Below are 115,343 nucleotides of genomic sequence, written 5' to 3' on the forward strand. Positions count from 1 at the left end.
ATTCCGGTAGCCGATCGTCAGTCACGCAGAGCCGCCAGGGCGCCGAGGGCGTCACGGTACGAGTGGAAGTGCAGGTCGCTCCGGGAGGCCTGCTCGCCCAGAACGAGGGATATTCCAGCGGTTCCGGGCAGTTTCGTGACGATCTCACGGATGTTGACCGGCGTGAAGTCGAGGGTGACGAGGATCAAACGGTCACCGGCCAGCGCGTTGAGGTCGCCGATCTGGAACTCCTCCGGGTATTCGGGGGACTCGTCGCGGAGGAATTGCCAGGCGTCCCGGTATTCCGCGAGGACGTCGACCTGGAACAGGGCCGCGCCGAGATCCGGATACTCGTCGTGCCCGCTGAAGATCCAGCCCGGGTCGTCGTCGTGGGAGATCTCGATGCCGGCGTAGACGATGCCGAGCCGCGCGTCGCGCAGCGCCGATCGCACCGGGGGCGGCGGCACGGCATTGATCAACGGCTGAACGTGGGTGGCGCCGACGCGCTTGGCGGCCTCGACCAGGCGGCTCGGCTTGCCGCCGGTGAGGTCCATGGCGGCCACCACCGTGGCTGTCCTGAGCGCGCCGGTGATCCCGGCGGCCTGCTCGACGGTCAGTGTCCGGTGGTCGGCGAAGCGCTCGTTCTCGGCCAGGTCGACGGCGATCATGGTGGCGCCCAGGTCCTCGAGGGCGACGGCCTCGGAGGCGGACCGCACGCGATCCACCTTGATGATCTTATTCGTCATGACGCACCACCTGGCCGGCCAGCCTTTCAGCGCCGCGGAAGTCACCCGGGACGACCCAGATCCTGCCGTTCACGTTGAGGGAGATTCTCCAGTACGGCGACCCTTCCGGTGTGTGCCGCCCGCCGCCCGGATGCACCTCGATGTTCGTGATCAGCGGATGGCCGAAGACCCGCACCTGGACGGCCTTGCCGGACGTGCCCGCCTTGCGGGTCTGCTCGGGGTACGAGGTGTAGCCCGCGGCGGTGAACAGGTCCGCGAGCTCCCGCGCGGACTTGCCCTTCACGGTGCGCGGATTGCCGGCGAGCTGATCGACGAAGGCCCTGGCAGCCCGCCCCTCGGGAGTGGCCGGTTCAGCGGGGCGCCGGTCGGCCGGCGATGGGCGCGAGCGGCCGGGCGATGCCCGGGATCGCTGCGATCGCCCGCCCTGAACGCTGGTGGAGGCGGCATCCTGCCCGGCCTTGACGCTCGAGGCGCCGGGCGAGCCCCGGGGGCGACCGTACGAGGAGCCGTCGCCGGAGGGCTTCGAGCGAGGCATCGGCGGTTACCCGCCGACCAGGCGGGCGAGGTTGGTGAGGCTGGTGGTGAGGGCTGTGGTGTACGTGGTGATGCGAGCGGCCCACTTCACCACCGCGGCGACGATCTGGGTGGCGATCACCGGGACGGTGATGACGGCCATGGCTTCCAGGGTCCAGACGATCACGCGGGCGACCAGGTCGGCGATCAGGTCGCGGACCACGTCGCGGGTGAAGCGCACCAGGTTGCCGGCGGCCTGGGTGGCGGCGGACAGCGCCGCGGCGGTGCCGCTGAGGATTCCCAGGGCTGTCACGTTGTGCGACATCATCGTGGAGTACGCCGCGGCGGCGGTGCCGTGCCAGTCGGGCAGGTCGCCACCGGTCGCGCGGTGCAGGCCGGACGCCGTGTCGTCCAGGGACGTCGCGATGTTCTGCCAGGTGGCGGCGTCGGCGGCGACCTTCTCCGGCGCGCCGGTCAGCTCGTCGAGCAGATGACGCAGGGGCTCGAAGTATTCGACGGCCCAGCCGAGGCCGTTGGCCAGCAGGGTTCCGAACGGGTCGATCGCGGCCGCGGCCACGCCGGCCCCGGCGGTCGCGCCGGTCAGGAGACCGTCCACCCAGTCGCCGCCGCGGATGGTCGTGACCAGGCCGGCCAGGTCCCCGATCATGGTGGCGCCGAGAGCGGAGCCGGGCTCGGCCGGGGCGGCGACCAGTGACGTCATGCCGGACCGCCGGCGTCGCGGATGGTGGTGGCCGACCGGGAATCCGCCGACTCGTAGTCCGCGGCGGTGGCCTGCAGGTCCGCGGCGAGCAAGTCGAGATTCTCGGCGACATACGCGGTCAGCTCGTCCTGGCGGCGGTGCCGGGCGGCCAGGATCGCCGGGAGCCAGCCGCACAGCATGCCGAACGCGCCGGTGTCCTGTGTGACGGCGGCGCCCGCGACCCGCACGGCCGCGAGGCGATCCTGGAAGGCCCGCAGGGCACCGGCGTGGCGGCGGATCTGGGCAGGATCGGCCAGGACCCCGCCGTCAGGGCCGGTCATCGCGGAACCCCGGTCTCGCCGAGCCGCTCCGCCGTCCGGGACAGCATCTCCCGGGCGGCGGCCGAGTCCGGCCCGATGCTCTCCAGGATGATGCGCCTGGTCCGGTCCGCGGCCTGACGGCGGGCGTCACCCAGCGTCGCCAGCACGGCACGGGCCAGGGTGTCGGCCCCGTGCCGGGTCGCGCCCGGCCCGAACCGGATGTCGGTCAGCGCTCCCTGCGTGTCGATGGTCAGCTCGACCAGCCGCTGCGGATCACTCGCGGTGATCCGCAGCGCGCCGAGCCGATCGCTCATGGCCCGTGTCCGGGTGGCGAGCCTGCCGAGGTCCTCCTGCCAGGCAGCGATGCGTTCCAGCGCCATACCGGGCTCGAGAAGTGGTTCTGAGGCCATACAAACTCCTCGGGAATGGTTCGAGAGGGTCTGGCTGGCCGGCCGGACTTCACGGTAGGCGAACGCGCGCACGTCCGCGACGGGCAATGCGCCGCCTGTGGATAACTACCTAACAGCCGGTGATCTGGTCGTGGTTCCAGCGTTGGGGGCCGGCCTGGTTGACCACGACGATCTCGTCGGCGCCGTCCGGGCAGACGGACTTGGCGAGGCCCGCGAACTGGGCGTCGAAGTAGTCGCGGCCGGCGGCCTGGGGGTATCCGGCCGGCGCGTCCACGTACAGCTCGATCACCCGTCTGCTGCCGGACGGGGCGTTCTTCTCGAGGTCCTTCACCGCGCTGCGGACATTCGCGGCGACCGAATCGCTGGTGATCGACCTCGTCTGGATCGCGGTCGGTCGCGGGTCCTTGCCGCGGACCAGCAGATCGATGCCGTTGCTGTCGAACGTCACTGTCGCGTCCGGGTCGGCGTGCAGGACGTCGGCCGCGATCTGCAGTTGCCGGCGACTCCCGGTCTTCTCGGTGACCGGGGTGCCGGTGACTCCCGTGTCGTACTCGAAGATCGGATTCTGCAGTTTCGTGTAGAGGGCCGACGGGTTCTCCACGCGCCGGGAGCGGACCAGTTCGCCGACCTCGGGGAGAACGCCGGTGGTGACCGCGTTCACCGTTGCGTCGATCGCCTTGTCCGGGTCGAATCGTGCGGCGCCGGCCATCGCGTCGAGCGTGAACAGCATGGCCGGTATCTGACTGGGGTCGAGCTTGCTCAGGATCGGTGAGCGCCCCGGCATCAAGCCTTTCTCCTGCAGTTGCCGCATCAGATCCAGATTCGCGCCGTGCAGTTCGGGGGCGTAGACCTGCGCGCGGTAGTCAGCGGTCACGTCCTTGTTGGTGGGCGCCGGATTCGGGAATGTCATCGCCGGTGTCGTCACGGAGTCGCCGGGCTGCAGTTTTCCGACGGCCTTCACCTCGGTGGTCGTCATTCCGGGCGCGACCGAGGCGATCACCGTGGCGTCGCCGGGCGCGGCGCCGACATTCTTCACCGTCACTGTCCAGGAACAGTTCACGGTCCGGCACGTCGTCGCGTTGACGGTCACGTCGAAGGACGGCAGTTTCGCGGCCGCCGTCTGTTCCGTCACGGCGTCCGCGGGCAGTTCGACCTTCTCGGCGTCGTCCGGCGGTGGATTCATCAGAACACTGAGGTACGGCGGGGTCGGCGCGGCCGTCTCGGCCAGGGAACCGATCGGCGCACCGTCCTGCAGGCGCCCGCCGAACCACACCAGCCGGTACGGCTTCTCGCTGGTGAACAGCATCGTCCACTCGTCGCGCCGCATCCCGACCACCGGCTCGCCGGCCACCGAGGTCACGCCGGTCATCGCCGTTCCGCCGTCGCGCACCCAGTCGATCAGTCCGGCCACCGATTCCGGGGCGAGGTCGGCGCTGTTCATCGGGAATGCGTACCCGTCAGGCCGTACCCAATTGTCCTGAAGAACGCCGATGCGGGCCGGGTCGCGACGTGCCCACCAAGCCTGATCCCCGCGGACCACGGCATTCTTGCCGGAGGCGAGGTAATCGGCTTTTCCGCCGCTGCCGGCATCGGTGAGCGTGCCGGTGGTGTCGCCGCCCTTCGCGACCGTCAGCTCACCGGTCACGTCCCATCGGTTCTGGTCGAAGTAGGTCACCTTGACCGCTGTGGCATTCTGGCCGAGCAATGCCGTCGCGGCCTGCGCCGCGATCGACGACGGCTTCGGCCCGGAATCGTCGCGCGTGCGCAGATAGACCAGGCCGCCGGCGGCGACGAGAGCCAGGAACAACGCGAGGCCGATCAGCAGGAAATGCATGCGGCGCGAATCCGGCTCCGCTTCGGTGGCGCTTTCCTGCGTGGGTACGTCGGGTGCCGGGGCAACCTGCGGAGCAGCCGGCGGGGGAGCCGTCCGTTGCCGCGGGATCTCGGTGACGGAAGGCGAGGACGACGCTGACGGCCAGAAAGGCGCGGACGGCTCGAAAGGCGCGGACGGCTCGAAGGGCGCTGACCGCTCGAAAGGCGCTGACTTCTGGGAATGCGCTGAGGGCTCGAAAGGTGCTGACTTCTCGAAAGGCGCGGACGGCGCCCGGGGTGGCGGCGCGATCGGGTCCGGAGCCTGCGGCGGGGGCTGTGTCGGCGTCGGGATCCGTGGCGGCCCGCTCCACGGCGGCTCGACGTCCCGCCGCGTCCGCTGCTGTGGCACCCGCGTCGGCGCTTCCGGTGGTGGCGTCACCAGGAACGGCGCTTCCACTTTCGGAGGCGGTGGCGCCGAGGGCGGGGTCTGCGGTGGTGGCGTCACCAGGAACGGCGCTTCCATTTCCGGAGGCGGCGGCGCCGGGGGCCGGGTCTGCGGTGGTGGCGCTGCCGGTGGCCGTTTCGGCGGTGGTGGCGCGGTGGGAGGACGCCGCTGTGGAGGCGGCGCCGAAGTCTCCGCGGGTGAGGCCGGGACCTTCTTCGGCGGCGCCCCTCCGGCCCACGGATTGCTGAGCGTCGACGAGCCGGCCCTGGCAACCGGGGTGGCGCCCGGCTGAGCAACCGGGGTGGCGGCCGGCGAAGAACCAACGGGGATGGCGGCCGGCGTAGCGGTAACCGGAGTCGTGGACGGCGGAGATGCGGCCGGGGCGCCCGGCGGAGATGCGGCCGAGTGCCGCCCAGCAGGCGTCTCCGGCGTCTCCGAGGTCTCCGAGGGCTCCGCGGCCTGCGACCGCCGCTTCGGCGGGTCGACCCGTGGCGGCGGCGAATGCGTCCGCGCAGGCGGATCCGGATCAGCGGGCGCACCCCGCCGCGGCGGCGTGTCCCACGGCCCCGGGTACTGCTCCCGCTCGCCCTCGTCGCGCTCCGAACCCACCGGCAACTCCCATCCGTAACCGGACGGGACGATCCTAGTGACCGAAGTCCATAAACGCCGACACGGCGAGATTTCTGGCACAAAGCGCAACCCGTGCGGTTGATCGGCGTCCGGGTTAAGGTCCTCCGTATGGGCGTTCGCACCTGGATCGAGGGGTGGCCGGTCTACCGGCAGCTCACCGGCACCGACCCGCTGGGTCGTGGCGCCGCGGCCCAGAGTGCACGCTCGAAGAGCCTCTCCGCGCGGACCGAGGATGCCGACTCGATGGCCCGGTCCGTCTGCCCCTATTGCGCGGTCGGCTGCGGCCAGCGGATCTATGTGAAGGACGGCGAGGTCACCCAGATCGAGGGCGACCCGGACAGCCCGATCTCCAAGGGCCGGCTGTGTCCGAAGGGCTCGGCCTCCAAGAGCCTGGTCACCAGCGACCGCCGGCAGAAGAAGGTGCTCTACCGACGGCCCTATGGGACCGATTGGGAGGAGCTCGACCTCGACACCGCGATGGACATGATCGCGGATCGGGTGCTGAAGGCCCGCGAGGAGACCTGGGAGGACGTCGACGACGAGGGCCGTCCGCTGAATCGGACGCTGGGCATCTCCAGCCTGGGCGGCGCCACGCTCGACAACGAAGAGAACTATCTGATCAAGAAGTTGTTCACGGCGGCCGGCGCGATCCAGATCGAGAACCAGGCGCGTATTTGACACTCCGCCACCGTTCCCGGTCTGGGAACCAGCTTCGGCCGTGGCGGGGCCACCGGATTCCTCCAGGATCTGGCTAACGCCGACTGCATCATCATCCAGGGGTCCAACATGGCGGAGGCCCACCCCGTGGGCTTCCAGTACGTGGTGGACGCGAAGAACCGTGGCGCGAAGGTCATTCACATCGACCCGCGGTTCACCCGGACCAGCGCGCTGGCGCACACCTATGTGCCGATGCGGGCCGGGGCGGACATCGCGTTCCTGGGCGGGGTGATCAACTACATCCTCGGCAACGAGAAGGACTTCCGGGAGTACGTGGTCGCGTACACCAATGCGTCCATGATCGTCAGTGAGGACTTCCAGGACACCGAGGACCTCGACGGCCTGTTCTCCGGCTTCGACCCGGAGACGAAGGCGTACCACCAGGGCAGCTGGGCCTACGAGGGCCAGGAGCGGGACGACTCGGTCCAGGATCACGACGAGTCGCACATCGACCGGGAGACCGCCTCCGGCCTGGAACAGGAGTCGCACGGCCCGCCGATCCCCGCCGGTGTGCCGCGGGACCCGACGCTGCAGCATCCGCGCTGCGTCTACCAGATCCTCAAGCGGCACTACGCGCGGTACACGCCGGAGCTGGTCGAGAGCCTCTGCGGCGTGCCCCGGGACAAGTTCCTCGAGGTCTGCGAGGCGTGGACGAGCAACTCCGGCCGTGAGCGCACCACCGCGCTGGTCTACTCGGTCGGCTGGACCCAGCACAGCGTCGGGGTGCAGTACATCCGCACCGGCGCGATCATCCAGCTGCTGCTGGGCAACATGGGCCGGCCCGGCGGTGGCGTGATGGCGCTGCGCGGGCACGCCAGCATCCAGGGCTCGACCGACATCCCGACACTGTTCAACCTGCTGCCGGGCTATCTGCCGATGCCGCACCACACGCAGCACGAGACGTTCCGGCAATGGGTCGACGCGATCCGCCACCCCGAGCAGAAGGGTTTCTGGGCCGACGCCGAGTCCTACGCCGTCAGCCTGCTCAAGGCGTACTGGGGGGACGCGGCGACCGCCGAGAACAACTGGGGGTATGACTTCCTGCCGCGCCTGACCGGCGACCACGGCACGTACCAGCAGGTCCTGAGCATGATCGACGGGAAGATCAAGGGTTACTTCCTGCTGGGGCAGAACCCCGCCGTCGGTTCCGCGCACGGTCGCGCCCAGCGGCTGGGCATGGCGAACCTGGACTGGCTCGTCGTCCGCGACCTGTTCATGATCGAGTCGGCGACGTTCTGGAAGGACGGTCCCGAGGTCGCCACCGGTGAGATCGTCCCGGAGCAGTGCAAGACCGAGGTCTTCTTCATGCCGGCCGCCTCGCACGCCGAGAAGGAGGGCACGTTCACGCAGACGCAGCGGATGCTGCAGTGGCGCGAGAAGGCCCTCGACCCGCCGGGTGACTGCCGCTCCGAGCTGTGGTTCTTCACCCGGCTCGGCCAGTTGATGCGGGAGAGGCTGGCCGGCTCGACGCTGGAGCGCGACCAGGCCCTGCTGAAGCTGAAGTGGGATTACTCGGGGGACGACGGCGAGGAGGTGCTGCGCGAGATCAACGGCTACGACGTGGCCACCGGCGAGCCGCTGCCGAACTTCACCGCGCTCAAGGCCGACGGCTCCACCGCGTGCGGCTGCTGGATCTACTCGGGCGTGTTCAAGGACGGGGTGAACCAGGCCGCCCGCCGCAAGCCCGGCTCGGAGCAGGACTGGGTGGCGCGCGAGTGGGGCTGGGCGTGGCCGTCCGACCGTCGCACGCTCTACAACCGCGCCTCCGCCGACCCCGAGGGCCGCCCCTGGTCGGAGCGGAAGAAGTATGTGTGGTGGGACGCCGAGGCCGGTGAGTGGACCGGTTACGACGTGCCCGACTTCGAGAAGAACAAGGCGCCCGACTACCGTCCGCCGGAGGGCGCGAGCGGTGTCGAGGCGATCGCCGGCGACGACGCGTTCATCATGCAGGGCGACGGGAAGGGCTGGCTCTACGCGCCGAGCGGCCTGATCGACGGCCCGATGCCGACGCATTACGAACCGGTTGAGTCCGTCGTCGCCAATCCGCTCTACACCCAGCAGGCCAACCCGACGCGCAAGACCTACGAGCGTGCGGACAACCCGGCCAACACCAATGCCGAGATCTTCCCGTACGTCTTCAGCACCAGCCGCTTGACCGAACATCACACGGCGGGCGGCATGAGCCGGCAGTTGGCGTACCTGTCGGAGCTGCAACCGGAGATGTTCGTCGAGGTGTCGCCGGCGCTGGCCGCCGAGCGCGGCCTGGAGCACCTGGGCTGGGCGCACATCATCACGTCCCGGGCCGCGATCGAGGCGCGCGTGCTGGTCACCGACCGGCTCACGCCGCTGCGCGTGGAGGGGCGGGTCATCCACCAGATCTGGATGCCGTACCACTGGGGGAGCAACGGCCTGGTCACCGGCGACTCGGCGAACGACCTGCTCGGCATCACGCTGGACCCGAACGTGCTGATCCAGGAGAGCAAGGTCGGCACCTGCGACATCCAGCCCGGCCGCCGCCCGGTCGGCCCCGCGCTGCTCGATCTGGTCCGGACGTATCGTGAGCGGGCCGGCTCGGACACGGAGGAGCACTGAGGTGGACGAGAACAGCTTCTTTGGCCCGATCGACCCGGCCACCGACGCGGGCTATGTGGACGCGCCGCCCCGGATGGGGTTCTTCACCGACACCAGCGTCTGCATCGGCTGCAAGGCGTGCGAGGTGGCCTGCAAGGAGTGGAACGCGGTCCCGGATGACGGGTTCGACCTGCTCGGGCACTCGTACGACAACACGGGCGGGCTCAGCGCGAACTCGTGGCGGCACGTGGCGTTCATCGAGCAGCCGGAGAAACCCGTACCGGAAGTGATCGATGTCTTCGCGGCGGCCGCGACCGGAAGCGAGCCGCAGTTCCTCGGCATGCCCGGGAAGGACCTGCCGGGGCGGACCCCGGATGCTCCGCGCACCGATTTCCGCTGGCTGATGATGTCCAACGTGTGCAAGCACTGCACGCACGCCGGCTGCCTGGACGTGTGCCCGACCGGCGCGCTGTTCCGCACCGAGTTCGGCACCGTCGTGGTGCAGGAGGACATCTGCAACGGGTGCGGCTACTGCATTCCGGCCTGCCCCTACGGCGTCATCGACCAGCGCAAGGACGACGGCCGGGCGTGGAAGTGCACGATGTGTTACGACCGGATCGGCGACGGCCTGATGCCGGCGTGCGCGAAAGCCTGCCCGACCCAGTCCATTCAGTACGGTGAGCTGGACGAGCTGCGCGGGCGGGCGCAGCATCGGGTGGAGAAACTGCACGAGCAGGGAGTGACCGAGGCCCGGCTCTACGGGCACGACCCGGAGGATGGCGTCGGCGGCGACGGCGCGTTCTTCCTGCTGCTCGACGAGCCCGAGGTGTACGGTCTGCCGCCGGACCCGATCGTCACCACGCGCGACCTGCCGGCCATGTGGAGACGCGCCGGAATGGCCGGGCTCGCGATGGCCGCAGCCGTGGTCGTGTCCTTCCTGGGAGGCCGTTCGTGACCACCCCGTCCCCGAAAGAGCGTCGCGGAGACTCCGGTGGCGGCCGTGGAGGTGGCCGGCGCGGGAACCGGGACCGGTCGATGGTGCCGCCCGCCGACTTCCGCTCCTACTACGGGCACCCGATCGTGCGTCCGGCCGTCTGGAAGCACGACATCGCCGCGTACCTGTTCACCGGCGGGCTCGCCGCAGGCTCCGCGCTGCTCGCGGCGGGCGGCGACGCCACCGGGCGCCCCGCGCTGCGCCGCGCCGGCCGCACGACGGCCCTCGGCGCGCTCGTGGCCAGCACGTACTTCCTGATCAACGACCTGGGCCGCCCGGAGCGCTTCCACCACATGCTCCGGGTGGCGAAACCGACCTCGCCGATGTCGATGGGCACCTGGATCCTGAGCGCGTTCGGGGCGGCGGCCGGCGTCGCCGCGGTCGCCGAGGCCGCGCCGCTGCTGCCCGATCGCGGGGTCACCGGGCTCGCCCGGAAACTGCTGCCGCCGCTGGGCACCGCCGGGCAGTACGGCGCCGCCGCCGTGGCGCCGGCGCTGGCCACCTACACCGCGGTGCTGCTCGCCGACACCGCGACGCCGAGCTGGCACGCGGCGTACCCGGAGTTGCCGTTCGTCTTCGCCGGCAGCGCGCTGGCCAGCGGCGCCGGCGTCGGGCTGATCGCCGCGCCGCCGGAGCAGGCCGGCCCGGCCCGCAGGATGGCGGTGTTCGGCGCGGCCATGGAGCTCTACGGCGCCCACCGTGTCGAAACCGGCAAGGGCCTGTTGAGCGAGCCCTACGCGCAGGGGCGTCCCGGGAAACTGCTGCGTGCCGGGCGGGCGCTGACCGCCGCCGGGGTGGCCGGGGCGATCCTGGGCCGTCGCAGCCGGGTGGTGTCGGCGCTCTCCGGGTTGTCGCTGCTGACCGCGTCGCTGGCGACCCGGTTCGGGATCTTCGAGGGGGGCGTCGCCTCGGCGGAGGATCCCAGGTACACGGTCGTCCCGCAACGGGAGCGCCTGGCCGCGAGAAACGCCGAGCCGGAGGATTCTCCCGGTCGGTAGGAATCGTCGTTCCGTGGGGGTTTTCTGCCCGGTTGTTGCCTTTGGCCGAGTCGTATTCGGACGGTTTCGGACCGTGATGGCCGGTATGAAACTGGCTGGCGGGCGTCCGGTAGGCTGCAACCCTGGTCGATGGATCCTGATCGGCCACCGGGGAGGTAATGGACTTGACCGCGCGGGATTCGTCCGGCTGAAAGCCATCGATCATTGTGACGACGCTGATGTCGTACCGAATGTGAAATCCATTCCTACCGATCTCGTTGAACCGCTTTTCTGCTCGGGGGATCCACATGACTCAGCCGCCGCCTTGGCAACCACCGGAACAGCCGTCACCCGACCAGGCCTGGCAGCCGCCGCACCCGCAGGTCCCGCAGCAGCGCCGTCCGCAGGACGAGCCGACCACGCCGGTCTCCGACGCGCCGGCGCAGCAGCCGGAGCCCGCGGAGCCGGTCTCCGGGACGCCGGACCAGGCGCCGGATCCGGCACCTCGGCCGTCCTCCCAGGACCCTGACCCGACCACGCCGATCTCCGCGGCGCCGCAGCCGCCGCACCAGAGCGACCCGACCGCACCGATCTCCGGCCTGCCGCAGCCCGGCTCCGACCCGCTCGCCACCACGCCCGGCTGGCCGCAGCCCCTGGGGCAGCAGCAGGATCCGTGGCAGCAGCCGCAGCCGCCCCAGCAGCCGTGGCCCGGTCAGCAGCCCGGTCAGCCGCAGCCGTGGCCCGGTCAGCCCCAGCCGGGTCAGCCCCAGCAGCCGTGGCCCGGTCAGCCTCAGCCTCAGCAGCCGTGGCCCGGCCAGCAGCTTCCCGGCCAGCCGCAACAGCCGTGGCCCGGTCAGCCGCAGCCGGGTCAGCCCTGGCCGCAGCAGCCGCCCGCCGGCTGGGATCAGCAGGGCTGGCAGCAGGCGCCGCCGCCGATGGCCCCGCCCCCGCCGAAGGAGCCGGCGAAGACCGATCGGCTCGCTGCGGCGGCCGGCAACGCCTCGTTCCTGAGCCTGGGCTACTTCATGATGCGGCGGCCCGGCTTCGGCGTGCTCACCCTGCTGGTCTCGTTCATCCTGCTGTTCTTCGTCGTCCCCTCGGTGCACACGGTCCTGATCGAGGTCGTCGCGGTGCTCTGGTGGCTCGCGATGATCGCGCACGGCTGGTTCCTGGCCAAGGGCCCGGTCGAGCCGGCCGCCAAGCTGCGCCAGCGGATCGTCGGGGTGGCCGCCGCGGTGGCGGTCCTGCTGGTCCTGGGCCTGCTGCGGGTGCAGGCCGGCGGCATCGGCCAGGCGGTCACCGACGCCAAGGCCAACGGTGACTGCACGCACGCGCTGGAGAAACTCGACAAGGTGTGGCTCGGCCTGCGGATCGCGAACGCGCCGCTGGCCGCCAAGGACGATGACACGGTCACCGCCTGTCACGAGCTGAACCAGGCGCAGGAGAAGCTGAAGGCCGGCCTGAGCTCCGCCGACACCACCGAGCTGAACAACGGCTTCACCCAGCTCAACTCGGTGCTGGCCGGCAAGCCCGGCCACGAGCGGATGACCGACAAGGTGCTCGACCAGTTCCTGGCCGGCCTGCCCGTCTCCGACGCCTGTGACACCGTCAAGATCACGCGGTGGCTCGGCGACCGGGCGAAGTCCGGCAACTCGCTGGACCGCTCCGCCGACGTGGTGCCGCAGCACGAGCCGGCCGCGATGCTCGGCTGCGCCGACAGCTACATGACGGCCAAGAGCTGGGACTCCGCGAAGGGCGCCTACCAGCAGCTGATCAACACGTACCCGAACGACCCGAACAAGGGCCGCGCCGAGGAGGGCATCGCGAAGGCGGAGCTCGCCATCGAGCTGGACACGCTGCGCGAGCGGACGACCGGCTCCTCCCCGTCGTACTGCGAGAACCCGTCGAAGTACAGCGCCGCCAAGGCGTACGGCAAGGGCACCAACAAGGCGATGGTCTTCGGGAACGACACGCAGTCGGACCGGCTCCCCGGGGCCTGGAAGACCACCGACCCCGAGGCGGCGAACCTGATCCTGTGCGTCAGCTCGGACTCGCAGGGCGCCGCGGTCCGCACCTGTGACTATCGGGGCAGTCTTGGCACGGGTCGCTACCCGGTGACCTTCCACAAGGTGAAGGTGACGGTGAAGGGCTACGAGATCCGCAGCGGCCGGCTGATCATCAACCAGACGCTGCAGTTCGGCGGGTCGAGCTGCCCGTCGACGGTCCGCTACACGTCGACCCTCGGGACGGACTTCGGGCCGCCGCGCCACATGGAGGTCACGGTGAACGCCGCCGATGTCCGGGGGCAGTTCCAGAAGCTGATCGTCAAGTAACACCGGGCAAGGGCGGGGCTTCGCGGCCCCGCCCTTCTCTATGCCCCGTGATAGAAGAACCGGCCGAGCCCGACCGTGAAGATCGTGATGCCGTAGAGCGCGTGCTCGACCGACACCGTCAGCAGCGACCGCGACCGCTGATACCGGCGCGCGAAGAGCCACCCGCCGCCGACCGTCAGCACCACCGCCAGAACGTTGCCGAACAGCAGATGCGCGAACCCGAACGCGATCGCGCTCGCCCCGGCCGCCGCCCGCTCCGTGCGCAGGAGCCGCCGATAGCGGTGCAGCAGGAACGCCCGGTAGAGGACCTCCTGCGGATACACCGACGCCAGCGGGTAGAGGACCACGATCAGCAGCCACAACAGCGTCTGCTCCCGCGGCATGTCGAACAGATGCCCGCGGTCGAGAATGGCCACGCCGGCGGTGGCGAGAACCGAGAAGACCGCCCATCGGGCGACCATCGCGGGCAGGGCGGGCCGCAACGCTTGCGGCCGCCACAGGTCACGGTTGTCGAATTCGCGCGTACGGACGAGGTACGTCACCGCCACGGCCCCGCCCAGCACGAGCGCCGGGATCGGGCCGCCCGGGACGTGGGCCACGACGAACAGCCCGACCAGCCCGTAGAAGACGAGCAGATGCTCCACGATCACCGTCGGGGACGGTAGACGCGCCGGGCGACGGGCACGCGACGCCCGGATGGCGCGCAGGTGTCACCTGATCTGGACGGTGATCCCCTCGTACGCGGGAAGCAACTCCCCGATGATCGGGAACCCTGGCACCTCGCCGGCGACGAGCAGCCCGCCGGAGGTCTGCGCGTCGGCCAGCAGCAGCAACTCGTCCTCGGTCGCCGCGCCGCCGTCCAGCTGCGGGCGGACCCAGTCGAGGTTGCGCCGGGTGCCGCCGCTGACGAACCCGTCCGCGAGGGCCTGGCGTGCGCCGTCCAGATAGGGCACCGCCGCCGCGTCGACCCGGGCGGTCACGCCGCTGGCCCGGGCCAGTTTGTGCAGGTGCCCGAGCAGCCCGAAACCGGTCACGTCGGTCGCGCACACCACGCCGGCGGCCAGCGCGGCCTCGGACGCGGCCCGGTTCAGCTCGGTCATCGCGGCGATCGCCTGCGGGAACACCTCACCGGTCTGCTTGTGCCGGGAGTTGAGCACGCCCACGCCGAGCGGCTTCGTCAGGGTCAGCGGCACCCCGGGCTTGCCGGCGTCGTTGCGCATCAGCCGGGCCGGGTCGGCGACGCCGGTGACCGCCATGCCGTACTTCGGCTCGGGATCGTCGACACTGTGCCCGCCGGCCACGTGACAGCCCGCGGCGCGCGCGACGTCCAGCCCGCCGCGCAGCACCTCGCCGGCCAGCTCCATCGGCAGCACGTCCCGCGGCCAGCCCAGCAGGTTCACCGCGACGACCGGGGCGCCGCCCATCGCGTAGACGTCGGAGAGCGCGTTGGCGGCCGCGATCCGCCCCCAGTCGTACGGGTCGTCGACCACCGGTGTGAAGAAGTCCGCCGTCGCCACGATCGCCGTCCCCGCCGCGATCCGCACCACCGCCGCGTCGTCCCCGTCGTCCAGGCCGACCAGCAGCTCACCCGGGCCGCGCGGCGCCTCGCCACCGATCAGGCCGGCGACCACCGACTCCAGCTCACCGGGCGGGATCTTGCAGGCACAGCCACCGCCGTGCGCGTACTGCGTCAACCGGATCGTCACCATCGCACTCTCGCACACGTCGCGGCGAGCGCCATCCGGGCGATCCGATACGGTGATCGTGGAGGCGTTCAGGCGGCTGGTGCTCCTCGCGGTCTTCAACACCGACGTGACCCGGGATCCGGGTCAGGCGGGTTCGATTCCCGTCCGCCTCCGCCAGCACTTCTGGAGAGGTCAGTGGATCGACGGCGCGAGATTCCCCGGACGGACGCGGTCCTGTCCGACACGCGTCTGCGGGCCGCCGCCGAGCGGCTCGGGCGCGGGCCGGTCAAGGACGCGATCCGCGCGGCCCAGGCGCGGGCACGCGCCGGTGAGCTGGACCCGGAGGGTGTCGCCGACGCGGCCGTGGCCGCCCTGCCGGCGACCGCGGGCGGGTTGCGGCCGGTGCTCAACGCGACCGGCGTCGTCCTGCACACCAACCTCGGCCGGGCCGCGCTCTCGCCCGCCGCGGTCGACGCCATCATCGCGGCCAGCGGAAACACCGACGTCGAGCTGGACCTGGAGACCGGCAGGCGGGCCCGTCGCGGCCGGACGGCGCTCGCCACCCTCGCGGGCGCGGTCCCCGCGGCCGGCGGCGTGCACGTGGTCAACAACGGCGCGGCGGCGCTGGTCCTCGCGGCCACCGCGCTCGCGGCCGGGCGCGAGATCATCGTCAGCCGCGGCGAGATGGTGGAGATCGGCGACGGATTCCGCCTGCCGGACCTGCTGGAATCCACCGGGGCGCGGCTGCGCGAGGTCGGCACGACCAACCGTACGTCGGCAAAGGACTATGCCGCGGCGGTCGGCCCGCAGACCGGGTTCATCCTCAAGGTGCACCCGTCGAACTTCGTGGTCCGCGGTTTCACCAGCGCCGCCGGAATCCCCGCGCTGACCGGTCTCGGCGTGCCGGTCGTCGCGGACATCGGCTCCGGCCTGCTCGCGCCCGACCCGCTGCTGCCCGACGAGCCGGACGCGGCGAGCACCCTGCGGGCCGGCGCCGGCCTGGTCATCGCCAGCGGCGACAAGCTGCTCGGCGGCCCGCAGGCCGGTCTGCTGCTCGGCGACGCCGGCCTGGTCGAGCGCCTGCGCCGGCACCCCCTGGCACGGGCGTTGCGGGTGGACAAACTGACCCTCGCGGCGCTGCAGGCCACCCTCGCCGGGCCGGTCACGCCGACCTGGCGGGCACTCCGCTACGACCCGGCCGAGCTGCGGGAACGCACAGTGCGACTGGCCTCGCGGCTGCCGATGGCCGAGGTCGTCGCGTCGGTCGCGGTCGTCGGCGGGGGCGGGGCGCCGGAACTCGAGCTGCCCTCCTGGTCACTGTCGATTCCTCCGGCGTACGCCGTGGTGCTGCGCCTCGCCGATCCGCCGATCGTCGGCCGGGTCGAACGGGGGCGGCTGCTGCTCGACCTGCGCTGCGTCCCGCCGTCCGCGGACGACCTGATCCTCGGGGCGATCGTCGCGGCGGGGGACCGGCCGTGCACGTGACAGCTGTGGTCCGGCGCGGTCGGCGGGCGGAGGCTTACGTGCGCGTGACTGCTGGAGTGCACGGTCCGATCGCCGGTCCGGGGGGATGACGTGCACGTGATCGCGACCGCCGGGCATGTTGACCACGGGAAGTCGACGCTGGTCAGGGCGTTGACCGGGATGGAACCGGACCGGTGGGCGGAGGAACGCCGCCGCGGCATGACCATCGACCTCGGGTTCGCCTGGACCGGGCTGGAGTCCGGGGCGACGGTGGCGTTCGTGGACGTGCCGGGCCACGAACGGTTCGTGCCGAACATGCTGGCCGGGGTCGGCCCGGTGCCGGCCGCCATGATCGTGGTCGCCGCCGACGAGGGGTGGAAGCCGCAGTCCGCCGAGCATCTGGCCGCGCTCGACGCGCTCGGGGTGCGGCACGGGCTGCTCGTCGTGACCCGTTCCGATCTGGCCGGCCCCGGGCCCGCCACCACGGCCGCGCTCGCCGAGATCGCGGCCACCTCCCTCGGCGAGGTCGAGGCCGTGGCCGTCAGCGGAGTGACCGGGGACGGGCTGCCGAAGCTGCGGTCGGCCCTGGATCGGCTGGTCGAGCGGCTGCCGGATGCGGACGGGGACGCGGCGGTGCGGCTCTGGATCGACCGGGCGTTCACGATCAAGGGCGCCGGGACGGTGGTGACCGGGACGCTCGGGGCCGGCACCCTGCGGGTCGGGGACGAGCTGGAGCTGACCGGATCCGATCGGCCGGTCCGGGTACGCGGGCTGCAGAGTCTCGGGCAGCCGGCTTCCGTGGTGCCCGGCGTCGCCCGCGTGGCGGTCAACCTGCGCGGCGTGGACAAGGACACCGTGGGGCGTGGCGAGGCGCTGCTGACGCCGGGGCGGTTCCGGCCGACCGAGCTGATCGACGTGCGGGTGCACGGGGACGCGACGGTCGGGCTGCCGTCGACGCTGACCCTGCACGTGGGGTCGGCCGCGGTGCCGGTGCGGGTGCGGCCGCTGGGCCCGGACACGGCTCGGCTGCGGCTGGGGCGGGCGCTTCCCCTGCGGATCGGGGACCGGGCGTTGCTGCGCGATCCCGGCCGTCACCACGTCGTCGGTGGAGTCACCGTCCTCGACGTGGCGCCGCCCGGGCTGCGGCGCCGGGGAGCCGCTGCCGCGCGAGCCGCCGAACTGGACGGGATGTCCGGGGTGGCGGACCTCGCCGGGGAGTTGCGGCGCCGGCGGCTGGCGCACCGGGACGAGCTGGAACGGATGGGAGTGCCGCTCGGTGAGCCGGTGGCGGGGGAGTGGCTCGCCGATCCCGCGTACTGGGCTTCTCTGGGTTCGCAGTTGATCGGTGTCGTCGAGGACCATGCCGCGAAGAATCCGCTGGAGACGGGCATCCCCGTGGAGGAGTTGCGGCATCGGCTCGGGCTGCCGGATCGGGAGCTCGTGACGGCGCTGGTCCGGTCACCACTGACCGTGCAGGGCGGGCGGGTCGCGCCGGGTGGGCGGTCGCTGCCCGCCGAGCTGGTCCAGGCTGTCGAGAAGGCGTTCGAGGACTCCCCGCCGTTCGTGGCCCCCGAGACGTATCGGCTCGCCGAGCTCGGGCTGGGCGCCCGGCAGCTCGCCGCCGCCGTCCGGCTCGGACTCCTCGTCCAGCTCGCCCCGAACGTGGTGCTGCGGGCGGGCGCTCCGGCCGCGGCGGCGGAGGTCCTCGCCGCGATTCCGCAACCGTTCACGCTCAGCGAGGCGCGGCAGGCGCTCGGCACCAGCCGTCGCGTGGCCGTCCCGCTCCTGGAACTGCTCGACCGCACGGGCGTGACGCGGCGGCTGGCGGACGATCGCCGTACCGTCTAATCGGTGATCTTGGTGGCGTTGCCGCGGGCGGCCTCGACCGTGTAGCGGCGTCCGGCCTCGTCCAGCTTGTCGAGCGCCGCGTCCACCAGATCCAGGCCCAGCACATCCGCGAGCCGCACCAGGTAGACGGTGACGTCGCCGATCTCCGCCCGCACCCGCGGCCCGAGCTCCGGATCCGCCATCACGGTCGCCGACTGCTCCGGCGTCAGCCACTGCAACTCCGCCAGCAACTCGCCGACCTCACCGGCCAGGGCCATCGCCAGGTTCTTCGGCGTGTGGAACTGCTCCCAGTCCCGCTCGCGCGCGAATGCCCGTAACCGTTCCGTCAGCTCATCCATGCTCGACACGCCATCAGTCCAGCACAGCGCCACCCGGCGATCCGCCGGACCCGCAGACGACGCGGCCTCCCCGACGCCCCTCGGCCATGTCGTAACCTGGGGCGCGAGGGTGTTCCCGCGTTCCGCTGCCGATCCGGCGTCCTCGTGGGGGCAATCGAGAAACAGGAATCGAGCGTTGTAAGGCGTCCCTCATCATATCGATGAAGACTCATCCGCCCGTTGAAAGAGGAAAACAAATCTCGGTGGACCACGTCCGTCGGGCACCTTCCTGCCACGGTGACAAAAAGCAATTGTGGTTGCCCTGAGCCCAGCCATCGCTCGGTGACCACGGCGGACCCGGCGGCATCCCACCTTATCGAGTGCCACCTTGACCACCACCACACACCAGCCCACTAGAACAATGAACAACCCAGCTCGCCCACGGTCGGACTCAAGTGGCGGAATCGCAGGTGACGGCGCCCCGGCCACCCGCACCGGTGATGCTTCATCGAGAGCTCGCTCTGCCGCTGGGACAGCAACCGGAACCGGCGCGCTCGGGACAGGATCCGCTGGCCGCGGCTGCGCGGGGACCACTGGCGTCGCCTGTCGCCGCTGATCATCATCCCCGGCGGTGACGGCCGCCCATGCCGCCGGAGCACCCCATCCCGCCCGCACCAGCTTCCGGGCATGGCGCTGCCGTAAACCCCAGGCGCGGTGCCGTTCATGGTCGCGCCGAAACTCCTCAGCCTCGGCCGAGTAATTGCGCGCCAAGGTTCGATCCCGCATTCCCGCGAGTTCGGCTCGGCTGAACAACGACATCTGCGCCACCATTACATTGTCCCAGCCCCGGAAACGCTGGTGTAAGCGCCGAAACGTGCCAAAAACCAGCTCCTGCGGACGGCATCGAAACGGAAATGAGCACCGAACCGCGACGATGGCTGAGCTGCCGTCATCTGCCACCGAATGGAGGAAGGCGCGGCGTGCCGACCGGAACCGCTGTTGCCTCCGGCAGGCCGGTGCGGGCTTTCTTCTGATCTTGTGGGGTGACCGTGCCCCGCCACGGACGTCGCCCTGGAGGGGTTCGCGTTCTGGGCGCGCCAGCGCCCTGCGAGCCCCGGAAGGGTCCCCGCGGGAGCAGCCCAGAGTGACCACAGCGGAGAGGGGACATGAAGATCTTGATCTACGTTTGTCCGTTCCCGATCCCCGGCCGCCCTCGTTGAGCCGGGCATGTCTCGCAAGCTTGTCATCGCCGTCGCCGCGTTCGCCGTCTGCCTCACCGGGTGTTCCAGCGGTTCCCCGTCGACGATCGCCCCGGCCGCGCAGAACTCCGCCGCGGTGCAGTCGCAGCCTGACCTGCGGGCCAGCGTGGAGGCGCAGCTCGGGTTCCCGCCGAAGCCGGACACGACGACCACCAAGGCCTACCTCGCCGATCTGAAGAGCATCGATCCGGCGCTGGTCTCCTCGCAGGACCCGGAGGTGCTGGTCAACCGCGGCCGGGACCAGTGCCGCGACCTCAAGGCGCGCCCGGAGAAGGAGTGGGTGACCGTCGCCAGCCAGCGGTTCAGCACCCAACAGGCCGCGGCTACGAAGATCATCAAGGTGGTACGGGCGCGGCTCTGCCCGCAGTTCTGACCATCGAGGTGGCCGCGATTCCCGGTTGACGCGTCGCCCTGGCATGGACGAACCTCAATCATGACTTCGTCAAGGGTGACGATGGAGCACATCGCGCGCATCGCCGGTGTCTCCGTGCCGACCGTGTCCCGGGTGCTCAACGGGCGTGACGGCGTCTCGTCGCTGACCCGGGAGCGGGTCGAGGACCTGCTGCGCGAGCACGGATATCGCGCGCGGCACCCGGCCCGGTCCGGTGAGATCGCGCTGATCGACGTGATCTTCCCGGAGATCGACTGCGCGTGGGAGTCCGAGCACATCCGGGGCATCGAGGCGGTGGCGAGCGCGGCCGGCGTCGCGATGGTGGTCTCCTCGCTCACCGGCGGCCCGGTCGCGACCGGCCAACTGCTCCGGCGGCTGCGGCTGGGCCGCACCGACGGGGTGATCCTGGCAGGCGGCAGCTCGGCCGGCACCATGCGTGCCGCGCTGAGCAGCCTCAACGTCCCGGTGGTCGCGCTCGACCCGGCGTCCCGGCTCGTCGGCGAGGTGCCGACGGTCGGCGCGGCGAACTTCGCCGGGGCGTACAACGCCACTCGCCACCTGATGGATCTCGGTCACCGGCGGATCGCGATGATCGCCGGGCACCCGGAGATCAGGTGCAGCCAGGCGCGTCTCGACGGCTATCGGGCCGCGCTCGGCCGGGAGGGTGTCGTCGAGCCCGGAGAGTTCTCCTTCGAGTCCGGGCTCACCGCCGCACGCCGGCTGCTGGCTGCCGCCGAGCCGCCGACCGCGATCTTCGCGGCCAACGACTTCATGGCGCTCGGTGTCTACGAGGCGGCCCGCCGGCTCGGAATCTCCATCCCGGCGCGGCTCAGCGTCGTCGGGTTCGACGATCTGCCCGGGGCGCGGTGGGCGTCGCCGCCGCTGACCACGATCCGGCAGCCGCTGCGCGACATGGGCCGCACGGCCGCCGGGACACTGCTCTCGCTGGCCCGCGGCGAGTCGATCGACCCCCACGTGCGGATGACGACGAGCCTGATCGTGCGGGAGAGCACGTCACAGCAGGGCGGCGTCCAGCTCGGCGGCGAGCGCTTCGGGTAACCCGGCGTAGTCACGCCCGAGCCTCCACGCCGCTGCCAGCGCGGCGGTCACCGACTCCGGGTCGGCGGTCGCCGTGGCCCGGTGCAGGGCGGCGACGACGTGCTGCGGCAGGTCTGTCTCGGCAGCCCGGGACGGGGTGAGCCAGTGCTCGGTGTGACCCTCGGCGAGCCGGGCCAGCCACAGCAAGTGCCGCTGGACGTGCGCCAGGGCGTCGATCGCGCGCAGCAACTCGCCACGCTGGGTGACACGGTGCGTGAGGACGAGCCAGTTCGCGAAGCGGCCGCCTAGGTCGGGCCGGTCCTCCACCGGCACCGGCCTTCCGACGGCGGCACGCAGCGCACCCGTGCGATCGACGATGATCTCCACGTCCCGCATCGGCCACGTCGACACGACAGAGACGTCCTGATGGAAGTGGAACTCGCCCCGGATCAGGCCCGGGAAGAACGCCACGTGCGCACCGAACTCGTTGACGGCCACGTGCCGGATCGGGCCGATCCGGCGCAACCATTCACCCGCGTCGACCTCGACGTCACTGAACAGCCAGAACTCGATGTCACTGTGCTCGTCCGCCTCGCCGGTGACGAACGAGCCGTACATCAGCGCCGCCGTGAGCCGGTCGTCGGCCCGGCACAGGTCCCGGACCCGGTCGATCAACCGGTGCTGGATCACTCCGGCATCAGGATGTCGTCGACCTTGACCTTGCAGGTGTTGACGTGCACGCCGTACTTCTCGACCGCCTCGATCACCCGCGACCGCACCTCGCCGGTGACCTCGGACACCACCTCGCCCGCCCGCAGGCACAGGACCACGGTGAGGTCCACATAGGTGCCGTCGACCTTGGCCGACACGCCGCGCGTCGCGTCACCGACCTTGTCCAGGCCGACCTTGTCCAGCACCGTGTTGAAGAACCGTGCCACGTCCCCGCCCAGCTCGGCCACCCCGGGCACCGACCGGGCCGCGGCGGCGGCAAGTTTCTCCACCACCTCGCGCTCGAAAACGGTGTCCCCGCGATAGGCGGCCGCCTCGATCACCTCGGCCCCGCCGTGCTGCGGCGGCACCGGCTGCGCGTGGGCCACCAGGGGAAGGCGTAGCTCCTGCGTACGGTCCGCGTGAAACTCGGACTCGTCGTTCATCTTGGCCGATCCCTCCGTGGATTTTCGCGCCGAGCCTACAAGAGATCGTTCGCGGACAAGATCTTGTGGCACCCCAGGACGATCACATTCAAGATCTTCATGTCCCATGTCCGCTGTGGTCCGGATCGTCGCTCCCGCGGGGACCCTTGCGGGCTTCGCAGGGCGCTGACGCGCCCAGAACGCGAAACCCTCCAGGGCGATCTCCGTGGCTGGTCCCGCTCAAAGCAGCAAACCCGCCCACGACTCCCGCCCGCGGCAGACCCCCGCCCATCGAAGTCCGGGCAGAGCCCGCCCGTGAAAGTCCGAGGCAGAGCCCGCCCGTGGAGGTCCGAGGCAGAGCCCGCCGTGAAGTCCGGGACAGAGCCCCGCCTGTGGAGGTCCGCGGCAGAGCTCCGCCCGTGGAAGTCCGGGGGCAGAGCCCCGCCCGTGGAAGCCCGCGACCGATGCGGTGGTCCCGGCCGCAGCGCGCTCACCCTCCCGGCTGGTTCTCATGGGCGTTATTCGGGACGAATAACGCCCATGAGAACCAGCCGGCAACCGCGACCCGCGCCGCGGCCTTGACCCGATGCCGTGCTCGCGGACGCCCGCCGCCAGGTGCTCCCGAGCCCGGGCAGCGCCGTGGTCCCAGGCCCGGGGTGACGCCGTGGTGCCCGGCCCGGGACAGCGCCGTGCTCGCGGACGTCCGGCCGTCAGGTTGTCCCAGGCCCGGGGTAACGCCGTGGTCCCGGGTCCGGGGCAGCGCCGTGCTCGCGACGTCCGGCCGTCAGGTGGTCCCGGGCGCCTGGGCAGTGCCGTGGTCCTGGGCTCGGGTAGCGCCGTGGTCCTGGGGCCGGGGCAGTGCGGGGTCCGGCTGGTTCTCATGGGCGTAATGAGGCACGAATTGCGCCCATGAGAACCAGCCGGGAGGGCGAGACGCGCTGCGGGCTTGGGCCGGCGCGGAGCTTGCGGGCGGGACGACACGGGGCCGGGCCCACGGCGTACGGGAAGAGAAGTCAGCGGACCGTGAGGGCGGGGCCGGAGTTGTGCAACAGCGGAGGCATCGCGGCGGCCGGCAGCGGCCGGGAGAAGAGGTATCCCTGACCGGTGTCGCAGCCCAGGTGACGCAGCCGATCGGCCTGCGGTCGCGTCTCGACGGCCTCGGCGGTGACCGTCACGCCCAGCACATGCGCGAGCTGGATGATCGTCTCGACGATCTGCTCGTCGACGGTGGCCACCGACGCCGGGTCGCGCAGGCCGTCGACGAACGGGCCGGCCAGTTTGAGGATGTGGATCGGGAGCCGGCGCAGGTAGGCGAGGTTGGAGTAGCCGGTGCCGAAGTCGTCGATGGCGATCCGGATGCCGCTGGCGGCGAGCACGTCGAGGGCGGCGAGCGGCGCCCCGTCGGCGTCCATGATCGCGCTCTCGGTCAGCTCGAGGACGAGCAGGCGCGGGTCGAGCCCGGTGTCCGCGAGGATCTTGGCGACCTCGGCGGGGAAGGCGGGCTCGCGGGCCTGCGCGACGGTCACGTTCACGCTGACGAAGACTGGATTGTCGGGGAACCGGCGGGCCCACTCCGCGCCCTGCGCACACGCGCGCTGCAGCACGTGCCGGCCGAGCGCGACGATCACCCCGGTCTCCTCGGCGAGCGGGATGAACGAGTCCGGCGAGAGCAGGCCCCGCGCGGGATGCCGCCACCGGACCAGCGCCTCGACGCCGCGTAACCGTTCGTCGGCGAGGGACACCAGCGGCTGGTAGACGACGGTGAACTCGTCGCGGTCCAGGGCGTCGGGCATGTCGGCGGCGAGGGCGTAACGGGCGGCCTGCCGGGCGTTGCGGTCCGCGTCGTACATCACGTAGCGGGCGCGGCCCTCGGACTTGGCGGTGTAGAGGGTGAGGTCCGCCGCTTTCATCAGCTCGGCGGGCGTGGTCCCGGCGACGTCGCTGTCGACCACGCCGATGCTGGCCGAGACGCGCAGGCGGTGGCGGCCGATCTCGTACGGCCGGGTCAGTGCCGTGAAAGCACGTTCGGCGAGCGCCCGCATCTCCTCGGGCCCGGACGGGTCGCGGACGGCGAGCACGAACTCGTCGCCGCTCATCCGTCCCGCGATCCGGCACGGCTCGTCCGCACAGTCGGTGAGCCGTTCCGCGACGGCGACGAGCAGCGCGTCGCCGACCTGGTGGCCGAGCGTGTCGTTGACCCGTTTGAAGCCGTCCAGGTCCAGGTAGCAGAGCCCGACCCGCCCGGCCCGCTCGAAGATCGTGTCGAGGTGCGCGGCGATCATCGTCCGGTTCGGCAGGCCGGTCAGCGGGTCGTGGGTCGCCTGATGCTGCAGGCTGTCCTTGAGCCGGCGCCGGTCGGTGATGTCCTGCAGCATCACCATGGTCAGCTCGGGGATGCCGTGCTCGTCGCGGATCAGCGACGACGTCATGTCGGTCCAGACGGCGCTGCCGTCGGCGCGGAAGTACGCCTTCTCCAGCCGCACGTGGTCGCGTTCCCCGCGGACCATCTCCTCGTAGAGCCGCCACATGCCGGGCGGGTCGCTCGGGTGGCTCAGCTGCGGGACGGTCATCGCGCACAACTCGTCGTGCGAGAAGCCGAGCAGGTCGGCGAAGGCCTGGTTCACCCGCACGATCCGGCCGTCCATGCGGCTGACGCCGATGGCGACCGCGGCGTTGTCGAAGATCGCCCGCAGGCGGGACTCGCTGTCGCGCAGTGCTCGCTCGACACCCGCGTGCGCGTCGAGCACGGCCCGGGAGAGCTGCTCCTGCTCGGCCATCGTGGTCTCGCGCAGGGCTTGGGCGAAGCCGGCGGCGACCGCGGCCTGGATCGGCAGGGGGTCGTCGAGGTGGCTGCCGATCAGGGTGATCGTCTCGGCCAGCACGGACGGGTCGGTGAGGTGCGCGGCGACGAGGGCCGCGCCGACCTCCCGGCCCGCGTACGGAAGTCGTCCGGCCAGCTGCTCCAGCAGCGCCTCGAGGTCGGCGCCGTCGAGCGGGACGAACCCCCCGTACGCGATCCGCTGCGACCAGAGGCGGGCGAAATCGGTCACGGTTTACGGCCGATGCCGGCGTACGCCCCCACTCGCTCGGGGTGCTCGTCGACGGGGTCGCTCGGGTCCGGCCGCCACTGCGGGATGAAGACCAGACCCGGCTCGACCAGGTCGAAGCCGCGGAAGTACGCGGTGATCTCCGCCGCCGAGCGCAGCACGATCTCGGTGCCGGTGCGCCCGGACAGGCGCTGCGCCTCGATCACCTCCGGCGGCTGACCGTCAGCGGTGGCGTGCGAGATCAGCAGGTGGCTGCCCGGCGCCACGGCCGCGCCGAGCGCCGCGACCAGGGACTGCGGGCCGTCGCTGTCCGGCACGAAGTGCAGCACCCCGGCGAGCAGCACGGCGACCGGCTGGGTCAGGTCCAGGCCCAGCTTCTCGGCCTCGGCCAGCACCCGGTCCACGTCGCGCATGTCGGCCAGGATCACCCCGGTCCCGTCGACGCCGGCCAGGATCGCGCGGCTGTGCTCGACGGCGACCGGGTCGATGTCGACGTAGACGACCCGGGCGCCGGGCGCGGCCTCGAGCGCGATCTCGTGCACGTTCCCGGCGGTGGGGATGCCGGAGCCGATGTCGAGGAACTGGCGGACGCCCTGCGCGGCCAGGTACCGCACGGCGCGGCGCAGGAAGACCCGGTTGGAGCGCATCGTCTCGCCGATGTTCGGGGTCATCGCCGCGATCTGCTCGGCGAGCGCCCGGTCGACAGCGAAGTTGTGCGCCCCGCCGAGGAAGTAGTCATACACCCGGGCGGAGCTCGGGACGGTCACGTCGATCCCCGCCGGCACCCAGTCGTTCGACTCCGTCACCGTGATCCCCCAACGATCCTCTTCGGACAGCCTGCCAAGAACCACAAATGTCTATCGTTCATGGCTCCGGAAGGCAACCATCTCTTCGGCCCCCCGGGACGGTGCCCGGCGCTGACGGGCCAACAGACCGGAGACGGCGTCGGCGGTCATCGGCTCGCCCAGGTAGTAGCCCTGGCCGCGGGTGTAGCCGAGCTCCAGCAACGCCGCCACCTGCTCCGGACTCTCGATCCCCTCGGCCACCGTGTCCAGGCGCAGCGCGTTCGCGAGCTGGATCACCGCCCGGGCCACCGCCTGCCGGGCGTCGGTGGCGGCGGGCCGGCCGTCGTCGACCTCGATGCCGTCGACGAACGACTTGTCCAGCTTGACGATCGACGCGGGAAAGGCGCGCAGCAGGCTCAGCGACGACTCCCCGGTGCCGAAGTCGTCCAGGGCGAGCCGGATGCCCATCCGGTCCAGCTCGTGCAGGGCCAGCGCGACCTGCCGGCCGCGCAGCACCGCGGACTCGGTCACCTCGAGGACCAGCCGCTCGCAGGGCAGGCCGCTGTCGGCGAGGGCCTGGGCGACGTCGGACACGAAGTCGGGGTCGTGCAGTTGCCGGGCGGAGACGTTCAGCCCGGTCTCGGCCAGCCCGTCCGGCCCGAACTCGGCCAGCCACGCCGCCGCCTGCCGGCACGTCTCGCGCAGCACGAACCGGCCCAGCGGCACGATCAGGCCGGTGCGCTCGGCGACCGGGATGAACTCGGCCGGGCTGACCACGCCGCGCTCCGGATGATGCCACCGGACGAGGGCTTCCACACCGATCACCAGATTGCAGTCCAGCCGGACGATCGGCTGGTAGACGACCCGGAACTCGTCATGGTCCAGGGCCCGCCGCAGCTCGGCGCCGAGCTGCATGTGCGCCAGGACGGGCTCGCCCATGCCGTCGGCGTACCGCACGGACCGCGCCTTGCCGCCCTGCTTGGCCAGGTCCAGTGCGACGTCGGCGTCGCGCAGCACGGAGTCGGGGGTGGCGCCCGGCGCGGCGTCGGCGATCCCGATGCTGGCCTGCACCAGGAGCCGATGCGCACTGATCGGGTACGACCAGGCGGCCAGCAGCCGCCCGGCGAGCTCCTCCGGGTCGGGGCCGGTCAGCAGCACCGCGAACTCGTCGCCGCCCACCCGCACGGCCAGGCCCGCGTCGCCGGTCTCGGCCCCCAGCAGCCGGGCGACCGCGACCAGCAGGTCGTCGCCGACCCCGTGGCCGAGCAGGTCGTTGACGGTCTTGAAGTCGTCCAGGTCGATCAGCAGCACGGACACCGGCCCGTCGCCGGTCAGTGCGGCCGCGAGCCGGTCCCGGAACAGCGCCCGGTTGGCCAGCCCGGTCAGGCCGTCGTGGCTGACCTCGTGCTGCAGTTGCCGCTCCTGGATCTGCGCGGTCCGCAGCAGCCGGGCGTTCTCCCGGTACGCCAGGTACTGCCGGACCATGACCAGCGCCGTGACCACCACCGCGGCGATCAGGACCACCCGCACCGGCCAGCGCAGCGGCGCACCGGACGCGACCCCGAGCAGCGGCACGTCGACCAGGATCATCGCCAGGTACGGCAGGACGGCGCCGGCCCGGGCCGGGTCGCGGCGCGACCCGTGATCGGCGCGGAGCTGCGCGGCGACGCCGAGAGTGATCAGCAGCGGCGCCAGCGGCAGCACCGACGTCTGCGCCGGAATGCTGCCGGCCAGGCCGAACTGCACCGCGAGGACGGCGGAGACCGCGGCCGGCAGACCCCCGGCCGCCGCGACGAACCGCATCGCCACCCGATCGACCGGGCCACCGGCGATGTACGACACCTTGGTGGCCGCACCGACCGCGACGAGCAGGCCGAGCCCGACCAGCATCATGGCCTGCCGGCTCCACGGCTCGCGGGCGGACAGCATCGGGGCGAGCCCGGCGTACCAGAGGACGGCCGCGCAGCCGAGGAACACGATCGTCCGGTCCAGCGCCAGGCGCCACCGCTCGACCCCGCCGGAGGCGACGACCGGCACCCGGGCCAGCGCCCAGATCGCGATCAGGAAACCGGTGGCGGCGAGCGCCGCGGCGCCCGGTGGCATGCTGCGGGTCGCGGCCTGGCCGGCGTGGGCGAGCATGTCGGCGGCCATCCAGGCGTAGCCGAGCGCGATGACGGTGACCGCGATCAGGATGCCGCGCCAGAACCGGGCCGCGACCGGGTCGAGGCCGGGGCTGCGGCGCACCAGGTGAGCGACGGCGGCGGTGGAGAAGATGCCGCCGAGCGGGGCGAAGACATACGCAACCGCTTCGACGCCGAGGCCGGACCCGAGGTGCAGGACGCACCAGACGCTGCCCAGGACGACGACCGCGGCGGCGGCCCGGACGTAACGCCGGGCGGAGTCGATGGTGGGGCGAGCCGTCACGCGCCGACCCTAGCCTGTCCGATGTGGAGGTCATCTCCTCCGAACGTTCGACGTTCCCCGATGTCCGACCGGGGTCCCGGCCGGTCGGCTGAGCACTCCGGCGGCAATCGGCATGTCGGCCGTCAGGCCACGCAGGGCGACGCGAACGCGGAAGAACTGACCTGCAAGATACGGAATCCAGAGCCCGGAGATGCGGAAGAGGAAGCCGGCGGCGGGGGTGTCCGAGCAGGCTGCGGAGACGGGTGCGGTCAGTGGTCGTACTCGAAGATCTTGGCGGCCAGGTCGGTCATGACCTCGGTGGCGCCGGCGCCGATCGGCAGGATCCGGACGTCGCGGTAGTGGCGTTCCACCTCGGTGTCACGCAGGTAACCCGCGCCGCCGTGCAACTGGACCGCCTCGTCGACGACGTGCCGGGCGGCGTCGACAGCGGCGTTCTTGGCCAGGCACACCTCGCCGGCCACCCACTCGCCCGCGGCGTGCCGGGCCGCGACCCGCCGGGTGTACGTGCGGGCCAGCTCGATCCGCTGCCGCATCCCGACCAGCTTGTGCCGCACCACCTGGCGGCTGATCAGCGGGCGGCCGAAGGTCTGCCGCTCCCGTGCGTACGACAGCGACAGATCGAGACAGCGCTGCGCGACCGAGTACGCGTGCACCGCCGCGATGATCCGCTCCGGCACGAAGACCTGGGCGATCAGCGGGAACCCGCCGTTCTCCGCGCCGATCAGGTTCGCGGCGGGGACGCGGCAGCCGGCGAAGGACAGTTCCGCAGTGTCCGAGCAGAGCCAGCCCATCTTGTCGAGCTTGCGGGAGACGGTGAACCCGGGAGTCCCGCGCTCGATCACGATCAGGCTGATCCCGGCCGCGCCGGGCCCGCCGGTCCGCACGGCGGTGGTCACGAAGTCGGCGCGGGTGCCCGAGGTGATGAACATCTTCGCGCCGTCGACCACGTACTCGTCGCCGTCGCGGACCGCTGTGGTGCGCAGCGCCCCGACGTCGGAGCCGGCGTCCGGCTCGGTCACGCCGAGCGAGCAGATCTTCGCGCCGGTGAGCGCCGGGCGGACGAACCGATCGATCAGGCCCGGGTCGCCGGTGGCGATCATGTGGGGGAGTGCGATGCCGTGCGTGAACAGCGCCGCGTGCGCGCCGGACGAGCCACCGGCCTCGATGAACGCCTCGGTCGCCACGACCAGGTCCACGGTGTCGCCGCCGTCGCCGCCGGCCTCCTCGGGGAACCCGATGCCGTAGAGCCCGGCCTTCGCGGCGCTGACGTGCAGCTCCCGCGGGATCTCCCCGGCCCGCTCCCAGTCGGCGAGACGCTCAACGACCTCCCGGCGTACGAAGGAGGCCACCGCCTCCCGCAGCGTCACCCGCTCCGGGGTCTCGAACGGATCGTCATACATCTCGTGGTCCCTTCGCCCGCTCGACGAGGGTGTGCGCAGGGATGGTCCCGCCGCGCGCCCTTACCGTACGGTCCGGCGGTTGCTGAAGTCCACGGTGGATTCCTCCTGACCGTTTTCGGCCTTGTCGTGATGCAGGTCACTGGCTTACCGTCACGCCAGACTGTGGGGAGGTGCCGATGCGCTTCGGCCGCCGAGCGAGACCCGGGAGCCCGCCCGCCCCGGTGGAGCCGCCGCGCCGGCTGAAGCGCCAGTGGACGTTGTCCGCGCCGATCCCGGCACCCGCCGCGCGGGTCTTCGGCTTCCTGGCGAACGCGTCCACGATGGCGCAGTGGCTGGTCATGCACGCCGGCTGGCCCGCGGAGCCGCCCGGCACGCTGGTGACCGGGGCGCGGTTCCGGCAACGGGTCACGCTGATGGGCACCCCCGTCGAGGTCCGCTGGACGGTCACCGGCGTCACCCCGGACCGGGCGATCCAGCTCGACGGCACCGGCCCGATGGGCATCGAGGTCGGCCTCTACCTCTCGCTCGTGGCCGAGGGGGACACCACCACGGTCCACCTCGGCGGCGGCGTGCAGGGCGGTCCGACGGACGGGCCGGTCGGCTCGATGGTCGCCCGCAGCCTCACCGACGCGTTGCGCAACTCCCTGCGGCGCCTCGCCCGGGCCGACCTGACCGCCCCGCCCGCAGCCCCGCCGCGACGGGAGAGATCCGGGACCATCATCCATGCGCGTACGGGCCTGGAGGTCGATCCCTGGACTCCGGTGATCGTGGGAGCGGGCCAGGTCACCGAGCGATCCACCGACCCGGAGAACGGTGACCCGGTCTCGCTGGCGGTCCGGGCGCTGCGCCGAGCCGCCGACGACGACGCCACCGTGGACCTCACCGGGAAAGCGGACACCATCGGCTGGGTGGCCAGCGTCTCCTGGCAGTACCCCGACGCCGGAGCCCTGATCGCCCAGCGGCTCGGCGCCGCTCCCGCACAGACCGTGCAGACCGGGCTCTTCGGCGGCGACGGTCCCCTGCGGCTGCTCAACGACCTGGCCGCCGCGATCACCCGGGGCGAGACGAGCATCGCCCTGATCGCCGGGGCCGAAGCCGCCGCCACCGAACGCGCCGGCACGCGGCTCGACTGGCCCCGGCAGCCCGACGGCACCGCCCCGGCCCGGATCCTCGGGGCCGGCCGGGAGCCGAACAACGACGCCGAGACCGCCGCCGGCCTGACGTCACCGCTGCACCTGTACGCCCTGATCGAAGCGGCCCTCCGTCGTAAACGGGGCCGCACCCCCGAGGAGCATCAGGCCGCGATCACGTCGTTGTGGTCCCGGTTCTCGCGGGTCGCCGCGACCAACCCGTACGCCTGGCTGCCGCAGGCCCGCACCGCCGCCGAGCTCGCCACCCCGGGCGACGGCAACCGCCCGGTCTGCGCCCCCTACACCAAGCTGCTCACCGCGAACCTGCAGGTCAACCAGGCCGCCGGCCTGATCCTGTGCAGCGCGCAGGCGGCACACGAGGCCGGCGTCCCGCAGGACCGGTGGATCTTCGTGCACGCCGGGGCGCACGCCGAGGACGAGTGGTTCGTCACCGAGCGCGCCGATCTCGCCTCGTCACCGGCGATCCACGCGGTCGGCCGTGCCGTCCTGGGTCACGCCGGGCGCACCATCGACGAGATCGGACACCTCGACCTGTACGCCTGTTTCCCCTCCGCCGTGCAGATCGCGGCCGAGGAGCTGGGCGTGCCGCTCGACCGGCAGCTCACCGTCACCGGTGGCCTGACCTTCGCCGGCGGGCCGGGCAACAACTACGCGAGTCACGCGGTGGCGACCCTCGTACCCCGGCTGCGGTCCGATCCCGAGGGGTTCGGGCTGGCGACCGCGGTCGGCTGGTACCTCACCAAGCACGCCGCCACGGTGCTGTCCGCACGACCGCCGGGCGCCGGGTTCCGGGACATCGACGCGGGCCTGCGCCTGCCCCGGCCGGCGCGACGGGTGGTCACCGGGCCGGCGGAGCGCGGGGTGCTGGAGGCGTACACGGTCACCTACCGCCGCGACGGAACACCGGACACCGGCATCGTCACCGAGATCCTGGGCGACGGCACGCGGGTGGTGCGCACCGTCGCGCCCGCGACGCTGGCCGGCGACCCGTTCGGCGGCACGCCGCTGCCGCCGCCGGGGGAGCCGCCCGTCCTGGTCGAGTGGCACGGCTCGGTCACCGTCATCAGGCTCAACCGGCCGGCGGCCCGCAACGCCGTCGACCCGGTCACCGCCCGCCTGCTGAAACGCGCGATCGACGCCTTCGAGGCCGACCCCGAGGCCCGGGTGGCGGTGCTCACCGGCAACGGCCCGGTCGTCTGCTCCGGCACGGACCTGCCGGCCGCCGCCCGCGGCGAGGACCCGCCGGCCGAGGACCGCACCGCGCGACCACCGGCGAAACCGCTGATCGCCGCCGTCGAGGGCGCCGCGCTCGGCGCCGGGTGCGAGCTGGCGCTGGCCGCGGACCTGATCGTCGCCGCCGACGACAGCCTGTTCGGCCTCCCCGAGGTCCGGCACGGCCCGGTCGCCGCCGACGGGGTGCTCCGGCTGGCCCGCGGCCTGCCCCGGGCCATCGCGCTGGAACTCGTGCTGACCGGCGAGCCGATGCCCGCGCGGCGACTCCACGACCTGGGACTGATCAACCGGGTGACCGGGCCCGGGAAGGCGTACGCGCAAGCAATGGATCTCGCGGTTCTGATCGCCTCCCACCCGGCGGCCGCCGTGCTGCACGCCAAACGCATCGTCGACCGGCACCACGGCCGGACCGGCGACGACGCGAACCTCGACCTGCGAAAGGCCCCCTCGTGAGCGCTCGGGAGAACCTGCACGCGGTGCTGCGGATGCACCAGATCGGCATCGTCAACCTGCTGCGCCCGGATCACCTGGTCCGCGCCGCGGTCCGCAACGCGAAGCTGGGCCCGCAGGCAGCCCTGATCATGAAGGCGGCCGCCGAGAACCCGCACGCGCCGGCCCTGACCGACGAGCGCGGCACCCTCACCTACCGGCAGCTCGATGAGCTGTCCAACGCGCTCGCCCGCGCCCTGCGGGAGCTCAACCTCGGCGAGCGGGCGGTGATCGGCGTCCTCGCCCGCGACCACCGCGGCCTGGTGCTCACGATCGGCGCCGCCGCCCGCGCGAACCTGCGCCTCGCGCTGATGAACACCGGGCTCGCCCCGCAGCAGCTCGCCGAGGTCGTGGGCCGGGAGAACGTCCGCGCGGTGCTCTACGACAGCGAGTTCGCGGACCTGGTCGACGCGCTCCCGGACGCCGTGCCGCGCTATCTGACCTGGGCCGACGAGGGCGCCGCCGACCGGACCATCGACATGCTGATCGCCGGCCGGCCGGTCACCCCGCTGCCGATGCCGGACCGCCCGCCCGGCTTCATCATCCTGACCAGCGGCACCACCGGGCTGCCCAAGGGCGCTCCGCGCACCAAGGTGTCGCCGCTGGCCAGCGCCCTGATCGCGGACCGCATCCCGTTCCCGCGGCAGGGCGCGATCGTGATCGCCTCCCCGCTGTTCCACAGCACCGGCTTCGGCGCGTGGACGGTCGGGCTCTCGCTCGCCGACCACGCGATCCTGCTGCGCCGCTTCGACCCCGAGCGCATCCTGCGGGCCATCGCCGAGCACAAGGCGCAGATGCTGGTCGCCGTCCCGACGATGCTCACCCGGATCCTGTCCCTGGGACCCGAGATCATCGCCAGGTACGACGTGTCGGCGCTGCGCACGGTCTTCGTCGCCGGATCGCCGCTCACGCCGGATCTCACCAACCGCTTCCAGGACACGTTCGGCGAGGTGATCTACAACGTGTACGGCTCCACGGAAGTGGCCGTCGCCTCGGTCGCCCAGCCGGCCGAGTCCCGCCGCGCGCCCGGCACGGTCGGGCGGCCGCCGGTCACCGTGCACGTCGCGATCTACGACGACCACGGCCTGCGGGTGACCCGCCCGCACGAGACCGGGCGGGTGTTCGTGCGCACCGGAATCCCGTTCGAGGGGTACACCGACGGCCGGCACAAGCAGGTCATCGACGGCTTCATGTCCACCGGCGACCGCGGGCACCTCGACGACGCCGGCCTGCTCTACATCGACGGCCGCGACGACGACATGATCATCTCCGGTGGCGAGAACGTGTACCCGCTGGAGGTCGAGAACCTGCTCGCCGAGCGCGACGACGTGATCGAGGCCGCCGTGATCGGGGTCGACGACCCGGAGTTCGGCACCCGGCTGCGCGCCTTCATCGTCGCCGCCGAGGGCGCGGCCCGCGACCCGCAGGAGATCCGCGACTACGTGCGAGCGCTGCTCGCGCGCTACAAGGTGCCGCGCGACGTGGTCTTCATCGACGAGCTGCCCCGCAACCCGACCGGCAAGATCGTGCGTCGCGAGCTGCCCACCGGCCCGCTGGACTGACAGCCCTCGCGGCCTGCGCGGATCCGGCATCCGCGACGGTCGGACCGCCGTAGGCTCGGCCCTGTGTCCGGAGCTTCTGCGGGTGACCGAGTCCGTCTCGCCGTGGTGGTCGGGGCGCTGGGTGTCGTGTTCGGCGACATCGGCACCAGCCCGATCTACACCCTGCAGACCGTGTTCGACCCGGACGATCCGCATCCCGTCCCGGTCAGCACGGAGAACGTCTACGGCGTCGTCTCCCTGATCTTCTGGTCCGTGACGATCATCGTGACGGTCTCCTACGTGCTGCTCGCGACCCGCGTCGACAACGACGGCGAGGGCGGCATCATGGCACTGATCACGCTGCTGCGCCGATCCGCCGCCCAGCGGGGCCGCCGCACCACGATGGCGCTGGCCGTGCTCGGGATCTTCGGCGCCGCCCTGTTCTTCGGCGACAGCATGATCACCCCGGCGATCTCGGTGCTCTCCGCGGTCGAGGGGCTGAAGGTCGTCGAGCCGTCGCTGGGCGACTTCGTCATCCCGGTCACCGCCGTGATCATCCTGATGTTGTTCCTGGTGCAGAAACACGGGACGGCGGCGGTCGGGCGGATCTTCGGCCCCATCATGATCACCTGGTTCACGACGATCGGCGTGCTCGGCATCGGCGGCATCGCCCGGCACCCCGGCATCCTGCGGGCGCTCTCACCGACGTACGCGCTGGGATTCTTGATCGGGCATTTCGGCATCGCCTTCTTCGCGCTGGCCGCGATCGTGCTCGCCGTCACCGGCGCCGAGGCGCTGTACGCCGACATGGGGCATTTCGGTCGCCGGGCCATCGTCCGCGGCTGGCTGTTCCTGACCCTGCCCGCCTGCGTGCTCAGCTACCTCGGGCAGGGCGCGCTGATCCTCGACGACCACGCCAACCTCAGCGGCCCGTTCTTCCTGCTCGCGCCGGAGTGGGCCCGGTTGCCGCTGGTCCTGCTGGCGACCGCGGCCACGGTCATCGCGTCCCAGGCGGTGATCACCGGGGCGTACTCGGTCACCTCGCAGGCCGCCCAGCTCGGCTACCTGCCCCGGCTGCGGATCGCGCACACCTCGGACTCGTCGATCGGGCAGATCTACGTTCCGTGGATCAACTGGCTGCTGCTGTTCTCGGTGCTCACCCTGGTCTTCGCGTTCCGGTCGTCGGCCGCGCTGGCGTACGCCTACGGCATGGCCGCGACCGGCACGATCAGCATCACCACACTGCTGTTCTTCCGGGTCGCCCGGGACACCTGGCGCACCCCGTCCTGGCTGCTCGCCGCCGGAGCCGCCGCCCTGCTCCTGGTCGACCTGCTGTTCGTCGGGGCCAACCTGACCAAACTCGTGCACGGCGCCTGGCTGCCGCTGCTGATCGCGCTCACCGCGTTCACCATCATGACGACCTGGCAGCGCGGCCGGTCGGTGATCACCGCCGAGCGCAGCCGGCAGGAGGGCTCACTGCGCGACTTCGTCGCCGGCTTGCGCGACCACCCCGACCGGACGGCCCTGGTCCCGGGAACCTCGGTCTTCCTCAACCGGGGCAGCGAGAGCGCGCCGCTGGCGCTGCGGGCCAATGTCGAACACAACCACGTGCGGCACGAACACGTCCTGATCTGCGCCATCAAGGTCGAGACGGTGCCGCGGATCCCATCCGACGAGAGCCGCACGGTCGTCGACGGCCTCGGCTTCGCCGACGACGGCATCATCCACGTGACAGTGCGGTTCGGCTACGCCGAGACGCCCGACCTGCTGCCTGCCCTGCGCACCCTCGACGACGAGAGCACCGAGGGCCGGCTGCAGATCGATCAGGCGTCGTTCTTCCTCTCCAAGATCGAGCTGCGCCGCGGGGACGCGCCGACGATGGCGACCTGGCGCAAACGGCTGTTCATCGCCACGTCCTACCTGACCGCCGACGCCGCCGAACACTTCCGCCTGCCCCGCGACCGCACCGTCATCATGGGCTCACACATCGAGGTGTGAGCCCTCCGGGCCGTCGCTGCCCGCCGGGTAGTTCACGATCGGCACCTCGCCGGAGCGCCAGGCCTTCGTGACCGGCTCGACGATCCGCCAGCACTGCTCGGCCACGTCGCCGCGCACGGACAGCAGCGGATCGTCGTCGAACACGCCGCGCAGGACCTCGCCGTACGGCGGAAGATCCCCCGGCCCGAAGTCGGCCTTCAAGGTGATCGGGTCAAGCTCGAACGGGTCGCCCGGCCCGTTGATGGTGAAGTCCAGCGCCAGACAGTCCGGCCCGAAGCCGATCCGCAGCCGGTTCGGCCCGTCCGGCCCGTGCAGCCCGTCCGGAAGCCGCTGCGGCTCCTTGAACGTGATCACCGCCTCCTTGCGGCTGTTCGCGACCGCCTTGCCCGAGCGCAGCCGGAACGGCACCCCCGCCCAGCGCCAGGTGTCGACGGCGAGGACCAGCTCGGCGAGCGTCTCGGTCTCCCGCGACGGGTCGACACCCTCCTCGGCGACGTAGTCCGGCAGCTGCCGGTCACCGAGCTTGCCCGCGGTGTACCGCGCCCGCAGACTCGACTCCTTCGGATCGCCGCCCCACAGCCGGGTCGCGCGCAGCGCCTCGGCCTTGGCGTCCCGGAACACCCCCGGGTCCAGCGACTCCGGCGCCTCCATCGTGAGCAGCGCGAGGATCTGCAGCAGGTGGCTCTGGATCATGTCGGCGAGCGCGCCCGCCTTGTCGTAGTACCCGGCCCGCCCCTCCAGCGCCAGATTCTCGTCGAACACGATGTCGACGCTCTCGACGTGCTCCGAGCCGAGCAGCGGTTCGAAGATCCGATTGGCGAACCGGAGTCCGAGAATGTTCAGCACCGTGGACTTGCCGAGGAAGTGGTCGATCCGGTGGATCTTCTCCTCCGGGACGATGCGCGTGAGCAGCCGGTTCAGTGCCGCGGCGGAGCTCGCGCTCGTCCCGAACGGCTTCTCCAGCACCAGCCGCGTGCCCTCCGGGAGCTCCACGTCGAGCAGCGCCTCACACGCCTTGGCGGTCACCGCCGGCGGCAGCGCGAAGAAGATCGACACCGTACCGTCCACGTCGCTCAGCAGGCGCCGCAGATCTTCGGCCTTCGTCACGTCCGCACTGTGGTAGCGCGTCGACCCCAGCGTCCGCGCCGCCGGCTCCGCCTCACGATGATCCCCGAACGCGTCGCTCACCCGCCCCCGCCAGTGCGCCTCGTCCCAGTCGTCGGACCCGGCGCCCAGCAGCGTCAGCGGCGGCGCGTCCCCCGCCGCGAGCAGCGCCCCCAGCCCGGGCAGCAGCAGTCGCGCCGTCAGATCCCCGGAGGCGCCCAGGATCAGCAGCGTTTGCGCGGAGCCGTCATTCGTCATGGGTCCCGGTTGCCCCATCAGCCCCAACGTCAAAACCATGCTCCGGTACGAGTGAGCCACGTCGCCCTAGAGCAGGGTCCCCGTCCCCTCGACACGGCCGCGACCTGATCCCGGCGCGAGGCCGCTGAGCGACCATCCGGCGTTGGCTCGCAAGCCCACCCCGGCCCGATCCCCGGCCGCGCCCCCGGCTGGTCCCGCAAGCCGGCCCGGCTCCGCCGCGGCCCGGCTCCGCCGCGCCGCGGCTGGCCGCGCGAGCTGGTCCCGGCTCGGGCTCCGGCCGCGCGAGCTGGTCCCGGCTGGTTCTCATGGGCGTTATGAGGCACGAATAACGCCCATGAGAACCAGCCCGAACCGGGAGCGCGGCCGGAGCCCGGTGTGGGGAACCCGGTCGCGGACTACGCCGGAGGGGCGTGCCGCCGCCCGGGGACGGGCCACGGCGTGACCATCCGGGCAGGCCGGACAGTCCAGTCGACCCCGACCTGCCCGCTCGTGGACAGCCCCGCGCGGGGTGCGTACGTCAGCGGGGGTCCGCGCGGGGTGCGCACGCCGCCGGGAGGCCCGGCACGGCGGGGGTGCTTGTCATCGGAAGGCGTCGGCGTGGTCGGTGACGAAGTCGCGGACGGAGCGCGCCGGCCGGCCGAGGATCGACGGCACGTCGTCGGTGACCCAGTCGGAGTCGCCCTCGGCGAACAGGCTGACGGCCTGCGCGTTCATCGCCGCGATGTGGTCCGGCACGCCGACGTCGACCATGTCTTGCTTCTGCTGCTCGAAGGTGAGCGGGTGATAGGTGACCGGTCTGCCGATCACACGCGAGATCTCCGCCGCCGCCTCCCCGTAGGTGACCGCCGCCGGTCCGCTCGGCCAGTACGTCCGGCCGGCGTGCGCCCCGGGTGCGACGGCGATCTCCGCGGCCACCGCGGCGACGTCGCGACTGTCGACCATCCCGATGCGCCCGTCGCCGGCGGCGGAGCCGAAACTGCTCGTCCTCGCGACGGAGGGGGCCAGCATCAGCAGGTTCTGTGAGTACGCGTTGTTTCTCAGCAACGTGTACCCGAGTCCGGAAGCGATCAGCGCGTCCTCGATCCGCGTCTGGTCCCGGCGCCGCGGGATGGGGGAGTCCGCCGACGCCTTGCTGGTGATCTTCACGACGTGGGAGACCGCGTGGCGGGCGGCGCTGTCGATGACGCCGATCTCGTGCCCGGGAACGGCGGGGCTGACCAGGATCACCGTGGAGACGCCCCGCATCGCGGCGTCGATAGTGTCCGGAGCGGTCAGATCGCCGGCGGCGACGTCGACCCCGGCCTCGGCCAGCGCCGCTGCCTTCGCGGGGTCACGGACGAGGAGGCGCACGGGCTGTCCGCGCCGCGCCAGTAGTCGCGCCGCCTCCGCGCCCACCTTGCCGGCTGTCGTGACGAGGATCATGCGAGCCCCGCCAGGGCCTGCTCCGCCTCGGCGCCGGTGCGCAGCAGGACCTCGCGGCTGGTCGCGGCCGGTGTGTCCGAGAGCGCGACGGCGACCGCCCCGACCTGGTCGGCGCTGACCCATTCCGGTTCGCCCGGCACCAGGCGCGTGCGGACCGGGCCGAGCACGAGGGCGTGCACCCGCCGGTCACCGCCCGACTCGGCGGCCAGAACCCGCTGCATCATCAGGATCGCGGCCTGCTCCATGCTGACCAGGCCGCTGCCCGGGATCGGGTGGACCGCGGACTCACCGACGACGATCGCGTACGAGCCGCGGCCGGTGAGCCGCGGCATGACGGCGCGAGCCACCGCCATGTGGGTCGTGGCGAGCCCGGTGAAGGCGCCCGCCCAGTCGTCCTCGCCGATCTTCCACAGCTGCTTGCCGGCCCACCAGCCACCGATGGGCGCCACCACGTCGTCGATGCCGCCGAGCCGGTCCTGCATCGTGGCGGCGAGCGACTCCGCCCCGTCGAACGTCGAGTAGTCGTGCGCGAACAGGTGCAGCCGGTCGGTCGCCGCGTCACCGAGCACCCGCCGGAACTCGTCCGCCCGCTGTTCGCCGCGGGTCGGCACGACGACGTCGGCGCCGGCCGCGAGATAGGCCCGCACCACGCCTTCACCGACCGCGCCGCTGCCGCCGGGAACGAGGACCCGTCGTGTCGTTTGCTTCGTCATCATGATTCCTTGGTTGAACCAACGTTGGCTCGACCAACGTAACACGATTCGTTGGCTTGACCAACGTCTCGGTATGATGACCACATGACCGACCCCGGCGCGCCCGTCCGCCTGCGCAAACTGGCCAGCTGGCAGACAGGGCGGGTCTCGACCCTCGGGGCGCGCCTCACCGCGGCCCGGATGCCGCTCGAGTCCCGCTCCGACTTCGCTGTCCTCGCCGCCCTGGAGGAGTACGGCGAGCTGAGCCAGGCCGAGATCGGCCGGCGGCTGGGGCTGGACCGCAACAACGTCAACGGCATCGTCACCCGGCTCGACGACCACGGGCACATCGAGCGGCGCACCGACCCGGCCGACCGCCGGCGCAACATCGTGGCCGCTACCGAGGCCGGGCTGCGTCACCTCCGTGAGCTCGACGCGCTCGCCCAGCAGGTCCAGGACGAGCTGCTCGCCGCCCTGGACGCGGACGAGCGGGAGCAGCTGCGACTGCTGCTCGAGAAGACCCTCACCGGCCACCCGGCCCAGCCCGCCTGACCTGCTCACGCCGGATGGCCGCGCTGCGGCCCGGTGCCGCCGACCGGCTCGCGGATTACGGACGGGAGCCGTGACCTGCGGTTGGGGGCGCCGTTGATTCCGTACCAGCCGGATTTAAGGTTGTTTAAGGGTTTGACCGTGGCCGATCGATTGACCCGGCGGCCGGACGCCTGATGTATTGGCAACCAACTTGCCAATTCCCCCATGGGCAAGGCCATCCCTCACCCCTGTCGAGGTCTTCCATGCGTAAGCGCACCCTGCTCACGATCGCCCTCAGCGCCGTCGTCGTCGGCGGGCTCGGCATCGCCGGCATCACCAACGCGTCGGCCGCGGCCACGCTCGACCCGGCGCTGCCGCCGGGCGGCAACTTCGACCTGTCGGTGTGGCAGCTGCAGCTGCCGACCGGGTCGCCGGGCAAGCCGGACACCATCCAGCCCGCGCAGCTCAAGGGCGCGAACGGGTACAGCAACCCGACCTACTTCTGGACCGACAAGAACGACGGCTCGATGACGTTCTGGGCGCCGGAGAAGGGCGTCACCACGCCGAACAGCAACTATGCCCGCTCCGAGCTGCGCGAGATGAATGCCAACGGCAGCGCCGCGGACTGGTCGCTCGCCGGCAACCACACGCTCAGCGCGCAGCTGCGCATCCCGTCGGTGACCAAGAACGTCGCCGTTGGTCAGGTGCACCTGGGTTCCGGCGGGTCGTCGACCAAGCCGCTGTTGGAGCTCTACTACCGGCCGAACGGCGACATCTACCTCGGCACGGAGAACTCGCCGGCCGGCGGGCAGACCCTGCACAAGGTCGGGAACGTGGCGCTGGGTGTGAAGTGGACCTACGTCATCAACGTCACCGGCAACACGATCAACCTGACGATCAACGGGACGCGGACCAGTTACGCGATCCCGTCGTCGTTCAACCCGTACAAGCAGTACTTCAAGGCCGGCTCGTACAACCAGTCCTCGTCGGACAGCACCAGCAACGGCGCGAAGGTCAAGTTCTACAGCCTGACCGTCAAGCACTCCTGACGATCGTGGGCCCGCTCGGTCAGGGAGACCTGCCGGCGCGGGCCCACCCGCTCCCGTCCTGCTCGATCTTGCGCCGAACCTGGGCAACCGGCTGAGCCGGAGCCCGGTGCGTGAGAACGTCAGGAGGGAGTAGGAGGAGACGATGATCACCGTTGCCGCCGGAAGCACGCTCACGCTGCGCTGCCAGGGGATCGAGGCGATCCCGCTGGTGTGCCTCGCCGACGTGAAAGCGCCGTTCATCGCGGACCTGCCACCCCTGCCGGTGCTCAGTCTCGACGAGCCGGGCGTCCGGCGGTACGGCATCCTGGAGCTCACCAGCAGCGCCGGCGTCGCCTGGGTCGAGGCGGAGCTGCGCGGCGGCCTGATGACGGTGCTCGGCGACAGCCCGACCGGGATCGTCCAGCGGCGCAACTCGCCCCGGCGCCCCGGCGTCTACCCGGCGAAGGGCACCGCGCAGGTCGACACCGGTGCGGAACAGCGCCTGGTCGCGATCGCCGGGCACGTGCAGGACGTCTCCACCAGCGGGCTGCTGCTGCAGGCCACCGCGGACGACGACCGGCCGCACCTGCCCAGCGCGATCCTGCGCACGCTGCTCCACGTGACCATGCCGTGGGGCGAGATGACCGCTGCCGTCACGACCGTCGACCAGCGCTCCGACCAACTGCGCGGCACGTTCGAGTGGATCGACGCGGGCGACGCGAAGGCGCTTTCCGACTTCGTGTTGTCACGGTGACACGTCGGCTTCCTATCATCATGGTGTGGTTCCCGACGACTCTGCCGAACACCGGCGGCTGGATGACCTCCGGCAGCAGCTGGACCGCCGGGAGGCCGCTCTCCATCAGCGCGAGGAGACCGTCGCGGAACGGGAACGCCTGGTGCTGATCCGTGAGCATCTGCTGGACGAGCAGGTCATCGCCGCCGACGCGCGTGAGGTGCGGGCCAACGAGCGCGAGCACGCGCAGACCTCCCGCGAGCGTGACCTGAACCGTCGGGAGTCGGCCGGCCGGGTGCCGGAGGATCCGATCGGCGGCATGGAGGACGCGTTCGCCCGCGAGGTGGCCCGGCTGGACCGCAGCAACGCGTTCCTGGACCGGTCGCGGGCCGCCGTCGAGCGGGCCCAGGCCCGGCTGGACAGCCTGCGCCAGCATCGGGAGAACGGCGAAGCCTGAGCCGGGCCGTGCCGTGAGAACGGCGCGGGCATGAGTTTCCGCCGCGCCCGGCTGGGAAACTGGATCATCATGGCCGTTCTGCTGATCACCGGTGCCGGGGGCGCGGTCGGCGGCATGCTCCGCGACCGGCTCGGCCACCACGAGCTGCGACTGACCGATCTGCACCCGGCCGAGGGCATCGCCGCGCTGGACGTCACCGACGGCGACGCGGTCGAGAAGGCCTGCCAGGGCGTGGACGCGGTCGTGCACCTGGGCGGGTACGCCGACGAGGCGCCCTTCGACGACCTGCTCGAGGTGAACGTCCGCGGCACCGAGCGGGTGCTGGCCGCCGCGCAACGCGCCGGGGTGCCCCGGGTCGTGCTCGCCTCCAGCAACCACGCGGCCGGCCGTCATCCGCGGTGCGACGACCTGGCCGACGACGCGATGCCGTGGCCCGACTCGTACTACGGCTGGAGCAAGACCGCGATCGAGAGTCTCGGCCGGCTGTGCCACGACCGGTACGGCCTTCACGTGATCTGCCTGCGGATCGGCGCCTGCAAACCGGAGCCGGTCGAGTCGCGCGACCTGTCCGTCTGGCTCTCGCCGGACGACCTCGCCCGCCTGGTCGAGGCGTCCCTGACCGCGACCGGCTTCCACCTGGTCTGGGGCGTGTCGGCGAACACCCGCCGGTGGTGGTCGGCCGCGGGCGGTGCGGCGATCGGCTACCACCCGCGCGACGACGCCGAGCGCTGGGCCGCGACCGTCCGGGAGTCGGACGAGAGGACACAGCAGACCGTGGGAGGGAGAGCCTGATGACCTGGCTGGAGTTCGCGCTGTTGCACACCTCGGAGCCGACGACGGTCCGGGTCGCGGCCCGCCGCGGCAACCGCTTCGCGCAGCCGACCACGATCGGCCCGTGCGTCGTCAACCGCAAGGTCGTCTTCTGCCCGCCGGATACCGACGTCCCGCCGGGCTCCCTGGTCTACCTGCCGACGGGCCAGACCAGCCGGGTCCGCGCGGCCTGCCGCCTGGACGCGCACGGCTACCGCCTGCCGGGCCACCTCCAGCTCGACCTGGAATAGCGTCAGGAGCGGCGGCGGCGGTCGCGGACGTAGATGATCGCGGTCTTGCCCTTCTCCGTGGGGCGGCGCTCCGACTCGAACAGGCCGGTGGCCGTGAGCAGCTCGCTGAGCTTGGTGTAACCCCAGTTCCGCGCGTCGAAGTCGGGGCTCTGCTTGAGCAGGATGTGCCCGACCGCGGCCAGCGACGCCCAGCCGTCGTCGTCGGAGGCCGCCTCGACCGCGTTGCGCAGCTTGTTGACCAGCGCGCTGTCCGACTTGAGTCGCGCGCCGGAGAGCGGCGACCGCTGCGCCGCGGTGGGGGCGTCGGCCGGCTCGGACGGGCTGTGCGGAACGGTCAGGTTCTCGGTGTAGATGAACTTGTCGCACGCCGCCACGAACGGTTTCGGGGTCTTGCGCTCGCCGAAGCCGTACACGATCAGGCCGGACTCGCGGATGCGCGCCGCCAGCCGGGTGAAGTCGCTGTCGCTGGAGACGATGCAGAAACCGTCGAGGCGCCCGGAGTAGAGCAGGTCCATCGCGTCGATCACCATCGCCGCGTCGGTCGCGTTCTTCCCGGTCGTGTACGCGAACTGCTGGATCGGCTGGATGCTGTACGCCAGCAGGTGTTCCTTCCAGCCGCGCAGGTTCGTCCCGGTCCAGTCGCCGTAGGCGCGTTTGACGTGCGCCGTCCCATACTTCGCGACCTCGGCGAGCAGCCCCTCGACGATCGCCGGCTGCGCGTTGTCCGCGTCGACGAGCACGGCCAGTCGCGCGGCGCTCTCACTGGTGCTGATGCTCATCGTTTCCTTCTCCACGGGCGGACGGCCCCGACCTTACCGGGGCCGGCCACCCTCGGCATCACACCGCGAGGGGCGCCACGTCCGGCGCGTCGCGGCGGATGGCGTCGGCGGTCTCGTCGTCCGGCTGTTCCTGGGCGGCGAGCTCGGCGACCACGCGTGCCTCGTACCGCGAGATCTCCTTCTCGGTCTCCGCGTCGTCCCAGCCCAGGACCGTGGCGATCAACCTCGCGGTGGTCCGGGCCGCGGCGACGCCACGGTCCGCCGTCTCGAAGGAGATGCGCGTACGGCGGGTGAGCACGTCCTCCAGGTGGCGTGCGCCCTCGTGACCGGCCGCGTAGACGACCTCGGCCCTGAGGTAGCCGGCCGCCCCGCCGAGCGGCTCCCCGAGCGCCGGGTCCGCCTCGATCAGCGCCAGCACCTCGTCCGTGAGGGTCCCGTACCGGCGCAGCAGGTGCTCGACGCGCGACACCGGGAGGTGGTGGGCGCGGGCCAGCTGCTTGCGCCGGTTCCACGCCGCGCGGTATCCCTCCGCGCCCAGCAGCGGCACCTGCTCGGTGCACGACGGCGGCACCCGCATGCCGAGCTGCCCGGCGGCGGCGTCCACCGCGTCCCTGGCCATCACCCGGTACGTCGTGTACTTGCCGCCCGCCACCACGACCAGGCCCGGCACGGGCGTCCCGACCGCGTGCTCGCGCGACAGCCTGGCCGTGCTGTCCGCCCGCGCCGACAGCAGCGGCCGCAGCCCGGCGTACACCCCCTGCACGTCGTCGGGGGTCAGTGGGGTGGCGAGAGCCTTGTTGACCTCGTCGAGCAGGTAGTCGACGTCGGCCCGGGACGCCGCCGGGTGCGCCTTGTCCAACTCCCACGCGGTGTCGGTGGTGCCGATGATCCAGTGCCGGTCCCACGGGATGACGAACAGGACGCTCTTCGCCGTACGCAGGATCATCCCGGTGTGCCCGGCGATCTTCTCGCGCGGCACCACGAGGTGGATGCCCTTGCTGGCCGTGATCCGGAACTGCCCGGGTTCGCCGTCGAGCATCGCCTGGCTGTCGCCGGTCCACACGCCGGTCGCGTTGATCACCGTGCGCGCCCGGATCTCCAGCTCGGCCCCGGTCTCGGCGTCCCGGGCGCGGACCCCGGTCACGCGCCGGCCGTCCCGGAGGAACCCGATCACCTCGGTACGGGCGGCGACCCGCACGCCGTACGCGGCAGCGGTCCGCACCAGGAACATCGTGTGCCGCGCGTCGTCCACCTGCGCGTCGTAGTACCGGATCGCGCCGACCAGCGACTCCGGCCGCAGCGACGGGAACGCCCGCAGCGCCTCGGTGCGGCTCAGGTGCTTGTGCGCCGGCACACCGGCTCCACCGTTGCCGGCCAGCGCCAGAATGTCGTAGAGCGCGATGCCGGCTCCGACGTAGAGACGCTCCCACGCGCGGTGCTGCAACGGGTAGAGGAACGGCACCGGCCGGACCAGGTGCGGCGCGAGCCGGTTGATCAGCAGGCCGCGCTCCTTGAGCGCCTCCCGGACCAGCGCGAAGTCGAGCATCTCCAGGTAGCGCAGGCCACCGTGGATCAGCTTGCTGGACCGGCTCGACGTGCCGCTCGCGAAGTCGCGCGCCTCCAGCAGGCCCACCGACAGCCCGCGGGTCGCCGCGTCCAGGGCCGCGCCCGCGCCGACCACGCCGGCGCCCACCACCAGCACGTCGAGCTCTTCACGTGCCATCGCCTTCAGGGCGGCTTCCCGCGACTGTGCCGAGATCGCTCCGGTGTTCATGACCATTCCTTCCTGAACCCAGTCGAGGGTGCGGTCGACGGCCGTTCGCCACTGTCGCTGCCGTCCGATCGGGGCGGATGCCGGCGCCGGTCCTCCCTGTCCCGATCGCGACGCTATGAAGCGAACGGAGCCGCGGCAACGGTGACCGTGCGACAATGTCGCACGATGCCCGGCCTGATCCAGTCCATCGAACGGTCGTCGGCCGTCCTGCGGCTGCTCGCGGCCGGTCCCGGCCGGCTGCGGGTCAAGGAGATCGCCGACGCCCTCGGCCTGCCCAAGTCCACCGCCCAGAGCATCCTGCGCACGCTCACCGCGATCGGGTTCGCCGAGCAGGACCCGCGCACCGCCCGCTACCGCCTGGGCCGCGGCCTGCTCGACCTCGCCTCCACCGGCCTGGACGCCAACCAGCTCCGGGCCGGCGCGCTGAACTGGGCCGACGCGCTCGCCTCCCGCAGCGGCGAACAGGTGCACGTCGGCGCGCTCGGCGACGGCGGGGTGCTGATCGTCCACCACGTGTTCCGCCCCGACGACTCGGCGCAGTCGATGGACACCGGCAGCGTCGTGCCGGCGCACGCGACGGCGCTGGGCAAGGTGTTGCTCGCCTACCGGGCGGCGGCCGCGGAGGATCTCGCCGGGAGCGGGCTGGACGCGTACACCAGGAGAACCGTGACGACCCGGCCGGCCCTCGCCCGCGCGCTCGCCGAGACCCGCGCCCAGGGCTGGTCACTGTCGGTCGAGGAGTGGCAGGCCGACCGGGCCGGGATAGCCGCGCCGCTGCGCTCCTACGGCGGGCTGGTGATCGGCGCGATCGGCATCAGCGGTCCCGTCGAGCGGCTCTGCGACACCCGTCGCCAGGCCCGGCCCGCCCTGGTCGAGCACGTGGTCGCGGCCGCCCGGGCGATCACCCGCGACCTGGCCGGGCCGTGACCGGCCGCCACGTCCCGGCCACTGATGAGGGACCAGTGCTACCCGCATCCGCGTCGTCCTGTGACTGTTCCCGGTCCTGCGAGTTGCCCGGCAGGGGCACACTGCAGTGATCCGCTTCGATACTCTTCTTCCGTTGAACCGGGGGAGTGGCGGAGCGGTACTCCTCTGTGACCGGTTGGGCACCCAGGAGCGTGAATGCCGGTCGCCATGTCTCCGACACAGAGAAGGTGCAGCATGACGTACCCCGACCCGACTGCCGGACCGAACTACTCGCCGTCGCACGAGCCGGCGACGTACCAGCCGCCCACGTATCAGCCGCCGGCCTATGAGCCGCCCGCGCAGGCCACGCCGCCCGGGCAGGCCACCCCGCCCGCGCCGCGCCAGTCGGCACCGCCGCAGCAGCCGCCCGCGCAGTACGCTCCCGGCGCGCAGACACAGTACGGGCAGCCGGCGCACGGGCAGCCTGGTCAGTACGGGCAGCCGGCCGGGCCGGGGCAGCCCGGCTCGCAGGGCGCGCCGCAGGTCCCGCCGCCGGCGATGCCCTACCAGAACTGGGTCTCCGGAGACGCCTCGCACGACAGCGCCCAGCGGCAGATCGACCTCGCCGAGAGCGCCGCTCGGGGCAAGCGGGACATCACGGTCGGCGCGATCTGGTTCGCCGTCGGCGGGATCATCACCCTCGCCACGATGGCGTCGGCCGCGTCGGTCTACGTCGTCGCGTGGGGCCCGATGCTCTACGGCGCCTACCGGATCATCAAGGGCGTCATCGCGGTACGCAAGGTCGGCTGAACCCGACCGGCTGGGCCCGGTGGTCGTTCCGGCTCGTGCGGCACGACCACCAGACCCAGCCGGAGCCGTCACCACGGCCCGTGCGGCACCCGCCCGGACCGGGCCGGTGCCCAGTTCGTGTGACGCGACCCTCCAGACCGGTCCGGAGCCCGTCAGTTCGGTCCGCGCGCACCCGTTGATTGACGTTTCTGGATTGTTGCCGTACGTTGACCGGGAAAGCGTATTCCCACACCTCACGGCTTTCTTGTGAGTCGCTTCCCGGTCCCGTGGCCACCGCTCCGGCGGTCGCGCCGCGGATCAGGTGAGGTCGACGAACTCCGGCGATCGCCCACGCGCACCCTAGTCGCCAGGGTGCGGGCGATCGCCGGAGTCGTTTCCGCCGGCCGGGACCGCGTGAGGGTCAGGAGACGGCCACGTCGAAGACGTGCATGATGCCCTTGTCGGTGTGGTCGGGCAGGATCACCGCGGCCACCGTCCTGGCCGGGTCGAGCGCCACCGGGGTCGTGGCGAAGACCCGGAACGTCCCGGTGCCCGCCGTCCCGTTGGCGTTGTTGCGCCCCTGCAGCGTGAGCGCCTCGGTGTTGCCGGCCGGCGCGGCCGCCGCCCAGTCGCCGAGGGTGACGCCGACCTGCTGGGACGTGCCGTCCGTGTACTGCACGGTTGCCGTGCCGGTGGCCGGCCCGTTGGTGGCCAGCCCGAGGAAGGACACGCTGCTAGCGGCCTTGCCGACGGTGATCTTCTGGCCGTGCGGGATCCAGTTGTCCGGCGTGCCGGGCGCGGCGGACGGCCAGGTGAAGGTCGTGCCGGCGACGGTCAGCGCGGCGCCGGGGGTGGCGCCGGCGAGGGCCAGGGCGTTGCGGGACAGCGACCAGTCACTGAGGTCCATCGAGCCGAGGTTGCCCTGCCCGTCCGGGGTGGTGCCGGCGTTGTTGCGGGCGTCGGCCCCGGCGGGGTAGGACGGCGGGACGTCGGCGGCACCGGTGCCCCACGTGCCCGGCGTGTCCGACATGGTGAAGTCGAGCGTCCCGCCGTGCCGCACGAACGACGCGTCGACCCAGGTCGCGGTCTGACGCCTGCCGTCGACGCGCAGGCCCGTGACGTACCGGCCGGTGCCCTTGGTCTTGATCTTGATGCTGTGCCCGCCACCGATCGGGTCGATCTTCACCTTGGTGAACATCGGCCCGCTGATCACGAGGTCACCGGTGCCGTAGATCGCCGGGTAGAAGCCGAGCTGCGCGAACACGTACCACGCGCTCAGCGAGCCCTGGTCGTCGTTGCCCGGCAGGCCGGACGGGGTGGTGTCGTACATCTCCGAGACGGCCCGGTGCAGGGTGTCCGACGTGCGGGCCGGTGAGGAGAGCCAGTTGTAGACCCACGGGGTGTTGAACGCGGCCTGGTTCGACAGGTAGTTGCCGGTCTGCGTGTACGCCCCCGCGTCGAGCTGCTCCATCAGCGTGTCCAGCTGCGTGGTCGCCGCCTCGACACCGCCCCGCAGGGCGATCAGCGTGGAGAGGTTCTGCGGCACCATCCACCCGTACTGGTAGCCGGTCGACTGGTTGAACTGGCCGCGCCCGGCGCCGTCCTCGCGCACCCGCAGGTCCATCGACCGGTCGAACCCGGTCCGCTCGCGCGGCCGGATCTGCTGGGTGACCGGGTCGAAGACGTTCCGCCAGTTCTGCGCGCGGGCCTGGAAGAAGTCAGCGTTCGCCGAGTCCCCGAGCCGACCGGCGAGCTGCGCGATCGCGAAGTCGTCGACCGCGTACTCCAGGACCCGCGAGGTCGCGAAGTCGCCCTTGCGGTTCTCGATCATCCCCGTCGCGAAGTACTGGTAGCCGTCGCTGCGCGTGGTCGTGGTGGCCGGCAGCTTCTGGGTCGCGATCATCGACGCGAGCGCGGCCTCCCGGTCGTAGTCGGTGGCGCCGAGGTCGTCGAGGGTGGCCAGGATGACCTGGTAGTTGTCGCCCTGCATGCGGGCCGCGCCGGGCGCCCACCGGCCGGTCTGCCGGACCATCGCCACGATCGAGCGCTGGATGTCGTTCGCCACCTGCGGGAACGTCAGCGCGAGCAGTTGTGCCTGGCTGCGGTACATGTCCCAGCCCGAGCCGGCGAAGTTGACGTTGCGGTAGAAGTGGTGCCCGCGGTCCACCGTGTGCGCCAGCCCGTCGAAGCCGACGTACTGCCCGTTGACGTCCTCGCGCACGTTCGGCTGAAGGTAGGCGTGGTAGAGCGCGGTGTAGAACGAGGTCCGCTGCGCGGCGTCGCCTCCGTGCGCGTCGATCGTGCCGAGCGCTTCCTTCCACGCTTTCGCGGCATCCCGGCGTACGTCGTCGAAGTCGTCCTTCGCCGTTTCCCTGTCCCGGTTGAGCGCCGCGTTCGCCACGCTCACATAGCTGAAACCGGTCTTCGCGGTCACCTTGGAGCCGGGCGCGAAGGTCACCCAGCCGCCCGTGTCGTGACGGTAGTCGACGCTCGTGTCCGTGCCGGCCTTGACCGCGTGGGTACTGCCCGTGGTCAGGTCCGCGTCGTTCCAGGTGCCGTAGGAGGCGAACGGCTTGTCGTACGTCGTCGAGAAGTACGCCTTGTACGTGTTGCCGACGTCGCACACGTCGGCGCCGTACATCCAGCCGGAGACCGTCCGCGTCGCCGGGTCGATCGTGATCTCGCTGCCGAACGACCGGTTGTTCTGCCCCGACACGTCCAGCAGCAGCGTGGCCTTGCCGGTGAAGGCGTACCGGCTGACGGCCGTGCGTGTGGTCGCGGTCAGCTCGGCGGTCACCCCGTTGTCCAGCGCGACCTTGTAGTAGCCGGGTTTCGAGACCTCGTGGTCGTGGCTGAACCCCAGGTAGTAGCTCTTGATGTCGGTGGACGGATTCACCGGCAGGACATCCCCGGCGTACGGGATGGCCGGGAACTCGTACCCGCCGTAACGTCCCGTGCAGCCGGTGCCGGAGTACCGCGTCAGCCCGAACCCGCGGATCAGGCTCGCGGTGTACTCGTAGCCGCCCTTCTCGCCGACCAGCGCGTTACCGGCCTGGTACGTCGTCGGGCTCGGCTGCACCATGCCGAACGGGACGGCCGCGCCGGGGAACGTGTTGCCGTACGCGTCGTTGCTCTTGTTCTGCGTCGTGTCCATCTCGGTGCCGATGAACTGGTTCACCGCGTCGGACGGCGAGAGCTCCGAGGCTGCCGCGGGCACGGCGAGCGTCGTCAGCGACAGTACCGGCCCGAGCGCCGCGGCCAGCAGCGCTCTTCGGGGAAAGCTGATCATTTCGATGATCCTGGTGTCCGCAGAGGACCGGCGCATGTCGGAGAATCGTCGGGCAAGCATCGCCCGGGTAAGATCACTCGGCGTGAGCCGGCTGACACTCGACGACGACACCGGCATCGACGACGGCGGCATCGTCTCGAGGGACACTGCTTCGGGGGACACCGTCGCCGCCTGGGAGGACCCGGCCGGCCGTGCCACCTGGGCCGCCGAGGACTGGCAGCCGGAACCCGAGATCGTCGCGTACGCCCGGCTCGGCCCCTGGGAAGCGGCCCTCGCCCGGATCGGCCGGCACGCGCAGCTCGGCGTCCGGCACGACGGCGGCCGCCCCGCCTGGCACGGTCTCGGCAAGTCACCGGGCGACATGAACCGCGGCATGGTCGGCGCCACCCTGCTCGCCCCGGGCCGCCTCGCCGACGTCACCGCCGTGACCCGCCAGGAGGACTTCACCGGCGTCCAGGTGCAGGGCGCCCAGCGCGTCCAGCAGCTCGTCGTCCCGCGGATCGTCGAGCACCCGCCGGGCGAGGAGATGGAGCCCGCCGAGGCCCGCTTCGCGATCGGCGCCCCGGCCGCGCAGGCCCCGGCCGCGCCGCTCGACCTTCCCGAGGAGTTGACCGAGGCGCTGCTCCGGCGATTGCGCCGCAAGCCGGTCGACGTCACCCGGATCGCGGTCGGCCTGCGGGTCGCCGAGACCTGGCAGCTCCCGGACGGCTTCCAGCTCCCACTCGTCTACGACGTGGCCCCCGGCAAGTCCCAGGGGTACGTCGTCGACGAGTCCACCGGCACGGCCGTGACCAGCCTGCAGGCCTGCCGCAACCATCACCTGGCCGGCACGCTCGCCTGGTGCGCGCACTGCCTGCTGCCGACGTGCCCGGCCTGCCCCGAGACGGTCCGCCCGTGCCGGCTCTGCCAGGGCGCGACCTGCGGCGACTGCGTCGTCACTGAGGACGGCCGCTGCCGCGCCTGCGCGGCCCTGACCAAGGTCGGCATGTTCGCCCGCGCGAAGTACGGCGTGGGCGCCGGCGGCTCGGCCTGGCACGGCGAGTCGCCGAACGTCCAGGTCACCATCCGCCAGCAGCGCAACTGGTGGACCCTGGAACGCTGGGACCGATCCGGCCGGGTCACCATCCCGCTCGACCCGGGAGTCGTGCAGTACCTGCGCTGACGGCGGAACCACTGCCGCTCGCCGTGCGTCGGACCGTGCATGATCGATCTCCGCGGGCGCCGGGCCGCGCTGCTCACCGTGATCCCCGCCCTCGCGCTCTCCGCTTGTGGCGGCGGTTCCTCCGGTACGGCGGGGAAGTCCGCCGACGCCATCCGCGCGGCCGGGGCGAAACTGCCGTCGGACTACTCCTACGTGCTGACCTCCGGCTGCGCCCGGCAGTCCCTGCGCGGCACCCACGAGATCGTCGTCGTGCAGGGGCGGGTGACGTCCGTGACCCCGGTCGACGTGTCCGCCGCGGTGGACTACCCGACCGTCACGGCGCTGCTCGACAGCGCTCTCGGCGCCGGTGCGGAGGCCGACGTCGAGTTCGGGACGGACGCCGCCGGGCTGCCCGCGCGCCTGTCGATCGACCCGGATCGGAACACCAGCGACGACGAGCAGTGCTACGTCTTCTCGGGGATCACCCCGGTGCCCGGGCAGCGGTCGCCGGGGTGAGCATCGGGCTCGGAGACGTGGTGGTGATCGGCGGGCGCCCGGGCGGGAGACGTACGCTCCCAGCGTGCTCACCTCCATCGGGCTCCGAGGCCGCTCCCGCGAACGTGACCAGCTCGAACGCCTGATCCGGGACGTCCGCTCGGGCCGCAGCCGGGTCCTGGTGCTGCGCGGCGAGGCCGGCACCGGCAAGTCGGCCCTCCTCGACTACCTGGTCGACCAGGCGCCGGCGACCCGGGTGGTCCGCGCGGCCGGCGTCGAGCCGGAGACCGAGCTGGCCTACTCCGCGGTGCAGCAGCTCGTCGCCCCGCTCCTGCCGTACCTGGACAGGCTGCCCGAGCCGCAGCGGGCCGCGCTCTCCACCGCGCTCGGCCTGAGCGCCGGCCGCCCACCGGAAGCGCTGCTCATCGGCCTGGCCGTGCTCGGCCTGCTCGCCGAGGCAGCGGTGGACCAGCCGCTGGTCGTGGTCGTCGACGACGCGCAGTGGCTCGACCGGATGTCCGAGGTCATCCTCACGTTCGTGGCCCGGCGGCTCGACGCCGAGTCGGTCGCGCTGGTCTTCGCGGCGCGCACCCCGGCCGACGAGACCCTGCTCACCGGGCTGCCCGAGCTGCGCGTCGAGGGCCTGCCGGAAGCGGACGCCCGCGCGCTGCTCGACACCGTGCTGCCCGGCCTGGCCGACGCCCGGGTCCGGGACCGGATCGTCGCCGAGACCCGCGGCAACCCCCTGGCCCTGCTGGAGTTGCCCCGCGGGACGGACCCGGCCTTCGGGTTCGGCATCCCGGCCGCGGACAGCGTCGCCGGCCACCTCGAGCAGGCCTTCGGCCGCCGGATCGCCGCCCTGCCCCCGCAGACCCGCACGCTGCTGCTCGCCGCCGCCGTCGAACCGGTCGGGAACGTGCCGCTGCTCTGGCGCGCGGCCGAGCTGCTCGGCGTCGGCGCCGAGGCGGCCGGTCCCGCCGAGGCCGCCGGCCTGGTCGAGATCGGCGCCCGGGTCCGCTTCCGGCACCCGCTCGCCCGCTCCGCCGCCTGGCACGGCGCCGACCCGGCGCAACTGCGCGCGGTGCACCGGGCGCTGGCCGAGGCCACCGACGCCGGCGAGGACCCGGACAGGCGCGCCTGGCACCGCGGGCACGCCGCAGCGGGGCCGGACGAAGAGGTCGCCGGGGAGCTGGAGAGCTCCGCCGGGCGCGCGTTGTCCCGGGGCGGCCGGGCCGCCGCGGCCGCCTTCCTCGAACGGGCCGCCGAGCTGACCCCGGAACCCGGTCGCCGCGCCACCCGGATGCTCGCCGCCGCCCGGGCCCGGCTGGCGTCCGGCGGCGCCGCGGCCGTCCCGGACCTGCTCGCCGCCGCGGAGCAGGGGCCGCTCGACGCGCTCGCGCGGGCAACGGTCGAGCGGCTGCGCGCACAGATCGCGTTCGTGCTCAACACCGGGCGGGAAGTGGTTCCGCCCCTGATCGAGGCCGCCGGCCGGCTGGAGAGCCTGGACCCGGCGGCGGCCCGCGAGACGTACCTGTCGGCGGTCGGCGCGGCGATCAACGCCGGCCGGTTCGGCGCGGACGATCTCCGGCTCGCCGTCGACGCGGCCGCCGGATCCCTCGCCGGCGTATCCCTCGCTGCCGGAACGCTCGCTGCCGGCTCGCCCGCTCCCGGCTCGGTCGCCGCCGGATCGCTCGCCGGTGATGTGGAGCCGGCCGGGCTGTTGCTCGCCTCCCTCGTCACCTGGGCCCGCGAGGGGCACACGGCCGCGGTGCCGGCGTTCCGGCGGGCCCTCGCGGCCGTCCCCGCCGACGCCGAGCTCGACCTGCTCTGGCTCACCGGGATGCTGGTCCACGAGGTGTTCGACGACGAGGCGTTCCTCGAACGCACCGAGCAGGCGGTCACCTCCGCCCGCGCGGCCGGGGCGCTGTCGAGGTTGCCGGGCGCCCTGACGTTCCGGTCCACCGCGCTGATCCACGCCGGCCGGTTCGCCGACGCGTCCGACCTGATCGACGAGGCCGCAGCCCTGGCCCGGGCGACCGGGGCCGCCCCGCACCCGGCCAGCGGCAGCATCCTCGCCGCCTACCGCGGGAAGATCGGGGAGGCTCTCGCGATGATCGACGAGTTGTCCCGGGAAGCGCGGGCCGGCGGGGCCGGCTGGCTGCTCGGCGTCGCCGGTTACAGCCGGGCCGTCCTGCACAACGGCCACGGCGACTACGCGGCTGCCCTGGCCGCGGCCCGGGAGGCGGCCGCGTACGAGGACCTCGCGATCCTGCAGTGGTCGCTCGGTGAGCTCGTCGAGGCGGCCGCCCGGTCCGGCGCGACCGAGGAGGCCGCGCAGGCCCGGGACCGGCTCGTCGCCCGGGCCGCCGCCGTCGGCACCCCCTGGGCCCGCGGCGTGCGGGCTATGGCGGACGCGCTGGTCGGCGACGCCGAGGACGACTACCGGGCAGCGGTCGAGGCATTCGGCGCCGGTCGGCTCACACTGTCGCTGGCCCGGGCGCGGTTGCTCTACGGCGAGTGGCTGCGCCGGGCGAACCGGCGCGCCGAGGCACGCGATCAACTGCGGCCCGCGTACGAGGCGTTCAGCACCATGGGCGCCGAGGGTTTCGCCGAGCGGGCCGGGCGGGAGCTCACCGCGATGGGCGAGACGGTGCGCAAACGATCGGCGGGCACCCCCGCGGAGCTGACCGCGCAGGAGTCGCAGATCGCACGACTGGCCGCGGCCGGCCGTACCAACCCGGAGATCGCCGCCGTCCTGTTCCTCAGCCCCCGGACGGTCGAGTGGCACCTCCGCAAGGTCTTCACCAAGCTCGGCGTCACGTCCCGCCGCGACCTTCCCGCCGCCGTGGGCCGCGTCCCCTGACCGCACCCGCCTCTGCCGCCCGCCCTGCCCATGACCGCACCGCGCCGCTGCCGCCCGCTTTTGCCCTGACCGCGCCGCGCCGCTGCCGCCGTCCTGCCCCTGCGCCGCCCGCGACGCCGTGGCCGCCCCGGGCCCGCTGCGCGCCGCCGCCCTCCCGGGCTGGCGCTCACGGTTGTTTCCCGGCCCGGAAACAACCCTCAGAGCCAGCCGGGAGGGAAGCGGCGCGCAGCGGGCCTGACCCGGGACGAGGTCGCGTGCCGGCTCGGCGGGGCGGTCGAGGAGCGAGGGCGTCCTCCGGGCGTACGGGAAGAGGGGTTTGGGGCTCGGCCCGGCGTGGGGGAACGCCGGGCCGAGCAATGGGGATGGGGGTCAGTAGCCGATGCGGAAGGTCGCGTCCTGCTTGTCGGTGGTGGCCGAGCCGCTCGTGATCGGGTCGATGCGCAGGACATTGCTGTAGTGCCGCAGGTACCGGTCCGGGTAGTTGTGGGACCGGAACGACGTCCAGCTCGCATCGGCGAAGCCGGCCGTCTTGTGGAACGTGGCGTCGGCGCCGAACGTGCCGCTGCCGTCGTTCGCGGCGAGGACCAGGGCGTAATCCTTGTGGCGCAGATACCGGTCGGGATAGTTGACCGAGCGGAACGACACTCCGGACGCGTCGGCCAGGCCCGGCACCAGGGTCCACTGCTGGTCCTGGTAGGGATCGAAGGGGTAGGTGTCGATCCGGGCGACGTTGTCGGCGTGCCGGAGGTAGCGGTCCGGGTAGTTGTAGGACTTGATCCTGTTCCACGACGGCGTGCCCCACCGGGCGGTCAGGGCGGAGAGCTCGCCGGAGGTGATCGGCGCGATGCCGCAATGCTTGGAGTTCAGCGGCTGGGTGTACGCACGGTCACCGAGCAGCGTCCACGAGCCACTGGCCAGGTTGGTGGTCTGCCAGCAGAAGAACCTGCCGTTCGGGCTCCACGTGTCGCCCCACATGTACCAGACGTCGGAGGTGTTCGACTTGACGATCTGTGGTGCCTCGACGCCGCGTCCGGGACTGATCGCGCTGGTGTAGACGCTGAGGTTGCGGGTGCCGAGCAGGGTGCTGTTGGTGTTGTTCTTGTAGTACATGTACGTCGTGCCGCCGGCCGTCACGAACGTGCCGTCGATCGCGTCGTACCCGGGGTCGTAGTAGACCGCGTTCGCCGACGCCGTCACGAAGTCGCTCGTGTAGTTGATCATCAGGACGTTGTGGCCGGTGCTGTTCACGGCGGAGCAGACGATGGCGTACTGCCCGCGCGACGCGTCCCAGTACGCCTCCGGCGCCCAGGCGTGCGTGGCCAGCGAGTGCACCTTGATCCGGCGGTAACCGGTGAACGTCCGCAGGTCGGTGGAGTCCCAGACGTGCAGGTACTGGCTCTGGTACGACCAGTCGGTGCCGTACAGGTCGGTGGCCAGCACGACGAAGGTGCCGTCCTGTTTGCGCAGCAGGAACGGGTCGCGCAGGCCGAGGCTGCCGGCGGTGGGGGTGGCGACCGGCCTGTTCTGGTTGAGCGGGGTCCAGTTCAGGCCGTCCGAGCTGACGGCCAGGTGCAGGCCGTAGTTGGCGGCGGTCATCGACGGGGACTCGGTGAAGTACACCATCGCGTAACCGGAGTAGGTGGCGGCCTGGGCAGCGGACGGCACGAACAGGGAGGCTGCCGCGCCGGCCAGGAGGGTCCGACGTCTCATACCGTCTCCTTCACGACTTGTTAGCGCTAACAATTCTGCGCGTACGGGGGATGTCGTACCGAGATCAGGATGGATCGGCGCAGGCGAGCCCGGGGTGTGGCCGCCTTCGATTCGAATTTTCTGAATGATTGCGCTCAGATTGCGGCGCTGTCAAGAATGCCCGGCAGGTCGCTTCGGACCTGCCGGGCACGGCGGGAGTGCCGGAACGACTCAGGCGGAACGCCGGTCCGCCGCCGCGGCCAGATTCGCGGCCTCCGCCTCCTCCGCGTTCGCGCAGGCCACCACCACGTCGTGCATCGTGCGGTAGAACGCCGACACTGCCAGCGTGGACCGCCGGTCGATCCCGCCGACCAGTTTCGCCCGCTCGTTGCGGTACGGCTCCCGCCGCGGCGCGAACCCCAGCAGGTATCGGGCGCTGCTCCGGGCGGCCAGCGCGTCGTGGAACACCCCGCGCGTAGTCCCCGGGGGAACCCACGACTCCAGCACGACCAGATCGGCGTCCCGCAGATGCCCCGCGATCGTGTCCGCGGCGGCCAGCACCGGCCCGAGATCCGGCCGGCCCCGCCGCAGCGGCACCGGCGCGGTCACCAGGTAGACGGTGCACCCGGCGAGCCAGGCAGGATCGTCCGTCGCGTGGTAGCGCCCCGTCTCGTGCATCGCCACCAGCTCGTGCCCGAGCGACGAGCGTCCCGCACGCAGCCGGGCTATCAGTTCCGGATCGGTGTCGAAGCCGGCGACGGTGTGCCCGGCGATGATCGCGGTCCGGGCGAGGGACAGCCCGGCGGCGTCCTGCCCGACGACGGCGACGCGACAGCCGTGCGTGGCGGGCTCGGGTGTGGTGGCGATGACGGTGACTCCTTGCCGTCGCTGAACTTGATCGGTCCAGAAAGAACCATAGGTCGATTCAGGTCGCTCGGTAATCGCTCTCCGGTGGTCCACCGAATGGTCGTTTCCGCACCGTCCGGGCGATTCCGTTGTCAGCATCCGGTCAGACCCTTGAGCCCAAGATGTCACTGACCGTACGGATGACTGTTTGGCATCAGGATGCCGTGAGGTGACCTGCGACCTTGACAGGAATCGTCCATCGCAGCAGGGTATAGCGCCTAGGCCTGTTGATCTCGGACGTCTTGCGCACCACGCCCTCCGGCAACACGCCAGTCGGCAAATGGTTACACACGGTGAGGGGGCCGGGATGGAACTGGATCCACAGGACTACGACGCGCTGTTGCACGGTCAGTCGATGGTCGAGAAGTGGCGGCGCAGCGACCACGCGGCCGCCGTCGCCGCCGAGCTGATGAAGCTGCACGGCGGCACCGTGCCGATGAGCGAGCTGCTCTGGGCCGGCGCCGAGGCCTTCCTGCCACGCCAGTGGAACGCCGGCCGCGCCGCCGAGCCTCCGGCCGCCGCCGCCGACATCTACGAACGCTGGCGGCGGCTGCACGAGCGCCGCCTCCGCCGCCAGCGGCAAGCCGACGGCAAGAGCTAGCGCCGGCGCTTGAGGGTGCGTTCGTAGTCCTGGAAGCGCGCCTTCGCGATCACCGAACGGTCCGGGGTGCGCAACACGATGCCCTCGGGCCGCCCCTGACCGCTGTCGTCGAGCGCGACCAGGGTCCCCGGCAGCCGTTCGCCGAGGAAGGCGTGCATCCCGGCCACGTCGGCCGGCAGTTCCCGGCCGTCGATGGTGAACAGTCTCGGCGTGAGGTCGAAAGCGGTCACCGCCCGCAGCTCGTCCTCGGTCAGGAACGTCTGGCCGCCACCGTCGCGCCACGCCGCGATCTGCTGGGCCGGCCAGGTCAGCCGCTCGGTGAGGTCGCCGATCTCGGCCACGTCGAACAGGCGCCAGCCGACCGCGCCGCGCGTGCTGTACTGCTTCGCGTGGGCGCCGATCTTGCCGCCGTACAGCTCCAGGTAGTAGACCCGCAGCGTGTCCACCGGCAGCTCCTGATCCGGCAGGGCGTCGGCGACCTCGCGCAGGCTCGCCACGATGCCCTGCGACGGGTTGCCGATCAGGTCACCCCGGGCGTAGAGCAACTCCTCGCGCGAGCCGAGCAGATAGTTCCCGTCCGGCAGCGCGATGATCCGCGAGTTCGTGCCGTCGACCTTCTCGGTGCCGATCACCGGGCCGGTGAACGGGGTGACGGTTTCGGTCAGGCCGCCGTTGCGGGGATCCAGCTCGTGATACGTCGGGATCGACGGATACTTGGTCAGCGAGTTGAGCGCTTTCAGATCGGCGGTCCGCATGTCGAAGTCGGCCATGCGCTCATCTATCGCACGTTCGGGCAACCCATCGCGACGCATTTAGCTCTATCCTCCGAGGCAGCCTAACTGTCCGGAGGGGACCGTGACCGAGCCGCTGGACACCGGACGACCGCATCCGGCCCGCGTCTACGACGTGTTGCTGGGTGGCAAGGACAACTTCGCCGCCGACCGGGCGGCCGCCGCGCAGGGCCTCGAGGTGAACCCGAACGCGGCCACCGCGCCCCGGCAGAACCGCGCGTTCCTCCAGCGGACCGTGCGGTTCCTCGCCGGCCGGGGGATCCGCCAGTTCCTGGACATCGGCACCGGTCTGCCCACCTCGCCGAACGTGCACGAGGTCGCGCAGGGCGCCGACCCGTCGTCGCGGATCGTCTACGTCGACAACGACCAGCTGGTGCTCGCCCACGCCCGCGCGTTGCTGACCAGTGCGCCGCAGGGCCGGACGGAGTATGTCGACGGGGACCTGCGCCGGGTCGACGAGATCCTGGCCGCGCCCGCGCTGCGGGAGACGCTCGACCTGGACCAGCCGGTCGGGGTGCTGCTCTTCGCGGTCCTGCACTTCATCGAGGACTCCGACGACCCGTATGCGATCGTGCGCCGGATCATGGCCGCCGTCCCGTCCGGCAGCTACCTGGTCCTCTCCCACATCACCGCCGATCACGACCCGGAGTCGTGGGCACGGTTCGCCCAGCTCATGCGCGCCCAGGGCATTCCGACCCGGGTGCGCAGCCACGCCGAGGTGACAGCGTTCTTCGACGGCCTGGACCTGGTCGAGCCCGGCGTCGTGCCGATCCTGCGCTGGCACCCGGAGCAGGACGTCCCGTTCACCGACGCGCAGGTGGCACTCTACGGCGGCGTCGCCCGCAAACCCTAGATCAAGATCAGACCCAGCTTCCCGTACGCCGTGAGCACCGCCCCGTGCGCCCGCAACCCCCGCCCGCGCCCGCAACCCCCGCCCGCCCGCAACGCCCGCCCGCGCCCGCAACGCCCGCCCGCGCCCGCAACGCCCGCCCGCAACGCCCGCTGGGTCGGCGGCACCGGCTGGTGCAGGCCGGTCTCGCGCGAGGTCAGCCCGGGCCGGGGTGGCTGCCGCGGTGCGGCGTCCCGGCTGGTCCTCACGGTCGTTATTCGTGCCTCATAACGACCGTGAGCGCCAGCCGGTCGGGCGTGCGTCGCGGCGCGGGCTGAGGTGGGCCGGGTCTCGCGCGAGGTTCGTCCAGGGTCACGCTGGCTGCGGCGGCGCGGGGTGTCGGCTGGTGCTCATGGGCGTTATCCGGGACGGATAACGCCCATGAGCACCAGCCGGAAACCGGGAGGCGCGGCAGGTGGGTGAGTGCGCTGGGGTTGCGGGGAAGACTCCGGGCTGAGGCGCGGGGTGCCGGGTGAGTGGGCTGGGGGTTGCGGGGGGAGGGGCCGGCGGAGGCGCGGGGTGGCCGGGAGTGGGCTGGGGATTGCGGGGGACGGACGGGGCGGGGCTCAGGGCGTACGCGCGGGTGGGGCCCTGCCTCGGCGACGTGGGCAGGGCCCCGGGGCCGGCGACCGCCGCGGGGGACAGCGGCCGCCGGTGGCCGGTCAGTTGACGAAGACCGGGGCGGCCGCCGAGGTCACGACCGGGGTGTACTTGGCGGTGAAGTAGCCGTTGGTGACGCACGCCGACGGCCCGGTGGTCTTGTTGAACTGCTGGTCGGTGAAGGTGATCGAGTTGTCGGTGTTGTCGGCGACGGCCGAGATGGTGTTGCCGTTGGCGACGAAGACGCAGGTCACCGAGCCGAGCAGGGTGCGCAGGTTGAGCGTCGCGGAGATCGGCGCGGCGTCGGTGCCGGTAACCGTCACGGTGCCGTCGCTGGCGACCGTGGTGGCGTAGGGCTGGTTGTTGATCGTGACGCTGTTGACGCCGGTGACGCCGGGCACGCCGCTGATCGTGCAGCTGGAGACGGACAGGGTGGAGCCGAGCGCGGCGGCGCCGGGCGCGGCCGGGTTGTCGTTGACGACCGCGCTGAAGCTGGACGCGGCGCATTTCATGCCGTTGGCGCCGCCCGGCGCGGTGGCGAAGAGGGCCTGGGCGCCGGGGAGAATCGACGCCGAGATGGTGTCACCGGCGGCGACGGCCGGCCCGGCGAGGGCGCCGGCGGTCAGCACGGTGGCGTCGTCGGCCAGTGCCGGGGCGGTGAGCAGCAGGGAGGCGGCCGCGCCGGTGACGACGGCGGCGGCGATGCGGTTCTTGACGTGCATGGGGGTGCACCTTTCCTAGGAGGCGGCGAGCGCCTGGGTGAGGTCGTCGAGGCTGGGGGAGAGGGCGATCGTGGTGTTGTTGCCGCTGAACACGACCGCGTTCTTGCCGGCCGCGCTGGGCAGGCCGAACGCCAGGTTGATCAGCGCGTCCAGGCTGCCGGGGATCAGGCCGCAACCGTTCGCCTTCGGTACGGCGTACGCGTTGTCGACCAGCCTGGCGCCGGCGAGGCCCACGCCGAGCGTCTGGTAGCCGTTAGCGTCGGGCTCGATGGTGATCGTGCCGGAGTCGCCGGTCACCGGCTGGTTCGGCGGCGGCGGGCTGGTCGTTCCGGTGGTGGGGCTGAACTTGATCGGGCTCGCGTCCGATCCGATGTAGCACTTCGTGCCGAACAGTGCGTTGAACAGGTGCAGCTTGACCGGGAGCACGAACACCGGAGTGTTCTCGCCGGTGGCCAGCGGCACGAACTCGGTGATCGGCCCGGCCAGTTCCACCTGGGCGAACACGCTGGTCACGCCCGGGATGATGTTGGCGATTCCGGGGATGGACACCTGCAGCGGCTTGGCGACCAGGGTCTTGCCCCGGGGCGCCGGGACGGTCGAGTAGACGTTGGCGACGCTCCCGTCCGGGAACTCGCGGGTCGGCCCGGAAGCCGGCCAGTAGATGCCGAACTGGACGGTGATCGGGCTGTCGAACGGCACGACGTTCTTGCCGATCGTGACGCTGCCGCCGGTGGTGACCGATCGGACGCAGCCAACCTGCAGGTTCGTCGGGTCCTTCATGGTCGCCGAGGTGAGGGGACAGTTCTCCAGCCCGTCGTAGGCGGCGGCTCGGGCGGGCCCGGGGGTCAGTGCCACGACCGCGGTTGCGGCAGCGATCATGGCGAGGACGGATTTCAGCCGTGACGCTGTCATGGCGTCACTCCTTCGGAATACCTCGTTGGGATCGGGGCCCGGCCGTTTCCGCAGCGTTCCGGGGGCTTGAGCGGGAGGTGATACTGGGGTGACCCGCTTCGCGCACCATCGAGATCCGTGGACGTATGAGAAACCCCAGCGGTATGTCATGTCAAGACATTGAGGAACGACGATGACGAAATCCGTAATCAGTCCGCTGCCGGGCGCGCGCGCCGGACGGGACCCGGCTCGGGCGATCAAACGCGGTCCGCGTTCGATGACGCCGGAGGCCGTGGCCGCGACCCAGCGGGAGCGGCTCTACGACGCGCTGGTGCACACGGTCGCCGAGAAAGGCTACGTGAACGCCCGGGTCAGCGACATCTGCACGGCGGCCGGGGTGACCCGCCCCGCGTTCTACGCGCTCTTCGCCGGCAAGGAGGACGCGTTCCTGGACACCTACCGGCACGGGACCAGTTTGCTGCTGCGGTTCATGGACGACGCGTACGCGGATGCCGGCGACTGGCGCACCGGCGCGCGCGCCGCGCTGAAGGTGCTGCTCGACGTGCTCGCCAGCGTGCCGGCGTTCGCCACGATGGCGATCGTCGAGATCGACGCGGCCGGGCCGATCGCCCGGCGGGAGCGCACCGAGCTGCTGGGCCGTTTCGCCCGCTTCTTCGCCGAGGCCCCGGAGGTGCCGGAAGGGCTGGTCGACACCGTGGTGGGCGGCGTCTACTCGACCATCTACGGTCACGTCTCCGCAGGTCGTGTCGCCGATCTGCCCGGTCTGGCGCCGATGTTGGGCTACTTCATGATGGCGCCGTTCGTGGGTCGCGAGGGCGCTGCCGCCGAGCTGGTCGTGCGGCCCGGCGGCGAGCGGGTCGTGCCGCCGTGCGCCGCGTCAGATACCGACGGGGTTTTTCACTGACTGGAATGCGGGCTCCTGCGCTTGACGCCTTTGGTTACTCCGGCGTAACTTCGCCGAAATCCATCGAGATGCGCAAATAGCCGCGCCGGACCGGCATCCGCAGTGCCGTGACCGGCGACAACGCCCGCAAAGGAGCATGCATGTCCTCCATACGTCACGGCCGCACCCGCTGGCGCCGGTTCACCGCGATGCTGCTCGGTGGCCTCGCGGCGACGGCCGGTCTGGTGCTGCTGACCGGTCAGGGGGTGCTCGCGGCCTCCTTCTCGATCTCCGGCATGCCGTTCGTCGTCACCTCGCCCAAGCTGCACGGGTACGGATTCGCGCAGTACGCGGAGATGGACAACATGGCAGACGGCAGCCCCAACGCGGGTGACACCGGGGGTCAGGTGCTGGTGATCGTCTCCGCGGTCCGCGACGCCCAGCTCGACGGGCTGTGCCAGAGCATCGCGCTCGGCGGCATCAACCTGAAGCTCACCGCGGGCAGCGCCACGAACAAGGTCACCGCCGACACGCTCGTCGTCGACTCCGACGCGATCAGCGCGAACGCCGACTTCAAGTCGATCGAGATCGGCCGGGACGCGAGCACGCTCGACGCGGTGCCCGGCAAGAAGGGCGCGATCGGCGTCTTCGGCCAGCAGGCCGACGAGGTCACGCTCACGAACCTGCGGCAGAACAACTACGCCACCACGGCGGCCACGTTCAAGCTGCCCAACCTGCGCATGTCGTTCACCGGCGACGGCTGCTGACCATGTCCGGCATCTCGCACCACCGGGCCACGCCGGGCGCTCGTGCCCGGCGGGGCTTCGGCGACTGGCGGCGCACCCGCCCGTTCTGGGGCGGGCTGTTCGTCCTGCTCGGCGGGGCGGAGATCCTGTTCACGGTGTGGGCGCCGCTGGGCGTGGTGCTGCACGTCGGCATGCAGAACTTCATCGGCTACCTGGTGCCGTGGGTGATCGTGATCCTGGGCCTGCTGCTCTGGTTCAACCCGGCTCAGCGGATCTTCTACTCGCTGATCGCGTTGCTCTGCGGCCTGGGCTCGTTCCTCACGTCCAACATGGGCGGCTTCATCGTCGGTCTGCTGCTCACGCTGGTGGGAGCCGCTCTGGCGTTCGCCTGGGCGCCCAGCGAACCGGGGCCGCCGGTGGAATCGCCATCGCCCTCCGCCGCCGTGGAGCCCGGTGACCCGGAGCTGCCGGTGGAGACCCCGGCAGCCTCGGCGCCGGCCTCCGCGCCGCCGGATCCCGAGCCGGTCCCGCCTCCGGCCCTGTCCCTCGGCCCGGCTTCGCCCCACATTCAGGAGCATCTGGAGGTACGGCGGGATCGGGCGCCCGAGGAGCAGGACCACAACACCCTGCCGCCCGAGGGCCGGTGGCAGAGCACCGCGCCGGTCCGGAACTCACCGAGCCCCGAGCGGGAGTGAAGGCCGGTTCCCCTCCTTGCCGCGGCGGTCCGCTCCTGTTCGAGTGGCCGCCGCGGTTCCGTGTTTCCGGACTGTTTCCGCGCCACGGCGTGTCTGATTTGTCACGTTATGACGGTATTGCGATGCTGGTGGAGCGGTCATTCGTTGGCCCGGTCCCCCGGCGGACGGTGTCGCGCCGCCTCTGCCACGTCGCGTGGGGTGAGGCCCATCTCCCCGGAACACAGGAAAGGTGCTGGAGGATGAACTCCGCATACCAGTTCGTCGTGCGCGACCCGGAACGAGACGCCGACACCGGCCCGGCGCGGGCCACTCCCGCCACGGCCACCGGAACGGTCCTGGCCGGGAACCGGTGAGCGCCCGCGACGCCGTGGCGGTGACCGGGATCGGCCTGGTCACCCCGGCCGGAGTGGGCGCCCCGGCCACCTGGGCAGGCCTGATCGAGGGCCGGTCGGTGGCCGCCCCGGACCCCGAGCTGGCCGGTCTGCCGGTCGCGTTCAGCTGCCGGGTCGGTGACTTCGACGGGGTGGCGCTGCTGGGGCATCGGCTCAACCGGCGGCTCGACCCGTTCAGCAGGTTCGCGGTCGCCGCCGCCCGCGAGGCCGTCGCGGACGCGACCCTGGGCCCGGGACGATGGGCGGCCGAGCGGGTCGCCGTCGTGCTCGGGGTCGGTGCCAGCAGCATGAGCGGCACCGAGGCCGCGGTCGAGATGGTCCTCGGTGACCGGCCCGACCGGGTGTCGCCGTTCGCGCTGCCGCGGACCCTGCCGAACATGGCCGCCGCCGAGGCCGCGCTCGACCTCGGCGCGCAGGGCCCGTGCTTCACGGTGAGCAGTGCCTGCGCCTCCGGCGCGCACGCGCTCGGCGTGGCCCGTGACATGCTGCTCTCCGGGGCGTGTGACGTCGTCGTGGCCGGTGGGGCGGAGTCCGGCCGCAGCCGTACGTCGGCCGCGTCCTTCGCCCGGATCGGGGCGCTCTCCACCCGCGGCGACGAGCCGCACCTGGCCTCCCGGCCGTTCGACCTGGACCGGGACGGCTTCGTGCTCGGCGAGGGCGCCGGGGTGCTGGTCCTGGAACGGGTCGCGGACGCGCGGGCGCGCGGGGCGCGGGTCCGGGCGTATCTCGCCGGGTACGGCGCGTCAGCGGACGCCCACCACATCACCGCCCCGCACCCGGAGGGGCGCGGCGCCGTCCGGGCGATCCGGGCCGCGCTCGCCGACGCCGGCCTCGCGCCGGCCGACATCGGCCACGTCAACGCCCACGCCACCAGCACGCCCATGAACGACGTGGTGGAGGCGGCGGCGCTCGGCGAGGTGTTCGGGGCGCTGGCCCCGCCGGTCACCGCGTTCAAGGGGGTGATCGGGCACGCGATGGGGGCCGCCGGGGCGATCGAGGCCGCCGGGGTGGTCATGTCGCTGGAGCGCGGGCTGCTGCCGCCGGTCGCCAACCTGGACAAGCTCGACCCGGCGATCGACGTGAACGTCGTGGTCGACCGGCCCCGGCACGTGCGCCGGGCCCCGGCGCTCAGCACGTCGTTCGGGTTCGGCGGCCAGAATGCGGCCCTGGTGTTCAGCCCGGCCTGACGAGCCGGGCGAGGGTGTCCCGCCCGGCCTGACGGACCGGCCGCGCGACGTCGTACGTGGGCCGGACCGGCGATGATGCCGATCCGGCGCACCTGGTCGCTGTCACGCGATTGACGACCCTGGATGGCATCGCCTACGGTCGACGGAGGAAAGCCCTTTCCCCCAGCCTGGAGGCAACGATGCGCCGACGAGCTCTCCTTTCGGCAGCGGCCCTCGGTGCGGTCGCCTGGCCCGCCCCGGCCCTTGCCGCGAAGCGTCGGCCGGACGTGATCGTCGAGCCCGGCACGAGCATCCAGTCCGTCGTGGACGCGGCGCCCGCCGGTGCGCTCACGCCGTACACCATCGGCCTTCGCCCTGGTGTTCATCGTGGTCAGGTGATCGTGCCCGCGGACAAGACGTTCCTGGAGTTCCGTGGGCTCGGGCGCGGGCCGCGCGACGTGGTGATCGCCGATGATCGCGCCAACGGGACGCTGAAACCGGACGGCACGCCGTGGGGCACGTCCGGCAGCGCGTCGGTGACCCTGAGCGGCGCGGACTTCCGTGCCACCAACCTGACGTTCGCGAACCTGTTCGACGAGGCGGCGCATCCGGAGATCACCAACCGGCAGGCGGTGGCCGTGCTGACGCGCGCCGACCGGCTGATCTTCGACCGGGTGCGGTTCGTGGGCAACCAGGACACGCTCTACGTCAACAGCACCGCGGCGGGCGTGATCGCCCGCGCCTACTTCCGGGACTGCTACGTCGAGGGCGACGTCGACTTCATCTTCGGGCGCGCGACGGCGGTCTTCGCGCGGTGCCAGATCCACTCGCTGAACCGGGGCAGCACACCGAACGGGTACGTGACCGCGCCCAGCACCGACCTCACGAACCCGCACGGCTTCCTGTTCAGCCGGTGCCGGCTCACGTCGGACGCGCCCGCCGGCACGGTCTACCTCGGGCGGCCCTGGCATCCGAGCAATGACCCGAACGCGGTCGGGCAGACGATCATCCGCGAGTCGTGGATCGGTGAGCACATCGGCGCGACCCCGTGGAGCGACTTCGGGACCTGGTCGTGGCGGGACGCGCGGTTCGCGGAGTACCGCAACTACGGGCTGGGTGCGCTCGTCACCGCCGACCGTCCCCAGTTGACCCGGGAGCAGGCCGCGGCGAACGAGATCGCCGACTTCCTCGGCGACTGGCAGGTGTCCTGCGGCGCCTGACGGCTGGCGCTGGTGGGTGTTTCGGGGCCCGTTGGCACCCGTGAGGGCCAGCTGGTGGAGCGCGGCTGGCGCTGGTGGGCGGGTCGGGCCTACGGGTGCGGGGTGGCCGGCTCGGGGAGGGCGGGGCTCGAGGCGGCGGAGCGTGTGCCGGCGGCCCAGCGGGTGAGCGGCAGGTAGAGCAGGCCGCCGCCGGCGAAGAGCGCGGCCAGGACCAGCCAGCCGGAGCCGTGCAGGCCGAGGACGCACGCTGTCACCAGGGGCGGGGCGACCATGTCACCCAGCCCCCGGCCCGCGAAGTAGGCGCCCTGGTACTGCCCCTGGGCCCACGGCGGCGCCATCGCGAACAGGACCGCCCAGCTGCCCGTTGACAACCACAGCTCGCCGAGCACGTGGACCACGGCGGCCGTGGCGATCAGGGTTCCGGCGAGCCACGGGGAGCGACCGGCGGCGATCGCGAAGATCGCGCAGGACAGGGCCACGAGCGCGCTGCCGCGGAGCGCGACTCGCCGGGCCGCCGCGAGGCCGTCGACACCGCGGGTCATCCGGACCTGCAGCAGCACGCATCCGGCCGTGTTGATGACCAGGGCGACCGAGATCAGCCAGAGCGGGGCGTGCGCGCCGGTCGCCAGCCACAGCGGCAGGCCGATGCCGAGCAGGTCGTTGTACGTGCTGGAGATCAGCCCGTCGAGGGCGGCGAACGCCAGGAACGGGCGGTCGCGCAGGGCGACCAGCCGCGGGCCGCCGACCGGCGTGGTCTGGGGCGCGACCCCCGGGACGCGGGCGACCAGGACGGCCGCGACGAGGAACGTGGCGGCATTGACCAGCAGGATGACCGCATACGCGACAGGGGTGTGGAGCAGCAGGGGGATGCTGCCCGCCAGGGTGCCGAGCCCCATCCCGGCGTTGGTCATGGTGCGCAGCCGGGCGCGCATCGTGAGGCGGCTCGCGGCCGGCACGGAGCCGGCGGCGAGGGCGCCGTTGGCGCTCTTGACCAGTGCCGTCGCGACCGCGATCAGGCACGAGAGAAGGATGAACGGCATGAGTGAGTGCACCGCGAGCAGCGCGGTGTACGACCCGGCGAGCACGATCATGGACAGGATCGACAGCCGTTTCGGCCCGTAGCGGTCGGCGACGTAGCCGAGCGGGGTCACGGCGAGCACGCCGGCGGCCGCGCCCGCGCTGAGCCCGGCGGCGATCGTCGCGGGGCTGAGCCCGGCGACCGTGGTCAGGAACAGCACGCTGGTGGTCAGGTAGGCGCCGTTGCCGAACGCGTTCACCAGCGTGGCGAGGAGCAGCACACGCATGCCGCCATCTAACAAGACGTACGTACGGTTTGCAAGGCTGAGTGAGTGAATGAATTGTCAGATGCTCATATAACAAATCATGGACAGAACTGTTGACGCATCTTTTTCATCCTTTATCGACTGGCGAGTAAAGGCCTTGTCGGATACGTTGAGAAAAGCGCCGGTGAAATCGGGAGACGCACATGCTCAGTCTCACGCCGAGAATCGACCCGACCATTCAGTCCCTGCTCGACGACCACGACTACCTGGGCGAACTGCTCGATGCCCTGGGCTCACCGCTCGCGGTGGTCCTGCCGCAACGGTTGCAGAAAAACGTCACTGCCTTCCGTGAGACGTTCCGCCGGCACCACCTGTCCGGCCGGCTCTACTACGCGCACAAGGCGAACCGTTCGAGTGCTCTGCTGCGCGAACTCGCCGCCGGTGACATCGGGGTCGACGTGGCCTCGCTCGGCGAGTTGCAGCACGCGCTGGGTGCCGGCTTCACCCCGGACCGCATCGTCGCGACCGGGCCGAAGAGCCGCGAGTTCCTCTGGCTGGCGGCGCGCGCCGGGGTGACCGTCAGCGCCGACTCCTACGACGAGCTCGCCGAGCTGGCCGGCATCGTGGCCGGTCACCGCCTGCCGCGCGTGCCGGTCACGCTGCGACTGTCCGGGTTCGCCTCGGCCGGCGTGCGCGTGCTGACCCGGCGCAGCCGCTTCGGCAGCCCGGTCGGCGAGCTGGCCGACCTGCTCGACCTGCTGGAGAAGCGGGCCGACCACCTGGAGCTGACCGGGGTGGCGTACCACCTGGACACGATCGGGCTGCCGGAGAAAGCGGTCGCGCTGGAGAGCTGCCTGGCCGCGCTGGACGAGTGCCGGGCGCGCGGGCTGCGGCCGCGATCGCTGGACATCGGCGGCGGCTTCGGCGTCAACTACCTGGCCGAGGGCGCGGAGTGGGATCGCTGGACCTCGGAGCTGGGGCAGGCCGTGCTCGGCCGGCGCGCGCCGATGACCTGGGAGAACCACGGTTACGGCCTGCGGGCGGAGAACGGCACCCTGAGAGGCAGCCTCGCGGTGTACCCGGCATATCGTCCCGTCGCCGGCGCCGCGTATCTCGACCGCCTTCTCGGCACGCCCGCCCCCGAGCGTGGCCGCCCGCTCGGCGAGCTGCTGCTGGACCACATGTACGACCTGGACGTCGAGCCCGGCCGGGCCCTGCTCGACCAGTGCGGGCTGGTCCTGGCGCGCGTGACGTCCGTCGCGGGCGACCGGGTCGGGCTCGATCTCAACGCCCGCGACGTCAGCCTCGAGGAGCACGGCGTCCTGATGGACCCGGTGGTCGTCCCGCGCGGCGGGGATCGCCGCGCCGGCCCCGCGGGCGTCTACCTCTTCGGCAACCTCTGCCTGGAGTCCGACCTGATCACCCGCCGCAAGGTGCACCTGCCGGTCGTGCCCCGCCCCGGCGACCTGCTCGCCTTCGTCAACACCGCCGGCTACTTCATGGACTTCAGCGCCACGCACGCCCTGCATCAGCCGATCGCCCGCAAGGTCGCGGTCTACCGGTCCGGCGGCAAGCGCCGGTGGTGCCTGGACGAGCAGTACTGGCCGGTCCACACCCGGCAGGAGGTCCCATGAGACACGACGACATCACCGAGGCGATCGGCAACACGCCGCTCGTACGCATCGATCCGGCCGTGCACGGCCTGGCCAACATCGACCTGTACGCGAAACTGGAGCTGCTCAACCCGTTCGGCTCGGTGAAGGACCGCGCGGCCTGGCACATGGCCCGCCCGCTGCTGGCCGGCGCCAAGCCGGGCGACACCGTCGTCGAGCTGTCCAGCGGCAACACGGCGAAGGCCCTCGCACTGCTCGCCGGGATGCACGGGCTGCCGTTCACGAGCGTCACCAACCGGATGAAGGTCCCCGAGATCAAGGAGCTGCTGCTCCTGCTCGGCGCGCAGATCGACGAGCTGCCCGGCCGATCGGAGTGCCTCGACCCGACCGACACCGACGACCCGCTCGCCCGGATGCACCGGCAGCTGGCCTCGTCGGGGAGCGGCTATCTGCACACCGATCAGTACTTCAACGAGCGCAACGTCGACGCCCACGTGCACGGCACCGGCCCGGAGATCGTGAAGGACCTGGACGGGCGCGCCCCGGACTGGTTCGTCGCCTGCGTCGGCACGGCCGGCTCGTCGACCGGCGTGGCCCGCGTGCTGCGCCAGCACAATCCGGACGTCGAGGTGGTCGGGCTGGTCGCCGAGAAGGGCGACTTCATCCCGGGGATCCGGACGATCGACGAGGTGCACGAGGTCGGGCTCTTCGACCCGGACGTCTACGACACGATGGCCGCGGTCACCGCTGACGACGCGATCGACGGGCTGCTCACCCTGAGCCGGCGGTGCGGCATCCTGACCGGGCCGACCGGCGGGGCCGCGTTCGTCGGCGCGGTCCGGCGGCTTCGGGCTGTCGACGCGACGCTGACCAGCCGGAAGAGTTGCGTGTTCATCGTCTGCGACAGGATCGAGAGCTATCTCTCGTACGTCCGTGACCGCCGCCCCGAGCTCTTCGGCCGCCCGCCGCGGCGCAACTCCACGGGCACCCTCACCGACGCCGAGCTCCACGCCGCGCCCGCGATCGGGGTCGAGGCCGCCCAGCGCTGGCTCGGCGAGACGGACGCGCTGGTGGTGGACCTGCGCAACCCGTACGCCTATCAGGCTCTGCACATCGCCGGCTCGATCAACCTGGTCGACGAGGTCTTCGCCGACCTGCTCCACGCGGGGCTGCCGTTCAGTCGCCGCCGGCCCGTCCTGATGGTCTGCCCGGTCGGCGAGAAGTCGGCGCGTTACGCGGCCCTGCTGCGCCGGATGGGCCACCCGGACGTGCACTCCCTGGCCGGCGGGATCATCGCCTGGCGCGACGCGGGAGCCGAGCTTGTCCGCGACTGAGGCACGGCGCGACGCGGCGGGGGACACGACGGAATCGCGGCGTGGCGGGGCGGGGGACACGAATGGAATGCGGCGCGGCGTGGCGGATCTGGCCGCCTGGCAACGGGGGCTGCGTGCCCAGTTCCCGATCGTCACGGCGAACCCGGACCTCGCCTACCTGGACAGCGCCGCCACCGCCCAGAAGCCGCAACCGGTCCTCGACGCGGTGATGACCTACCTGACCGGCGAGAACGCCAACGCCGCCCGCGGCACCTACCCCTGGGCCAACCGCACCACCGCGCGGGTCGAGCAGGCCCGTGACCGGCTGCGCGCGTTCCTCGGCGACCCGGATCCCGGCCGGTCCGGGGTCCACTTCGTCAGCGGCGCCACCGAGGGCCTGCGCACGGTGGCCCGCGACTGGCTCACCCCGCAGCTGCGCGACGGTGACGAGATCGTCGTCGCGCACGCCGACCACCGGGCGAACATCGTCGCCTGGCAGGAGGCGGCCGACGTGGCCCGCGCCCGTGGCGACCGCGTCACGCTGGTCCCGATGCCCTACGACGGCGCCCACGACTACGACGCGGCGCGCCTCGCCGACCTGGTCACGCCGCGGACCAGGCTGATCGCGGCCACGCACGTGCACCACGTCTACGGCAACGACATGCACGTGTCCCGGCTGCGCGCCGCGGCCGGCCCGGGCGTCCCGATCTGCCTGGACGCCGCGCAGAGCGTCGGGCACATGCCGGTGTCGGTCGCCGAGCTCGACGCCGACTTCCTGGTCTTCTCCGGCCACAAGGCGATGGCGCTGCCCGGCACCGGTGCGATCTGGTCCCGCAACCGGCGCGGTCCGGTCTTCCGGCCGGGCGGCTGGCAGGGCACGCCGAACACGGCCGGGATCGTGAGCCTGGCCGCGGCCCTGGACTGGCTCGACATGGCCGGTCTTGATCAGATCGCCGCGTGGACCCGAGACCTCGCCGCACGGCTGACGAACGGGCTCGCCGGTCTGGACGCCTACGAGGTGCTGGGCTGCCAGACGAGCCTCACCGCGGAGTCCGCCGTCCAGCGCCGGCAGGGCATCGTGACGTTCCGCCACCGCGCGATCGGCTCGAACGACCTCGGTTTCATCCTGGCCGCCGACGGCTTCCTGATCCGCGCCGACGGTCACTGCCAGGGAGAGGAGGGCGAGAAGACCTCGTCGGTACGGGTGAGCCTGCACGTCCACAACACCGTCGAGGAGATCGACCGGCTGATCGACCGGCTCGCCGCGCTGAATGACGCCTGACCGCAACCCTCATCTGCTAAAAACGGTTGTCGTTTTCGCAGGGAGGGATGCCGTGACGCCGATCGCCCTCGACGCCGCCCGGGTCGCCGGCTGGCGGGCCACCTGGGACACGATGATGACCGGCTTCGTCCCCGGCCTGTCCGCTTTCGAGCGTGTCCTGACCACCGCCGCCGAAGCGCTGCGCTGCGGCCCGCCGGCCCGCGTCCTGGACCTCGGCGGCGGCCCCGGCCTGCTCGCCGAGCGGATGGCCGCCCGCTGGCCGGACGCCGCCGTCACCCTCGTCGACCTCGACCCGGTGCTGCTCGAACTCGCCCGCGCCGGGCTGCCCGGCGAGATCGGCGTGATCGGCGCCGACCTCACCTCGACCGTCTGGCCGGCCCGCACCGGCGGCGGCCACGACCTGATCACCGCGGTGATGGCCGTGCACTACCTGACCCCCGCGGCGATCCGGGCGCTCTACGCCGCGGCCCGGGACGCGCTGGCCCCCGGCGGCGTGCTGGTCGTGGCCGACGTGATGCCCGACGACGGGGTGCCCGCTCTGATGCGCGTGCTCGACCCGGGGCCCGGCGAGGCGGCCGCGGAGCTGGCCTGGGCGCAGTGGTGGGGCGAGCTCGCCGCCGTGCCGCAATTCCAGGACCTGATGACCGCGCGCGCCGAGCTGTTCCGGGACCGCCCGCCGGCCGGCTTCACCGCGGACCTCGGCTGGCATGCGGCCGCGGCCCGCGACGCCGGATTCCGCGAGGCCGGCGCCCTTTGGCGGGATGGGCGGCACGCGGCGCTCGCGGCCTTGGCGGGCGGCATGCCGTGCTCGCGGTCTTAGCGGGTGGCGCGCGGCGCTGGCGGCCTTGGCGGGTGGCATGCCGTGCTCGCGGTCTTAGCGGGTGGCGCGCGGCGCTGGCGGTCTTAGCGGGTGGCGCGCGGTGCTGGCGGTCTTAGCCGGGCCTTAACGGTCGCACAGCGTGCGGATAGCCCTCGCGGCGCGATTGTCTTCTCGTCCGCAGCGACCAGGAGGTTCCGCACATGTTCAAGATTCGTACCGCCGTCTTCGTGGCCACCGGCGCCCTCGCCGCGCTGGGCGTCGCCGGCACCGCCCTCGCCGCCGACGGTGGTTTCCCGGCCTCGGCTCCGCCGTCGGCAACTGCCGATTCTGCCGTACGGGATGCCGGCACCGTGAGTGCCGAAGCGGCCGGGGAGATCGCGATCCGGGTCGTCGGCGGCGGATTCGCCGAGTCCGTCGAGCCGGAGACCGAGCACGGCCGCCCGGTGTGGAATGTGGACGTGTTCGCCGCCGGGGTGGAGCACGACGTCGACGTGGACCGCGCGACCGGCGAGGTGCTGCGTCACCGCACCGGGGACGGCGCCGACCTCCCGGTCTCCCCGCCGGCGTCCGCGAACCCCACTCCGCCGTCCACGAACCCCACGCCGCGGTCCACGCCGCGCGCCTCGGCCTCCGACGACCACGGCCGCCGCACCGGGGCCGGCGACGACCGGGGTGGCAACCGCACCCGCTCCGCCGAGCCGGGTGACGACAACGGCGGCACGCGCACGCGTCACGCCGAGGCCGGCGACGACAACGGTGGCACGCGCACCCGCGGCGCCGAGGCCGGCGACGACAACGGCGGGCGCGGCCACGGCGGCGACGACAAGGGCCGTGACGACAAGGGCCGTGACGACAAGGGGCGTGACGACAGGGGCGGCGATGACAAGGGGGGTGACGACAGGGGCGGCGATGACAAGGGGCGTGACGATCGGGGCGGGGACGACCACGGGCGTGGCGGGCACGGCTCGGACGACTGAGCCGGCCCCGGGCGGCGGCCGCATGACGACAGTGGCCGCCGCTCACCGCCGTACAGTGATAGAAAGCTTTTATGATCTTCGATGACCTCGACGCCTACGTCAGCCTTCCCCGGCTCGCCGGCCTGCGGATCTCCCCGGACGGCCGTCGGCTGGTGGTCGGGGTGAGCACGCCGGACCGCAAGGGGAGTCGCTACACGACCGCGCTCTGGGAGATCGACCCGGAGGGGACCCGCCCGGCGCGGCGGCTGACCCGCAGCGACAAGGGCGAGTCCGTGGCCGGGTTCACGGCCGGGGGCGACCTGCTGTTCACCTCGGCCCGGCCGGACCCGGCGGCTGACCCCGCTGACGAGCCGGTGACCGCGTTGTGGCTGCTCCCGGCCGGTGGCGGCGACGCCCGCGTGATCGCGTCCCCGCCCGGTGGCGTGCACGACGCGGTGGTGGCAGGCTCCGGCACCGTCGTCTTCGGCTCGTCGATGATGCCGTCCGCGGGCAGCGCGCCGGCCGACCGTGAGCTGCGCGGGAAACGTAAGGACGCCGGCGTGAACGCGGTGCTGTACGAGGACTACCCGATCCGGCACTGGGATCACGCGTTCGGCCCGGACCGCACCCGCCTGCTCGCCACCGACCTGGACGGCACCGACCTGGACGGCACCGAGCCGCGCGACCTCACGGGGCACGTGGGCGGCGCGTTCCCGGCCGAGGGCGGCTGGGATCTGGCGCCGGACGGCCGTACCGTCGTGGCGGTCTGGACCGTGAGTGAGCCCGCAGCCTCGCGCCGCGCCGGCCTCGTCGCCGTCGACGTGGCGACCGGCGAGCGCCGCACCCTCGGCGGTGACCCCGAGCACGAGTTCGAGTCGCCGCGGATCTCGCCCGACGGCACCCAGGTCGCCGTCGTCGTCCACCGCCGGTCCACCGCGCAGGACCCCGGCGACCGCTGGCTGGCCGTCGTGCCGCTGGCCGGTGGTCCGGTGCGGGCGCTGACGCGGGCGTGGGACCGGTGGCCGGCCGGGATCCGCTGGACGCCGGACGCGACGGCGCTGATCGTGAACGCCGACCACGACGGCCGCGCGCCGCTCTGGCGGGTCGACGCGGCGACCGGCGAGGTGACCCGGCTGACCGGTGACGACGCCTCGTACACCGACTTCGAGGTCGCGCCGGACGGCAGCGCGGTCTACGCGCTGCGCTCGGCCATCGACAGCCCGCCGCTGCCCGTGCGGGTCACGCTCGACGGCACGATCACCACCCTGACCGGTCCCGCCCCGGCGCCGGAACTGCCCGGAACGCTGACCGAGGTGACCACCACGGCCGCGGACGGCACCCCGCTGCGGGCCTGGCTCGCGCTCCCGCACGGCGCCGGCCCCGATGCCCCCGCGCCGCTGCTGCTGTGGATCCACGGCGGGCCGCTCGGCTCGTGGAACGGCTGGTCGTGGCGCTGGTGCCCGTGGCTCGCGGTGGCCCAGGGGTACGCCGTGCTGCTGCCCGACCCGGCGCTGTCGACCGGCTACGGTCACGAGTTCATCAGGCGCGGCTGGGGGACGTGGGGGTCGGCCCCGTACACCGACCTGATGTCCCTGACCGACGCCGCGGTGCGGCGCGCCGACGTCGACGAGACCCGGACCGCGGCGATGGGCGGCAGCTTCGGCGGTTACATGGCCAACTGGATCGCCGGGCACACCGACCGCTTCGCCGCGATCGTCACGCACGCGTCGCTGTGGGCGCTCGACCAGATGTGGGGGACCACCGACCACTCCTACTACTGGGTGCGGGAGATGACCCCCTCGGCGATCGAGGCGAACTCGCCGCACCGCTTCGCCGACCGGATCACCACCCCGATGCTGGTGATCCACGGCGACAAGGACTACCGCGTGCCGATCGGTGAGGGGCTGCGCCTCTGGTGGGACCTGCTGTCGAGGTCCAAGGCGGAGGACGGGTCCAGCCCGCACAAGTTCCTGTTCTTCCCCGACGAGAACCACTGGATCCTGACACCGGGGCACGCCAAGGTCTGGTACGAGACGGCGTTCGCCTTCCTCGCCCACCACGTCCACGGCCGCCCCTGGCAGCGCCCGGAACTCCTCGGCTGACGTACGGCGCTGACCGTCCCGTTCGCGATCGACATCGACCTCACCGAGATCGACCGGTTCTGACCGCAGCGGTCAGCGGAACGGGAGGGCAGGGCGCTTCGCGCGCGCCGGGACGGCGGTGGACGACCGGCCCGGCGCGAGGTCGCCCTCCAGGCCGACCTCGTAGAGCGCGGCCTGCGTGCGCGACTGCTTGGCGTACCGCATCGCCGCCTCCGCCCGCTGGAACAGCTCGGTCGGCGTCGCCGCGTGGACCGGGAAGACCGCGCCGCCGATCGACGCGTTGATCCGGACCTGGAAGCCGTCCAGGTCGGCCGGCCCCTGCACCGCGTCGAGCAGCCGGCGGGCCGTCTCCAGGCAGGCCGGCGCCGAGCCGACCTGGGGGAGCAGCACCGCGAACTCGTCGTCGCCGATCCGGGCGACCACGTCGGTGTCGCGGGCCGCCGCCAGCAGCCGGGCCGCCACCGACTGCAGCAGCAGGTCGCCGGTCCGCCGCCCGAGCGTGTCGTTGACGTCGGCGAGGTCGTCGAGGTCGAGCACGACCAGGCCGGCCGGCACCTGCTCGGCGTCGGCGATCGGCAGCGCGCGCTCGACCCGGGCCATCATCGCGGCCCGGTTCGGCAGGCCGGTCAGCCCGTCGTGCGGGGGCACCGCGCCGGCCGCGTCGTCCGCGGACCCCGGAAGCAGCAGGCGGGCACAGGCCGCGAGCAGCGCCAGGTCGGCGGCGAGCACGCTGCCGATCGCCCACCGGCCGGTGACGCCGGACACGGCGAGGCCGGCCAGCGCGCACACGCCCAGCGTGAGGCCGAGCACCACGGTGCGGGCCATCGCCTTCCCTCGTACGTCTCCGCCGGTCATGCCGCCTTTGATCGGCGACCCGCTGGTGGCGTTGAGGAAAACTAGTCGCAGTGCTCGAAGTCGCTCTCGAACGCCTGATCCCCGACCGAGCCGCCCCACTTCACGCACGTCCCCGGGGCGGCCACCGTGACCGGCCCGGCGTAGTACTGCACGTCGCCCGCCTGGGCCTTGCGGGGCTGACCCTGCGGCTCGACGAACGCCGACGCCGCGCCCTTCCCGGCCAGCCCGGTCGTGCGGAGCGTGACCACGCAGTTCGACTTGTCGGAACCCCGGTAGAGGAAGTAGACCCGGCCCTGGACCACACCCGCCGGCGACTTCAGGTTCTGCGAGTCGAGCACCTCGAAGCCATCACCGCAGACCTTGGCCGGCTTGTACTTGTTCACTTCCTCGGCCTGCGGCGGAGCGGCCGACTGGCCGTCCTCGTCCGGCAGCTCCACGTCGCCCTCGTCGAGGTCGGGCTGCTTCGTCGGCTTCGTCGGCGTCGCCTTCTGGCCGCCGGTCTTGCCGCCCTTGCGGGTCGAGCTGGCCGGCACCGGTTTCGTGGGCGTCTGCACCTGCTCCAGGCTGGCCGACGAGGCGTCCGCCTGGTCGGCCGTGTCGTGGGTGACCGCCCACAGCACCCCGCCACCGACCAGGATCAGGCCGGCCGCGGCCGCGACGAGCCCGGCGTTGCGCTTGCGCGGCGGCTCCTCGCCGGCCGACGGCAGCGGCGGCTCGTAGGCGGCCGGGACCGGGGAGGGCGAGACCGGGCGGGCGGCAGCGGCCGCGTACGTCGGGTAGCCCTGCGGCTCGGGCTGACGCCGGCCCGTCTGCGTGCCCCAGTTCCCGGGCTGCTGCTGCGTGCCCCAGTTCCCGGGCGGCTGCTGGTGCTGCTGCGTGCCCCGGTTCCCCGGCTGCTGCTGGTGCTGCTGCGTCGGCGGGAACGGCGCGGCAGCCGGGGCGCGCAGCGCGTTGCGGGCCGCGTCGGCCAGGGCCGCGCCGCTCGGGAAGCGCTGGGCCGGGTCCTTGGCGAGCGCGCGCAGCACCACCGACGCGACGCCGCGCGGCACATCCGGCGGCAGCACCGGCGGCTGCCCGTGCACCAGCTGACCGAGCACGGCCAGGGGATTGTCGCCCACGTACGGCGGTCGGCCGGTCAGGCACGCGAAGGCGACGGCGCCCAGCGCGTACACGTCGGTGGCGGCCGTGACCGGCTTGCCCTCGGCCTGCTCCGGCGCCATGTAGTTGACCGAGCCCAGCACCACGTTCGTGCCGGTCATGCTGGTGACGCCGACCGAGCGCGCGATGCCGAAGTCGACCAGCACCAGCGCGCCACCGGGCCGGACCAGCAGGTTCCCCGGCTTCACGTCGCGGTGGATGATGCCGGACTGGTGCGCCGTGTGCAGCGCGTCGGCCATCCCGGCGACGATCTGCATCGTCTCGGCCGGACTGAGCCGGCCCGCCTGCTGGATCTTCTGCGACAGTGAGATGCCCTCGATGAACTCCATCACCAGGTAGTCGAAGCCATCGCCGTTCACCACAGCGTTCTCGCCGTAGTCGTACACCTGCACGATCCCGGGGTGCCGCAGCTGCGCCATCATCCGCGCCTCGGAACGGAACCGGGTAATGAACTCCCGGTCGTTCATCAGCGCCGGGAGCAGCACCTTGACCGCCACCTCGCGATGCAGCAACAGGTCACCGCCGCGCCACACCTCGCCCATCCCGCCCGCGGCGATGCGCTGGGTCAGCTGGTAGCGGTTGTTGAGCACGATTCCGGGGGAGAGCACCGGGCAATGCTAATAGCCGAACCCCAAAAACAAGATCTCCCCCACGTACGACGTACGTCTCCCCGCCCCGCCGATCCGGGCGGCTCACCCGCATCATGTCTGTCCCGCCGCACGCCGCACGCGACCTGATCCCGGGTTCCGGCCCTGCCGCGGCTCCCGCCCCGGGCTGGTTCTCATGGGCGTTATTCGTGCCTCATAACGCCTATGAGAACCAGCCCGCGACCTCGCGGCGCGGCAGGGCCGCAACCAGCGGCGGGCGTCGCGGCGCTTCACGGCGTTCTGGCGCTTCGTGTGCTGGCCTGTTCTGGGCGAAGGGGGCGGATGCGTTGCGGGCGGTTGATCGTGGGGCGAAAGGCTCACCTGGGCAAATCCGAAATGATAGGAATACTAGGGTATTGACCGCCCTGACCCCTCTGGATGGCCATGAAACTGAGAGCATTGACAGCAGTCGCGCTCGGTCTCGCCGCCGCGACGGTGTGCGGAGCCGCGGCTGCCCGAGCTGACGAGAGCAAGTCCTCCGACAAGAGCGCGACCTACTGCAGGCTCCGGGTGCACGGCGGGATCCTGTCGAAGTATGTGACGTTCGGCTCGGACAAGGGGCGGCTCGGGTGCCCGCTCGGCATCGAGCAGCCCGCACGCGGGGGCGGGCGGATGCAGCAGTTCGACGGTGGCTCGATCTACTGGTCCAAGGAGACCGGGGCGCACCTCGTCGCGGGGCGGATCCGCGAGCTGTGGCAGGACAACCGGGGTGAGGCCGGGTGCATCGGCTATCCGACCGACGAGGAGTCGGACACCCCCGATCGCAAGGGCCGCTGGCAGCACTTCCAGCACGGGACGATCTGGCACTGGAACGACGGCAAGGTCAGCGCGGTCTGTTAACCCTGTTCCGCCGGGCCCCGTTCCGCCCGACCTGGCCCGCCGGGCCTGTTCCGCGGGGCTCCTTCCGCCGGGCCTGTTCCGCGGGCCGGAGCTAGCCGGCGACGATCCGGAAGACCGGGAAGCCGGGTGCGGCCGCCTCGATGTCGGCCTCGGGGGAGTCGGCCTTGAGCCCGTCGAAGAAGGCGCCGGTTTCCCACGCCCACTTGCGCAGGTAGAGCCGGATCAACTCGGGCTTCTCGCCATCCGCGATCTCCACCGGGACGAAGCGCTGGGAGCGCCGCCCCAGGCGCAGCTCCCCCTCGCCGGCCGCGCGCAGGTTGCGCACCCACTGGGTGTGGCCGCGCGGCGCGAGCAGGTAGCGCTCGCCCTCGTGCGTGAACACGTTGACGACCGTGGTGCGCCACTCGCCGCTCTTGCGCCCGCGCACCGCGAGCACGCGGCTGCCCATCAGGCTGACGCCGTGAGCGGTGAGCCACTTGGCGAAGTCGTTGAAGGCGTTGGACGCGCGCTTGGGGGCCAGGTATCGCATGACGGTCTCCCTCGGTTGTGAGAGCACCGCTCTCTCGTGTTAGCAGTGAACACGCGGCGGCTGCTCTCTGTCAAGAGCGGTGCTCTCGGTCAGGGAAATCGACAGGCTTGACATTCGTTACTTGTGCGAGTAAAAACTTACTCATGCGAGTAAACGACACGGTGGCCGCGAGTGCCCGGCGCGCGCAGATCGTCACGGCCGCGATCGACACGATCGCCGAGCTGGGCTACGGCAACGCGTCCTTCGCGCGGATCGCCAAGCGTGCCGGGATCAGCAGCACCCGGCTGATCTCGTACCACTTCGACGACAAGGCCGAGCTCGTGCGGGCCGTGGCCGGGGCGGTGCTCAGCGAGGCGGCCGAGCACATGGGCAAGCGGATGCGGGCGGCCGGCAGCCGGGTCGAGCTGCTCACGGCGTACATCACATCGAACCTTGAATTCATCGCGGAGCACCCGGCCGCCATCCGCGCGGTCATCGAGATCGCGGCGGCCGCCCGGGCCGAGGACGGTGCTCCGCTGGTCCGACCGGCCGACGTGGACGATCCGATCACGCGGCTCGCCACGATGTTCCGCGAGGGACAGGAGGCCGGCGAGTTCCGCGTCTTCGACCCGGTCGTCATGGCGGTCACGCTGCGCTCGGCGATCGACGCCGCGGCGAACACCCCCGATCTCGACCCGCACGCCTACGCGGCCGAGCTGGTCGCGCTCTTCACCCGCGCTGTCCGGAAGGACCCCTCATGACCATGGCGGTAGCGTTGAGAACCCCCACCCGGTTCGCCCTGATCCTCCCGATGATCGTCGACTTCGGGCTGCCGCTCGTCGTCTTCTACGGCCTGCGCGCCGCCGGTGTCGGCCAGTGGTGGTCACTGCTGCTCTCCGCGGTGGTCCCGGCCGCCGTGGTGGTCGTCCGGTTCGCCCGGTCCCGCAAGGTCGACTACCTGGCCCTGTTCGTGCTCTCCGTGGTGGCGCTCAGCGTCGGCGTCTCGGCGATGACCGGCGATCCGCGCACCATGCTGATCCGTGACGCGTGGGGCGGGTTGCTCGGCGGCCTGCTCGGCGTGTGGCTGCTCGGGTCGGTGTGGGTCGGCCGGCCCGCGCTGATGTACCTGATCCGCGCGTTCGTGCTCACCAAGGTCGGCCCGGACGGGCTTCGCACGTGGGAAAACCGGTGGGAGAGCGACGCCCCTTTCCGGCATGGTCTGCGGGTGATCACCTTCGTCTGGGGCTGCGCGAGCGTCGTCAACGTGGTGGTCACGCTCGTCGCGGCCTACCTGTTGCCGCTGGATCTGGCGCCGGCCGTGCTCAACGTCAGCTGGCCCGTGATCCTCGCTCCGACCGTGCTCTTTCACCTCTACTACACGAAGAAGGCTGATCTGCGCGCATGACCTATGACGTGATCATCGCTGGGGCGGGACCGACCGGGCTCATGCTCGCCGGGGAGCTGGCGCTCGGCGGGGCCCGGGTGCTCCTCCTGGAGAAGCTGACGGCACGCTCCGGGCAGTCCAAGGCGCTCAACCTGCAGCCCCGCTCGGCGGAGGTGCTGGCCTCGCGGGGACTGCTCGACGACATCCTGGCGAAGGCGCCGGTGCTGCTGCCGCGCGGGCACTTCGCCGGCATCCCGCTGGACTATGCGGAATTGGACACGCCGTACCCCTACCAGATCGGCATCCCGCAGGCCCGGGTCGAGGAGCGGCTGGCGGCGTGGGCGGTCTCGCTCGGCGCCGAGATCCGTTACGGCGCGGCAGTCACGACGTTCGGCCAGGACGCGGGCGGCGTGACGGTCGACGGGGAACGCGCGGCTTTCCTGGTCGGGTGCGACGGGGCGCGCAGTGCCGTACGCAAGCAATCGGGGGTTGCCTTTGAAGGTCGTGACGCCCGGGTGTGTGCGCTGGTCGCGGATGTGACGCTGGCCGGCGCGGGCCCGGCGGACTGGGAGCTGCCGGCCCCGAAGGGCGACGGGATGCTGACCGTGCTGCCGCTCGGCGACGGCGTGTTCCGGATGCTGGCGGCCGGGCCGGTGCAGGCCGCGGCCGGGCGCGACGACCCGATCCCGGACACCGAGCTGGCCGACGCGCTGGCCCGTGACGGTCTGCGCCTCGGCGAGGTGCGATGGGCGAGCCGGTTCACCGACACGACGCGGCAGGCTGTGCACTATCGGTCGGGGCGGGTGTTCCTGGCCGGGGATGCCGCGCACATCCACTCGCCGGCCGGCGGGCAGGGGCTGAACCTGGGGCTGCAGGACGCGTTCAACCTGGGCTGGAAGCTGGCCGAGGTGATCCGGGGCGAGGCCGGTGACGAGCTGCTCGACACCTACCACGCCGAGCGGCACCCGGTCGCGGCCCGCGTTCTGCAGGCGAGCCGGGCGCAGGGGGTGCTGTTCGTGCCCGACGAGGACGTGGCCGCCCTGCGGGGCGTCTTCGCCGAGCTGGTCGACGCCCGGGCGCTGGCGCGACGGGTGGCCGGGCTCGACCACGGCGACCGCGTGCCGGGGCTGGATCTCAGCCTCCTGCACGACGGCCGCCGGCACGTGATCGACGGGGTCCCGATCCGCCCCGACGGCTTCCGCGGCTGAGCGGTCAGGCGGCCGCGAACTGCGTGCGGTAGAGCTCCTCGTACCGTCCGCCCGCCTCCAGCAGGGCGTCGTGGGTGCCACGTTCCACCACGCGGCCCTCCTCGATCACCAGGATCTGGTCGGCGGCGCGGACCGTGGACAACCGGTGCGCGATCACCACCGCGGTCCGCCCGGCCAGGGCTTCGGCGAGCGCGGCCTGCACCGCCTGCTCGGAGGTCGAGTCCAGGTGCGCGGTCGCCTCGTCGAGCACCACGACCCGCGGCTTGGCCAGCAACAACCGCGCGATCGTGAGCCGCTGCCGCTCCCCGCCGGACAATCGGTACCCCCGCTCGCCGATCACCGTGTCCAACCCGTCCGGCAGGGACTTGACCAGGTCGGCGATGCGGGCCCGCTCCAGCACCTCCCACACCTCCGCCTCGGTCGCCTCCGGCCGGGCCAGGAGCAGATTCGCCCGCACCGAGTCGTGGAACAGGTGCCCGTCCTGCGTGACCATGCCGAGCGTGTCCCGCAGCGACGCGGCGGTCAGGTCCCGCACGTCCACCCCGGCCAGCCGGACCGCGCCCTCGCCCGCGTCGTAGAGTCGCGGCAGCAGGCTCGCCATCGTGGACTTGCCCGCCCCGGACGACCCCACCAGGGCGATCATCTCCCCCGGGGAGGCCTTGAACGTCACCCCGTGCAGCACCTCCGTCCCGCCGCGGGTGTCCAGCGTGGCCACCTCCTCGAGCGAGGCGAGCGACACCTTGTCGGCCGACGGATACGCGAACCGCACCGCGTCGAACTCCACCGACACCGGCCCGTCCGGCACCGCCCGCGCGTCCGGCTTCTCCTCGATCAGCGGCTTCAGGTCGAGCACCTCGAACACCCGCTCGAAACTGACCAGCGCGCTCATCACCTCGACCCGCGCGCTGGCCAGCGAGGTCAGCGGCGCGTACAGCCGGGTCAGCAGGATGGCGAGCGCGACCACGTTGCCCGGGTCGAGCGTGCCGCGCAGCGCGTAGTACCCCCCGAGGCCGTAGACCAGCGCGACCGCGACACCGGAGACCGACACCAGCGCGGTCAGGAAGATCCACTGCGTCATCGCGGTCCGCACCCCGATGTCACGCACCCGCCGCGCCCGCGCCGCGAACTCGGCCGACTCGGCATCCGGCCGCCCGTAGAGCTTCACCAGCGTCGCGCCCGGCGCCGAGAACCGCTCGGTCATCTGCGTGTTCATCGCCGCGTTGTGCTCCGCGGCCTCCCGCTCCAGCTTCGCCAGCTTCCCGCCCATCCGCCGCGCCGGCCAGACGAAGATCGGCAGCAGCACCAGCGCCAGCAGCGTGATCTGCCACGAGATCCCGATCATCACGACCAGCGTCAGGATCAGCGTCACGATGTTGCCGACCACCCCGGACAGCGTGTCGCTGAACGCCCGCTGCGCCCCGAGCACGTCATTGTTCAGCCGGCTGACGAGCGCGCCCGTCCGCGTCCGGGTGAAGAACGCGACAGGCATCCGCTGAACGTGATCGAAAACGGCCGTCCGCAGATCCAGAATCAGCCCCTCGCCGATGCGCGAGGAAAACCACCGCTGCACCAGCCCCAGCCCGGACTCGGCGAGCGCCACCACCCCGATCGCCACCGCCAGCATGACGACCAGATCGGTGGCGGCGCCGTCGACGATCGCGTCCACCACCCGCCCGGCGAGCACCGGAACGGCCACCCCGAGCACCGCGGTCACCACGCTGACCAGCAGGAACCCGGTGAGGGCCCGCCGGTGTGGCCGGGCGAAGCGGGCGATGCGTCTCAGTGCGGCCCGCGAGAACGGTCGTTTGTCCTCCTGCTGGTGCATCGCGTGGTACATCGAATTCCAGGCCGCCATCTCCATGCTCATGCGGGCACCGTTTCACCTCACCCTTGGTTGAGGTCAAGCGGTTTACTGCACATTCAAGATCTTTTATGTCCGATCTCCGCTGTGGTCCTTGTCCGCTGCTCCCGCGGGGACCCTTGCGGGCTTCGCAGGGCCGTGGCCGGCCCAGAACGCGAAACCCTCCAGGGCGGCCTCCGTGGCGGGGCACGGTCAGACCAGGACCCTATGGAAGTGACGCCCATGGCCGGGCGCGATCCGGCTCCACGCGAGGCCGCGCCCCGCCGCCCCGGCTGGTTCTCACGGTCGTCGTTCGTCCCTCATGACGACCGTGAGAACCAGCTCGGGACTGCGAGGGCCGTGGCTGTCAGGGGTGGCGCAGGGGCGGCTCGGCCGGGAGCTGGGGCGTCGTCAGCATCGACTTGACGCTCTGGGCCAGCGCCGCCGCCGAGTTCGCCGGGAACCGCAGCGGGTCGACGGCCGGCATCAGCGGCCACCCGCAGGTCGCCCGGCTGATGCGGGACAGGCGGGCCGGCCCCGGATGGCGGATGGCGTCGATGCCGAGGAGCCAGGCCGCGTTGTCGTACGCCATGCCGAAGTGCTCCACCGTCTCCAGCGGGCACAGGTCCTGGACCGCGACGTTGGTGACATTCGGCGCGGCCGGGAGGGCCGACAACCCGTACGGCAGGATGATCTCGTCATAGCGCGTGTAGATCTGCGTGTAACTCACCCCGGGCCACGTCTGGGGGCCGTCGTTGAGCGCGGTCAGGAACGCCGAGCCGGCCCGCTGCTGCCAGTACGCCGCCGAGCAGACCGTCTGCGCCGCGCACTGCACGTCGAACTCCTTGGTGCCGTGGTTGGACGCGGCCAGCGACACGTAGTCGTCGACCATCGCGCGGGTGTCCGGGTAGTACTTCATCGCCCACCGGCCGATCATCCCGCCCTGGCTGTGGCCGAGCAGGTCGATCCGCGTACCGGCAAGGCGGTGGAGGTGGCGGATGGCGTGCACGACGTGCTCGGCGGCGACCTGGATGTCGCCGTTCCCGCTGTCGGGCAGATCCACGTCGCAGTGCGCGCGGCCCTCGGCGTCGAACGCGCGGTCCCAGTTCCAGGAGAAGTTCGCCCGCGAGTTGGACGTGGTGCCGTGGATCAGCAGGACCGGGGTGCGGCCGGCCCGGGCACTGGCCGCCGGGTTCCCGGTGCAGTGCAGCGTGGCGGGCGGTGCGGGGTCAACCGGTGCGGGATTCACCGGCGCGGAGGGGACGGCCAGCAGGGCGGCGGCAAGCAAGATCGGGAGAGTCACGACGTACGGAACGAGCCGGCCGCGACCTCGGTTGCCGGATCGGGGCGAGCAACAGCACGGACGCCGTGACGCCGAGCGCGACACCCGCCAGGATCACTCCGATGTGATGAAAACCGGTCACGCATCGGAGTGGCACGGGCCGGCGCGAGAACCGGGGGTGGGGACAGCCCCACCCGAGACGGGGGCTCGCCTGGTGTCGCGCGACGGTCTGACGGCCGCGGCGGCGTCGGGTACCAGCTCAAGGACCGGGTGCTGGACGCCGACGATTTCATGGAATCGCTCACCCGGGTGGCGAACGGTGTCACCGCGCTCGACCCGGCCGTCGTCGCCAAGCTGCTCGGCGCGCCGCGGCGCGCCGAGCAGCTTGGCGTCCTCACCTACCTGGGCGCGTCCGCTCCGGGCGACTGACCCGGGCGCCGCACGCGTCGCACCGGGTGACGGGTGACCGGCGGCGCAGCGTCAGCGCCAGCAGGAGCAGGGCGGGTGCGACGATCGCGATGACCAGGGCTGACCCGGCGAGGGCGGCGTAGGTCGCGTTCGGGGCGCCGGCCGCGACGCTGGTCACGTTGCGGGCGATCGTGTCCAGCAGGAGCATGCCGATCGGGGCGCCCAGCGCGAGCAGCGTCCAGCCGCCGCGATAGTCCTCGCGGACCGCCAGGCCGATCGCGAGCAGCAGCGCGGCGATCAGCAGCACGGCGCCGGCGGTGGGCAGCAGCACCGGCGCGGCCCAGCGGTAGTCGGCTCCAGGTGTGTCGGCGGGCTGGTTCAGGTAGCCGGCCGGGACGAGCCACCCCAGGACGGGAGCGACCCCGGCGGCGATCGGCAGCAGCCGGACCCACAACGAGGAGGAACTGAGGCGGCGCGGGCCCGGAACGGCGCCGATCGGGGCCGGCACGGTGGCGGCCAGGGCCACCACGCCCAGGGCGAACTGGGGGAGCAGCACGAAGAGCGGCGGACGGTACTGCCCGAGAAGCGCCGCGACCGGGACGACGGCAGCGGTGAACAGCAGCGCCGCACCGATGGCGTGCCGGGTCCAGCGGCCCGGCGACAGCACGTGCGTCACGGCCGCCAGCAGCCACGCCGTCCACACCACACCACCCGGCGAGAGGAACGGGCCGAACCCGGGGCAGTAGACCGTCGTCGGTGTGGTCACCTCCACCACGAACCAGCCGGTGGCGAGAGCGGTCAGCATGATCAGCGACAGGACGCCGGCGAGCCGGGCCCCCGCCTCCAGACCGGTCGCCCGGACACGTTCCCGCAGCCCGCCCGCCGCCAGATCGGTGACGTCGGCGAACGCGGGCCGGCGCCGGCCCGGGGCGGCGAACTCCAGATACGTCCCGACGATCTCGGCCTGCCGTGGACCGGCCGGGTAGAACCAGCGCACCAGGCGGGCATAGTGGCGCTCCAGGTCGGTCATACCATCCCTCCGGCGAGCTCGGCCCGGACGCGCAGCCGGGAGCTGGCCGCCTCGACGTTGCGCCGCATCCGCTCGGTCTCCTCGGCCAGGACCGTCGCGCCGGGCGTGGACAGCCGGTAGTAACGGCGCAGGCGCCCGTCGACGGTCTCCTCCCGGTCGGCCTCGACCAGGCCGGCGTCGGTGAGCCGGTCCAGCGCGCCGTAGAGCGTGCCGGGCCGCAGCGCGATCCGCCCTTCGGACAGCCGGTCGACCTCGGCGATCAGCCCGTAGCCGTGCAACGGCTCCCCGGCGAGCGCGGTCAGGATCAGAAACGTCGGTTCCCGCAGTGGCATCTCCACGCCCGCAATATATCGGCTGCGAAGGTATGGCGGAAGTCCACTCAGGAGATCGCGAGGGTGACCACGGCGCCGCCGGTGGGGGCGGCGCTGACCTCGAAGGACGTGGCGACCTGGCGGGCGATGTCGAGGCCCAGGCCGGTGGAGTCGCCGCCGGAGGAGCCCCGCTCGGCCGCCGACGGCGGGAAGCCCGGGCCCTCGTCGGCGACCGTGAGGATCGCGCCGCCGGCCGGGTGGGCGGTGAGGGTGACCGCGAACGGCGTCTCGTCCGGCGTGTGCGCGAAGACGTTTCCGAGCAACGCGTCCAGCGCCGCCGCGAGGTCGTCGGCGGCGACCGCGACCGGCAGCGGCCCGTCCGGGAGTGATTCGGTGACCGCGCGCCCGGTGTCCTCGGCCAGGACCCGCCAGAACGCGACCCGATCGGCGACCACCGCGGTCGCGTCGCACTGCGCGGCGGACGCCGACATCTCCCGCCGGGCCTGCTGGATCACCGCGGTGACCGCCCGGGCCACGCCGTCGGCGGCCGACGCGACGCGGGCCGCCTCGTCCGGGTCACGCAGCGACTCGGCCTCCAGCCGCAGCGCGGTCAGCGGTGTCCGCAGCCGGTGCGACAGGTCGGCGACCCGTTCGCGTTCCGCGGCGAGCAGGTCCTGGATCCGTCCGGCGAGATGGTTCAGGGCGCCGGCCACCTCGCGCAGCTCGGGGGGACCGGCGGGTGCGGCGCGGGCGGTCAGTTCGGCGCCGGCGAGACGGTGCGAGACGTCGCTGAGCTGGGTGATCGGCGCGACGATGGTGCGGGCGAGACGGTCGGCGACGGCCAGGCCTACCAGGAGCAGGGCGATGCCGAGCCCGGCCAGGGTCAGCCAGGCCCGGGACACGCCGCGCGTGAGCTCGGCGTTCGTCACCACCGTCCGTACCACCGAAGTCCCTGATCTTCCGACGACCGGAACCACCAGTTCCCGCCCGGCGCCGGTGGCGACCGTCAGCGCCTGCCCATCGGCGGCGGCCAGCCGGACCGCGGGCGTCGCCGTCGCGGGCGCGCCGACGGGCGTGCCGTCGGGAAGGAAGACCGTCACCGGTACGGCCGTGGCGGTCACCGCCAGTTGCAGCGTCAACACGTCACCGCCGGCGAGGGGGACGATCGCCTGCACGACCGCGTTCGCCCGGTTCATCGCCTGCTCGTGCGCGACCTGCCGGAGCAGCAGCGCGATCGGCACGAGGAAGGCCAGCAGCACCAGCACCGTGGTCGCGGCGACCAGCAGCGTCAGTCGCGCCCTCACGACGGCTCGCTCAGCTTGACGCCGACCCCGCGGACCGTGTGCAGGTAGCGCGGCTCCTGCGCGGTCTCCCCGAGTTTGCGCCGCAGCCACGACAGGTGCACGTCGACGGTCTTGTCCGCCCCGCCGTAGGGCACCTGCCACACCTCGCTGAGCAGCTCCCGCTTGGTGACGACCTGCCCGGCCCGCAACGCCAGGTGGTGCAGCAGGTCGAACTCGCGCGGGGTGAGGTCGACCGCGGTGCCGTCCAGGGCCACCTCGCGGGCGGCCACGTCGATGCGCAGGCCACCGACCACGAGCGCCGGATCGGCGTCGCCGGGGGAGGACCCCCGCCGCAGTACGGCCCGGATCCGCGCGTCGAGCTGCGCGGCCGTGAACGGCTTCACCACGTAGTCGTCGGCGCCCGCGTCGAGCAGCCGGACCATCTCGGTCTCCTCGTCGCGCGCGGTCGCGATGATCACCGGGATGCGGCTGACCGCCCGCAGCATCCGCAGCAGCTCCCGCCCGTCGAGATCGGGCAGGCCCAGGTCCAGGACGATCAGATCCGGTCGCTCGGCCAGCGCGGTCTGCAGGCCGTCCATCGCGGCCGGCGACGCCGCCACGGCGTGCCCGCGGTCGCGCAGGGCGCGCAGCAGGGTGTTCCGGATCGCCGGATCGTCCTCGATCAACAGGAGTCTCGCCACGGCTGCAAGGTAACCGCTTCCCGCGCCGGGCGGGACGTTCTTAACCTTGCCTTATCCCTGTCCCGGGGGCGGCTTGGCGTTCACGGGCGCATAGTGGCCCGGTGAGTCAGACGGGACAGCGTGCGGTGATCGTCGCGGGATGGTTGGTGGCGGCGATCCTCGCCGTGCTGGTCGGGGTGGTCGGCATCGGGCTGGTCGGGCTGACCGGCCGGGAGGCAGACACGATGAGCGAGGCGGACGTCGAGCAGGCGCTGGGCGAGGTGCCGGCGACCGCGCCCCCGTCCGCAACCCCCGCCGGGGAGCCGTCCCCGTCCGCCGTCAGCCGGGAGCAGTCGTTCCGGACCCGCGGCGGGACGGTCGTCGCCGGCTGCGACGGGATCGTCTCGATGTCGCCGGCGCAGGGTTTCGGCGTGCACGAGAGGCGGCAGTCCGAAGGGGAGTTCCGCGGCGTCCGGGACGATCACGTGCGCGTGAAGGTAGAGCTGACCTGTGTCGACGGCGTCCCGCACATCGACGAGCGGGACGACGACTGACGGGCCGGGTGGCGGCTTCTCCCGGGGAGAGGCTCCATCTAGGGTGTCGAGGTGCCTCGATCATCGTTGACCGCCGTTGCCCGTTCCGCGACCAGCGCCGATGCCGATCGGATCGCGGAGATCTGCACCATGGCGTACCGGGCGGCGTACAGCGAGTTGTTGCCGGCCGGCTACATCGACCGGACCTCCGACATCTACTTCGGTACGGCCCGGGTCGCCCGCCAGGTGCCGCCGAACCCGCCGAAGTGGTTCGGCTACCAGGTCGCCGAGGAGGACGGGCGGCTGGTCGGCGCGGCCGGTGGCGGGATGACCGGCGCCGGGGTGGGCGAGCTGCACCTGATCTACCTGGATCCGGCCGAGCGCGGGCGCGGACTCGGCACGCTGCTGCTGGACCGGGTGATCGAGCAGATCCGGTCGGCGGGCGGGACCGAGGTGTGGCTGTCGGTGTTCCTCGGGGACGGCGAGGGCATCGGGTTCTACCGGTCGCGCGGATTCCAGCCGGTGGAGACGGTGCAGGCTGATCTGTCGCGGACCGACGACCACATCCGTAGCCTCCGCATGCGCCGGGTCCTGGACTGACGCAAGGCGGATAAACCGGTTCCGGGCGGGCGGTGGGAAAGGGCAGGATGTCCGGTGTGGAACGGGGACCCGCTCAGTACCTGTGGTGGCTGGCACGCCGGTTGACGGGACGGGTCGCGCTCGGCGCGCTGTTCGCGTCGCTGTGGTATCTCAGCCTGGCCGCCATGCCGTACCTGATCTCGCAGGCCATCGATCGCGGCATCACCCCGCGTCGGCCCGGGCCGCTGCTCCTCTGGGCGGCCGCGGTGTTCGCCTGCGGGCTGGCCGGTGCCGGGCTCGGCGTCATGCGCCACCGGAGCATGACCAAGCTGCGCATCGCCGCGGCCCTGCGCACCGCCGACCAGGTGCTGACCCACGCCACCCGGCTCGGCGCCGCCCTGCCCCGCCGGATCACCGCCGGCGAGGTCGTCACGATCGGCATCTCCGACGTGTGGCTGATCGGCCGGGCCATGAACGTCGCCGGCGTCGGTGTCGCCTCGATCCTGGCCTGCGTGGTCGTCGCCACCCTGCTGCACCGCACGGCGCCGCCGCTCGCGCTGGTCGTGCTGATCGGGGTCCCGGCGCTCGGCGTGGTGGTCGGGCCGCTGCTCAGGGGCACCCAGCGGGCCGGCTCGCGGTACCGGGAACGGCAGGGCGCGCTCAACGCCCGGCTGGTCGACGTGGTCGGCGGGCTGCGGGTGCTCAACGGGCTCGGCGGCAGCGCCACCCACCTCGAGCGGTACGTGCGGGAGTCGGCCCGGCTGCGTGACCAGGGCTACCGGGTGGGCCGCCCGTCGAGCTGGGTGAACGCGCTCGGCGACGGGCTGCCGACGGTGTTCCTCGCGATCGTGATCTGGGTGGCCGCGCGGATGGCGGCGGCCGGGCAGATCAGCGCGGGGCAACTGGTGGCGGTCTACGGGTACACCGCGATGCTGATCATCCCGGTCAGCGTGCTGATCTTCTGCGGGTTCGATCTGACGTACGGCCTGGTGGCGGCCCGCCGTGTCACCGGTTTCCTGAATCTGCCGCTGGACGACCCCGGCGGTGACGCGGGCCCGGCCCGGCCGTCGGCGCTGCACGACCCGGAGTCGGGCGTGACCGCCGAGCCGGGCCGGCTGACCGCGCTGGCCGGCGCCCGCCCCGCCGACGCCACCGAGATCCTCGACCGGCTCGGCCGGTACCTGCCGGCCGGGCACGTGACCTGGGGCGAGCGGTCGCTGGAGGACATCGCTCGGGACATCGTGCGGGACCGGGTCCTGGTCGCCGAGAACCACGCCGACCTGTTCGCCGGCCCGCTGCGCGAGGTCGTCGCCGGCCGGCGCGACCCCGACGACGACCTGATCCGCGCCGCCATCGACGCCGCGGTCGCCCACGACGTCGCCGACGACCTGGCCCGCCCGGTCGAGTGGGGCGGCCGCAACCTCTCCGGCGGCCAGCGCCAGCGGCTGCGGCTGGCCCGCGCCCTGCACGCCGACCCGGAGATGCTGCTGCTCGCCGAGCCGACGTCGGCGGTCGACGCGCACACCGAGTCGGCCATCGCGGAACGCCTCGCCGAGGCGCGATCCGGCCGCGGCACCGTCGTCGCGACCACCTCGCCGGTGCTGCTGGACCGGGCGGACGTCGTGCACTACCTGGTCGGCGGCCGCGTCGCCGCCACCGGGACGCACCGCGAGCTGCTGGCCGCCGAGCCCGGCTATCGCACCCTGGTGACCCGCGTCTTCGGAGGGGACGAATGAGCACGGCGCTTCCGGTGGCCGATCAACGCCTGGTCGTCCGGGCCACGGTCCGGCTCATCGCCGCTGACAAACGGTCGGTCGCCGCGATGGTCGGCCTGAACTCGCTGGCCGCGATCGCCGGTCTGGGCGCGCCCTGGCTGCTCGGCCGGGTCATCGACACGGTCGCCGCCGGTGGCGGGGTCCGCGCTGTCGACCGGCTCGCCGTGGCCGTGCTGGCCTGCGCGATCGCGCAGACCCTGCTGTCCCGGTGGGCGCTGGCGCTGGCGTACCGCTTCGGCGAGCGCACCTCCGCCCGGATCCGCGAGACGTTCCTGCGCCGCGCGCTCGCCCTGCCGGCGTCGATCGTCGAGCGGGTTCCGAGCGGGGACGTCGCCGCCCGCGGCACCACCGACGTCGACGCGGTCGCCACCACGCTGCGCGACATCCTGCCGCGAATCCTGATCGGCCTGGTCGAGATGGTGTTCATCATCATCGCCGTGATCGTCCTGAACCCGCTGCTCGGCGTCGCCGGCGTGCTCGGGCTCTCCGGCGTCTGGTTCATCACCCGGTGGTACCTGCGGCGCGCCCGGGACGCGTACCTCCGGGAGGGCGAGGCGAACTCGTGGCTGGCCGAGGAACTGGCCGCGACCACCTCGGGCGCCCGGACCGTCGAAGCGTTCGGGCTGGCGGACCGGCGGCTCGCGGCCGGGCACGCGGCGATCGCCGACACCCGCCGGACCCGGCTGATCACTCTCGGACTGCGCAGCCGGTTCTTCCCGGTGGTGGAAGCGTCGTACGCGATTCCGGTGGTGGTGGTCCTGCTGCTCGGTGGGGTGCTCTACATGGACGACCGGGTGACGCTGGGGACGCTCGGCGCGGCCGTTCTCTACCTGCGTCAGCTGGTCAGCCCGCTGGACACGCTGCTGATCCGGATCGAGCAGCTGCAGTCGGCCGCCGCGTCGTTCGCCCGGGTCGAGGGGCTGGCCGCGACTCCGGCGCCGCCAGCCCACTCCGGATCACTTCCGGACGGCGACCGGATCGAGGTCCGCGGCGTCCGCTTCGCCTACGACGCGGGCCGCGACGTTCTGCACGACGTCGACCTGACGGTACGGCCGGGGGAGCGCCTGGCCGTCGTCGGCCTCAGCGGCGCCGGCAAGTCCACCCTGGCCCGCCTGCTCGCCGGCGTCGACCGCCCCACCGCCGGCACCGTCACGGTCGGCGGCGTCCCGATCGCCGACCTCCCGCCGGAACAGCTCAGGAGCCACGTCGTCCTGGTCACCCAGGAGCACCACGTGTTCCGCGAGTCGGTGCGCGACAACCTGATGGTGCCCGCCCCGGACGCCGAGCTGCGCCGCGCGCTGGCGACGGTCGGCGCGGACTGGGCCGGCGACCTCGACCGTGACCTGGGCGCGCTGCCACCGGACGGTGCTCAGGCGCAGCAGCTCGCCCTGGCGCGTGTCCTGCTGGCCGGCCCGCACACGGTGATCCTCGACGAGGCGACCGCGCTGCTCGACCCGACCGCCGCCCGCGACGCGGAGCGGGCGCTCGCCGCGGTGCTCCACGGCCGTACCGTCATCGCCATCGCCCACCGCCTGCAGACCGCTCACGACGCCGATCGCGTCGCCGTGATGGACGACGGGCGGATCATCGAGCTCGGCACGCACGACGAGTTGCTCGCCGCGGGTGGCCCCTACGCGGCGCTGTGGCGCACCTGGCACCGGGCCGACCAGCTGCGGTAGTCGCTTCATCCCGTTTATCGCCTGGTAGAGGGGGTAGCCGGGGCGGTCTGTGGTGTGGCGCCTGCGGTAGGCGCCGCCGAGGATCGCGTCAAGAAGCGGCGTGGATCCCCGACTCCCGGTCGGAGTCCCGCAGCGATCCGCGCATCACCGGACCGGTGGTGTGTCTGTTGAGGGGCGCTTCTCATGACGGCCGCCGAGCCGATGACTGTGACGGAGATGTTCGCCGAACTCGGCCGCCTCCGTCTCGCCGGCTCCGACGCCCTGCTGGCGACGATCGCGCACCTGGCGAAACGCTCCATCACCGGGGCGAGCGAGGTCAGCGTCACCCTGGGGCAGGGCGAGCACGCGTACACGGCCGCGTTCACCGGCGAGCTGGCCCGGGCGCTCGACGAGAAACAGTATGAGTGCGGCTCCGGCCCGTGCCTGGAGGCCTGCGCCGATGCCGTGATCCGGTCGGTGCCCGACACCGCCCGTGAGGACCGCTGGCCCGCCTGGGTGACGGCGGCCCGGCAGCGCGGCGTACGCAGCTCTCTGTCGGTGGGTCTGCCGGGACGGGACGCCGTCGCCGGCGGGCTGAACATCTACGCCGGTGAGGCGCACGCCTTCGGCGACGACGCGATCACCCTGGCCCAGACCTTCGCCGGATTCGCCGCGGTGGGCCTGGCCAACGCCGGCCCGCGCCCGAAACCGGCCGCCTCGGGCGCGAGCCCCCGGCCGGCGACGGCGACGCTGGACGCCGCCGCGCTGGTGGAATGCATGAAAGAGGCGTTCGTCGCGGTGGATCCGCGCGGCGTGGTGGTGGAGTTCAACCGGGCCGCACAGGACCTGCTGGGCTGGCCCGCCGAGGAGGTCCGTGGCCGGCACCTCGACGACACGCTGCTGCCGGACCACGACGGGGAGCCGATCAGCAAGGCGCTCACCAGGCTGTTCGCCGCCGATGGCCACGCCCGTGCGGTGCCACGCCGGGTCAGCCTGCGTCACCGTGACGGCCACCGGCTGCCCGCCCAGATGACGCTGTCGGTGATTCGCGGCACGGCCGCACCGCTGGCCTGCGCGTTCGTCACCGACCTGTCACGGCGGGCCGCGGCCGAGAACGAGGCCGAGCGGCACCACGAGTTCCTGGTTGCTCTGCTGGACAACCTCGACGTCGGCGTCGTCGCGCTGGACCTGGACGGCACGCCGCTGCTGGTGAACCGGGCGCTGCGCCGGATGCACGGCATCACCGACGACCGCGGCGACGTGGACATGACTCCCGTCGTCACCGCGACCATCTTCGACCTGGACGGCACACCCCTGCCTGCCGCGTACGCCGGCGGCGCGTGCTCTCCTCGGTGAGCACGTGCGCGACGCCGACGTGCTGGTCAGGACGTCCGACGGCCCGGACCGGATCCTTCTCGTCCACGCGCAACCCATCACCACCGGCGACGGGAAGCAGCTGGGCGCGGTGGCGGCACTGCACGACGTGACCGCGGCCCGCCGCGCCGAAGGTTTCCGGGCCTGCGAGCAGCAGGTCGTCAAGATCCTTGCCGCCGCTGCCACCGTCCGGGACGCCGCCGCGGCCGTTCTGCGCACGGTGAGCGAGGCGCTGGGCTGGCCGCACGCCGAACTGTGGATCGTCGACCCGCTCACCGGCACGCTCCGGCCGGCCGGCCACTGGAGCGCCACCGCCGGACAGTGCGGCACCCTGCACTCCGACCCGGTGGTCAAAGGCGCCGGCGTCATCGGCACCGTGTGGGCCACCGGCCAGCCGCTGTGGCTGCCGGACATCACCGGCACCACCGACCCGGCCGCCGAGCGTTACCTCGCGGAGGCGCAGGCCTGCACCCAGATCGGTTTCCACACCGCCCTGGCGGTGCCCATCCGTGACGGCGGCACCGTGCTCGGCGTCCTGGCCTGCTACAGCGGCAGCCACGAGCACGACCAGGACCTGCTCACCGTGCTGCTCAGCGGGGTGGCCGCCCAGTTCGGCGTCTTCGTGGCGCTGCGCCGGGCCGCCGATCTGGCCGAACAGCTGGGCCGCACCCGTAACGACTTCCTCACCCTCGTCGGTCACGAGCTGCGCACCCCGCTGACCTCGATCACCGGGTACGCCACGGTGCTCGCCGACGACCCCGCCATCAGTCCCGACGAGGCCCGGCACATGCTGCAGGTCATCGCCCGCAACGCCGGCCGGCTGCGCGCCGTCGTCGACGACCTGCTGGACCTCTCCGGCCTGGAAGCCGGGCACCTTCCGCTCACCGTCGTCGAGCACGACCTGGCCGACATCGTCGCCGCCGCGGTGACCACCGCAAAGCCGGCCGCGGAGGCCGGCGGGGTGCGGCTGCACACCAGACTCCCCAAACGGCTTGCCCTGCACGGCGACCCGGCCCGGCTTCGGCAGGTCGTGGGCAACCTGCTGTCCAACGCCATCACCTACAGCCCGGACGGCGGCGACGTCCGCATCCGCCTCACCGCACACCCCGACATCGCGGAACTCCGGATCACCGACTCCGGCATCGGCATCCCCGCCGGCGAACAGCACCGCCTCGTCGACCGCTTCTTCCGCGCCAGCAACGTCGCCCACCACGGCTTCCCCGGCGCAGGCCTCGGCCTCGCCCTGGTGCACACCATCACCACGCTGCACCACGGCGAGATCAGCTTCGACGCCAATCCTCACCAGCCCGGCACCACCGTGCTGCTGCGGTTGCCCCGCCACAGCCTGGCCCCGCAGCACTGAACCGCCCGGCCGCGGCCAGCTCCACCGCGTACCAGCACGCTCAGCGATCAGGCCATAGTCCTGGAAATGCGCCCGCGCATTCCCGGCTCAGAGCGCTACCCCGCCTGAGAGATCACCGGTCCCGTGAGAGCGGCGGATCCGCGGGGTCGAGCACGGCCGCCAACGGCAACACCTCGGCGGCGAACGTGGACACCTGGTCGGGGAGAAGGCGCCCACGTCGCACGATGATCAGGTCCGTGCCCTGAATCCGCCAGGAGGGCGGCACGGTGCCGGCCAGGTGTGCCTCAATCAGGGCCGGCGGAAGCCATCGTGGGTCGGCGGTCCGGACGCGGAAGGCTCGATCGAAGTCGGGTCTTCCGGTCAGGTCGCGGGTGCCGAGCAGCCGGGACATCGTTCCCCGCGGATCCACCTCGGTGTCCGGCAAGGGGAGCCGCAGGGCGGCCACCACCGCCACGAAGAAGGTGGTGTTCGTATCGGCGTCGGCCACCGCGCATTCCGCCACCGTGACGTGGCGGCCCTGCACCACGCCGGGCACGGCGAATCGCAGTTCTCCGGGCACGTTCCGGTGCCAGGAGACGGCGGGCCGGGCGACAAGAGTCCAACCGTGCCGGTCGGCCCAGTGCTGCCATCTCCGGGCCTCCCGGCGGTCATGACGGCGCTGGATCACCGCGACCGCGGCGACGAGCACGATCGTCAGCACGCAGAGCAGACCGCCGAGGACGACGACCGGGTCATCCATCGCGGGTCCGGCGGGTCGCCGCGCCGGTGACGACGAAGCCGCCGATGGCGTCGCCCGCGTCCAGCACGATGCCGAGCAGCGAGAACATCCCGGCGACGCCGAGGAGGAGCGTGACGACCGCCAACGCGACGGTCACCGCGCCCAGCCGCAGGCAGGTCAGGGTGCCGGTGGCGCGCGCGAGACCGTGGTGACCGCGAAGCAGGGCGACCACCGCCAGCAGGGTGAGCATGACGCCGGCAACGGCCGATGCGCCCATCACGGCGAACGGCGCGGCCTGCGCGGCGGTGAAACCGCCGTCGTGATAGCTGAGCCAGGCCGTCGCGCCCAGCCAGGCGAGCAGGGCATCGGCCAGCGCGACCAGGGCTCCGGCCAGACCGGTCCAGAACAGGAAGATCCCGCCGTGCAGTTGGTCCAGCGCCGTGGACAGGCCGTCGGTGATGGTCGTCTTGACCTTCTCCAGCGCGGCTTTCTGCAACGGCAGCATCTGGCGGTACGCGTTCGCGGCGTCGCCGTCCCAGTTGTCGTCGACCGTGAGCAGGCCGGCCTCCGCTGCCTGGACCTGACCGCTGACCGGCACGCCGACCCGCTCGGTCCAGGCCGTCGCGGTTGCCGACAGGGCGGACAGCGAGCCCATATCATCGAGCATCGGCTGTCCCCGCTTCGGCGATCTGCAGACTTCGGAATGCCTCGATACCGAATACCCCGTGCACGGCCGGCGGGTTCAACCCGACCACGGGACTGCTATGGAGATGCTCGCCGTCGTAACGCCATTCGGGTCGGCTGGTGGCCGGGAAGCTGAGGGCAGGACTGCGGAGTCAGATGCGGTAGTACGGGTACCCGGGGTAGATGTAGCCGGCGCTCCAGAACGGCGGATACCCGTAATGCCGGTACAGCTCGTTGTAGTACTCGGTCGCGTCGATCAGCTCCGGGTCGTAGACCGGCGCCTCGGCCACGATCTGCTTCGGCTCCGCCACGTGCACCACCTCGTCGTCGATCGCCCGGATCGCCTCGATCGGCACGTACGAGTGGGTCGCGCCGAAGCCGAGGATCCCGCCGTGCGCCACGTGCAGCATCCGGACCTTCTGGTCGTCCGGGTCGATCAGCAGGTCGTCGACCCGGCCCAGGTCGGTGCCGTCCCGGTCCTGCACCTTGCGCCCGCGGATGTCCTCGGCCGGGTCGCCGACCATCCGGTCGCTGTCGCTCAGCTTGATCAGCTCGATGCCGGTGTGCGGGTTCGTCATGCGCGTGGATTACCCGATGCGGCTGCCCGGCAACCGGACTGGTGGGGTGGTGGCCGGTGGGGCAGGCTTGACCGATGGGATGGACGGTGCGCAAGCAGTTGCTCTGCCCGGCCTGTGGCGACGCCCTGGCGGAGGCGATCCATCGACGGTTCCCGGCCATGCTCACGGTTCTCGCGACAGCGGGTTACGAGGTGATGCCCCGGCGCAGCGGTGCCGTCGACCGCGACCTGCGCGAGGGGACGCTGGCCGGGGTGCCCGACGAGCCGGCGTTGCGCGACATGCTGCTCCACCACCACGCGGACCTGATCTACGAGTTGATGTGCCCGCGCGGCCACGTCACCTACCGGGCCGCGCCGGCCATCGTCGACGCGCTCCGCGACACGCCCGGGGCGTGGGTCACCCTCTGACGCCGGGTCACCCCCGCTCCGGACACCCGGCGCCGGGTTCGCCGCCACGTTGCGCTCCGCTGCCGCTCACGGCCGCTTCGATTGCCGCGGTACGTGCGGGAGCGCGCCCGTCCCGGGTGTGAGGAGTCAGAGCAGGCCGCCCATGATCGGGTCGGTGATGCTGTCCTTGCCGTTCTCGAGGTGGCCGGCGTACTGCGTCACGGTGCTGCCCGCCGTGACCGTGACGTCGTACCAGCCGTGCGTGGCCGCCGCGTGGATCTGCGACGTGCGGATGGCGCCGGGGCGCAGGCTCAGGGTCGAGGCACGCCCGGTGTAACGGTCGGAGACGGTCACCTGCGCGTGGCCACGGCCCTTGTTGCGGATCTCCAGCAGGACGGTGTGCGCGTGCTCGTCGTAGCGCGCCCGCACCACGATCCTCGCGTCGCCGCGGACGAACCGGCGGTAGAACCCGTTCGGCCCGTGCACCTCGACGTCGTCACCGGTGAACGCGCTGATCAGGTGCTTGCCCGGTTCGACGGTGAACGAGAGCGGATCAGCCCCTGACGGCCGTACGGCGAAAACCGCTGTTGATCTTCCGGTGTTGCGCAGTTCGATGGTATCGGCGGTCGCGTCCGCGTGCAGCGTGTACGGCAGGGCCCGGGCCGGGCGCACGCCACGCTCCTGTTCCGGCAGCGCGGGGCCGGCCGGAGGCACCGGGACCTGGTCCGGCTGCCGGGTCAGGTCGGCCGGCTTGAACTGCGCGGTCGGGGGCAGGCCGACCGGCCCGCGGTTCGGGGTCTTGAAGTCGAACGCGCTGGTCAGGTCCCCGGCGACGGCCCGGCGCCAGGGGGTGATGTTCGGCTCGGCGATCCCGAAGCGCCTCTCCAGGAAACGGATCAGCGAAGTGTGGTCGAAGGTCTGGGAGTTGACCCAGCCGCCGCGCGTCCACGGCGAGACGACGACCATCGGGACGCGGATGCCCAGGCCGTACGGCCCGGCGGGGTGCCCGGGGCCGGTGAAGATCTCGTTGACGGTGGACACCGTGGAACGCGCCGGGTCCGGCGTCGGCGGGACGAGGTGATCGAAGAAGCCACCCTCCTCGTCGTACGTGATGAAGAGGGCCATCTTGGACCAGATCTCCGGCTTGGCCGCCAGGATGTCGATGACCTGCGAGATGTACCAGGCGCCGTTGTGCGGCTCCCAGTTCGGGTGCTCGGTGTAGGCCTCCGGCGCGACGATCCACGTGACCTGCGGCAACGTCCCCTTCTCGACGTCGGCGCGGAAGTCCGTGAGCAGCCGGTCGGGGCTGCGGCCGAGCTTGTTCACCTCGGTGCCGGTCTTCGCCCGGTCGGCGAGCGGCGTGCCGGGTTGCGCGTTCTGGTACTGGTGGAAGTAGAGCAGCGAGTTGTCGCCGTAGTTGCCGATGAACGGGTCCGAGGTCCAGCCCCAGGACCCGGCGGCGGTCAGGCCGAGCCCGACGTCCTGGTAGACCTTCCACGAGACGCCGGCCTTCTCCAGCCGTTCGGGGTAGGTCGTCCAGTCGTAGCCGGCCTCGGCGTTCGTGATGACCGGGCCGCCGCCCTTGCCGTCGTTGCCGACCCACCCCGACCACATGTGGTAGCGGTTCGGGTCGGTCGGGCCGAGCAGCGAGCAATGGTAGGCGTCACAGACCGTGAACGCGTCCGCGAGAGCGAAGTGGTAGGGCAGGTCGGCCCGGGTGTGGTGGGTCATCGTCTGCACACCCTTGTTGGGCACCCACCGGTCGTAACGCCCGGCGTTCCACGCGGCGTGAGTGTCGTCCCAGCCGTGCGGCGGGTCCGGCAGGAACGTCGCCCCGAGGTCCGCCACGTCCGGCCGGAACGGCAGCAGCCCGTCCTGGCGCCACACCGTCTCGCCGGACGGTTTCCGGGCCGGGTGCGGGTCGGCGAACCCACGGACGCCGCGGAGCGTGCCGAAGTAATGGTCGAACGAACGGTTCTCCTGCATCAGGAAGATGACGTGCTCGACGTCCCGGAGCGACCCGGTGCGGTTGTTCGCCGGAATGGCGAGCGCCGCCTCCAGGTTCGCGGGCATCGCGGCGGCGACCGCCGGCATGCCGAGCATCTGCAGAAACTGTCTACGATCCACACTGGCCACGGCCGCGGACGCTATCCACCCGAGGTGACCACCGGGTGACATTTACGCGTGTAGATGACGCCGCCGAGAGGGCGGCCGGGATATGCCTCAGGATATAGACCGGATTCCGACCGTGGCCCGATTCGCCGGGCCGCGGACGGCGGCAGACTTCCGGTCATGGAGATCGACAGTGGCCGTACCCCGGAGAACGCACCCACCAGCCGGACCCGCACCTGGATCCGGCGCATGGTCATCGCCGCCGCCTGTGCGCCGCTCTCGGTGATCACGGTGCTGCACACCATGGGCCGCTCCGGCGACTTCGGCGTGCTCGGGAGGTGGTATGTCGTGCTGCCGCTGACGCTCCTGGGTGTCTTCGCCTGGGCCCTCGTCGAGAAGGCGGCCGGGTGGTCGGCCGAGGAGCCGGGCGGCCGCTGAGGCGCTCCGGGCCCACGGTGACCGGGCCCGAGCCGGCGCTGGGTAGGGTGTGGCCATCATGGCCCGCCCGCACACCTGATTCCTGCCCGCCCTGCTGGTGGCGGGTCAGCTGATCCTGTGGCCGGGCCTCTCCCGCACCCCGGTCGACCCGGTGCCGGCGATCGCGTTCGCCGTCGTCTGCCTGGTGACCGGCGCCGCCCTCGTCCTCCGCCGCACCCACCCGGTGCCGGCCCTCGCCGCGGTCGTGGCCGGGACCACGATCGCCGCCTGGGTGGCGCCCGGCGAGCAGCAGTGGCTCGTGCCGGGGGACGCGGCGATCGTCATCGCCGTCGCCGACCTGATGGCGCTGTTCAGCGTGGCCGCCCGCTGCTCGCGCCGCACGCTGCTCGTCTGCTGGGCGGCTGTCGTCACGGTGCAGACCGTGCCGAGCGTGGTGGACGGCGCCGACGATCTGCTCCTCGAGGTGGTCGCGGATGCGGCGGCCGGTGCGCTGGTCGCCGCGCTGGGCCGGATCCGCGGGCGCTGGACCCGGGCGCGTGCGGACGCCGTACGCCGTCTCGCCGCGGCCGAGCGGGCGCGCCTGGCAGCCGAGGTCACCGAGCGCAACCGGCTGGCCCGTGAGCTGCACGACGTCACGGCGCACCATCTCACCTCGATCGTGGTCAACGCGCAGGCCGCGAGCTTCCTCGGCGATCAGCGGCCCGAGCTGCGGGAGGAGTCGCTCGCGTTCGCCGCGCGTACCGGGCGGGAGACCCTCGCCTCACTGCACCGGCTCGTGGAGATCATGCCCGCCGGCGGTGTCGAGGAGCGCGAGCCGGCCCTCACCGAGCTGGCCGAGGTCTTCCGGGCGCTCGGCCAGCGGATCATCCTCCGGCTTCCCGGCGGTGAGCCGCCCGCCGAGATCGCCGCCGCCATGCACGGCATCGCGCGCGAGGCGCTCACCAACACCCTCCGCTACGCGCCGGGCAGTGCTGTCACGATCCTTTTCCGGTACGACGGTGACGAGGCCGAGCTCGTGATCGAGGACGACGGGACGACCGCGGGCACCGCCGGAGTGGCCGGAGCGGCCGGGCTCGGCGGCGGCCGCGGGGTCGCCGGGATGCGTGATCGCGCGGTGGCGCTCGGCGGCAGCCTGGACGCCGGTCCACGGGACGGCGGCTGGCGGGTGCGTGCCCGGGTGCCGTTCGCCGCGCCGGTGCCGGAGCGGGGCTGGATCCCGCGCAGTCAGGTCGTGGTGGACACGGCCCTGGCCGTCCTGACACTCATCGTGCCGGTGGCGGGGCTGGCGGCGGAGGTGAGCGACGGCGGCCTGACCCCGGCGGTGGCCGTGCTGGTGCTGCTGGCGATGCTCGTGCACGTGCTGCCGCTGCTGTGGCGGCGCACCCGTCCGTGGTGGGTGTTCGCCGCGGTCGCGGCGACCGGCTGGCTGGGGCCGGTGCTGACCGCCACGGTGCTGCCCGGCGGTCGCGGCTGGCTGTTCCTGTTCAGCGCGGGCGCCGAGTTGGCGGCGGTCTACGCGGTCGCGGCCTGGAGCGCGCGGCGGGAGCGGGCGTGGCTCGCGCTGGTCGCCGGTGTGCTCTCGCCGGCCCTGGTGTTCGCGACGCTGCTGATGACCGAGCCGGACGACTTCGCCGGGCCGGTCGGCGCGCTCGCCGGGGCGATGCTCGCGGCGGTGTACGTGTTCCTCGGGATCCTGCTGCTCAGCGTGCCGGCGACCCTCGCGTGGCTGGCCGGGAACACGGCCCGGCAGCGGCGCGACCTGCGGCGGCGCCGTGAGGAGGACGGGGTGGCGGCGGTGACCGCGCAGGCCGAGCAGCGGGCCCGCGGGGAACGGGCGCGAATGGCGGCCGAGCTGCGCGAAGCGGTGCTCCGGCACGCGGCCGAGGTCCCGGAGGCGGCCGGGCGCGGCGACCTGGCCGGGGTCCTCGGCGCGGCCAAGCAGTCCCTGACCGCGATGCGCACCATGCTGGACGGCCTGCACGCGGCGCCGGGGACCGGGGGAGTGCCGCCATCATCCGGGTGATCATCGTGGACGACCAGCTGATGGTGCGGGCGGGTCTCGCGGCGATCGTCGGCGCGCAGCCCGGCATGCGCGTTGTCGGCGAGGCCGGGGACGGCGCGGCCGGCCTGGAGCTGGCGGCGGCCACCACGCCCGATGTGGTGCTGATGGACGTGCGGATGCCGGGCGTCGACGGGATCACCGCGACAGCCCGGCTGACCGCCGCGGCGAGCGCTCCGCGCGTGCTGGTCCTCACCACTTTCCACCAGGACGCGTACGTCTTCGAGGCGCTGCGGGCGGGCGCGTCCGGTTTCCTGCTCAAGGACGCCGACCCGGCGGAGCTGGTCGCGGCGATCCGCACCGTGGCGGCCGGGGAGGCGATGCTGAGCCCGGTGGTGACCCGCCGGCTGATCGACGCCTTCGCCAGCGGCCGGCTGACCGCGGCCCCGGAGACGGACCCGCGGCTGGAGTCGCTGACGCCGCGGGAGCGCGACGTGCTGGTGGAGCTGGCGCGCGGACGGTCCAACGCGGAGATCGGGACGGCTCTGGGCATCGCCACCGGCACGGTGAAGGTCCACGTCAACGCGCTGCTGCCGAAGCTCGGTGCCAGAGATCGGGTGCAGGCCACGATCCTCGCCTACGACCTGGGGCTGGTCCGGCCGGGCGGCGCCTCGCACTTGGGTGATCCGCCGGACAGACCCTAAGCTTCCCGCGTGCGCCGGTGGAGAGCCCTGAGCCCGACGATCCGGGACACGATCGCCGCCGGCCTGCTGATCGCCGCGTCGTTCGTCCCCGGGATCGCGGAGCGCGGTCTCCAGGTCGGCGAGCTGCACCTTCGCGGTGCGACCGGGCTCAGCGTCGTGCTCCTGGTGATCCAGGCCCTGTCGCTGGCGCCGCGCCGCCGGTGGCCGGCCGCCGGTCTGGCCGTCGGCGGCGTCGCCTGGGGCCTCTACCAGCTGGGCGGCTATCCGCCGACCGTCGCCGGGCTGGCGGTGCTGATCCTGCTGTACAGCGTCGGCGCGCACCAGGAGCGGTTCCGCCGGGCGGTGGCCGTCGCCGGAACGGCCGGGTATGTGCTGCTCGCCATCGCCCTGCACCTGCGCGGCTCCGGCGAGGACCTGATCAACTACGTGACGTTCTTCGTGGTGCTCGCGGCGAGCTGGGGCGCCGGCGCCTGGGTGCGGTCCCGGCAGCACGAGGAGGCGCGTCAACGGCGGGCCAGTGTGCTCCGCGCGATCACCGACGAGCGCGGGCGGATCGCTCGGGAGCTGCACGACGTGGTCACGCATCACGTGACCGCGATGGTGGTGCAGGCCGACATGGCCGGGTTCCTGATCTCCGCCGACCCGGAGAAGGCGGCGGACGGCGTCGCGGCCGTGTCCGGCAGCGGCCGCGAGGCGCTGACCGAGTTGCGGCGGCTCCTCGGCGTACTGGACGGGGCGGCTCCTGCCGAAGCGCAGCCGGAGCGCGTCGCCGACCTGGTGGAACGCATGCGCCGCGCCGGGCAGCCGGTCGACTTCGCCGAGGAGGGCGGCCCCGGGCCCGGCGGTGGTCTCGGGCTCGCCGTCCACCGGGTCGTGCAGGAAGCGCTGACCAACGCGGTGAAGCACGCGCGGGGCCGCCCGACCCGCGTCCGGGTCCGGCATGCGGGCGACGGCACCGAGATCGAGGTCGTCACCGAGGGGTCGTTCCGCGGTGCGCTGGTGCCCGGGCGTGGCCTGACCGGGCTGGGCGAGCGCGTCAAGGTGTTCGGCGGGACCTTCGAGGCCTCGGGAACAGAGACAGGCGATTTCGCCGTACGTGTTCAGCTGCCCCTGGCGGTGCCCGCGTGATCCGCGTCCTCGTCTGCGACGACCAGGCGCTGATCCGGGCCGGGTTCGTGACCGTTTTCGGACTCCAGCCGGACCTCGACGTGGTCGGCGAAGCGTCCGACGGCGAGGCGGCGGTGCGGGAGGCGCTGCGACTGCGCCCCGACGTCGTCGTGATGGACATCCGGATGCCGCTGCTCGACGGGATCGAAGCCACCCGCCGGCTGGCCGGGCCCGGGGTCCCGTCGCCGCTGAAGGTGCTCGTCGTGACGACGTTCAACCTGGACAGGTACGTGTACGAGGCGCTGCGGGCCGGGGCCGGCGGGTTCCTGCTCAAGGACGCGCAGCCGGCCGAGCTGATCGACGGGATCCGGACGGTGGCCCGGGGTGAGTCGCTGCTCGCGCCGGCCGTCACCCGGCAGCTGGTCGGGAAGTTCGGGGAGCGGCTGCGGCCCACGGCGCCGGGGGTGGACGCACGGCTGTCGGTGCTGACGCCCCGGGAGGTGGAAGTGTTCCGGCTGATCGCGGAGGGACTGTCCAATGCGGAGATCGCGGGGCGGCTGGTGATCGGTCAGGAGACGGTGAAGACGTACGTCTCGCGGATCCTCGCCAAGCTCAACCTGCGTGACCGCGTCCAGGCCGTCATCCTCGCCTACGAGACCGGCCTGGCCACCACCCCCTGACCCCCCGGAGCATCCCAGGCTAGCCTCCTAGGATGCCGAAGGGCTCGCGAGCCGTGACCGCGACAACGCACCGCCCAGCGGGACAGCCGGACCGCAGGACCGGGCGGCGGACGGTGAGCGGGGCCGGGGGTGCGTGGCGGGTCGGGCTTACTGGGGTGGTGGCGGCGGGCCGGCTGGTGCTCACGGGTGTTACGGGGCGCCGGTTACACCCGTGAGGGCCAGCCGGGTGGCGGGACCGGACAGCGGGCGGTGAGCGGGGCCGGGGCGGCGTTGCGGGACCGGGCGTGGGCGGGAGCGGGGTGGTTTGGTGTGGGTGGTGCGGGCGGGGGAGGATCGCTGCGTGAGCGAGCACGGGGAACGTGCCGGGCGGTTGCGGGTGGAGCTGTTCGGGGGGTTGCGGGCCGGCCGGGGCTCGGCGGATCTGGCGGTGCCGGGGGCGCGGCTGCGGGGGCTGCTCGTGCGGCTGGCGCTGGCTGCCGGGCGACCGGTGGGCGCCGGTGCGCTGGTGGACTCGCTGTGGCCGCTGGAACGGCCGGCCGATCCGGCGAACGCGCTGCAGTCGCTGGTGTCGCGGCTGCGCCGGGTGCTCGGGGACGCGGACGCGGTGCTTCAGGACGAGGGCGGCTACCGGCTGGCGGTGGGCGACGACGACGTGGACGTGATCCGGTTCGAGCGGCTGGCCGGGAACGGGCGGCAGAAGCTGCGGGCCGGTGACGCGCACCAGGCGTCGGAGGTGCTCGGTGCGGCGATCGGCCTGTTGCGGGGGCCGGTGGCGGTCGAGGTCGGCGTGGTGGCCGAGGCGGTGGGGGTCCGGCTGGGGCGTGCGGTGAGCGCGGCGCTGGCCGATGCGGCGGAGACGGATCTGCTGCTCGGGCGGTATGACGTGGCGGAGGGCAGGCTGACCCGGCTGAACGAGGAGCATCCGCTGGACGAGCGGGTGGCCGGGCTGCTGATGGACACTCTGGCGGCACAGGGGCGGCAGGCGGATGCGCTCGCGCTGTACGAACGGATCCGGGAGGAGGTCGCCGACCGGCTCGGCGCTGATCCCGGGGCGGCGCTGCGGGAACGTCACCTGCAGCTACTGCGGGGCTCCGGCGTTTCCGACCTGGGCGGCGGCGGAAGTGGGCCGGGCGGCTTCAACGGTGGCGGGAGCGGGCCGGGCGGGCACGAGGAGGAGCGGGCCGCCGCGGAACGAGCCGCGGGGGAGCGTGCTGTCGCCGAAGGGGCCGGCGCCGAGCGTGCCGCGGCTGAGCGGGCGGCTGGGCGCGGGGCTCACGACGTACGCGCGAATCGGGAAGCTGAAACGGCCGGAAGGCCGGCGGCGAGCAATCTGCCGGAACCGCTGACCAGCTTCATCGGCCGTGAGGCCGACCTTGCCCGGGTGGACGAGCTGCTCGGCGCCGGGCGGCTGATCACGGTGCTGGGGCCGGGCGGTGCCGGGAAGACGCGGCTGGCGACGCAGGCGGCGCGGCGGCGGCGGGGGGAGTTCCGGGACGGGGTGTGGCTGATCGACCTGGCGTCGGTGACGGCTCCCGCGGAGTTGCCGGCCGCGGTGCTGACGGCGACCGGGTTGCGGGCGTCGGCGATCTTCGCGGAGGGTTCGGGGCTGCGGCTGGAGGGGCGCACCGACGTCGACGTGCTGGTGGACCAGTTCGCGGGGCGCGAGTGCCTGTTCCTGGTGGACAACTGCGAGCATCTGATCGACGCGGTCGCGCATCTGGCGACAGCGCTGCTGGTGCGGTGCCCGGGGCTGCGCATCCTGGCGACGAGCCGGGAGCCCCTCGCGGTGGACGGGGAGGCGCTGGTGCCGCTCGGCCCGCTGGGGGTGCCGGAGCAGACGGAGCTCGACGCGGCGCGCGAGTCGCCGGCGGTGCGGCTGTTCGCCGAGCGTACGGCGGCGGTGCTTCCCGGGTTCGCGCTGGACGAGGCGACCGTGGAGGACGTGGTGCAGATCGTGCGGCGGCTGGACGGGCTGCCGCTCGCCCTGGAGCTCGCCGCGGCCCGGCTGCGCACGCTGGGCCTGCGTGAGCTGGCGGACGGTCTGGATGACCGATTCCGATTGCTCACCACGGGGAGCCGGACCGCGCTGCCGCGGCATCGGACGCTGCGCGCGGTGATCGCCTGGAGCTGGGAGCTGCTCGCCGGTGACGAGCGGATCGTGGCCGAGCGGGTCTCGGTGCTGCCCGGTGGGGTGACGGTGGGTTCGGCCACAGCGGTCTGCGCGGACGCGGGCGTGCCGGCCGCGCTGATCCCCGATCTGCTGGCCGCGCTGGTCGACAAGTCGCTGTTGCAGCGCGCGCCGGAGGGTCGTTACCGGATGCTGGAGACGCTCCGGGAGTACGGGATCGACCAGCTCGCCTCGCAGCGGGCGCTGACCGGCACGCGGCGGCTGGCGGCAGGCTATCTCGCCGCGCTGGTCGCCGAGCACGACCCGCGGCTGCGTACCGCCGAGCAGCTGGACGCGCTGGCCGTGCTGCGCGCCGAGTACGACAACGCGCTCGCCGCCCTGCGTCACCTGTGCGACGAGGGGGATGCCGACGGCGCGACCCGGCTGGCGCTGAGCCTGGTGTGGTACTGGCAGATGTTCGGCAGGCATGCCGACGCCGCGTTCTGGCTGAACGAGGCGCTGCGGTTGCCGGGCGAGCGGAGCCGGCTGGTGACCGACTGCGCCGAGGCGGTGCTGACGCTCAACCGGGTCAGCGGCGAGGTCGTGACGACGGCGGAGACCGCGCAGCAGCGCCAGGACCGGATGCGCGCGCTGGCCGACCGGCTGATGTCGCATGCGGAGCTGCCGGGGCTGGTCGGCGCGTTGTCGGCGGTGGTGCTGTTCATGGCCGAGGAGGGGGAGGCCGCGCAGGCGCGGATGAATCAGCTGGTGGACGGGCCGGACACGTGGGTGGCCGCGCTAGCGCAGCTGTTCCGGGCGCAGGTCGCGGAGAACAACGGGGACGTGGACCAGGTCCGGGTCGACGTGACGGCCGCGCTCGCCGGCTTCCGGGCAGCCGGTGACCGCTGGGGCCAGGCGACGGTGCTGCCGTTGCGGGCGTTGCTGCGGCAGTACGAGGGTGACCTGGACGGCGCCCTGGCCGATCTGACCGCGGCGAAGTCGCTGGCCGGCGAGTTCGGTTCGCTGGACCTGGGTGACGAGGTCTTCATCGACCTGCGGCGGGCCGACCTGCACCTGCGGCGCGGCGAGCCGGACGACGCGATGGTGGCGCTGGCCGGTGCGAGGGCCCGGGCGCAGCGGTCGACGGCGCCGGAGATGATGCTGCTCATCGACGGCCTCGAGGCCGGGATGATGGTCACGCTGGGCCGGCTCGACCGGGCCGAGGAGCTGGTCGCGCGGGCGGAGGCCGAGCTGCCCGTCGACGAGGCGGGCTTCATGAACGGCGATCACGGCACGGCGATCATCGAGGGGGTGCGGGCGACGCTGGCGCTGCGACAGGGTGATCGGGTGCGGGCCGAGCGGGCGCTGATCCGGGCGTACGAGGCGGCGCAGGAGACCCGGGACATGCCGATCCTGTCGCTGGTCGCGGTCGGGGCGGCCGGGCTGGCGGACCTGACCGGGCGGCCCCGGGAGGCGGCGCAGCTGCTGGGCGCCGCGGCCCGGCTGCGCGGCGCGCACGATCCGACGGATCTGCAGGTGGCGGAGCTGACCCGGCGCAACCGGGCGGTGCTGGGGGAGGACGGGTTCGCCGAGGCGTACGCGGCGGGCTGGGCCCTGGATCCGAACACGGCACTGGCCCGGGCGAACCCGGGCCAGTTGCGCGCGATCGAGGGCTGATCCCTCAGGTGCGCTTGCTGTAGGCGCGTAGTGCCAGCGGCACGAAGACCACCAGCAGCCCGGCCATCCACGCGAGGGTGAGCCAGAGGTGGTGGGCGACCGGCCCGCCGATCAGCAGGCCACGTTCCGCGCCGACCAGGTGGGTGATCGGGTTGACCTTCACGAAGCCCTGCAGCCAGCCGGGCAGCGTCCCGGCCGGCACGAACACGTCGCTGCCGAAGGAGAGCGGGAAGACCAGCAGGAACATCACGCCCTGTACGGCGCCGGGGGTGCGCACCTTCATGCCGACCCACACCGAGATCCAGCCGAAGCACAGCCCGAAGGCGATGGCCAGGGCGATCGCCCCGAGGGTCGCCGTCGTGCCGGTCTCGATCCGGAAGCCGATGATCATGCCGAAGCCGAGCGTCACCACGGACACCGTGGCGTAGCGGACGATGTCCGCCAGGACCGCGCCGACCAGGGGCGCCGAGCGGGACACCGGCAGTGACCGGAACCGGTCGAAGACGCCTTTCTCGATGTCGGAGTTCAGGTTCTGGCCGAGGGCGATGCTGCCCATCGCCAGGGATTGGGCGAGCATGCCGGGCAGCAGCAACTGCAGGTAACCGTGCCGGTCCCCGTCGGCGATGGCGCCGCCGAACAGGTAGGTGAACATCAGCAGGAAGATGACCGGCTGGATGGTGACGTCGATCAGGGCTTCCGGGGTGCGCACGGTTTTGATCAGGCTGCGCTTGGCGAGCGCGCCGGCGTGCCGGACCAGCGCGAGGAACGATCCGCCCCGCGGGCTGTCCAGGTGGGTGGGCGCATCAAGAACCGCGGTTGTCACACCAGGGCCTCCGTCTTCTTCTTGTCGTTCTCGCCGCCGGTCAGCGTGTGGAACACCTCGTCGAGGCTGGGCAGGTGCAGGCCGAACTCGTTGATCTCGATGCCGGCCCGGCGCAGCGCCGGGATCACGTCGTCGAGGGCGCTGTCGTCGGGGACCGGGACGGACGCGGCGCCCGGCCGTGATCCGGCCGCGGCGTCCGGCGCCGCGGTGGTGCCGGGGGACGCGACCCTGCCGAGGATCTCCAGCACGTCGGGCAGCCGGCTCGGGTCGGCGGGGCGGATGCGCAGGGTCTGGCCGCCGACGCGGCGCTTGAGCCCGTCCGGCGTGTCCTGCGCGATGACCTTGCCGTGGTTCACCACGACGATCTCGTCGGCCAGCGCGTCGGCCTCCTCCAGGTACTGCGTGGTCAGCAGCACGCTGGAGCCCTGGGCGACCTGGGTGCGCACGACGCCCCACATGTCCTCGCGCTTGGCGGGGTCGAGACCGGTGGTCGGCTCGTCCAGGAAGATCACTTCGGGGTGGCCGACGAGACTGGCGGCCAGGTCGAGGCGGCGGCGCATGCCACCGGAGTACGTCTTGGCCGGCCGTCCGGCAGCCTCGGTCAGGTCGAACCACTCGAGCAGCTCGGCCGCGCGCTTCCTGGCGTCCCTGGTGGTCAGGTCGAGCAGCCGGCCGATCAGCACCAGGTTCTGGGTGCCGGTCAGGTCCTCGTCTACCGACGCGTACTGCCCGGTCAGGCCGATCCGGCGGCGCACCTTCTGCGGCTCGCGCAGCACGTCGACACCGGCCACGAACGCGGTGCCCTCGTCCGGGCGCAGCAGGGTCGCCAGCACCCGTACCGCTGTGGTCTTGCCGGCCCCGTTGGGTCCCAGCACGCCGAGCACCGTGCCCCGGCGCATGGCCAGGTCCACCCCGTCGAGCGCCTGCGTCTTACCGAAGCGTTTGCGCAATCCCTCGGCGCGCACTACGAGATCGTCCACGATCCTCGCTCCCCCTCATCCGTTGTCGCCGGGAAGCTTGCGCGGTCACGCTGGCATGCCCCGCACAGCGCGCTGGCACGGCTCGCCGGGGGGCCGGGCGAGTCGTGCCAGCGCGAGGACAGGGCCTGCCGGCGTACGCGCAGGTCTGGTGAACGAGGCGGTCAGGAGGTGGGGGCCGGCGCCTTCTCCGCGGAGCCGGTGGGAGCCTGTGGCGCGGCCGGGGCGTGGTCGTCGTCGAGCATGGTGGCCTCGTCGAACGGGTCGTCGCCGCGGAGCACCAGCTCGGCCTTCGCCCGGTCGAACTCCCGGGTCCAGACGCCGATCAGCACCGTGGCGACGGCGTTGCCGGCGAAGTTGGTCAGCGCCCGCGCCTCGGACATGAACCGGTCGATGCCGACGATCAGGCCGACGCCGTCGACGAGTTCCGGCCGGTGCGTCTGCAGGCCGCCGGCGAGCGTGGCCAGGCCGGCGCCGGTGACCCCGGCAGCGCCCTTCGACGCGATGATCATGAACAGGAGCAGCGAGACCTGCTCACCGATCGAGAGCGGCTGGTCCATGGCCTGCGCGATGAACAGCGACGCCATGGTCAGGTAGATGGCCGTGCCGTCGAGGTTGAACGAGTACCCGGTCGGCACGGCGATGCCGACGACGGGCTTGCTCACGCCGACGTGCTCCATCTTCGCGATCAGCCGGGGCAGCGCGGACTCGGACGAGGAGGTCGACAGGATCAGCAGGAACTCGCGGCCCAGGTAGCGGAAGAGCCGCCAGATGTTGACCCGGGCGACCAGCCAGAGCAGCGGGCCGAGCACCGCGAACACGAAGATCGCGCAGGTCAGGTAGAAGCCCAGCATGATCTGACCGAGACTGATCAGCGCGTCGACGCCGGCCGAGCCGACCACCGCGGCGATCGCGCCGAACGCGCCGATCGGGGCCAGCCACATCAGCATGGCCAGTACCCGGAAGACCAGGCGCTGGAAGACGGCGATGGCGTTGAGCACCGGCTGGGCGCGCTCGCCCATCGACTGCAGCGCGAAGCCGATCAGCAGCGCCACCAGCAGGGTCTGCAGCACCTCGTTGCCGACCAGCGGCGAGATCAGGGTGGTCGGGATGATGCCGAGCAGGAAGTCGGCGGTCGTCTCACTGGCCGTCTCACTGACCTGCTTCTGGCCGGACGCGGCGATCGAGGCGTCCAGGTGCAGGCCGGAGCCGGGGTGGACGAGGTTGCCGACGACCAGGCCGATGGCGAGCGCGACCGTCGACATGGTCAGGAAGTAGCCCAGGGTCAGGCCGCCGACCTTGCCGACCTTGGCGGCCTGCCGGACCGAGCCGACGCCGAGCACGAGGGTGCAGAAGATGACCGGACTGATCATCATCTTGATCAGGTTGACGAATCCGGTGCCGATCGGCTTGAGCTCCACCGCCGTGTCCGGGGCGAGCAGGCCGACGGCGATGCCGAGGAGGACGGCCACGATCACGGCCGGGTAGAGATAGCGGGTGCGGTCCTTCATGGCCTGGACTGTGGTCTAGGTCTCAGGCTCGATCACGATTACGGTCATTCTGTTCATCGGATCGCAACAGCAGAACGGCCTGGCATGACCCGACGGTGGAGTATCGCGCGGCAACTGTTCGCGCTGCAGGTGCTGGTCGTGACCCTGCTGGTGGCGGTCTGCACCACGGGCGCGGTGCTGCTCGCCCGCCGCGACGCCCGCAACGCCGCGATCGGCCAGGTCAAAGCCGTCGCCGAGACGGTCGCGCACTCGCCCGAGGTGGTCACGGCGTTGCGATCCGAGGACCCCACCACGACCCTTCAGCCGTACGCCGAGGCAGCGCGCGCCGCCACCGAGACCGACTTCATCGTGGTGATGGCGCCCGACCGCACCCGCTACACGCATCCCACCACGAGCCTGATCGGCCTGCCGTTCGCCGGCACGGTCGACGAGGCGCTGGCCGGCGGTGTGGTCGTCGAGGAGTACCCGGGCAGCCTCGGCGACTCGTGGCGCACCGTGGTGCCGGTCCGCGACGGCTCCGGGGCGATCGTCGGGCTGGTCGCGGTCGGGATCCGCACGACCGCGATCGACCGGGCGCTGGCCGCGCAGTTCCCGGCGGTCGCGTCCGGGACCGGGGCGGCGCTGCTGCTGGCCGCGGCCGGCGCGTGGGCGCTCAGCCGCCGCCTGCGCCGGCAGACCCACGGGCTCGGCCCGGCCGAGATGACCAGGATGTACGAGTACTACGACGCGGTCCTGCACTCGGTCCGGGAGGGGCTGGTCGTGGCCGGCCGCGACGGGCGGGTGGAGCTGATCAACGACGAGGCGCGGCGGCTGCTCGGCGTCGCCGCCGACGACCCGGAGCTGCCGCCGGAGGTCGCGGACCTGATCGCCGAG

General features: G+C 72.3%; 97 protein-coding genes, 1 tRNA gene and 1 pseudogene (1 of these 99 running past the window's edge). 55 read left to right on the forward strand and 44 right to left on the reverse strand.

Annotated features, from left to right (window positions below; all coding sequences use genetic code 11):
* Positions 1–17: 17 nt before the first annotated feature.
* The 6 genes from Acy02nite_RS34365 to Acy02nite_RS34390 form a co-directional block, all read right to left on the reverse strand.
* Positions 18–725: a hypothetical protein gene (locus tag Acy02nite_RS34365; RefSeq protein ID WP_203750621.1), complete on the reverse strand. Its 708-nt coding sequence runs from the start codon at positions 723–725 to the stop codon at positions 18–20.
* Positions 715–1,260 carry a hypothetical protein gene (locus Acy02nite_RS34370; RefSeq protein WP_203750624.1) on the reverse strand — a complete coding sequence of 182 codons (546 nt, stop codon included), beginning with the start codon at positions 1,258–1,260 and terminating at the stop codon, positions 715–717. The genes Acy02nite_RS34365 and Acy02nite_RS34370 overlap by 11 nt, the downstream gene beginning before the upstream one ends.
* 6 nt (positions 1,261–1,266) lie before the next feature.
* Positions 1,267–1,959 (reverse strand): hypothetical protein, encoded by a 693-nt coding sequence (locus Acy02nite_RS34375; protein ID WP_203750627.1) that lies wholly within the window; start codon positions 1,957–1,959, stop codon positions 1,267–1,269.
* Entirely contained in the window at positions 1,956–2,279 is a 324-nt protein-coding gene (locus tag Acy02nite_RS34380) for a type VII secretion target (protein WP_203750629.1), read from the reverse strand. The genes Acy02nite_RS34375 and Acy02nite_RS34380 overlap by 4 nt, the downstream gene beginning before the upstream one ends.
* Positions 2,276–2,668: a YbaB/EbfC family nucleoid-associated protein gene (locus Acy02nite_RS34385; RefSeq protein ID WP_203750632.1), complete on the reverse strand. Its 393-nt coding sequence runs from the start codon at positions 2,666–2,668 to the stop codon at positions 2,276–2,278. Before Acy02nite_RS34385 ends, Acy02nite_RS34380 begins: the two co-directional genes overlap by 4 nt.
* Positions 2,669–2,777: 109 nt before the next feature.
* Positions 2,778–4,502 (reverse strand): hypothetical protein, encoded by a 1,725-nt coding sequence (locus Acy02nite_RS34390; protein ID WP_203750635.1) that lies wholly within the window; start codon positions 4,500–4,502, stop codon positions 2,778–2,780.
* A 1,161-nt stretch (positions 4,503–5,663) separates the two neighbouring features.
* Between Acy02nite_RS34390 and fdh the strand changes: the two are divergent.
* The 4 genes and pseudogenes from fdh to Acy02nite_RS34415 form a co-directional block, all read left to right on the forward strand.
* Positions 5,664–8,843, forward strand: a pseudogene (gene fdh, locus Acy02nite_RS34400) (formate dehydrogenase); the annotation flags it as partial.
* 22 nt (positions 8,844–8,865) lie between these two features.
* Positions 8,866–9,798 (forward strand): 4Fe-4S dicluster domain-containing protein, encoded by a 933-nt coding sequence (locus tag Acy02nite_RS34405; RefSeq protein WP_203750656.1) that lies wholly within the window; start codon positions 8,866–8,868, stop codon positions 9,796–9,798.
* A gap of 80 nt (positions 9,799–9,878) precedes the next feature.
* The gene (gene nrfD / locus Acy02nite_RS34410) at positions 9,879–10,835 is read left to right on the forward strand and encodes an NrfD/PsrC family molybdoenzyme membrane anchor subunit (RefSeq protein WP_203750671.1); all 957 of its coding nucleotides are present in this window, start codon (positions 9,879–9,881) and stop codon (positions 10,833–10,835) included.
* 287 nt (positions 10,836–11,122) lie between these two features.
* Positions 11,123–13,147 carry a tetratricopeptide repeat protein gene (locus Acy02nite_RS34415; protein WP_203750674.1) on the forward strand — a complete coding sequence of 675 codons (2,025 nt, stop codon included), beginning with the start codon at positions 11,123–11,125 and terminating at the stop codon, positions 13,145–13,147.
* A 38-nt stretch (positions 13,148–13,185) separates the two neighbouring features.
* Here Acy02nite_RS34415 and Acy02nite_RS34420 read toward each other — a convergent pair whose 3' ends face one another.
* Positions 13,186–13,797 carry a CPBP family glutamic-type intramembrane protease gene (locus tag Acy02nite_RS34420; protein WP_203750677.1) on the reverse strand — a complete coding sequence of 204 codons (612 nt, stop codon included), beginning with the start codon at positions 13,795–13,797 and terminating at the stop codon, positions 13,186–13,188.
* Between the two features lie 60 nt (positions 13,798–13,857).
* Positions 13,858–14,853, reverse strand: a complete 996-nt coding sequence (gene selD, locus Acy02nite_RS34425) for a selenide, water dikinase SelD (protein WP_239175460.1) — start codon at positions 14,851–14,853, stop codon at positions 13,858–13,860.
* Between the two features lie 60 nt (positions 14,854–14,913).
* Between selD and Acy02nite_RS34430 the strand changes: the two genes are divergently transcribed.
* The 3 genes from Acy02nite_RS34430 to selB all read left to right on the forward strand — a co-directional run bounded on the left by Acy02nite_RS34430 (position 14,914) and on the right by selB (position 18,144).
* A tRNA-Sec gene (locus Acy02nite_RS34430) sits at positions 14,914–15,009 on the forward strand.
* Between the two features lie 18 nt (positions 15,010–15,027).
* Positions 15,028–16,317 carry an L-seryl-tRNA(Sec) selenium transferase gene (gene selA / locus Acy02nite_RS34435; RefSeq protein ID WP_203750683.1) on the forward strand — a complete coding sequence of 430 codons (1,290 nt, stop codon included), beginning with the start codon at positions 15,028–15,030 and terminating at the stop codon, positions 16,315–16,317.
* Between the two features lie 90 nt (positions 16,318–16,407).
* The gene (gene selB, locus Acy02nite_RS34440; protein WP_203750685.1) at positions 16,408–18,144 is read left to right on the forward strand and encodes a selenocysteine-specific translation elongation factor; all 1,737 of its coding nucleotides are present in this window, start codon (positions 16,408–16,410) and stop codon (positions 18,142–18,144) included.
* On the opposite strand, the gene Acy02nite_RS34445 is transcribed toward selB, so the two are convergent.
* A complete protein-coding gene (locus tag Acy02nite_RS34445; protein WP_203750688.1) occupies positions 18,141–18,482 on the reverse strand; it encodes a nucleotide pyrophosphohydrolase in 342 nt (113 codons plus the stop codon). The two genes, selB and Acy02nite_RS34445, sit on opposite strands and share 4 nt — an antisense overlap.
* A 1,206-nt stretch (positions 18,483–19,688) precedes the next feature.
* Here Acy02nite_RS34445 and Acy02nite_RS34450 point away from each other — a divergent pair.
* Positions 19,689–20,093 (forward strand): hypothetical protein, encoded by a 405-nt coding sequence (locus tag Acy02nite_RS34450; protein ID WP_203750691.1) that lies wholly within the window; start codon positions 19,689–19,691, stop codon positions 20,091–20,093.
* Positions 20,094–20,153: 60 nt separating this feature from the next.
* A complete protein-coding gene (locus tag Acy02nite_RS34455) occupies positions 20,154–21,170 on the forward strand; it encodes a LacI family DNA-binding transcriptional regulator (protein WP_203750694.1) in 1,017 nt (338 codons plus the stop codon).
* Here Acy02nite_RS34455 and Acy02nite_RS34460 read toward each other — a convergent pair.
* The 6 genes from Acy02nite_RS34460 to Acy02nite_RS34485 all read right to left on the reverse strand — a co-directional run bounded on the left by Acy02nite_RS34460 (position 21,126) and on the right by Acy02nite_RS34485 (position 29,938).
* On the reverse strand, positions 21,126–21,839 hold the full coding sequence (locus Acy02nite_RS34460) for a nucleotidyltransferase family protein (protein WP_203750697.1): 714 nt from the start codon (positions 21,837–21,839) through the stop codon (positions 21,126–21,128). The two genes, Acy02nite_RS34455 and Acy02nite_RS34460, sit on opposite strands and share 45 nt — an antisense overlap.
* Complete coding sequence (locus tag Acy02nite_RS34465; protein ID WP_203750700.1) at positions 21,836–22,303, reverse strand: Asp23/Gls24 family envelope stress response protein; 468 nt, start codon at positions 22,301–22,303, stop codon at positions 21,836–21,838. Before Acy02nite_RS34465 ends, Acy02nite_RS34460 begins: the two co-directional genes overlap by 4 nt.
* Before the next feature lie 992 nt (positions 22,304–23,295).
* Positions 23,296–25,332, reverse strand: a complete 2,037-nt coding sequence (locus Acy02nite_RS34470; protein ID WP_203750703.1) for a putative bifunctional diguanylate cyclase/phosphodiesterase — start codon at positions 25,330–25,332, stop codon at positions 23,296–23,298.
* Positions 25,329–26,135: an SAM-dependent methyltransferase gene (locus Acy02nite_RS34475; protein WP_203750706.1), complete on the reverse strand. Its 807-nt coding sequence runs from the start codon at positions 26,133–26,135 to the stop codon at positions 25,329–25,331. Before Acy02nite_RS34475 ends, Acy02nite_RS34470 begins: the two co-directional genes overlap by 4 nt.
* Positions 26,136–26,186: 51 nt before the next feature.
* On the reverse strand, positions 26,187–28,538 hold the full coding sequence (locus tag Acy02nite_RS34480; RefSeq protein WP_239175461.1) for a putative bifunctional diguanylate cyclase/phosphodiesterase: 2,352 nt from the start codon (positions 28,536–28,538) through the stop codon (positions 26,187–26,189).
* A 248-nt stretch (positions 28,539–28,786) separates the two neighbouring features.
* The gene (locus Acy02nite_RS34485; RefSeq protein WP_203750720.1) at positions 28,787–29,938 is read right to left on the reverse strand and encodes an acyl-CoA dehydrogenase family protein; all 1,152 of its coding nucleotides are present in this window, start codon (positions 29,936–29,938) and stop codon (positions 28,787–28,789) included.
* Between the two features lie 176 nt (positions 29,939–30,114).
* Between Acy02nite_RS34485 and Acy02nite_RS34490 the strand changes: the two genes are divergently transcribed.
* The 3 genes from Acy02nite_RS34490 (at position 30,115) to Acy02nite_RS34500 (ending at position 36,350) form a co-directional block, all read left to right on the forward strand.
* On the forward strand, positions 30,115–32,775 hold the full coding sequence (locus Acy02nite_RS34490) for a type II toxin-antitoxin system Rv0910 family toxin (protein WP_203750725.1): 2,661 nt from the start codon (positions 30,115–30,117) through the stop codon (positions 32,773–32,775).
* A complete protein-coding gene (locus Acy02nite_RS34495) occupies positions 32,772–34,373 on the forward strand; it encodes an acyl-CoA synthetase (protein WP_203750728.1) in 1,602 nt (533 codons plus the stop codon). The genes Acy02nite_RS34490 and Acy02nite_RS34495 overlap by 4 nt, the downstream gene beginning before the upstream one ends.
* Positions 34,374–34,436: 63 nt before the next feature.
* Positions 34,437–36,350 (forward strand): potassium transporter Kup, encoded by a 1,914-nt coding sequence (locus tag Acy02nite_RS34500; protein WP_203750738.1) that lies wholly within the window; start codon positions 34,437–34,439, stop codon positions 36,348–36,350.
* Here the strand turns inward: Acy02nite_RS34500 and Acy02nite_RS34505 are convergent.
* The 3 genes from Acy02nite_RS34505 to Acy02nite_RS34515 form a co-directional block, all read right to left on the reverse strand.
* On the reverse strand, positions 36,333–37,751 hold the full coding sequence (locus tag Acy02nite_RS34505; protein WP_425548267.1) for a glucose-6-phosphate dehydrogenase: 1,419 nt from the start codon (positions 37,749–37,751) through the stop codon (positions 36,333–36,335). The genes Acy02nite_RS34500 and Acy02nite_RS34505 overlap by 18 nt on opposite strands.
* A 540-nt stretch (positions 37,752–38,291) precedes the next feature.
* A complete protein-coding gene (locus Acy02nite_RS34510; RefSeq protein WP_203750769.1) occupies positions 38,292–39,134 on the reverse strand; it encodes an NmrA family NAD(P)-binding protein in 843 nt (280 codons plus the stop codon).
* On the reverse strand, positions 39,131–39,847 hold the full coding sequence (locus Acy02nite_RS34515; protein WP_203750784.1) for an SDR family oxidoreductase: 717 nt from the start codon (positions 39,845–39,847) through the stop codon (positions 39,131–39,133). The genes Acy02nite_RS34510 and Acy02nite_RS34515 overlap by 4 nt, the downstream gene beginning before the upstream one ends.
* Before the next feature lie 84 nt (positions 39,848–39,931).
* On the opposite strand from Acy02nite_RS34515, the gene Acy02nite_RS34520 reads away from it, so the two are divergent.
* From Acy02nite_RS34520 to Acy02nite_RS34545, 6 genes are all read left to right on the forward strand, one after another.
* A complete protein-coding gene (locus Acy02nite_RS34520; protein WP_203750787.1) occupies positions 39,932–40,378 on the forward strand; it encodes a MarR family winged helix-turn-helix transcriptional regulator in 447 nt (148 codons plus the stop codon).
* A 242-nt stretch (positions 40,379–40,620) separates the two neighbouring features.
* The gene (locus tag Acy02nite_RS34525; RefSeq protein WP_203750790.1) at positions 40,621–41,406 is read left to right on the forward strand and encodes a polysaccharide lyase family 7 protein; all 786 of its coding nucleotides are present in this window, start codon (positions 40,621–40,623) and stop codon (positions 41,404–41,406) included.
* A gap of 142 nt (positions 41,407–41,548) precedes the next feature.
* Positions 41,549–42,139 carry a PilZ domain-containing protein gene (locus Acy02nite_RS34530; RefSeq protein ID WP_203750793.1) on the forward strand — a complete coding sequence of 197 codons (591 nt, stop codon included), beginning with the start codon at positions 41,549–41,551 and terminating at the stop codon, positions 42,137–42,139.
* 25 nt (positions 42,140–42,164) lie between these two features.
* The gene (locus Acy02nite_RS34535) at positions 42,165–42,575 is read left to right on the forward strand and encodes a hypothetical protein (protein ID WP_203750796.1); all 411 of its coding nucleotides are present in this window, start codon (positions 42,165–42,167) and stop codon (positions 42,573–42,575) included.
* Positions 42,576–42,605: 30 nt separating this feature from the next.
* Positions 42,606–43,367 carry an NAD-dependent epimerase/dehydratase family protein gene (locus tag Acy02nite_RS34540; RefSeq protein ID WP_203750799.1) on the forward strand — a complete coding sequence of 254 codons (762 nt, stop codon included), beginning with the start codon at positions 42,606–42,608 and terminating at the stop codon, positions 43,365–43,367.
* Positions 43,367–43,636 carry a hypothetical protein gene (locus Acy02nite_RS34545; protein ID WP_203750803.1) on the forward strand — a complete coding sequence of 90 codons (270 nt, stop codon included), beginning with the start codon at positions 43,367–43,369 and terminating at the stop codon, positions 43,634–43,636. The genes Acy02nite_RS34540 and Acy02nite_RS34545 overlap by 1 nt, the downstream gene beginning before the upstream one ends.
* Before the next feature lie 2 nt (positions 43,637–43,638).
* On the opposite strand, the gene Acy02nite_RS34550 is transcribed toward Acy02nite_RS34545, so the two are convergent.
* Together Acy02nite_RS34550 and Acy02nite_RS34555 are read right to left on the reverse strand one after the other, a co-directional pair.
* Positions 43,639–44,415, reverse strand: coding sequence for an NYN domain-containing protein (locus Acy02nite_RS34550; RefSeq protein ID WP_203750806.1), 777 nt, complete (start codon positions 44,413–44,415; stop codon positions 43,639–43,641).
* A 58-nt stretch (positions 44,416–44,473) separates the two neighbouring features.
* The gene (locus Acy02nite_RS34555; protein WP_203750809.1) at positions 44,474–46,189 is read right to left on the reverse strand and encodes a glycerol-3-phosphate dehydrogenase/oxidase; all 1,716 of its coding nucleotides are present in this window, start codon (positions 46,187–46,189) and stop codon (positions 44,474–44,476) included.
* 165 nt (positions 46,190–46,354) lie between these two features.
* Between Acy02nite_RS34555 and Acy02nite_RS34560 the strand changes: the two genes are divergently transcribed.
* Positions 46,355–47,116, forward strand: coding sequence for an IclR family transcriptional regulator (locus Acy02nite_RS34560; protein WP_203750812.1), 762 nt, complete (start codon positions 46,355–46,357; stop codon positions 47,114–47,116).
* 234 nt (positions 47,117–47,350) lie between these two features.
* Positions 47,351–47,905: a hypothetical protein gene (locus Acy02nite_RS34565; RefSeq protein WP_203750815.1), complete on the forward strand. Its 555-nt coding sequence runs from the start codon at positions 47,351–47,353 to the stop codon at positions 47,903–47,905.
* A gap of 400 nt (positions 47,906–48,305) precedes the next feature.
* Here the strand turns inward: Acy02nite_RS34565 and Acy02nite_RS34570 are convergent, their stop codons facing one another.
* Positions 48,306–51,173 (reverse strand): GH92 family glycosyl hydrolase, encoded by a 2,868-nt coding sequence (locus tag Acy02nite_RS34570; RefSeq protein ID WP_203750827.1) that lies wholly within the window; start codon positions 51,171–51,173, stop codon positions 48,306–48,308.
* Positions 51,174–51,255: 82 nt separating this feature from the next.
* On the opposite strand from Acy02nite_RS34570, the gene Acy02nite_RS34575 reads away from it, so the two are divergent.
* The 3 genes from Acy02nite_RS34575 to Acy02nite_RS34585 all read left to right on the forward strand — a co-directional run bounded on the left by Acy02nite_RS34575 (position 51,256) and on the right by Acy02nite_RS34585 (position 55,672).
* A complete protein-coding gene (locus tag Acy02nite_RS34575; protein WP_203750829.1) occupies positions 51,256–52,335 on the forward strand; it encodes a hypothetical protein in 1,080 nt (359 codons plus the stop codon).
* Positions 52,336–52,374: 39 nt separating this feature from the next.
* Positions 52,375–52,830 (forward strand): DUF6174 domain-containing protein, encoded by a 456-nt coding sequence (locus Acy02nite_RS34580; RefSeq protein ID WP_203750831.1) that lies wholly within the window; start codon positions 52,375–52,377, stop codon positions 52,828–52,830.
* A gap of 64 nt (positions 52,831–52,894) precedes the next feature.
* Positions 52,895–55,672, forward strand: a complete 2,778-nt coding sequence (locus Acy02nite_RS34585) for an AAA family ATPase (RefSeq protein WP_203750839.1) — start codon at positions 52,895–52,897, stop codon at positions 55,670–55,672.
* A 369-nt stretch (positions 55,673–56,041) separates the two neighbouring features.
* Here the strand turns inward: Acy02nite_RS34585 and Acy02nite_RS34590 are convergent, their stop codons facing one another.
* Together Acy02nite_RS34590 and Acy02nite_RS34595 are read right to left on the reverse strand one after the other, a co-directional pair.
* Complete coding sequence (locus tag Acy02nite_RS34590; RefSeq protein WP_203750849.1) at positions 56,042–57,382, reverse strand: glycoside hydrolase family 43 protein; 1,341 nt, start codon at positions 57,380–57,382, stop codon at positions 56,042–56,044.
* A gap of 210 nt (positions 57,383–57,592) precedes the next feature.
* Positions 57,593–58,321 carry a nucleotide sugar dehydrogenase gene (locus Acy02nite_RS34595; protein WP_203750851.1) on the reverse strand — a complete coding sequence of 243 codons (729 nt, stop codon included), beginning with the start codon at positions 58,319–58,321 and terminating at the stop codon, positions 57,593–57,595.
* A gap of 253 nt (positions 58,322–58,574) precedes the next feature.
* Between Acy02nite_RS34595 and Acy02nite_RS34600 the strand changes: the two genes are divergently transcribed.
* Positions 58,575–58,868, forward strand: coding sequence for a hypothetical protein (locus Acy02nite_RS34600; RefSeq protein ID WP_203750853.1), 294 nt, complete (start codon positions 58,575–58,577; stop codon positions 58,866–58,868).
* On the opposite strand, the gene Acy02nite_RS34605 is transcribed toward Acy02nite_RS34600, so the two are convergent.
* A complete protein-coding gene (locus Acy02nite_RS34605) occupies positions 58,865–59,638 on the reverse strand; it encodes an RNA ligase family protein (protein ID WP_203750855.1) in 774 nt (257 codons plus the stop codon). The two genes, Acy02nite_RS34600 and Acy02nite_RS34605, sit on opposite strands and share 4 nt — an antisense overlap.
* Positions 59,639–59,723: 85 nt before the next feature.
* Here Acy02nite_RS34605 and Acy02nite_RS34610 point away from each other — a divergent pair, with 85 nt between their 5' ends.
* A complete protein-coding gene (locus Acy02nite_RS34610; protein ID WP_203750857.1) occupies positions 59,724–60,512 on the forward strand; it encodes an SAM-dependent methyltransferase in 789 nt (262 codons plus the stop codon).
* On the opposite strand, the gene Acy02nite_RS34615 is transcribed toward Acy02nite_RS34610, so the two are convergent.
* The 3 genes from Acy02nite_RS34615 to Acy02nite_RS34625 all read right to left on the reverse strand — a co-directional run bounded on the left by Acy02nite_RS34615 (position 60,509) and on the right by Acy02nite_RS34625 (position 62,782).
* The gene (locus Acy02nite_RS34615; RefSeq protein WP_203750859.1) at positions 60,509–60,757 is read right to left on the reverse strand and encodes a hypothetical protein; all 249 of its coding nucleotides are present in this window, start codon (positions 60,755–60,757) and stop codon (positions 60,509–60,511) included. The two genes, Acy02nite_RS34610 and Acy02nite_RS34615, sit on opposite strands and share 4 nt — an antisense overlap.
* A 453-nt stretch (positions 60,758–61,210) precedes the next feature.
* A complete protein-coding gene (locus Acy02nite_RS34620; RefSeq protein ID WP_203750860.1) occupies positions 61,211–61,870 on the reverse strand; it encodes a Tat pathway signal sequence domain protein in 660 nt (219 codons plus the stop codon).
* A gap of 15 nt (positions 61,871–61,885) precedes the next feature.
* On the reverse strand, positions 61,886–62,782 hold the full coding sequence (locus tag Acy02nite_RS34625) for a hypothetical protein (RefSeq protein ID WP_203750862.1): 897 nt from the start codon (positions 62,780–62,782) through the stop codon (positions 61,886–61,888).
* A gap of 172 nt (positions 62,783–62,954) precedes the next feature.
* Between Acy02nite_RS34625 and Acy02nite_RS34630 the strand changes: the two genes are divergently transcribed.
* The 5 genes from Acy02nite_RS34630 to Acy02nite_RS34650 all read left to right on the forward strand — a co-directional run bounded on the left by Acy02nite_RS34630 (position 62,955) and on the right by Acy02nite_RS34650 (position 67,884).
* Positions 62,955–63,686 carry a TetR/AcrR family transcriptional regulator gene (locus Acy02nite_RS34630; protein ID WP_203750864.1) on the forward strand — a complete coding sequence of 244 codons (732 nt, stop codon included), beginning with the start codon at positions 62,955–62,957 and terminating at the stop codon, positions 63,684–63,686.
* Between the two features lie 140 nt (positions 63,687–63,826).
* Positions 63,827–64,432, forward strand: coding sequence for a DUF6230 family protein (locus Acy02nite_RS34635; protein WP_203750865.1), 606 nt, complete (start codon positions 63,827–63,829; stop codon positions 64,430–64,432).
* Between the two features lie 2 nt (positions 64,433–64,434).
* A complete protein-coding gene (locus Acy02nite_RS34640) occupies positions 64,435–65,106 on the forward strand; it encodes a DUF6114 domain-containing protein (protein WP_203750867.1) in 672 nt (223 codons plus the stop codon).
* Between the two features lie 349 nt (positions 65,107–65,455).
* Positions 65,456–66,685: a beta-ketoacyl-[acyl-carrier-protein] synthase family protein gene (locus Acy02nite_RS34645; protein ID WP_203750876.1), complete on the forward strand. Its 1,230-nt coding sequence runs from the start codon at positions 65,456–65,458 to the stop codon at positions 66,683–66,685.
* A 179-nt stretch (positions 66,686–66,864) separates the two neighbouring features.
* Positions 66,865–67,884: a pectinesterase family protein gene (locus Acy02nite_RS34650; RefSeq protein ID WP_203750879.1), complete on the forward strand. Its 1,020-nt coding sequence runs from the start codon at positions 66,865–66,867 to the stop codon at positions 67,882–67,884.
* Between the two features lie 89 nt (positions 67,885–67,973).
* Here Acy02nite_RS34650 and Acy02nite_RS34655 read toward each other — a convergent pair whose 3' ends face one another.
* Positions 67,974–69,188 carry an MFS transporter gene (locus Acy02nite_RS34655; RefSeq protein WP_203750881.1) on the reverse strand — a complete coding sequence of 405 codons (1,215 nt, stop codon included), beginning with the start codon at positions 69,186–69,188 and terminating at the stop codon, positions 67,974–67,976.
* Between the two features lie 182 nt (positions 69,189–69,370).
* On the opposite strand from Acy02nite_RS34655, the gene Acy02nite_RS34660 reads away from it, so the two are divergent.
* The 6 genes from Acy02nite_RS34660 to Acy02nite_RS34685 all read left to right on the forward strand — a co-directional run bounded on the left by Acy02nite_RS34660 (position 69,371) and on the right by Acy02nite_RS34685 (position 77,253).
* On the forward strand, positions 69,371–70,801 hold the full coding sequence (locus Acy02nite_RS34660; protein ID WP_203750892.1) for a type III PLP-dependent enzyme domain-containing protein: 1,431 nt from the start codon (positions 69,371–69,373) through the stop codon (positions 70,799–70,801).
* Entirely contained in the window at positions 70,798–72,114 is a 1,317-nt protein-coding gene (locus Acy02nite_RS34665; RefSeq protein WP_203750895.1) for a pyridoxal-phosphate dependent enzyme, read from the forward strand. The genes Acy02nite_RS34660 and Acy02nite_RS34665 overlap by 4 nt, the downstream gene beginning before the upstream one ends.
* A 79-nt stretch (positions 72,115–72,193) precedes the next feature.
* On the forward strand, positions 72,194–73,375 hold the full coding sequence (locus Acy02nite_RS34670) for an aminotransferase class V-fold PLP-dependent enzyme (protein ID WP_239175462.1): 1,182 nt from the start codon (positions 72,194–72,196) through the stop codon (positions 73,373–73,375).
* A gap of 52 nt (positions 73,376–73,427) precedes the next feature.
* Complete coding sequence (locus tag Acy02nite_RS34675) at positions 73,428–74,195, forward strand: methyltransferase domain-containing protein (RefSeq protein WP_239175463.1); 768 nt, start codon at positions 73,428–73,430, stop codon at positions 74,193–74,195.
* A 200-nt stretch (positions 74,196–74,395) separates the two neighbouring features.
* Positions 74,396–75,172, forward strand: a complete 777-nt coding sequence (locus Acy02nite_RS34680) for a PepSY domain-containing protein (RefSeq protein ID WP_203750901.1) — start codon at positions 74,396–74,398, stop codon at positions 75,170–75,172.
* A 71-nt stretch (positions 75,173–75,243) separates the two neighbouring features.
* Positions 75,244–77,253 carry a S9 family peptidase gene (locus Acy02nite_RS34685; protein WP_203750904.1) on the forward strand — a complete coding sequence of 670 codons (2,010 nt, stop codon included), beginning with the start codon at positions 75,244–75,246 and terminating at the stop codon, positions 77,251–77,253.
* Positions 77,254–77,325: 72 nt separating this feature from the next.
* On the opposite strand, the gene Acy02nite_RS34690 is transcribed toward Acy02nite_RS34685, so the two are convergent.
* Both Acy02nite_RS34690 and Acy02nite_RS34695 read right to left on the reverse strand, forming a co-directional pair.
* Positions 77,326–78,108, reverse strand: a complete 783-nt coding sequence (locus tag Acy02nite_RS34690) for a GGDEF domain-containing protein (RefSeq protein WP_203750907.1) — start codon at positions 78,106–78,108, stop codon at positions 77,326–77,328.
* A gap of 41 nt (positions 78,109–78,149) precedes the next feature.
* Complete coding sequence (locus Acy02nite_RS34695) at positions 78,150–79,874, reverse strand: serine/threonine-protein kinase (protein ID WP_203750910.1); 1,725 nt, start codon at positions 79,872–79,874, stop codon at positions 78,150–78,152.
* 438 nt (positions 79,875–80,312) lie between these two features.
* Here Acy02nite_RS34695 and Acy02nite_RS34700 point away from each other — a divergent pair, with 438 nt between their 5' ends.
* Entirely contained in the window at positions 80,313–80,753 is a 441-nt protein-coding gene (locus Acy02nite_RS34700; protein WP_203750913.1) for an LGFP repeat-containing protein, read from the forward strand.
* A gap of 91 nt (positions 80,754–80,844) precedes the next feature.
* On the opposite strand, the gene Acy02nite_RS34705 is transcribed toward Acy02nite_RS34700, so the two are convergent.
* Complete coding sequence (locus Acy02nite_RS34705) at positions 80,845–81,282, reverse strand: nitroreductase family deazaflavin-dependent oxidoreductase (RefSeq protein WP_203750924.1); 438 nt, start codon at positions 81,280–81,282, stop codon at positions 80,845–80,847.
* Between the two features lie 143 nt (positions 81,283–81,425).
* Between Acy02nite_RS34705 and Acy02nite_RS34710 the strand changes: the two genes are divergently transcribed.
* The 3 genes from Acy02nite_RS34710 to Acy02nite_RS34720 are packed head-to-tail and all read left to right on the forward strand — an operon-like array spanning position 81,426 to position 83,853.
* Positions 81,426–82,022 (forward strand): TetR/AcrR family transcriptional regulator, encoded by a 597-nt coding sequence (locus Acy02nite_RS34710; protein WP_203750927.1) that lies wholly within the window; start codon positions 81,426–81,428, stop codon positions 82,020–82,022.
* Entirely contained in the window at positions 82,019–82,666 is a 648-nt protein-coding gene (locus tag Acy02nite_RS34715; protein WP_203750929.1) for a VC0807 family protein, read from the forward strand. Before Acy02nite_RS34710 ends, Acy02nite_RS34715 begins: the two co-directional genes overlap by 4 nt.
* The gene (locus Acy02nite_RS34720; RefSeq protein ID WP_203750931.1) at positions 82,663–83,853 is read left to right on the forward strand and encodes an FAD-dependent monooxygenase; all 1,191 of its coding nucleotides are present in this window, start codon (positions 82,663–82,665) and stop codon (positions 83,851–83,853) included. Before Acy02nite_RS34715 ends, Acy02nite_RS34720 begins: the two co-directional genes overlap by 4 nt.
* Positions 83,854–83,857: 4 nt before the next feature.
* On the opposite strand, the gene Acy02nite_RS34725 is transcribed toward Acy02nite_RS34720, so the two are convergent.
* Positions 83,858–85,720: an ABC transporter ATP-binding protein gene (locus tag Acy02nite_RS34725; protein ID WP_203750933.1), complete on the reverse strand. Its 1,863-nt coding sequence runs from the start codon at positions 85,718–85,720 to the stop codon at positions 83,858–83,860.
* A gap of 340 nt (positions 85,721–86,060) precedes the next feature.
* Positions 86,061–86,996: an esterase/lipase family protein gene (locus tag Acy02nite_RS34730; RefSeq protein ID WP_239175464.1), complete on the reverse strand. Its 936-nt coding sequence runs from the start codon at positions 86,994–86,996 to the stop codon at positions 86,061–86,063.
* Between the two features lie 249 nt (positions 86,997–87,245).
* Between Acy02nite_RS34730 and Acy02nite_RS34735 the strand changes: the two genes are divergently transcribed.
* Positions 87,246–87,404 carry a hypothetical protein gene (locus tag Acy02nite_RS34735; RefSeq protein WP_239175465.1) on the forward strand — a complete coding sequence of 53 codons (159 nt, stop codon included), beginning with the start codon at positions 87,246–87,248 and terminating at the stop codon, positions 87,402–87,404.
* Here the strand turns inward: Acy02nite_RS34735 and Acy02nite_RS34740 are convergent.
* From Acy02nite_RS34740 to Acy02nite_RS34755, 4 genes are read right to left on the reverse strand one after another with little or no spacing between them, the layout of a single operon-like run.
* A complete protein-coding gene (locus tag Acy02nite_RS34740; protein ID WP_203750934.1) occupies positions 87,370–88,413 on the reverse strand; it encodes a hypothetical protein in 1,044 nt (347 codons plus the stop codon). The two genes, Acy02nite_RS34735 and Acy02nite_RS34740, sit on opposite strands and share 35 nt — an antisense overlap.
* On the reverse strand, positions 88,410–88,751 hold the full coding sequence (locus Acy02nite_RS34745; RefSeq protein WP_203750936.1) for a PadR family transcriptional regulator: 342 nt from the start codon (positions 88,749–88,751) through the stop codon (positions 88,410–88,412). The genes Acy02nite_RS34740 and Acy02nite_RS34745 overlap by 4 nt, the downstream gene beginning before the upstream one ends.
* Before the next feature lie 41 nt (positions 88,752–88,792).
* Positions 88,793–90,028, reverse strand: coding sequence for a HAMP domain-containing sensor histidine kinase (locus Acy02nite_RS34750; protein ID WP_203750938.1), 1,236 nt, complete (start codon positions 90,026–90,028; stop codon positions 88,793–88,795).
* Entirely contained in the window at positions 90,025–90,708 is a 684-nt protein-coding gene (locus Acy02nite_RS34755; protein WP_203750940.1) for a response regulator transcription factor, read from the reverse strand. The genes Acy02nite_RS34750 and Acy02nite_RS34755 overlap by 4 nt, the downstream gene beginning before the upstream one ends.
* Before the next feature lie 101 nt (positions 90,709–90,809).
* On the opposite strand from Acy02nite_RS34755, the gene Acy02nite_RS34760 reads away from it, so the two are divergent.
* The 6 genes from Acy02nite_RS34760 to Acy02nite_RS34785 all read left to right on the forward strand — a co-directional run bounded on the left by Acy02nite_RS34760 (position 90,810) and on the right by Acy02nite_RS34785 (position 97,969).
* Complete coding sequence (locus tag Acy02nite_RS34760) at positions 90,810–91,241, forward strand: hypothetical protein (protein ID WP_239175466.1); 432 nt, start codon at positions 90,810–90,812, stop codon at positions 91,239–91,241.
* Between the two features lie 51 nt (positions 91,242–91,292).
* A complete protein-coding gene (locus tag Acy02nite_RS34765; protein ID WP_203750941.1) occupies positions 91,293–91,820 on the forward strand; it encodes a GNAT family N-acetyltransferase in 528 nt (175 codons plus the stop codon).
* Between the two features lie 164 nt (positions 91,821–91,984).
* Positions 91,985–93,535, forward strand: a complete 1,551-nt coding sequence (locus Acy02nite_RS34770; protein WP_239175479.1) for an ABC transporter ATP-binding protein — start codon at positions 91,985–91,987, stop codon at positions 93,533–93,535.
* The gene (locus Acy02nite_RS34775; protein WP_203750947.1) at positions 93,532–95,253 is read left to right on the forward strand and encodes an ABC transporter ATP-binding protein; all 1,722 of its coding nucleotides are present in this window, start codon (positions 93,532–93,534) and stop codon (positions 95,251–95,253) included. The genes Acy02nite_RS34770 and Acy02nite_RS34775 overlap by 4 nt, the downstream gene beginning before the upstream one ends.
* Positions 95,254–95,469: 216 nt before the next feature.
* A complete protein-coding gene (locus tag Acy02nite_RS34780; RefSeq protein ID WP_203750950.1) occupies positions 95,470–96,588 on the forward strand; it encodes a PAS domain S-box protein in 1,119 nt (372 codons plus the stop codon).
* A 4-nt stretch (positions 96,589–96,592) separates the two neighbouring features.
* Positions 96,593–97,969, forward strand: coding sequence for a GAF domain-containing sensor histidine kinase (locus tag Acy02nite_RS34785; RefSeq protein ID WP_203750953.1), 1,377 nt, complete (start codon positions 96,593–96,595; stop codon positions 97,967–97,969).
* Between the two features lie 112 nt (positions 97,970–98,081).
* Here Acy02nite_RS34785 and Acy02nite_RS34790 read toward each other — a convergent pair whose 3' ends face one another.
* The 3 genes from Acy02nite_RS34790 to Acy02nite_RS34800 form a co-directional block, all read right to left on the reverse strand.
* A complete protein-coding gene (locus tag Acy02nite_RS34790; RefSeq protein ID WP_203750956.1) occupies positions 98,082–98,708 on the reverse strand; it encodes a hypothetical protein in 627 nt (208 codons plus the stop codon).
* A complete protein-coding gene (locus Acy02nite_RS34795; protein ID WP_203750959.1) occupies positions 98,701–99,354 on the reverse strand; it encodes a hypothetical protein in 654 nt (217 codons plus the stop codon). The genes Acy02nite_RS34790 and Acy02nite_RS34795 overlap by 8 nt, the downstream gene beginning before the upstream one ends.
* Before the next feature lie 169 nt (positions 99,355–99,523).
* A complete protein-coding gene (locus Acy02nite_RS34800; RefSeq protein WP_203750962.1) occupies positions 99,524–99,949 on the reverse strand; it encodes a PRC-barrel domain-containing protein in 426 nt (141 codons plus the stop codon).
* Positions 99,950–100,023: 74 nt separating this feature from the next.
* Between Acy02nite_RS34800 and Acy02nite_RS34805 the strand changes: the two genes are divergently transcribed.
* Positions 100,024–100,356, forward strand: coding sequence for a hypothetical protein (locus Acy02nite_RS34805; RefSeq protein WP_203750965.1), 333 nt, complete (start codon positions 100,024–100,026; stop codon positions 100,354–100,356).
* A 126-nt stretch (positions 100,357–100,482) separates the two neighbouring features.
* Here the strand turns inward: Acy02nite_RS34805 and Acy02nite_RS34810 are convergent, their stop codons facing one another.
* Positions 100,483–102,471 carry a phosphocholine-specific phospholipase C gene (locus tag Acy02nite_RS34810; RefSeq protein WP_203750979.1) on the reverse strand — a complete coding sequence of 663 codons (1,989 nt, stop codon included), beginning with the start codon at positions 102,469–102,471 and terminating at the stop codon, positions 100,483–100,485.
* 156 nt (positions 102,472–102,627) lie between these two features.
* Here Acy02nite_RS34810 and Acy02nite_RS34815 point away from each other — a divergent pair, with 156 nt between their 5' ends.
* From Acy02nite_RS34815 to Acy02nite_RS34840, 6 genes are all read left to right on the forward strand, one after another.
* On the forward strand, positions 102,628–102,885 hold the full coding sequence (locus Acy02nite_RS34815) for a hypothetical protein (protein WP_203750982.1): 258 nt from the start codon (positions 102,628–102,630) through the stop codon (positions 102,883–102,885).
* A 97-nt stretch (positions 102,886–102,982) separates the two neighbouring features.
* The gene (locus Acy02nite_RS34820; RefSeq protein ID WP_203750985.1) at positions 102,983–104,908 is read left to right on the forward strand and encodes a sensor histidine kinase; all 1,926 of its coding nucleotides are present in this window, start codon (positions 102,983–102,985) and stop codon (positions 104,906–104,908) included.
* A gap of 20 nt (positions 104,909–104,928) precedes the next feature.
* Positions 104,929–105,588, forward strand: coding sequence for a response regulator (locus Acy02nite_RS34825; protein ID WP_239175481.1), 660 nt, complete (start codon positions 104,929–104,931; stop codon positions 105,586–105,588).
* A gap of 9 nt (positions 105,589–105,597) precedes the next feature.
* The gene (locus tag Acy02nite_RS34830; RefSeq protein WP_203750988.1) at positions 105,598–106,716 is read left to right on the forward strand and encodes a sensor histidine kinase; all 1,119 of its coding nucleotides are present in this window, start codon (positions 105,598–105,600) and stop codon (positions 106,714–106,716) included.
* Positions 106,713–107,375, forward strand: coding sequence for a response regulator (locus Acy02nite_RS34835; protein ID WP_203750991.1), 663 nt, complete (start codon positions 106,713–106,715; stop codon positions 107,373–107,375). The genes Acy02nite_RS34830 and Acy02nite_RS34835 overlap by 4 nt, the downstream gene beginning before the upstream one ends.
* Positions 107,376–107,715: 340 nt before the next feature.
* Positions 107,716–111,159 carry an AfsR/SARP family transcriptional regulator gene (locus Acy02nite_RS34840; protein WP_203750994.1) on the forward strand — a complete coding sequence of 1,148 codons (3,444 nt, stop codon included), beginning with the start codon at positions 107,716–107,718 and terminating at the stop codon, positions 111,157–111,159.
* Between the two features lie 4 nt (positions 111,160–111,163).
* On the opposite strand, the gene Acy02nite_RS34845 is transcribed toward Acy02nite_RS34840, so the two are convergent.
* The 3 genes from Acy02nite_RS34845 to Acy02nite_RS34855 form a co-directional block, all read right to left on the reverse strand.
* A complete protein-coding gene (locus Acy02nite_RS34845; protein WP_203750997.1) occupies positions 111,164–111,982 on the reverse strand; it encodes an ABC transporter permease in 819 nt (272 codons plus the stop codon).
* Positions 111,979–112,962: an ATP-binding cassette domain-containing protein gene (locus Acy02nite_RS34850; RefSeq protein ID WP_203751014.1), complete on the reverse strand. Its 984-nt coding sequence runs from the start codon at positions 112,960–112,962 to the stop codon at positions 111,979–111,981. Before Acy02nite_RS34850 ends, Acy02nite_RS34845 begins: the two co-directional genes overlap by 4 nt.
* Positions 112,963–113,123: 161 nt before the next feature.
* A complete protein-coding gene (locus Acy02nite_RS34855) occupies positions 113,124–114,470 on the reverse strand; it encodes a cation:dicarboxylate symporter family transporter (RefSeq protein ID WP_203751017.1) in 1,347 nt (448 codons plus the stop codon).
* A gap of 84 nt (positions 114,471–114,554) precedes the next feature.
* Here Acy02nite_RS34855 and Acy02nite_RS34860 point away from each other — a divergent pair, with 84 nt between their 5' ends.
* On the forward strand, positions 114,555–115,343 hold the 5' portion of the coding sequence (locus Acy02nite_RS34860; RefSeq protein WP_203751020.1) for a sensor histidine kinase. Its footprint extends 759 nt past the window's final position; only the first 789 of its 1,548 coding nucleotides appear in the window; the start codon lies at positions 114,555–114,557; the stop codon falls past the right edge of the window.

Source organism: Actinoplanes cyaneus, from assembly GCF_016862095.1.
Taxonomy (GTDB): Bacteria; Actinomycetota; Actinomycetes; order Mycobacteriales; family Micromonosporaceae; genus Actinoplanes; species Actinoplanes cyaneus.

Coding starts and splice junctions, on each gene's coding strand:
- Acy02nite_RS34385 (WP_203750632.1), bottom strand. CDS start 2,668: ATGGCCTCAGAACCACTTCTCGAGCCCGGTATGGCGCTGGAACGCATC.
- Acy02nite_RS34545 (WP_203750803.1), top strand. CDS start 43,367: ATGACCTGGCTGGAGTTCGCGCTGTTGCACACCTCGGAGCCGACGACG.
- Acy02nite_RS34510 (WP_203750769.1), bottom strand. CDS start 39,134: ATGATCCTCGTCACGACAGCCGGCAAGGTGGGCGCGGAGGCGGCGCGA.
- Acy02nite_RS34770 (WP_239175479.1), top strand. CDS start 91,985: ATGCCGTACCTGATCTCGCAGGCCATCGATCGCGGCATCACCCCGCGT.
- Acy02nite_RS34805 (WP_203750965.1), top strand. CDS start 100,024: ATGGGATGGACGGTGCGCAAGCAGTTGCTCTGCCCGGCCTGTGGCGAC.
- Acy02nite_RS34715 (WP_203750929.1), top strand. CDS start 82,019: ATGACCATGGCGGTAGCGTTGAGAACCCCCACCCGGTTCGCCCTGATC.
- Acy02nite_RS34520 (WP_203750787.1), top strand. CDS start 39,932: ATGACCGACCCCGGCGCGCCCGTCCGCCTGCGCAAACTGGCCAGCTGG.
- Acy02nite_RS34515 (WP_203750784.1), bottom strand. CDS start 39,847: ATGACGAAGCAAACGACACGACGGGTCCTCGTTCCCGGCGGCAGCGGC.
- Acy02nite_RS34795 (WP_203750959.1), bottom strand. CDS start 99,354: ATGCTCGATGATATGGGCTCGCTGTCCGCCCTGTCGGCAACCGCGACG.
- Acy02nite_RS34530 (WP_203750793.1), top strand. CDS start 41,549: ATGATCACCGTTGCCGCCGGAAGCACGCTCACGCTGCGCTGCCAGGGG.
- Acy02nite_RS34380 (WP_203750629.1), bottom strand. CDS start 2,279: ATGACCGGCCCTGACGGCGGGGTCCTGGCCGATCCTGCCCAGATCCGC.
- Acy02nite_RS34825 (WP_239175481.1), top strand. CDS start 104,929: ATGGTGCGGGCGGGTCTCGCGGCGATCGTCGGCGCGCAGCCCGGCATG.
- Acy02nite_RS34725 (WP_203750933.1), bottom strand. CDS start 85,720: ATGAGCATGGAGATGGCGGCCTGGAATTCGATGTACCACGCGATGCAC.
- Acy02nite_RS34390 (WP_203750635.1), bottom strand. CDS start 4,502: ATGCATTTCCTGCTGATCGGCCTCGCGTTGTTCCTGGCTCTCGTCGCC.
- Acy02nite_RS34680 (WP_203750901.1), top strand. CDS start 74,396: ATGTTCAAGATTCGTACCGCCGTCTTCGTGGCCACCGGCGCCCTCGCC.
- Acy02nite_RS34555 (WP_203750809.1), bottom strand. CDS start 46,189: ATGAACACCGGAGCGATCTCGGCACAGTCGCGGGAAGCCGCCCTGAAG.
- Acy02nite_RS34705 (WP_203750924.1), bottom strand. CDS start 81,282: ATGCGATACCTGGCCCCCAAGCGCGCGTCCAACGCCTTCAACGACTTC.
- Acy02nite_RS34525 (WP_203750790.1), top strand. CDS start 40,621: ATGCGTAAGCGCACCCTGCTCACGATCGCCCTCAGCGCCGTCGTCGTC.
- Acy02nite_RS34465 (WP_203750700.1), bottom strand. CDS start 22,303: ATGAACGACGAGTCCGAGTTTCACGCGGACCGTACGCAGGAGCTACGC.
- Acy02nite_RS34590 (WP_203750849.1), bottom strand. CDS start 57,382: ATGAGACGTCGGACCCTCCTGGCCGGCGCGGCAGCCTCCCTGTTCGTG.
- Acy02nite_RS34490 (WP_203750725.1), top strand. CDS start 30,115: ATGCGCTTCGGCCGCCGAGCGAGACCCGGGAGCCCGCCCGCCCCGGTG.
- Acy02nite_RS34605 (WP_203750855.1), bottom strand. CDS start 59,638: ATGGCCGACTTCGACATGCGGACCGCCGATCTGAAAGCGCTCAACTCG.
- Acy02nite_RS34450 (WP_203750691.1), top strand. CDS start 19,689: ATGTCTCGCAAGCTTGTCATCGCCGTCGCCGCGTTCGCCGTCTGCCTC.
- Acy02nite_RS34855 (WP_203751017.1), bottom strand. CDS start 114,470: ATGAAGGACCGCACCCGCTATCTCTACCCGGCCGTGATCGTGGCCGTC.
- Acy02nite_RS34635 (WP_203750865.1), top strand. CDS start 63,827: ATGTCCTCCATACGTCACGGCCGCACCCGCTGGCGCCGGTTCACCGCG.
- Acy02nite_RS34800 (WP_203750962.1), bottom strand. CDS start 99,949: ATGACGAACCCGCACACCGGCATCGAGCTGATCAAGCTGAGCGACAGC.
- Acy02nite_RS34365 (WP_203750621.1), bottom strand. CDS start 725: ATGACGAATAAGATCATCAAGGTGGATCGCGTGCGGTCCGCCTCCGAG.
- Acy02nite_RS34445 (WP_203750688.1), bottom strand. CDS start 18,482: ATGGATGAGCTGACGGAACGGTTACGGGCATTCGCGCGCGAGCGGGAC.
- Acy02nite_RS34540 (WP_203750799.1), top strand. CDS start 42,606: ATGAGTTTCCGCCGCGCCCGGCTGGGAAACTGGATCATCATGGCCGTT.
- Acy02nite_RS34630 (WP_203750864.1), top strand. CDS start 62,955: ATGACGAAATCCGTAATCAGTCCGCTGCCGGGCGCGCGCGCCGGACGG.
- Acy02nite_RS34655 (WP_203750881.1), bottom strand. CDS start 69,188: ATGCGTGTGCTGCTCCTCGCCACGCTGGTGAACGCGTTCGGCAACGGC.
- Acy02nite_RS34560 (WP_203750812.1), top strand. CDS start 46,355: ATGCCCGGCCTGATCCAGTCCATCGAACGGTCGTCGGCCGTCCTGCGG.
- Acy02nite_RS34790 (WP_203750956.1), bottom strand. CDS start 98,708: ATGGATGACCCGGTCGTCGTCCTCGGCGGTCTGCTCTGCGTGCTGACG.
- Acy02nite_RS34780 (WP_203750950.1), top strand. CDS start 95,470: ATGTTCGCCGAACTCGGCCGCCTCCGTCTCGCCGGCTCCGACGCCCTG.
- Acy02nite_RS34660 (WP_203750892.1), top strand. CDS start 69,371: ATGCTCAGTCTCACGCCGAGAATCGACCCGACCATTCAGTCCCTGCTC.
- Acy02nite_RS34570 (WP_203750827.1), bottom strand. CDS start 51,173: ATGATCAGCTTTCCCCGAAGAGCGCTGCTGGCCGCGGCGCTCGGGCCG.
- Acy02nite_RS34485 (WP_203750720.1), bottom strand. CDS start 29,938: ATGTATGACGATCCGTTCGAGACCCCGGAGCGGGTGACGCTGCGGGAG.
- Acy02nite_RS34565 (WP_203750815.1), top strand. CDS start 47,351: ATGACGTACCCCGACCCGACTGCCGGACCGAACTACTCGCCGTCGCAC.
- Acy02nite_RS34710 (WP_203750927.1), top strand. CDS start 81,426: ATGCGAGTAAACGACACGGTGGCCGCGAGTGCCCGGCGCGCGCAGATC.
- Acy02nite_RS34665 (WP_203750895.1), top strand. CDS start 70,798: ATGAGACACGACGACATCACCGAGGCGATCGGCAACACGCCGCTCGTA.
- Acy02nite_RS34685 (WP_203750904.1), top strand. CDS start 75,244: ATGATCTTCGATGACCTCGACGCCTACGTCAGCCTTCCCCGGCTCGCC.
- Acy02nite_RS34600 (WP_203750853.1), top strand. CDS start 58,575: ATGGAACTGGATCCACAGGACTACGACGCGCTGTTGCACGGTCAGTCG.
- Acy02nite_RS34815 (WP_203750982.1), top strand. CDS start 102,628: ATGGAGATCGACAGTGGCCGTACCCCGGAGAACGCACCCACCAGCCGG.
- Acy02nite_RS34720 (WP_203750931.1), top strand. CDS start 82,663: ATGACCTATGACGTGATCATCGCTGGGGCGGGACCGACCGGGCTCATG.
- Acy02nite_RS34580 (WP_203750831.1), top strand. CDS start 52,375: ATGATCGATCTCCGCGGGCGCCGGGCCGCGCTGCTCACCGTGATCCCC.
- Acy02nite_RS34690 (WP_203750907.1), bottom strand. CDS start 78,108: ATGACCGGCGGAGACGTACGAGGGAAGGCGATGGCCCGCACCGTGGTG.
- Acy02nite_RS34375 (WP_203750627.1), bottom strand. CDS start 1,959: ATGACGTCACTGGTCGCCGCCCCGGCCGAGCCCGGCTCCGCTCTCGGC.
- Acy02nite_RS34370 (WP_203750624.1), bottom strand. CDS start 1,260: ATGCCTCGCTCGAAGCCCTCCGGCGACGGCTCCTCGTACGGTCGCCCC.
- Acy02nite_RS34640 (WP_203750867.1), top strand. CDS start 64,435: ATGTCCGGCATCTCGCACCACCGGGCCACGCCGGGCGCTCGTGCCCGG.
- Acy02nite_RS34455 (WP_203750694.1), top strand. CDS start 20,154: ATGACTTCGTCAAGGGTGACGATGGAGCACATCGCGCGCATCGCCGGT.
- Acy02nite_RS34415 (WP_203750674.1), top strand. CDS start 11,123: ATGACTCAGCCGCCGCCTTGGCAACCACCGGAACAGCCGTCACCCGAC.
- Acy02nite_RS34620 (WP_203750860.1), bottom strand. CDS start 61,870: ATGCACGTCAAGAACCGCATCGCCGCCGCCGTCGTCACCGGCGCGGCC.
- Acy02nite_RS34625 (WP_203750862.1), bottom strand. CDS start 62,782: ATGACAGCGTCACGGCTGAAATCCGTCCTCGCCATGATCGCTGCCGCA.
- Acy02nite_RS34740 (WP_203750934.1), bottom strand. CDS start 88,413: ATGACCGACCTGGAGCGCCACTATGCCCGCCTGGTGCGCTGGTTCTAC.
- nrfD (WP_203750671.1), top strand. CDS start 9,879: ATGGTGCCGCCCGCCGACTTCCGCTCCTACTACGGGCACCCGATCGTG.
- Acy02nite_RS34775 (WP_203750947.1), top strand. CDS start 93,532: ATGAGCACGGCGCTTCCGGTGGCCGATCAACGCCTGGTCGTCCGGGCC.
- Acy02nite_RS34650 (WP_203750879.1), top strand. CDS start 66,865: ATGCGCCGACGAGCTCTCCTTTCGGCAGCGGCCCTCGGTGCGGTCGCC.
- Acy02nite_RS34550 (WP_203750806.1), bottom strand. CDS start 44,415: ATGAGCATCAGCACCAGTGAGAGCGCCGCGCGACTGGCCGTGCTCGTC.
- Acy02nite_RS34505 (WP_425548267.1), bottom strand. CDS start 37,751: ATGGTTTTGACGTTGGGGCTGATGGGGCAACCGGGACCCATGACGAAT.